Source organism: Pantoea sp. OVA07A, assembly GCF_019969975.1.
Taxonomy (GTDB): Bacteria; Pseudomonadota; Gammaproteobacteria; order Enterobacterales; family Enterobacteriaceae; genus Pantoea; species Pantoea agglomerans.
Genome location: NZ_JAHXYM010000010.1, coordinates 1 through 89,108 on the forward strand (window position 1 = coordinate 1; position 89,108 = coordinate 89,108).

Genomic DNA, 89,108 nt, shown 5'->3' on the forward strand with positions numbered 1-89,108 from the left:
TTGCCTGGCGGCTTTAGCGCGGTGGTCCCACCTGACCCCATGCCGAACTCAGAAGTGAAACGCCGTAGCGCCGATGGTAGTGTGGGGTCTCCCCATGCGAGAGTAGGGAACTGCCAGGCATCAAATTCGTTCCTTTTCCCCTGACAAGGAAAATAACAGGAACAGACGGCCATCAGCCCGTTGCTGACAGCTGTGAAAGAATCGGTGGAGCGGTAGTTCAGTTGGTTAGAATACCTGCCTGTCACGCAGGGGGTCGCGGGTTCGAGCCCCGTCCGTTCCGCCACTTAATTGGAAAGCCCTGACTTAACGGTCAGGGCTTTTTCCATTGCAGCAAATTCAACACGGAAAAATACACCGCGCTGATTCTCTTCGATCTCCCGGATCATTTTAACGATCGCTAATTCTTTGAATCTGAAGCGATAATCGCGCAATCGATCCCACCCCTTCCAAATTGTGTGCGGGCAGACCCCGATCAGGCCTGCCCCTGTAGACTTCAGGTACGCCACGGCTGGTCAGCTGTCCACTCACTCAGAAAATCGATAAAAGCGCGCACACGCTGGCTTACGCCAATATCACTGTAGTAAACAGCATGGAAGGGCATCTCGACCGGCAGACGCTGATCGGCCAACACTTCCACCAGTTTTCCCTCAGCAACTTCACGATCGATCATATAGTCCGACAGGCAGGCAATACCATTACCGGTAAGACAGAGCTGCTTGATCGTCTCTCCACTGTTAGAGGAGATAGCCCAGCTAATATCATAGAGTTCGCCGCTTTCACGGGAGATGGGCCAGCGATTGAGTCGTGGGGAATCATCAAAGCCGAGACAGTGGTGGTTATCCAGCTCAGCCACCGTTTGCGGTGTCCCATGCTCACGGAGATAGGCGGGTGAAGCAACCATCTTGCGAAAGCTCCTGAACAGCAGCCGGGCGCGCAGCGTTGAGTCGGTGAGATTGCCGGCGCGAATGGCGATATCCACTTTCCGCTCAATCAGATTGATAAAACTCTCTGAGGAGATCAAAGAAAGAGTCACGTCAGGATAGCGCAGACGAAAGGGTTTAATCATCGGCATCAGCAAATGCAGAATGACCGGCGTCGCGGCATCAACGCGCAGTAGTCCTTTAGGCGCCTGTAAACTCTCGATCAAATCGCTTTCTGCCGTGGTCATCTCCTGCAAAAAACGTTGAACATGGCGAAAATAGCGTTCGCCCTCCTGAGTAAGCGCCAGCTGCCGTGTTGTGCGGGTCAGCAGGGCAATACCCAGCTTGCTCTCCAGCTTTTTAACTGTCCTGCTGACGGCAGAGTTAGCCATCTTCAGCTGTTCAGCAGCGCGACTGAAACTTCCACTTTCTACTACGCTGACAAACACTTTTAGTTCATCAGAAGATGCCTTCATTCTTCCTCCCTGCAGTCACATGGCCATTAAGCCAGTTTATGACTGATAATGCTGTTATAACCAGTACAGGAGCCGTTAACGATGACATCGGGGATGTCACCGCCTGATCTGCCTCGTTTTGCTTAGCGAACTTAAAAGGGCTGCTTTATTCTGGAAAAGGTGATGAATTCTGACATTCACCTGCATCCATTGAAACCCCGGTCTAAAATCCCTATAACAGACAGGTGTTAACTGTATTTTGAATCATCAGCCAGGCGGGAAAGTGCGCAAAAAAACTTATGCAATGCGATATGTAGCAGGACAACCAGTGGAACAGATCTTTCCACCTGGCGCGATGCTCCATCTCGGTCAGGCACTGCCACCCGGCGCCCCCTTGCCCGCGCACCCAAACCTCAAAGTTCTGGTGTGGAACATCTTTAAGCAGCAACGCGCAGACTGGATGTCGGTACTGGAAGGATTTGGTAAAGATGCGCACCTGGTATTACTGCAGGAAGCGCAGACCACACCAGAACTGGTGGAGTTTGCCACCAGTAATTATCTCGCTGCCGATCAGGTACCTGCCTTTGTGCTGCCTCAGCATCCCTCTGGGGTGATGACGCTCGCCTCTGCGCACCCGGTCTATTGCTGCCCGTTGCGTGAGCGTGAGCCTCTGCTGAGGCTGTCAAAATCGGCACTGGTCACGGCGTATCCGCTGCCCACGGGTGAAATGCTGATGGTCGTGAACATCCATGCGGTAAATTTCAGCCTGGGCGTAGACGTCTACAGTAAACAGCTGGGGCCAATCGGGGAGCAGATCATGCATCACCAGGGGCCGGTGATTATGGCCGGGGATTTCAATGCCTGGAGCCGTCAGCGTATCAATGCACTATACCGTTTTGCACAGCGAATGAAGCTGGAAGAGGTCATGTTTACTGCCGATCACCGCCGTAAAGCCTTTGGTCGCCCGCTGGATTTCGTCTTCTATCGCGATCTCAGGGTGAGTGAGGCATCCGTACTGGTGACGCGCGCGTCCGACCATAACCCCTTACTGGTGGAGTTCAGTTCAGGAAGCTAGTCCGGTGCATTAAGCGAGCCTGCAGAAGGAGGAGGGAAGTCCGGCAGATGAGTAAACGGTGGCGGATGAATAAAAGAAAAAGGCTGACAAATGTCAGCCTTTTCAACGTATCAGGTATCAGGTGTTGCGTTATTATTCACAAACAGCGTTAAGTTATCGCCGGGTTGAATATCTTTCGCACTGTCCAGCACACTGTTCCAGCGCATCACGTCATTGATGTTAACGCCGTGATGACGGGCAATACTGTCAAGAGAATCACCCTTACGAACACGATAGGTGATGCTGTTGCCGTTATCAGCCAGTCGGGTGCCATTCGAACCAATGGTCAGAGTCTGACCCGGTCGGATATCAGCACCGCGCAGGTTGTTATCCTGCTTCAGTGTCGAGACGCTAACGCCAAGTTTTGAGGCGATACCAGAGAGCGTATCACCCCGTCGCACTTTGTACCCGCCACTCGCACTGGCTTTCGCAAGCTGAGTAGGCTGTACCGCTGCGATGTCACCGGAAGCCAGTGAGTTACGCAGTTTCGCGACGTTCGACTTCGGCACCATAATATAGTGTGGGCCGTTTGGCGCTGTTGCACCGCCTTTGTAACCGGTATTGAAGCTCTTCAGTTTCGTGAGCGACATACCCGCCATTTCGGCAGCCTGCGTCAGCTGTATCTGCTGACCCACTTCCACTCGCGCCAGAGCACGACTTTCATTAGGTGTCGGCAGTTTGATACCGTAACGCTTGTTATTTTTGAGCAGTTCACTCAGAGCTAACATTTTAGGCACATACACGGTCGTTTCGCGTGGCAGCGATAAATGCCAGAAGTCAGTCGGCTTACCGCGCGCCTTGTTATGCTTTATCGCTTTGAGTACACGTCCTTCACCACTGTTGTACGCTGCGATGGTTAATAACCAGTCGCCGTCAAACATGGTGTTAAGACGCTGCATCATATCCAGCGCAACTTTCGTGGATGCGACCACATCGCGTCGCCCATCGTAATACTGGTTCTGTTTCAAACCATAGTTTCGACCTGTTGCAGCAACAATCTGCCAGATACCAGCGGCATTGGCGGATGAAGTTGCCCGGGGGTCAAAAGCGCTCTCCACTATGGGTAGCAGTACCAGTTCCATCGGCATTTTACGTTTCTGTATCTGCTCGACTATCCAGTACATGTACGGCTCTGCCCGTAATGTTACATCGTGGAGATAGCTCTTATTTTTTAAAAATTTACTTTTTTGTTCGCGGATTGCCGGGTTTTCCGGAATCCCCATCTTCAACTCGTCACTAATGAAACTCCAGAGATCTGCGTCTGCTGCGAGGCCAGTTCCATCTTCCTGCCATCGCGGCGACAAAAACTCGTCTCCGTACTTTCCATTTTCACCTTGACCAGCTGAAGACAGACTCTGTGCATGCTGTACCGGGATATTGGCATCGTTCCTGGACGCCTGACATCCTACCAGCAAGACTGAGGCGAGTAAGATCGCTTTAGCCTTCATGTGTGTGTCAATAGTTCGCTTAAAAGACGAGCAACTATACGTGACGACTTTTCACAACACAACCCGAAAAATCAAAAAGCGTCTTTCTTCTCGCGTAGAACGGCAAATGAACGCCATATGGGTTCATCAGTAACGTTAACGTTTAATGCCCTTTGTAAATCAACGTCTTGCGTGCGAAGAAATAAATTTATTGTCCGTTCGTGCGCCAGTTTTGTGGGCAAACTAATGCCATTTTCAGCGCGTAAGTCCTTAATTTTCTGATATTCGGCCGTTATTTGTGGGTCATGGGGCAGAATAGCCGCAGCAAACTTCAGATTGGATAAAGTATATTCATGTGCGCAGCAGACTAATGTCTCACCTGGAAGCTGGTTAAGCTTTTGAAAGGAATCATACATCTGCTCTGCCGTGCCCTCAAAAAGGCGTCCGCAGCCGCCCGAAAAGAGTGTGTCACCACAGAAAAGATAAGGTGAGCTGTAATATGAGATATGTCCTAAAGTGTGACCAGGGGTGTGGATTACCTCAAACGTCAGGCCCAGTACCGTGACCTTATCGCCTTCGCTGACTATGGTTCTGGCCCCTTTAGCCGCAGTTTCCTGGGGACCATAGACCTCAAGCTGAGGGAAATGCTCGCACAGTGTTTTCACTCCGCCCGTGTGGTCGTTATGGTGGTGAGTCAGCAGAATAGCGACCGGCTGCCAGCCGTTGGAGGCCATTTTTTCTAACACCGGTTGGGCTTCGCCGGGATCGACAATCAGGCATTTACCCTCATCATCAGTCAGCGTCCAGATGTAGTTGTCCTGCAACGCAGGAATACTGGTAAGATTCATCATCACCTCTCGCAGGTCGTAGGAAAAGGAAGAGCGTAAAGCATGAAGCCCGCTAAATCACGCCAGATTCTGAACGCACCGCTGTCATGGCGCGATATGCCGTGGGGAGATTATTTCCGCGACGCGCTAACGCAGCAGCTTCAGCCTTACCTTGGAAAGCTTTATGGCTTTCATATGCTTAAGCTTGGCAACCTCAGCGCAGAAATCAACACCGAAAACTGTGCTATTTCACATCAGGTCAATGTTGGCAGGGAAGGTGAGCTGTTACAGGTGCTGGCTGACCCGATGCAACTGCCGTTTGAGTCGAAGTCGATCGATGCCTGTTTGCTGGCCCATACGCTCGCCTGGAGCCAGGATCCTCACCGGGTGTTACGTGAAGTAGATAGGGTGTTAATTGATGATGGCTGGATGATTATCAGCGGCTTCAATCCATTCAGCCTGCTCGGCGTGAGTAAGATGGTGCCGGGCCTGAACCGCAAAGCCCCCTGGAGCGGACGGATGTTCAGCCAGGTGCGGTTAGTCGACTGGCTGGGACTGTTGAATTATGAGGTAGTCTATCGCACCCGCTTTCAGGTGCTGCCGTGGCATCGGCAGGGCGGAAAACTGATCAGCGCCCACTTACCGGCGCTGGGCTGTCTGAATATTGTGGTGGCACGTAAACGCACCTTCCCGCTGCTGCCGACCCGGGCTAAGAAGAGTATGAGCACCAGCAAGATCCGCCAGACGGTCAATGCCACACGCCAGTTCCGGCAGGCAGAGGATCAGGATTCGGTTTTATAACCGATATCCTCAAAAGCGGGATTTTCAGCCGCGCTGCGGGCCAGCACGTCGCAGCGCTCATTTTCCGGATGTCCGGCATGGCCTTTAACCCACTCCCACTGAATCTTATGGGTGCTGAGTGCTAAGTCGAGACGCTGCCAGAGATCGACATTCTTCACCGGCTTTTTGTCGGCGGTTTTCCAGCCACGCTTTTTCCAGTTATGGATCCAGCTGGTAATTCCCTGACGCACATACTGACTGTCGGTACTGAGCACCACATCGCACGGCTGGGTCAGCGCTTCCAGTGAGACAATCGCCGCCATCAGCTCCATCCGGTTATTGGTGGTAAGGTGATAGCCCGCGCTGAAGGTTTTCTCATGCTGACCGTAGCGTAAAATCGCCCCATAACCGCCGGGACCGGGATTTCCAAGACAGGATCCATCGGTGAATATTTCTACCTGTTTGCGCATCTCTGGTAGACTTCCTCTCAAAAACGCTAAGTCTGACATAAAACGGGTCTTATGAGCACTGCAAATAACCGCCAGATCGTTCTCGATACTGAAACCACCGGCATGAACATGATCGGGGTACATTATGAGGGGCACCGCATCATTGAGATTGGTGCGGTAGAGGTGATTAACCGTCGCCTGACCGGTAACAATTTCCATATGTATCTTAAGCCCGATCGGCTGGTCGATCCCGAAGCCTTTGGCGTACACGGCATTGCCGATGAGTTCCTGGCCGACAAGCCTGCCTTCAGCGAGATTGCCGATGAGTTTCTCGACTACATTCGCGGTGCTGAATTAGTGATCCATAACGCCCCGTTTGATATCGGCTTTATGGACTACGAGTTTGCAAAGCTGAACCGCGGCATTGAGAAAACCGAAACCTTCTGCAAAATCACCGACAGTCTGGCGCTGGCGCGCCGTATGTTTCCCGGCAAGCGCAACAGCCTTGATGCGCTTTGCTCGCGTTACGAAATAGACAACAGCAAACGAACCCTGCACGGCGCACTGCTCGATGCCGAGATTCTGGCTGAAGTCTTCCTGACGATGACCGGCGGACAGACTTCACTCTCCTTTTTATCGGAAAGTGAAAGCGCCCGACAGGCGCAGGGAGAGAGCATCCAGCGCATCGTGCGTCCCACCTCTGCACTGCGAGTGGTCACGGCCAGCGATGAAGAAGTGGTTGCCCATGAGTCACGTCTGGATCTGGTGATGAAAAAGGGTGGCAGCTGCCTGTGGCGCGGCTGAATTACGCATTTTTGTGGATAAAATCAACGGCAAGCTGAAAAAAACAGCAAACGATTTGTTCGCCTGGAAAAAGCGTTGACGTCGCAACAGGCTGCCATTACTATGCGCCTCGTTCCCGACGGGGAACAAAGCGCGGAGCGGTAGTTCAGTTGGTTAGAATACCTGCCTGTCACGCAGGGGGTCGCGGGTTCGAGCCCCGTCCGTTCCGCCAATCTCTTTAAAAAAGCCGATTCAGAAATGAATCGGCTTTTTGCTGTCTGCTATTCAGCGGTGGCCTGGTTCTTCTGCGGCATCACCTCGCCTTGCCAGCGGGCACCATCCTCCGCCTCACGATCTTCACGGGCGATAAAGCGATAGCAGCCTGCCGCCAGACCGGCGCCAATAAACCAGCTGAAATTCGCCACCTGATGCAGGGAAGGGATAAAGCTAATCACCAGGCAAATCGCCACCGATGGCAGCAGTGCGCCAATCGCTTTAGGGTTAAAGCCACCGCGATACCAGTAACGGCCTGCTGGCGTATCGTTAAAAAGATCGTCGACCGAGATACGTCCACGTTTAATCAGATAGAAATCGGTCAGCAGAATCCCGAACAGCGGCCCGATAAACGATCCCAGCACATCCAGCGTATAGTGAATCAGCTCAGGAGACTGGAAGAGATTCCACGGCGTTAACAGCACCGACCCCACCGCAGCGATCATCCCGCCGGTACGGAAACTGATTTTCTGCGGTGAACAGTTAGAGAAGTCAAAAGCGGGTGAGACGAAGTTCGCCACGATATTGATACCGATGGTGGCGGTAATCATGGTCAGCAATCCAATCGCGACCGCCAGATCGTTGCCGACCATGCTTACGGTTTCGATGGGATCGGTAATCATTTTGCCAAACAGCGACTGGGTGCCCGACACAATCACTACGGTCACCACCGAGAACAGCAGAAAGTTAAACGGCAGTCCCCAGCGGTTGCCGCGACGGATCTCTGACATGCTTTTGCCGTAGCGTGAGAAGTCACCGAAGTTCAGCAGCGGTCCGGAGAAGTAAGAGACCACCAGCGCCGTCGCCGTAATCATCTGCCACGTCTGCTCGCCTGCGGTCAGCGATTTGCTGGCGAGGGTAAATGAGATCCCATCGAAGCCGGTCTTGTATACAATCCAGCCCGCCAGCGCCACCATCACCACATAGACCGCCGGTCCGGCGACATCAATAAACCGTTTGATGGCGTTCATGCCATGCCAGAACACCATTGCCTGCAGTAACCACATAATGCCGAAGCAGCACCAGCCCAGCAGCGACAGACCAAGCCAGTGCGGCACGGTCATCGACGTCAGCGACGGCGCGAACTTCAGCAGCACCAGCATCAGCGCATTCGCCGCCAGATAGGTCTGGATGCCATACCAGGCGAACGCGATCAGACCGCGTATCACCGCCGGGATATTGGCACCAAACACCCCAAATGCCTGACGGCAGATCACCGCATAGGGGACGCCCGCCATCTGGCTCGGTTTCGCCACCAGATTCGCACAGATCTGCACGATGCAGATCCCCGCTAACAGGCAGAGCAGCACCTGCCAGCTGGCTAATCCCAGCGTGAAGAAGCTGGCGGCCACCACATAGCCGCCCATGCTGTGCACATCCGACATCCAGAAAGAAAAAATGTTGTACCACGACCAGTTCTGATCGCGAGTCGGTGCCAGGTCGTCGTTACAGAGTCGTGGGCTGTAACGGGCGTTGGCTTCAGAGGCCGTACTGGCCACCGTTGATTGATTTGGCATGAAACCTGCTCCTCTACCCGAGAGTGGAATGAATAATCTGGTAAGGCGGTATTGCAGGATCCAGGCCAGATCTCTTTTCTTGTATACAATATTTATTTTTCACGTATACGATATGTGGCGTACAGCAAGCGACCGGAGCGGGTAATGACGAGTAAAACAGGACAGCGAGACGCCACCAGGCTGCAGGATAAAGATGAAGGGATTTACCAGGCATTGATGAACGCCATTGTTGAGCATCAGCTGCCGCCGGGCAGTAAATTGCCGGAAGAGGCGCTTTCCGGGGTCTTTGGCGTGAGCCGCACCGGCATCCGCAAAGTGCTGCAACGCCTCGCGGCGGTGCAAATGGTCACTCTGACGCCCAAACGTGGTGCGCAGGTCTCAACACCCGGCGTTGAAGAGGCGCGGGATATCTTCTCAACCCGCAGTTTAATGGAGTGCGCTAATCTGCCAGCGGTCCTGGCCCATCTGCAGCCCCCGCATCTGGTGGCGCTGGAGCAGCTCATCGCGCAGGAGAATCAGGCGCACGCCGATCATGATGGCCCGGCAGCCATCCGGCTGTCAGCGGCCTTTCATATTCAGTTGCAGGCGATCTCCGGGAATCAGGTGCTCACCGGCATGGTGACCAGCCTGACGCAGCGCTCATCACTGGTGATCGCCGCCTATGGCGCACCCTGGCAGCGTGGCTGCCGCTGTGACGATCATGCGAATCTGCTTCAGTTACTGCGCGCGCGTGCGCTGCAGCCGCTGACGCAGGCGCTACAGCATCACTTCGAGCACATCGTCTCCAGCCTGCACTTCGAACGCAGCGGGGAAACGCTGCCCGACTTTTCCCGACTGTTTGCCGCAGGCTCTGGAGCGGCCTCATGAGCCTGATTCAGGTTATTAACCCTAATACCAGCCTGGCGATGACCGAAACTATCGGTCAGGCCGCGCGTGCGGTCGCCGCACCGGGCACCGAAATTCTGGCTGTTTCGCCGTCGCAGGGCGTGCCTTCCATTGAAGGGCACTTCGATGAGGCGATCGCCGCCATCGGCGTACTGGAGCAGATTAAACTGGGCAGAGCGCAGGGCGTTAGCGGCCACGTCATTGCCTGCTTTGGCGATCCGGGTTTGCTGGCGGCACGCGAGCTGGCCAGCGGACCGGTGATCGGCATTGCGGAAGCGGCGATGCATACCGCCACGCTGCTGGCGACGCGTTTCTCCATTGTCACCACGCTGCCGCGCACCCTGGTGATTGCGCGTCATCTGCTGCAGCAGTATGGCTTTACCCATCACTGTGCCGCGCTGCATGCCATCGATCTGCCGGTACTGGCGCTGGAAGATGGCAGCGGCCTGGCGCAGGAAAAAGTGCGGCAGCGCTGCATTCAGGCTAAACGGGAAGATGGCAGCGGGGCGATTGTGCTGGGCTGTGGCGGGATGGCGACGCTGGCCGGGGAGCTGACCCGGGAGCTGGGACTGCCAGTCATCGATGGCGTCAGCGCGGCGGTGAAGATGGTGGAGTCGCTGGTGGCGCTTGGTTTTGGCACCAGCAAACATGGTGATCTGGCCTGGCCTTTGCAGAAACCTCTCTCAGGTGCGTTTCAGCATCTAAACTAACGGAACTTTCCCGAATCAAAACAGGTGGAGTGATGACTGACGCTGCAGAGAAGAAAGAGTACAGCTTTAACAAAAACTATCCGCGCGATTTAATCGGTTATGGCGCTCATCCGCCGCACGCCGCCTGGCCCAACAACGCCCGTGTGGCGGTGCAGTTTGTTCTGAACTACGAAGAGGGCGCAGAAAACAGCGTGCTGCACGGCGACACCGGCTCAGAGCAGTTCCTCTCCGACATCATCGGGGCAGCCAGCTATCCTGATCGCCACATGTCGATGGAGTCGCTGTATGAGTACGGCTCACGCGCCGGTTTCTGGCGTATCCACAACGAATTCCAGAAACGCGGTCTGCCGTTAACGGTTTTCGGCGTGGCGATGGCGCTGGCGCGTCATCCGGAAGTTGTCGAGGCGATTAAACAGGCTGACTACGATGTGGTCAGTCACGGCTGGCGCTGGATCCACTATCAGGGCATGGATGCAAAAACCGAACGCCAGCATATGCAGCAGGCGGTCGATGTGCTGGTTGATCTGTTTGGTAAAGCGCCGACCGGCTGGTACACCGGCCGCGACAGCCCGAATACCCGGCGGCTGGTGGTGGAGCAGGGCGGTTTTAGCTATGACAGTGACTACTACGGCGACGATCTGCCTTTCTGGACCCAGGTCACCTGTCAGGATGGAACGGTTAAACCGCACCTGATTATCCCCTATACCCTGGAGTGCAATGACATGCGCTTTGCCTCGCCGCAGGGATTTAATACCGCCGAACAGTTCTTTACCTATTTGCGCGACAGCTTCGATGTGCTGTATGAAGAGGGCGAAACCGCACCGAAGATGATGTCGATCGGTATGCATTGCCGCCTGCTGGGTCGTCCTGGCAAATTCCGCGCGCTGCAGAATTTTCTCGATCACATCCAGCAGCATGAGAATGTCTGGATCTGCACCCGTCAGCAGATCGCTGACCACTGGATCAACACGCACCCGGCACCTTAAGCCGGTTCCGGCGCTCGGCCCGTGTTGATCGGGCGAAGCGCCGGACGATGTCAGCTCATCAGGCTGACCTGCGCCGCTACGATGCACCAGCCGTGGGGCATGCGTACCCAGGTCTGCTGCTGACGGCCAATTTTATCGCTGCCGGTGCGGGTAAATTCGGTGCTGCATACCGCATAATCCTCGCCAAAGGTGGTGATCACGGTGTTTCGTAGCGTCCGGTTCAGCCCGGCTGAAGGACGCGCGGCGCGGAAGGCCCGAATCTCATCAATGCCATACAGATTCTCACCTGCGCCGAGGCGCACGGTTCGCGGGTCGTGCCAGAACAACGCATCCAGTTCGGCCACGTCATTGCTGACCAGCGCCTGCTCGTAGCGGTAAAACTGCGCCGTCACCTCGGTGACCACCTTCGGTAAATTAATCTCTCTGTTCATCAGGCTCCAGCCATATTGATTTGCGGTATCGTAATGCCGCGTTGTTCCAGTGCCCAGGCGGCACGTAACACCGCCTCTTCATTAAATGGACGGGCGATAAGCTGTAATCCAATCGGCAGACCGCTTCGGGTCGCCAGCGGCACGGTACAGACCGGCAATCCCAGGAAGGAGATCGGCTGCGTCAGCATACCCATGCTCGCCTTAGCGGGCAGCGATTCCCCCTGAATCGACAGGGTCTGCTGACCGATGGTGATCGCGCTGCAGGGTGTCGCCGGCGCTATCAGCACATCAAACCGATCAAAAAGCGGCAACACCTGCTGCTGGAAATGGCGGCGGAAACGCTGCGCCTGCACGTACCAGGCACCTGGCATCATGGCACCGGCCAGCAGACGCTCGCGTGAATTAGGTTCAAACTGCTCAGGCGTCTGGCGCAGGGCGGGCAGATAGTGATTGCCGCCTTCTGCCGCGGTCATGATAAACGCCGCCGAGCGTGCCAGCTCAGCGTCCGGCATCAGCACCTCTTCCTGTGCATCAAGTGCTGCCGCGACCACCGCGACGGCAGCGCGGGCATCCTCATCGCACCTGCGGGCAAAAAAGCCACCCAGTACGCCGCAGCGCAAGCCTTCGCTGCCCTGTGACAGCCCCGGTAGCGTCGCGGCCAGCGGGCGATCGGCCTGAAACGCATCGGTGTGGTCTGCGCCCTGCAACAGATCATATACCAGCGCCAGGTCTTCAACCCGCCGCGCCAGAGGACCGATGTGATCGAGGCTGGCAACAAACGGATGGCTGCCGCTGCGTGACAACCGGCCAAAGGTCGGCTTAAGACCAAAAATACCGCACAGCGACGCGGGCACCCGAATGGAACCGTTGGTGTCGGTGCCCAGCGAAAAGTGGACCAGACCGGCGGCCACGGCAGCCGCCGAACCGCCTGACGAGCCGCCAGCCACACGGCTGAGATCGCGCGGATTGTGCGTCGCGCCGTAGTGGCTGTTTTCGGTGGTAAAACCATACGCGTAGGCATCCATGTTCAGCATGCCCGACAGCAGCGCACCAGAGCGACGCAGTTTATCGACGGCAAACGCATCTGCACGTGCCGCCGGCCGGTCGCTGAACAGGCTGGCACCGGCCAGGGTAGTGTGCCTCGCCACATCAAACAGGTTTTTTACCGCATACGGGATGCCCGCCAGCGGTGGCAGGGTTTCGCCGCGCTGCCGCTGCGCATCAATCGCACTGGCTTCTTTTAACATGCGGGGCCCGGTCACTTCCGTCCAGGCATTCAGCGCCGGATTATGCTGCTCAACCGCCTGCAGCGTGCGCTTTGCCACTTCCAGCGCACTGATTTCACCCTGCTGAATCGCCCGTTGCAGGGTCTGAATCGAAACGTCACCTAATCTCATGCCTGGTATACTCCTGCCACTTCAAGCCGGTCATCCAGCGGAAACGTCATCAGCGGCGCGGCCATCTCCGCGATACGCGACAGCTGGATCAGCAGTTCAGCGCGGCGGGCGTCATCCAGTTCCAGTTGCAGTATCTGCTCCATATGGCCGATGTAGCTGGCCCAGTCGTGTTGATTCATGATTCGCTCCTGTTAAAAACCGGCGGCGCTGCCGTTACTGCGTGGATCGCTTGCGCCCTCAAACATGCCGTTGCTGTGGCGCACAATGGCGCCCGCATGGCCCACGGATTCGCTGAAGTCCGGCAGCAGCTCCACCTCATGTCCCCACAGACGCAGCATCAATACCGTTTCGTCGTCAAAACGACCTTCCAGTTTCAGCGAGTCTGATGATTGCCCCCAGGTCCGGCCCAGCAGCCAGCGCGGCGCACTGACCGCCTGTTGTAACGGCAAGCCCTGAATCACATGGCGGGTAAAAATCGCCGCCTGAGTCTGCGGCTGTCCATCCCCACCCATCGCGCCATACACCAGCGTCCGGCCATCTTTCAGCCGTGCGGCGGCGGGATTCAGGGTATGAAACGGTTGCTTACCGGGTGCCAGGGCCAGCAGATGGTCAGGATCAAGGCTGAAAGCGGCACCGCGGTTCTGCCAGGTGACACCCGTGCCGGGCAGCACCACACCACTGCCAAATTCGTGATAAATGCTCTGAATAAAGGAGACGGCCAGGCCGCTGCTGTCCATCACGCCCATCCAGACCGTATCGCCCGGCCCGCGTCCGTTTCCCCAGGCTGCCGCCTCTCCATCGATGATCTGGCTGGCGAGTGTGGCAAGGTGATCGCTGTCCAGCAGCGCCTGCAAATCTTCCGTGACGTGACGTGGATCGGTGATGTGTTTGTCGCGCAGTGCAAACGCTTTTTTGGTGGCTTCCACGATACGGTGCACCGTCTGCGCATCGTCAGCCTCCGCCATCTCCAGCCGATCGGTGATGCCCAGGATCGCCAGCGACACCATGCCCTGCGTTGGCGGGGTGATATTCCAGATGTCACCTTCGCTGTGGGAGAGATGCAGCGGCGTCGTGCGGCGGGCGCGATGCTGCTGCAGATCGGCCAGCGTCACCGGCATGCCCAGCGTGGCCATCTCATCGGCCATATGGTGAGCCAGCGTGCCGCGATAAAAGCTGTCGAGCCCCTCTTCAGTAAGCTGGCTCAGGGTGTTAGCCAGGGCAGGCTGGGTAAAACGGCTGCCTGGCTGCGGCACGTTGCCGTCAGGCATAAAGGTGGCGCTGAAGCCGGGCTGATGCTGCAATTCACTGCGGAACGTCGCGGTGGCGGCGCTCTGTGAGGCAGTCACCGGAATACCGTCAGCGGCGTAGCGAATCGCATCGTGCAGCAGACGTGCCAGCGGCAGCGGTGGGGTGCCCATCTCAGCCGAGAGATTCAGTGCCTCCTGCCAGCCGCTGACCGTACCGGCCACGGTCAGCGCCGCTTTCGGCCCGCGATGCGGAATCTTAGGGTGATCGGCGTAGAAATCGTGATGAGCCAGCGAACCGGCTGCGCCGCTGGCGTCGATAGCGACAGGATCGCCGCCGGGCGGCAGAATCAGCCAGAAACCATCACCGCCCAGTCCATTCATATGCGGGTAAACCACGGCGATGGTCGCGGCAGCGGCCACCATCGCTTCAATGGCATTACCGCCATCACGCAGAACCGCGAGCGCGCTTTCACTCGCCAGATGGTGTGGCGTCACCGCCATCCCCTGCGGGGCCATATTGCTTTGAATCATCTTTTTCTCGTTATCCGGGTGACAGAACCGATAACAAAGCAAGAGCTGTTCCAGTTTTCACCCTGAGCTGACAATGCGCCGCTTAACCTGGCGCAAATTGTGCTAGCTTCTGCTGAAACAAAAGTTACAGGACGGGTTATGAAACAGCTTGATGAACGACTCAGGAGTCACTATTCCCAGCTCTCTCCGCAGGAGCAGCGCATTGCCGACTTCGTGTTTGACCACTTCGATGACCTGATCAGCTACAACAGTGCCGAGCTGGCGCGGCTCAGTGGCGTGTCGAAAGCCACGGTCAGCCGGCTGTTTAAGCGTCTGGGCTATGAAAAGTACAAGGATATGCGTGATGAGTTACGCATCCTGCGCCAGAGCGGCATGCCGCTGACTGATAATCGTGATGCGGTGCAGGGCAATACGCTGCTGGCGCGACACTACAAGCAGGAGATGGCTAACCTGACGCAGTGGGTGAACAGTCTGGATGCCCGGCACTTTAATGAGGTTATCCAGCAGCTGGCGCAGGCAAAACGCGTCTTTATCATCGGCATGCGCAACGCCTATCCGGTGGCACTGCATCTGCGACAGCAGCTGGTGCAGGCGCGTTCGCAGGTACATATCCTGCCGCAGCCGGGCCAGACGCTGGCTGAGGAGCTGGTGGATATTACGCCGGAGGATATGGTGGTCGTGATGGCCTTCCGTCGTCGTCCCCGCATCATTCGCCCGCTGATGCAGCAGTTGCAGGCGGCCGGTATCCCGCTGCTGGCGCTGTGTGAGCCGCAGGCGCAGACGGTGATTGCGCTGGCGCGCTGGCAGCTCTGTACGCCGCTGGACAGCGTTTCCGCCTTCGACAGTTATGGCTCCGCCATGAGTCTGGTTAACCTGATTGCCAATGCACTGCTACATGAAATGCTGGCACAGGGACGTCAGCGCATTCATCAGATCGCCGACCTTTACCAGCAGTTTGACGAGCTGGAGCACCGCTAAAAGGCACCGTTTTGGTGCTTTGCCCCATTTCAGAACAGACCTTCCCCCGGCGTAGTCGTCCCGATTACGCCAGATTTCAGCTGAATGCTTTGCCGCTTAACCCTTTTTCTGTGGCCGTCCGGATTGGCACATTAGTTGCAGATTGCATCTCAAAGAATCTTTTGTTTCACGTTAATCTCACCGGGGTGCATAATGAAAAAAGTTTTGATGGCGGTTGCGACAGCGGCATTACTGATGGCACAAGCGGGAAGCGCGCTGGCCGATCAACTGCAGGACATCCAGAAACGCGGCGTCATTCGCATCGCCGTGCCGCAGGATTTCCCGCCGTTTGGCTCGGTTGGCACCGATCTGCAGCCGCAGGGGTATGACATCGACACGGCCAGATACCTGGCAAAACAGATGAAACTTAAGTTGCAGCTGGTGCCGGTCAGCAGTGCCAACCGCGTGCCTTATCTGCAAACCGACAAGGTCGACCTGGTGATCTCCAGCATGGGTAAAAATGCCGAGCGGGAAAAAGTGATCGACTTCACCCGCGCCTATGCGCCGTTCTTCCTGGGCGTATTCGGGCCGAAAGGCGATGAAATCAAAGCGGCGTCTGCCCTGAGCGGCAAATCGATTGGCGTAACACGCGGTGCGGTAGAGGACATGGTGCTCAGTGACGTTGCGCCGAAAGATGCACAGGTGAAACGCTACGAAGATAACAACACCACCTTGTCTGCGTATCTCTCCGGTCAGGTGCAGTATGTGGCGACCGGCAACCTGGTGGTCGCCGCCATTGCCCGTCAGAATCCGGCCAAAGCGCCGGTGGCGCAGTTTATGCTGAAAGATTCTCCCTGCTATATCGGCCTGAAGAAAGATCAGCCGGCACTGAAAGCGAAAGTGAATGCGCTGATTGAGCAGGGCATCAAAGATGGCACCCTGAATAAACTGTCAGAAGAGTGGCTGAAAGCGCCGCTGCCCGCCAACCTCGGCGCCTGAGGAAAGATTCATGACCGGGCAACTTAACTTTCCCGCCCTGTGGCCCTACTGGCCGGAGCTGCTCTCCGGTCTTTGGGTCACCATTCAGCTGACGGTGCTGGCGACTACCGGTGGTGTGGCGCTCGGCATTGCGGGCGCGGCGCTGCGCAGTGGCAGACCCAGCTGGATGAGCCGCCTGTGGGGCATCTATGTCGAGCTGATCCGCAACACGCCGTTTGTGGTGCAACTGTTCTTTATCGTTTTCGGTCTGCCTGCGCTGGGGCTGAAACTCACTGCTGGCGAGGCGGCGCTGCTGGCGATGCTGATCAACCTCGGGGCGTATAGCACCGAGATTATTCGTGCCGGAATACAGGTGACACCCAAAGGGCAGTGGGAAGCGGGACGGGTGCTGGGATTAACCCGCAGCCAGACGTTTCTGCGGGTGGTGTTGCCGCCCGCGCTGCAGCGCATTTATCCGGCGCTGGTAAGCCAGTGCATCATCGTGATGCTGGGTTCGTCGGTGGTGTCGCAGGTCTCCTACGAGGAGCTGACCTTCGCCGCCAACCTGATCCAGTCGCGCACCTTCTTAAGTTTTGAGGTCTATCTGGTGACCACGCTGATCTACCTGGCGTTGTCGATTGCGATGCGCCATCTGCTGCTGGCGATTGGCCGTAAATGGTTTGGAGTGCAGCCATCATGATGACGACCTTTACCGACTGGGACATCCTGCGCAACCTGCTGCTGGCGGCACGCTGGACCCTGTTGCTGTCGCTGGTGGCCTTTGTCGGCGGCACACTGGTGACGCTGCCGCTGCTGTTTATGCGCCTGCTGCAACGCAAATGGTTAACGCGGCTGGTACGCGGTTACACCGCGCTGTTTCAGGGCACGCCGCTGCTGATGCAGCTGTTCCTGGCGTTTTTCGGCGTCGGCCTGTTCGGCATTGATGTTGCACCCTGGACGGCAGCCTCGCTGGCGCTGACCTTCTACACCAGCGCCTTTCTGGTCGATATCTGGTACGGCAGCATCCGCGCCCTGCCAAAAGGCCAGTGGGAAGCGTCGCGCTGTCTCGGCCTGACCTTTGGTCAGACGTTGTGGCGGGTCATTGCGCCGCAGGCGATCCGCATCGGTATTGCCCCGACGGTGGGGTTTGCTGTCCAGGTGATCAAGGGCACCGCGCTGGCGTCAATTATCGGTTTTATCGAGCTGACCAAAGCGGGCACCATTCTGAACAACGTGACCTATCAGCCGTTTAAAGTCTTTGGGCTGGTGGCGCTGGGCTACTTCCTGATGTGTTATCCGCTGTCTCGCTACAGCCAGTATCTGGAGAAAAAATTCAATGCCGCTCATCACCATTAATCAGGTGCAAAAATATTACGGCGACAACCATGTGTTGAAAGGCGTGGATCTGGATATCGACATGGGCGAGGTGATCTCAATCATCGGTCGCAGCGGATCGGGCAAAAGCACGCTGCTGCGCTGCATGAACGGGCTGGAAGGCTATCAGGAGGGCAGCATCAAGCTCGGCGGTATGACGATTACCGATCGCGACTCGCATGCGCGTGAAATCAGCCGCTCGGTCGGGATGGTGTTTCAGAGCTTCAATCTGTTCCCGCACATGACGGCACTGGAGAACGTGATGCTGGCGCCGCGCCGGGTGCTGAAAAAAAGCGAGGCCGAGTGCCGGGCGCTGGCGGCGCAGATGCTGGAGAAAGTCGGGCTGGGCGAGCGTCTCAACTACTATCCTGCCAGCCTCTCCGGCGGTCAGCAGCAGCGCGTGGCGATCGCCCGTGCACTGGCGATGACGCCGAAAGTTTTACTCTGTGATGAGATCACCTCCGCGCTCGATCCCGAGCTGGTGGGCGAAGTGCTCAAAGTTCTGGAGCAGCTGGCGTCAGAAGGGATGACGCTGATCCTCGTCACGCATGAAATGAGCTTCGCCCGCGACGTGGGCGATCGTGTGGTCTTTATGCATCAGGGGCGCGTCTGGGAGCAGGGCGACAGTAAGACGCTGTTCGCTCAGCCGCAGTCACCGGAGCTGAAGCAGTTTATCTCTTCGGTTCGCCTCTGATTCTGAAAAAGGAAATTACGATGGATATCAATCACTACCCGCAACTTAACCCGCCACAGCGTCTGCTAATGGGGCCAGGACCGATCAATGCCGATCCACGTGTGCTGCGCGCCATGTCGAGTCAGCTGCTGGGGCAGTACGATCCCGCGATGACCCACTACATGAATGAAGTGATGGCGCTCTATCGCGGCGTGTTTCGCACAGAGAACCGCTGGACGCTGCTGATTGACGGCACCTCCCGCGCCGGTATCGAATCGATTCTGCTGTCATCGATCCGGCCTGGCGACAAAGTGCTGGTACCGGTGTTTGGCCGCTTTGGTCATCTGCTGTGCGAAATTGCCCGCCGCTGTCGTGCGGAAGTGCACACCATTGAAGTGCCGTGGGGCGAAGTCTTTACTCCCGACCAGATCGAAGATGCGATCAAAAAAGTGCGGCCGCGCCTGCTGCTGACCGTACAGGGCGACACCTCAACCACCATGCTGCAGCCGCTTGAGCAACTGGGTGCGATCTGCAAACAGTATGGCGTACTGTTCTACACCGATGCCACCGCGTCGCTGGCGGGTAACGCGCTGGAAACGGACGCCTGGGGGCTTGATGCCGTATCCGCGGGGATGCAGAAATGCCTGGGCGGTCCATCGGGTACCTCGCCGATCACGCTGAGCGCAGAGATGGAAGCGGTGATCCGCAAACGCAAATGCGTAGAGCAGGGGATCCGCACCGAGGCGCATCAGGATGGCGAAGAGGAGATGATCTACTCCAACTATTTTGATCTCGGCATGATCATGGATTACTGGGGGCCGGAGCGGCTTAACCACCATACCGAAGCGACCAGCGCACTGTTTGGCGCGCGCGAGTGCGCCCGGCTGATCCTGCAGGAGGGGCTGGACAACGGCATCGCCCGCCACAAGCTGCACGGTGAAGCATTGCTGAAAGGCATTCAGGGGATGGGGCTGGAGACCTTCGGCGACCTGAAACACAAAATGAACAACGTGCTGGGCGTGATGATCCCGTCTGGCGTAAACGGCGATCAGGTTCGCAAGCTGATGCTGGAAGATTTCGGCATTGAGATTGGCACCTCGTTTGGCCCGCTGCATGGCAAGGTGTGGCGCATCGGCACCATGGGCTACAACGCGCGTAAAGATTGCGTGATGCAGACTCTCTCCGCGCTGGAAACGGTGCTGACCTATGTCGGCTATCGCACGCCACAGGGTGCCGCCGCGCAGGCCGCCTGGGATCACTACGGGAGCCACGCATGATGATGAGCGCCAGCGAAGCCCAGGCCGCTGCACAGCGCGTTATGGCGCGCTGCGATGCGCTGGCGGCGATCAGCGAAACGGCCGAGGGGCTGACCCGCGTCTACCTCTCACCCGAACATCTGCGCGCCAACGCCTTTGTCGGTGAGTGGATGCAGGCGGCGGGGATGCAGGTGTGGCAGGATGAAGTGGGCAATATCTGTGGGCGCTACGAGGCGGCAGAAGCGGGTGCACCCGCGTTATTGCTTGGTTCGCATCTCGACACGGTGCGCAACGCCGGTCGCTATGACGGCATGCTGGGCGTGCTCAGCGCCATTGAAACCGTACAGTGGCTTAACGAACATCAGCGCCGCTTACCGCTGGCGATTGAAGTCATTGGCTTTGGTGACGAAGAGGGCACCCGTTTTGGCATTACGCTGCTCGGCAGTCGTGGCATTACCGGCAGCTGGCCGCAAAGCTGGGTGACGCATCCTGACGGCAACGGCATCACCGTGGCGCAGGCGATGGCGGATGTCGGGCTCGACAGCGACAGGATCGCATCTGCGGCGCGGCGGGTTGAGGATATCGTCGGTTATCTTGAGCTGCACATCGAGCAGGGCCCCTGCCTGGAGCAGGAGGATCTGGCGCTCGGTGTGGTCACGGCCATCAACGGTGCGCGCCGCCTCAACTGCCGTTTCACCGGTGAAGCGGGCCATGCGGGCACGGTGCCGATGACCCACCGCAAAGATGCGCTGGCTGCCGCTGCCGAGTGGATGGTGTTTATCGAGCAGACCACCCGTGAGCAGGATCCGCAACTGGTGGCTACCGTCGGTACGATTAACTGCGCGCCGGGAGCGGTCAATGTAATCCCTGGCGAGGTATCGCTGTCGCTGGACGTGCGCGGTCCGCTGGACAACCCGCTGGAGACACTGCTCTCCAGCCTTTTAACCCAGGCGGAGGCGATTGCGCTGCGGCGTGGACTCCGCTTTGAGTCGAACGAATATTATCGCATCGGTGCCACCGCCTGTGACTCCGCGCTGCAACAGGCGCTGAGTCATGCGGTGGAAACGGTGCAGGGGCGCAGCCTGTCACTGCCGAGCGGTGCGGGGCACGACGCCATCGCTATCGCTGAACGCTGGCCGGTCGGCATGCTATTTGTGCGTAACCATCGTGGTATCAGCCACCATCCGGCGGAGTCTGTCGCGGTGGCTGATGTGGCGCCCGCGCTGCAGGCTTATTTACAGGCGGTCTCGCTGATTGCTGAACGGAGCTGAACATGGAATTAGCTGCATTTAATCAGCTGCCTGCTGACGAGGCGCAGGCGGCCATCCGGCATTGTGTCGCCATCCCGCACTGGCAGCAGTCGCTGGTGGCAGCCCGGCCTTTTGACACCCTGGATGCGCTACGGGAAACCGCCGATGCGCTGGCCCGCCAGTGGCATCAGCCTGAGCTGGAGGCAGCACTGTCGGCGCATCCCCGCATTGGCGAACGCGCGAACGGTGCGGATAAAGAAGCGGCACTTTCACGCGGAGAGCAGTCCGCCATGCAGCAGGCCGACAGCGCTTTGCAGCAGGCAATGCAGCAGGGGAATCAGGCGTATGAAACGCGTTTTGGCCGGGTGTTTCTGATTCGCGCTAAAGGGCGCAGCGGCGAGCAGATGCTGGCAGAATTGCAGCGTCGGTTGCAGAATAGCGATCCTGCCGAGCAGCAGGAGGCGCTGAATCAGCTGCGTGAAATTACCCTGTTACGCCTGAAGGAGACGATTCAATGAGTACTGTTACCACCCATATTCTGGACACGGCGCTGGGCAAACCGGCCAGCGGTGTAGCGATTTCACTTGAGCAGAACAGCCCGGAAGGGTGGTTTCCGATTTCACAGGGTGAAACCGACAGCGACGGGCGTCTGAAAGATCTGACGCCCGAGCCGCTGACGCCGGGCCACTACCGTTTAACGGCAGAAATCGGCGACTATTTTGCTGCCGCCGGTCGGGATGCACTCTACGTCAGCGCGCAGATCGATTTTATGATTGCCGAAGCGGGCAGCCATTTTCATCTGCCGTTTCTGATTTCGCCCTGGTCCTGGTCAACCTATCGCGGCAGTTAATGGGCGGGCTGACTGCCCGCCCGCCATTCACAGCGAAAAGCGATCCGCATCCTGCCAGGCCGGGAAGCGCTCGCGATAAGCATTCAGTGCGTCCAGCGACAGCTCTGCGTCCAGCCTGGCGCGCTGGTGCGGCTCAGCCCCACTGAGGATCTCACCCTGCGGTGAAATAATCTGGCTGTCGCCGCTGTATTCATGCTGATTGCCGTCGCTGCCGACGCGGTTACAGCCTGCCACATAAGCCTGATTTTCAATTGCCCGCGCCAGCAGCAGTGCCTGCCAGTGCAGTGCACGCGGTGCAGGCCAGTTGGCGACATAGAGCGCCAGATCGTAATCGTTGCGGTTGCGCGAGAAGACCGGGAAACGCAGGTCGTAACAGATTTGCGGCAGGATGCGCCAGCCGCGCCACTCAAACACCTGACGCTGTTCGCCAGGCAGATAGTGGTGATGCTCGTCCGCCATGCGGAACAGGTGGCGCTTGTCATACTGATGTAGCGTGCCGTCCGGCTCCACCAGCAGGAAGCGGTTTACCGCGCCGTGTTCGGTCTGAATCGCCGCACTGCCGCCGACCAGGGCATCGTTGCGACGTGCATGCTGATGCAGCCACTCCACCACCTGCGCCTGAGGCAGCGAGCTTTTCGCCGCTTCCATTGCAAAGCCGGTGGTAAACATCTCCGGCAGTAAAATCAGATCGCGCCCGGTGAGTCCATCCAGTTGCTCGTCAAAATGGCGCAGGTTGGCCTCGCCATCCATCCAGCTCAGCGTCTCCTGCAGTAACGTGATTTTTAAATCTGACATAAGCGCTCCGCGGCGGCATCTAATGTCGCCGGCTGTTTGGCAAAACAGAGGCGGATCAGTTTATGAGGAAAGGCATCGGCGCAGAACACCGACAGAGGAATCGCGGCAACGCCCACTTCGCGGGTCAGCCACTGGCAGAAACTGACATCATCCAGATCGGAGACGGCGCTGTAATCGACCAGCAAAAAGTAGGTACCTTCGCAGGGAAGCACCTTAAAGCGGCTGCTGCTTAGCGCCGTTGCCAGCCGATCGCGGCGGTCGCGATAAAACGCTGGCAGCTCAAGATAGTGCTCCGGATGCTCACGCAGCATATCGTCAATCGCCAGCTGTGCCGGCGTATTCACCGAGAAGGTCAGATACTGATGCACCTTGCGCAGTTCAGCGCTGATCGCGGCAGGGGCAATGCAGTAGCCCACTTTCCAGCCGGTCATATGGAAGGTCTTTCCAAACGACGACACCGCGATAGCACGCTGGCGCAGTTCGGGATGTGCCAGCACGCTGGCGTGGCCTGCCTGATCGAAGCAGATGTGCTCATAGACTTCGTCGCTCAGCACATAGACCGGCCGCGCAGCAATCGCCTGCCACAGCGCGGCGAAATCCTGCTGCTGCCAGACGGTGGCGGAAGGATTGTGCGGCGTATTCAGGATCACCAGCCGGGTTTTATCACTCAGCAGCGCAGCAAACGCCTGCCAGTCCACCCGGAAAGCGGGCGGCTGCAGCGTAATGCGTTTCATCACGCCGCCCGACAACTCTACTGCAGGCGCATAGCTGTCGTAGCTGGGATCAAAGCAGATCACTTCATCGCCTGGCCGCACCAGCGCGGTAATCGCCGCATAGAGCGCTTCGGTTGCGCCTGCCGTCACCGTAATCTCTGTTTCGACATCAGGACGATAGTCATAGAGCCGCGCGGTTTTCTCTGCAATCGCCTCACGTAACGGCAGCGCACCGGTCATCGGCGCATACTGGTTCGCGCCCTGGCTGACATGATACGCCAGCCGCTGCTGCAGATAGTCCGGGCCGCTAAAATCGGGAAAGCCCTGAGAGAGATTGATAGCGTTATGCTGCTGCGCCAGCGCACTCATCTGGCTGAAAATGGTGGTGCCGAGCAAAGGGAGTTTACTCTCGGGGATCAGGTTGTGCTGCGTCATGATGTCAGGCCTTAAGCGCGAAGATTGATGCGGTGTCACCCGGTGTTTGTGCCACTATAAACAGGATGATAGTATTTGGCAATCAAGACGCTTAGATGGCTAAATGCGTCATGCTCCACACCTCAGCTTCGTTAGCTTCGTTTGCTTACCCCGGTCACTGACAAGTGTCAGCTCCCGGGGATGCGCGCACTTGCTGCCTTGCTGAGATGCGGATCATCTGGCAGGACCCGGAGAGTATGGTTCAGCAGTCAGGCACGTTTGCTAACTGTTTAAGATTTTCAACCTGTTGTAATTTTATAGCCATTATCGTTATCTGGGCTGAGCCACCCGAGATCACATTTCACCGCAAGGAACTTTTATGTCGCAGAGTCTTCCATTAGATCAGCTGGTCGCCGCCTGTCACTGGATTGGCGCGAAAGGCTGGGCACCGGCCACCGGCGGAAATATGTCGGTGCGCCGCGATGAACATGTCTGCCTGCTGAGTGAATCGGGCAAAGATAAAGGCACGCTGACGCGGGATGACTTTATCGAGGTCGATATTGCCACCAGCCAGTCGCTCTCTGGCCGTAAGCCGTCGGCAGAAACCGGTCTGCACACGATGATCTATCGACTCTTTCCCGAAGCGGGCGCGGTGCTGCATACCCACACCGTGAATGCGACGGTGCTGTCGCGGGTGGAGCAGGGCGCGGCGCTGCTGCTGCACGGCTATGAGATGCAAAAATCATTAAGCGGCCAGCACACCCATCTGGATACGCTGGCCATTCCTGTGTTCGACAACAGCCAGGACATTGCGGCGCTGGCGTCAGAAATTGAAGATTACGCCGCCCGCTTTCCGCTGCGTTACGGCTTTCTGCTGCGCGGTCACGGCTTAACCTGCTGGGGCCGGGATGTCAGCGAAGCACGACGTCATCTGGAAGGTCTGGAATTTTTATTTGAATGTGAACGTCAACGTCGCCTGCTGGAGAGAGCATGATTCGCGCCATTGTTACTGATATCGAAGGCACCACCAGCGATATCCGTTTTGTACATAACATCCTGTTTCCCTACGCCCGCCAGCATCTGGCGAGTTTTTTGCGTGAAAATGCGCATCAGCCCGAGGTCGCCGCAGCGCTGCAGTCGGTACGTGAGGAGGCCGGTCAGCCGCAGGCCGACCTGGATGCGGTGACAGAGATTCTGCTGGGGTTTATGAACCAGGATCGCAAATCAACCGGCCTGAAAGCGCTGCAGGGCATGATCTGGCGCGATGGCTATGTTAACGGCAGTTTTACCGGCCATCTCTATCCTGACGTCCTGCCAGCACTGAGCCGCTGGAAGGCGCAGGGCATTGAACTGTATGTATATTCCTCCGGCTCGGTTGCGGCGCAGAAATTGTTATTTGGCTACAGCGACGAAGGTGATATTACTGACTTCTTCAGCGGCTATTTTGATACGCACGTGGGTGCCAAACGCGAAGTCGCAGCCTATCGCGCTATCGCCGCTGAAATTGGTCAGCCAGCGGAGCAGCTGCTGTTTCTCTCCGATATTCATCAGGAGCTGGATGCCGCCGCTGAGGCGGGCTGGCAGACGCTGCAACTACTGCGTGGCGATGCGGAAGGCGAGAGTCGCCATCGTCAGGTGACGGATTTTTCCCAGATTAACCCGGAGTCAATTTAGGATGAGCGCACTGACTATTTTTACCGACCGCGAAGCCAGCCAGCCGGTGTGGCACAGCACCGACGCGGAAGAGATTCGTGAACGCCTGAGCACCAAAGGCGTCCGTTTTGAGCGCTGGGAAGCCGATCGCGATCTGGGTGAAAATCCGGATCCCGAAACGGTGATCAACGCCTATCAGCATGCGATCGATCGGCTGGTGGCAGAGAAGGGCTATCAGAGCTGGGATGTGATCAGCATGCGCGCCGATAATCCGCAGAAAACCGTGCTGCGCGAGAAGTTCCTCTCTGAACATACACACGGCGAAGATGAGGTGCGTTTCTTTGTTGAGGGTGCCGGACTCTTCTGTCTGCACCTGGATGGCGAGATCCTGCAGATCCTCTGCGAAAAAAACGATCTGATCTCGGTACCAGCGGGAACACCACACTGGTTTGATATGGGATCGTCACCGCACTTCACGGCTATCCGTATTTTCGATAATCAGGAAGGCTGGGTAGCGAACTTTACCGGCGATAAGATTGCGGATGCCTATCCGCGTCTGGCGTAAACCGCCCGTCGTTTTCGCAAGGCGTTTGCCGCTCACGGTAAACGCCTTGCAGACCGTTATTGTGGCTGGAAAATACCACCCTGAACCTGGTCAGGCGTGACTACCCCGGTGTCCAGTACCCAGCCGCTGATCAGGGTGGCGGGCGTGACATCAAACGCCGGGTTATAGACCTTCGCCGCTTCCGGCGCCCACTGCACGCTGCCAAAACTGCCGGCAACGCCCGTCACTTCACTGGCGGCGCGCTGCTCAATAGGAATCGCTGCGCCGTCCGGACAGCTGCGATCCAGCGTGGTATGCGGGGCCGCCACGTAAAACGGAATCTGATGATAATGGGCCAGCACCGCCAGGCTGTAGGTGCCGATTTTATTCGCCACATCGCCGTTGGCGGCAATGCGGTCAGCGCCTACCCATACGGCATCGACCTCTCCACGGGCCATCAGGCTGGCGGCCATGGAATCGGTGATCAGGGTGTAAGGAATCGCCAGCTCACCCAGCTCCCAGGCGGTTAACCGGCCGCCCTGTAACAGCGGACGGGTTTCATCAACCCAGACATTCTTAATCAGCCCCTGCTGATGGGCGCGGGCAATCACGCCAAGGGCGGTGCCCACACCGGCGGTGGCGAGTCCGCCGGTATTACAGTGGGTCAGCAGCTGGCTGCCGGGTTTCACCCGCGTATAACCCGCGTCAGCAATGGCGTCACACAGCTGCTTATCTTCCTGCACCAGTCGCCAGGCTTCTTCTGCCAGCGCGGGGGCAAAGTCCGGCTGCGCCAGCGCCAGTTTCATCCGGTCCAGATTGTTCATCAGATTGACAGCGGTAGGGCGGGCGGCGCGCAGGGTCTCCAGTGCCTGCGCCAGTTCAGCGCGCGTCTGCCCCTGTTCTGCCAGCAACGCCAGCAGCAGCGAGGCGGAAAGGCCGATCAGCGGCGCACCGCGCACCCGCAGCGCATGAATATGTTCAATCAGCTGGGGCACGCTGTGCGCGGACAGCCAGTTCTTTTGCTGCGGCAGTGCCTGCTGATCCAGAATCCAGAGCTGATTGTCACGAACCTGTAAGCTGGTGGTTTGAAGTGTCTGCATTGTGGGTGAAATCCATGTTGCGTTAATGATACCTATTGTGCCAACATGCTGAACGGATGTATAGACGTCTGAACGGCTTATTACACCCAGGTTATCCCCCTTCGATTGATGAGGAACAGGCAATGTCGCAATACCGTACCTTTACTGCTGCTGATGCTGTGGAATATGCCCGACAATTTGGCGGCGTGGACAATCCTGCCGCGCTGAGCAGCGCAGAAGAGATTGGTGATGGCAACCTCAACCTGGTGTTTAAAATTTATGACGATCAGGGCAACAGCCGGGTGGTGGTCAAGCAGGCGCTGCCCTATGTGCGCTGTGTGGGTGAGTCATGGCCGCTGACGCTGGATCGGGCGCGGCTGGAAGCGCAGACCCTGGTCGAACACTACAAATATTGTCCGCAGCACACGGTGAAGATCACCCATTACGATGCGGAGCTGGCGGTGATGGTAATGGAAGATCTCTCCAGTCATCGCATCTGGCGCGGCGAGCTGGTGAAGGGCGCTTACTACCCGGAAGCGGCTCAGCAGTTAGGCGACTATCTGGCACAAACCCTGTTTCATACCTCCGATTTCATCCTGCATCCGCACCAGAAAAAAGCGGAAGTAGCGCGTTTCATTAATCCGGAAATGTGTGAAATCACCGAAGATCTTTTCTTTAACGATCCCTATACCGACCATGAGCGCAATAGCTATCCCGAAGCGCTTGAACCGCTGGTCGCCAGCCTGCGTAATGACGATGCACTGCGCATTGCGGTAGGCGGTCTCAAGCATCGTTTCTTTGCCCACGCTGAAGCGCTGCTGCATGGTGATATTCACAGCGGCTCGATTTTCGTTGCTGATGGCAGCCTGAAAGCGATTGATGCGGAATTTGGCTATTTTGGCCCTATCGGTTTTGATGTCGGCACCGCCATTGGCAACCTGCTGATTAACTACTGTGGCCTGCCGGGTCTGCTGCCACCGCGTGAGGCCGTCGATGCACGCGAGCAGCGCCTCAGCGATGTGCACACCCTCTGGACCACCTTTGCCTCGGGCTTTCTGGCACTGGCGGCTGAGAAAACCCGTGATGAGGCGCTGGCTTATCCAGGCTATGCAGAGGCGTTTCTGCGTAAAGTATGGGCCGATACCATTGGTTACTGCGGCACCGAACTGATTCGCCGCACGGTGGGGATGTCACACGTGGCGGATATGAAGCTGATTGCCGATCCGGCGATGCGTACCGACTGCATCCGTAATGCAATTAATCTGGGACGCACGCTGATTCTGGCGGCCGATCATGTAGAAGATGTGGATGCGCTGATTGCCCGCATCCGTCAGGCGGGATAAAAAAAGCCGACGTGATGTCGGCTTTCAGGTAAATCAAAGGCTGGCTGTAAGAGTGTGCCCGCGCCGGAAACAGGGGCAGATCGGAAAGTCGCTAAAGCCATCCCTGGCTCGCTCGGCTCGCGTTGTCCTGACGCGGGACGCTTTCCTCTTCTGACCCTGTTCCTGCGCCGGTGATGCAGGCTAACGCTAACCCTATGCTGCCTCACTCGCCCGCGACGCAGCCTGAGGGGCTTTCTCTGGCACCGGCACTGCCAGCGCATCCGCCTCAAACTCATCGACGTTAATCGAACGCAGGCGGCTGGCCTCAGCACGCTGCAACACTTCAGCCTCTTTAGCATCAATCCAGCCCTGCTCCAGCGCGCGCTTCGCCAGCGCATCCAGCCGGGTAAAGGAGAGGTGCTGCTTCGTCTGTTTGCACAGCCTGTCATGGATCACTTCTGCCGCCATCACATCCTGCAACGCCTGTTCCAGCTGACCGGCAGGGTTGTGCTCGCTGGGCGTCAGGTACATGCCACGGCCCAGACGGCTGCGGGTAGCTGACGGCTGTTGCAGCAGTTTTGCCAGCTGATGGTCCAGACGGTCAGACGGAGCAGGGCAGTGATGACCGCCTGCAAAAATAGTCATCCGCAATGCGCCCGCGACCAGACGGTTCGGGAAGTTACGCAGCAGATCGTCCATCGCGACTTCCGCCTGATGTAACGCATCCTGCACGCCCCAGTGCACCAGCGGCAGATCGGCTTCGTTGCGGCCTTCATCGTCATAGCGTTTCAGCGTCGCCGAAGCGAGATAGAGCTGGCTCAGCACATCGCCCAGACGCGCCGAAATACGCTCACGACGTTTCAGGCTGCCGCCCAGCACCGCCATCGACACATCAGAGAGCAACGCCAGGTTGGCACTGATGCGGTTCAGATGCTGATAGTAACGACGGGTGCCATCGCGGGTCGGGGTGGCGCTGGTGCGTCCGGCGGTTAAGCCCAGCCACAGGCTGCGCATGGTGCTGCTGCCGACATGACCGATGTGGCTGAACAGCGCCTGATCAAACGCGTTAACATCGTTGCTGGCTGCTGCCGCCATCTCCTGCAGTACATAAGGATGGCAGCGAATCGCACCCTGTCCGAAGATAATCATGCTGCGGGTCAGAATATTAGCGCCTTCTACCGTGATGGCGATAGGCGCACCCTGATAGGCGCGGGCCAGGAAGTTGCTGTTACCCAGCATAATGCCTTTACCGCCGGCAATATCCATGGCGTCGATGATGGCGCGCTGACCGCGATGGGTGCAGTGATATTTCACAATCGCCGACAGCACTGCCGGTTTTTCACCCTGCATAATACCGGCGGTAATCAGCGTAGCCGCCGCATCCATCACGTAGGCGTTACCGGCAATGCGCGCCAGCGGCTCTTCAATCCCTTCCATCTTACCGATTGAGACGCGGAACTGACGACGGATATGGGCATAGGCGCCTGTCGCCAGCGCCACACTTTTCAGGCTGCCGGTTGAGTTCGATGGCAGCGTAATGCCGCGACCCACAGACAGACACTCCACCAGCATCCGCCAGCCCTGACCGGCCATTTGTGGGCCGCCAATAATATAGTCAATCGGCACAAAGATATTGTTGCCGCGTGTCGGCCCGTTCTGGAACGGCACGTTAAGCGGGAAGTGGCGATGACCAATCTCCACGCCGGGCGTGTTGGTCGGGATCAGCGCACAGGTAATGCCAGGATTTTCGTTATCGCTGAGCAGATGATCCGGGTCGGAGAGTTTAAATGCCAGCCCCAGCACGGTGGCGATCGGCGCCAGCGTAATATAACGCTTGTTCCAGGTCAGCCGCATGCCCAGCACCTGCTGACCCTGCCACTCGCCCATGCAGACCACGCCGGTATCGGGGATGGCTCCGGCATCTGAGCCCGCTTCCGGACTGGTCAGCGCAAAGCAGGGGATCTCATCGCCGCGTGCCAGCCGGGGTAAATAGTGATTTTTCTGCTCTTCAGTGCCGTAGTGTTGCAGCAGTTCGCCCGGACCTAATGAGTTAGGCACGCCTACGGTAATCGCCAGAATCCCGGAGACGCCCGACAGTTTTTGCAGCACGCAGGCCTGCGCATAGGCGGAGAAATCGAGTCCGCCATACTCTTTTTTGATAATCATCGCGAAGAAACGATGCTCTTTCAGATAAGCCCACAGTTCCGGCGGCATATCGGCCAGCTCATGGGTGATCTGGAAATCGTTGGCCATGCGGCATGCTTCTTCAACCGGACCATTGAGAAAAGCCTGCTCGTCGGCAGTCAGGCGCGGCTGCGGATAGTTGTGCAGCTTCTGCCAGTCTGGTTTGCCCTGAAACAGATCGCCTTCCCACCAGGTGGTGCCCGCATCGATCGCTTCTTTTTCGGTGCGTGACATCGGCGGCATCACCTGCTGGAAGCGCTGAAACATCGGCTTTGAAAACAGGCTGCGGCGCAGTGACGGCAGGTTGAACGGCAGCAGGATGATCGCCAGCGGCAACAGTAACCATGGCGTCCAGAGGTGAGCAAAAGCCATCGCAGCAGTCCACAGCAGCAGAATCGCGCTGCTGAGCCGCAACGACAGGCGGTGATAGAACAGGGCGCCAATCAGCGCCACCGTGGCAAGTATCGAGACAACCATCATAATGAACCGCTCCAAGTAGTAAGAGGTCTGACCTGTTATGTAGAGAGGTTTAGAGCAGTTGGGTTGATTTATCAATTTGTTTACATCGCAATTACAACCTGCCTCACAAAAACCGATTTCTGTCCATTTTTGCATCACCCGCTGCAGTGATAATCGCCGCCACTGCCTGGCCAGCCATGGCATGACGCTTTGCGCTGACCGGCCATTCCGTTAAACTTGCTGCGATTAACCTCTCCTAAAAAAGGACATCCCTATGTACCAGGACATTATCCGCTCTGAGCTTAATGAAGCTGCTGATACGCTGAATAAATTCCTCAGCGACGAGGCCAATATCCATGCGATCCAGCGTGCGGCGGTGCTGCTGGCTGACAGCTTTAAGGCGGGCGGCAAGGTGCTTTCCTGCGGTAACGGCGGTTCACATTGCGATGCGATGCATTTCGCTGAAGAGCTGACCGGTCGCTACCGCGAAAATCGTCCTGGCTATCCGGCGATTGCCATCTCTGATGTCAGCCATCTCTCCTGCGTCAGTAATGATTTTGGTTATGACTATGTCTTTTCACGCTATGTGGAAGCGGTAGGGCGTCCGGGCGATGTGCTGCTGGGCCTCTCAACTTCCGGTAACTCTGCCAATATCATTAAAGCGATTGAAGCTGCCCGTGCGCAGGGGATGAAAGTGATCACCCTGACCGGTAAAGATGGCGGTAAGATGGCAGGCAGTGCCGACATTGAAATCCGGGTGCCACACTTTGGTTATGCCGATCGCATCCAGGAGATCCACATTAAAGTGATCCACATCCTGATGCTGCTGATCGAAAAAGAGATGGTGAAGTAACTGCGCTGGCCTCCCGCCTGACGGGAGGCCGCTTACTCTAAGGCGGTGGCTATGTGCGAATTGCTCGGGATGAGCGCCAATGTTCCCACGGATATCTGTTTCAGCTTTACCGGTCTGGTTCAGCGTGGCGGTGGAACCGGGCCTCACAAAGATGGCTGGGGCATTACCTTCTACGAAGATAAAGGTTGTCGTACGTTTAAAGATCCGCTGCCGAGCTTTAACTCGCCGATTGCGCGTCTGGTGCAGGAGTATCCGATCAAATCGCATTCGGTGGTGGCGCACATCCGCCAGGCGAATCGCGGGCAGGTGTCGCTGGAAAATACCCACCCGTTTACCCGTGAGTTGTGGGGCCGTAACTGGACCTATGCGCACAACGGGCAGCTCAGGGGCTATCGGCAGCTGGAGACCGGCACATTCCGGCCGGTGGGCGAAACGGACAGCGAGAAGGCGTTCTGCTGGATCCTGCATCAGCTGGCGACGCGCTATCCACGTACGCCAGGCAACTGGCCTGCGGTATTCCGTTTTATCGGGGAGCTTGCCGGCACGTTGCGGCAGAAGGGCGTGTTTAACATGCTGCTGTCAGACGGCCGTTATCTGATGGCCTTTTGCTCCACCAATCTTTACTGGATCACCCGTCGCGCACCCTTTGGCCGGGCGCAGTTACTGGATCAGGATGTGGAGGTCGATTTTCAGCAGCACACCACGCCGCATGACGTGGTGACGGTGATTGCTACGCAGCCACTGACGGCCAATGAAACCTGGCAGCGGATCGTGCCAGGTGAATGGGCGTTATTCTGCCTTGGAGAGCGCCAGGAATGAACGTGAAGCCGCTTCGGGACTGGCTAAAACCGGTGCCGGGCTGCTGTTCATCACATATTTACCGCTGGCGACATTAACCATCGGCGGCTGATGATATTTAGCAAAGTAAGCGTATCCCGGCTGCAGCTGCTGCCAGAAACTGGCATAGGTGGAGTAGCGGTGACGCTGCATATTGCTGTCGGTCATGCGGAATGGATAGATGCTGATGCTGATATCCTGCTGGCCGTTACGCAGCGCGGCATTCACATAGGTAAAAATCTCATCCATATAGGCGTTAGTCATGGCATAGCAGCCAATCGACTTACAGTCGCCATGAATCATCAGGTAATTGCCGCTGTAGCCCTGATTACGATCGTACTGATTCGGAAAGCCGATGTTGATCGCGCGATAAAACCGGCTATCCGGCTTCAGCTGATTCAGCTTCACGTTGTAAAAACCTTCCGGGCTTTTGAAATCGCCTTCACGGCGTTTCGGGCCGAGGCCGCCAGAAAAGTTACAGATGCGGTAGGTGTCCAGCAGGCGGTATTCGTTACCGATTTTGCCGTAGAGTTCGAGCGTGCGTTCTTCCTTGAAGATCTGGATATAGACCGGGGTGCCGAGTAACTGCTTCTTTAATTCTTTGCTGACCGGTGCCGTTGAGACGGGTTCGGGTGTCATTGCCATGCTGAGGGCTGGCAGTAAAATCATCGCAAACAGGAGTGCGATTTTGCCCATGCTGTGTGTACCTTGAGGTGAAGAGAACATGACGCAAAATGTGCGTCTCTGTTTGCATTATCGGAACTGTCCGCTACCGCAGCGCAACATTAAACATTGTCTGTTTTTTTAGCAAGACGGCGTCAGCCAAATTCGCGATTTACTGAAGGATATTCGGCCAGAAATTTGTAAACTTTAATCGTCAGCGCGACAAATATTGCAGTTACCCCTGCCAACTGTATACTTATCCAGTGCCGGAGGGGGTATGCGTAAAATCATTCATGTCGATATGGACTGCTTCTATGCCGCGGTGGAGATGCGTGATAATCCCCAGCTGCGCGACATCCCGATCGCCATTGGTGGCAGCCGCGAGCGTCGCGGCGTGATCAGCACCGCCAACTATCCGGCGCGCAAATTTGGCGTGCGCAGCGCGATGCCAACCGGCATGGCCCTCAAGTTATGCCCGCATCTGCGTCTGCTGCCAGGACGCTTTGACGCCTATAAAGAAGCCTCCGCGCAGATCCGCGACATCTTTACCCGCTATACGCCGCTGATTGAACCGCTCTCCCTCGATGAAGCTTACCTGGATGTCACCGACAGCCCCCACTGTCACGGCTCTGCCACGCTGATGGCGCAGGCGATCCGTGCCACCATCTACCGTGAAACCGGGCTTACCGCCTCAGCGGGCATCGCCCCGATTAAATTTCTGGCGAAGATCGCCTCTGACCTCAATAAGCCGGACGGCCAGTTCGTGATTACCCCGCCGGAGATGTCCGGTTTTCTGCTGACCCTGCCGCTGGCGAAGATCCCTGGCGTCGGCAAGGTCTCGGCCAAAAAGCTGGAAGAGATGGGGCTGGTGACCTGTGGCGACGTGCAGAAGGCGGACTTAGCGCTGCTGTTAAAGCGCTTTGGCAAGTTTGGCCGGGTGCTGTGGGAGCGCAGCAATGGCATTGATGACCGCAGCGTGATCGTTGAGCGCGAGCGTAAATCGCTGGGGGTTGAACGGACGCTGGCGGAAGATATCAGCGACTGGGATGCCTGCCTGGAAATTATCGATTTTCTCTACGCCGAACTGGAACGCCGGCTGACGCAGATCCGACCTGACAAGCAGGTGGCGCGACAGGGCGTCAAACTGAAGTTCAGTGATTTTCAGCAGACGACCCAGGAGCATATCTGGCCGGTGCTGAACAAAGAGGACATGATTGCCATCGCCCGTAAAACCTGGGATGAGCGTCGTGCCGGGCGCGGCGTGCGGCTGGTGGGATTACATGTGACGATGGTGGATCCCCAGCTGGAGCGTCAGCTGCTGCTGGGTCTGTAACCGTCAGCCTCACCGACCGGCAAGGCTGACATCCGATTACTTCTTATATTTCGCCGCCAGGGTCGCAAACCACGGTGCGACGAAATCCTCATTGCTGCCCCAGCCCGGAATGATCTTGTTCAGTGACGCGACGTTCACCGCGCCAGGCTGGCTGTTAAGCTGTTGCTGAGAGATTGATGCCGCTTTAAACTGATAAGTCGCTGGCGTCTCTTCACCGGCAATTTTCTTCGCCACCAGACGCATATTCACCGCGCCAATAGTTTTAGGATCCACCGCTACCGTCTGCACCCACGGGCTGTTTTTCTCGCGAATCAGCTGCAAATCCTGGTTCGAGACATCAATGCTGTAGAGCTTGATCTCGGTACGGCCATTCTCCTGCAGCGCTTTGTAAGCGCCCTGGCTGAAGGCGTCCCAGGCACCCCAGATGGCGTCGATTTTGCCTTTCGGGTATTTCGCCAGAATCGCGCCAATTTTATTGGCGGTGTCGCCCTGAACGTCAGTTGAAACCGCACCAATCGACTCAAGCTGATGAATGCCCGGATTCTCTTTCAGCAGTTTTTCATACACCACCTGACGGCGTTCCATCGGCGGGAAACCGGCAACCCATAGCTTGACGATGTTCGCCTTGCCGTTGAAATCATGGATGAGCTGGCCCAGCGACAACTGCGCCAGTGAAGCGTCATCCTGCGCGGTGACGGTGACGCCCGGGATCGGGCTATCCACCGGCGTATCAAACACCGACAGCTTAATGCCTGCATCGGCAATGCGCTTCACCAGTCCGCTGGCGTAGGGCGCTTTACCGTGCGACAGCACGATGCCGTCATATTTCTGGCTGATCGCCTGATTCACGAAATCCTGGAAGCGCGCATCGTCGCCATTGCTGAGAAAGGTGCTGACCTTGAAGCCAAGCTGGCGACCCTGCTGAATGGCACCGGCAACAAACTGGGTGGTGTTGTCATCGGAGCCGAGATTGCGGATCACCGCAATACGGATCGGGCCATCATGACTGGCGATAGCCGCAGGCACCGGCGTGACGGTATCCGCGAAGGCGGCGCTGGCGTTCAGCAGGCTCAGGGCCAGCAGCGAGAGTGTTATTTTTTGCATTGTTATCAACTCCGGTAAACGCGCCTCAGCGGCGCTGGATATAGGTGATCGCCAGTGCTAAAGCCAGCACCAGCCCTTTAATAATGTCCATGGCGTAGTAGGGAACAGAGAGCATCACCAGACCGTTCTGCAGCACGCCGAGGATCACCGCACCGACCAGCGTGCCCAGTGCATTCGGCTTGCCGGAACCCGCCAGTGAGAAGCCAATCCACGCCGCCGCGACGGCGTCCATCAGGTAGCCGCTACCGGCGTTCACCTGCGAGGAGCCGATACGCGAGGCGAGCAGAATGCCGCCCAGACCGGCCAGCAGTGAGGCGATCACATAAGCCAGCACCCGATAGCGGGTGGTGCGGATGCCGGAGAGGCGCGCCGCTTCCGGATTGCCGCCCAGCGCATACATCCGGCGACCATGTTTAGTCAGGGAGAGCGCCAGTTGCGCGGCGACGGTGACGACCAGCATGATGATGACGATGGTGGGCACCTGGCCGAGCAGGCCAAACGCCGCCGGAATGGTGCCTTCCGCCATATCACCGCTCGGCAGCACCATGTTCTCGGTGATCGATCCGCCAAAGCTGTAGGTCATCGCCACCCCCTGAATCACAAACAGTGTCGCCAGCGTTGCCAGCATGTCGGGGATGCGCAGGATCACAATCAGAAAGGCGTTAAACAGCCCGACCAGGGTGCAGAGCGCCAGGGTGAGCAGAATGGCGGTGGTAGTGCCGAAGCCGTACCAGACAAACAGTGAAATCACCAGTGCATTGGCCAGCGAGGCGGTCGATCCGACCGACAGATCAAAGCCGCCAACGGTCAGCGAGATCGAGACGCCGATCGCAATCACCGTGACAATGGCAATTGAGCGCAGAATATTGATGATATTGTTGGGTTCAAGGAAGCTGTCGGAGGCGAGACCAAAGGCGGCGATCAGGATCACCACCGTGAGCAACATGCCCCATTTATAGAGAAAGTCGAACAACTGGTGACGCCATGGCGAGGCTGTCAGATTCAGGCTGGTTTCTTTGCTGCTCACGCAGGGGTTCCTCCGGTGGAATAGAGCAAAAGCGTCTCTTCGGTGACGTCGCGTGCAGCCAGTTCGGCCACAATGCGTCCATCCCAGAGCACGCAAATCCGGTCGCATAAACCGACCAGTTCAGAAAACTCTCCCGACGCGTAAATGATGCCTTTCCCCTCGCGCGCCAGGTTATCGATCAGGGTGAAGAGTTCGGTTTTGGCTTTGATATCGACGCCTTTCGTCGGCTCATCGAAAATCAGCACGTCGGCGTTGTTGCGCAGCCATTTGCCTATCGCCACTTTCTGCTGATTGCCGCCGGAGAGACGGCGCAGCGTCTGTGCCGGACCGGTGGTGCGCACCTGCAACTGCTGGATAACCTGCTCCGCCCAGCGCCACGCCTGGCGATGACCAAACAGGCTCCAGCGCGAAAAGCTGTCGTCTGCACTGACGCTGAGGTTCATTGCCACCGACTCATCAATAAAGATCCCCTCTTTACGCCGCTCCTCCGGCACCAGCGCCATGCGGCGACTGACGGAGTCATGCGGCGAACGGGGCTGCCACGGCTGGCCATGCAGTTCACCGCGACTGACGCGGCTTTTGCTGGCACCAAACAGCGCCTTACAGAGTTCGGTTTTACCGGCACCGGCCAGGCCTGCAATGCCCAGAATTTCCCCTTTGTGCAATCGTAGCGAGATATCCTGCAGCAGTTGCTCATCATGAAGACCGTCAATCGCCAGCAGCAGCGGCTGAGTCTGCTGCGCACGACGGGCCGGGAAGATATCGGTGAGCTGATGCCCCAGCATCTTCTCCACGATCTGCTCACCGCTCAGTGCCGCCATCGGGCCGGTTTCGATCAACCGGCCATCACGCAGCACCGTCAGCTGGTCACAGATTGCTTTCAGTTCATGAATGCGGTGAGAGATAAACACCACGCCGATGCCGCTGGCCTGCAGGCGACGCACCACAGCAAACAGCCGCTCACTTTCATGCTGATCCAGCGGGGCAGTGGGTTCATCCAGAATCAGAAAGCGGCAGTGGTGCGACAGCGCGCGCGCCAGCAGAATTTGCTGCTTTTCAGCCAGGGTGCAGCGCTCCACCAGCCGGTTGACGTCCAGCGCCACGTCGAGCTGAGCCAGCAGCGCCCGCGCCTGACGCCGAACCTCGCCCCAGCGATAGCGGTGGCCAGGCTCTGCCAGCCGATCCAGCAGAATGTTTTCCGCGACGCTGAGCTGCGGCACCAGCGCCACGTCCACTTCCTGCTGAACCAGATGGATACCCAGCCGTTTCGCATCACGCGGCGTACGGATGGAGACCGGCTCACCATCAAGCAGGATCTCGCCGCTGTAGTGGCTGTGCGCACCGGAAAGGATCGCCATCAGTGTTGACTTGCCCGCGCCGTTAGCGCCGGTCAGAGCATGTACTGAATGGCCGTCACTGCGGAAATCCACCGACGATAGCGCGGCAAACCCGCCAAAAGCGATGGAGATGTTACGCATCTCAAGGCAGTTTAACCCTGGCATGTCATTACTCTCCTGAAGAATCACTGGCCGCATTTTTTCCTGAACCTTCAGGCGCGGCAACAGCCGAAAGCGCATAAGCTAGCACGAAATCTTATTAGCCATCCAGACATCTGGACATAATGGCGGCTGTGACCAGCGAAGCGCGGGAAAGCGGCGGAATAACGGGGTAAAGGACGGAAAAGGCAGCGAATTATGCTGGGGGAAAGTCACAGGCATAAAAAAACCAGGCCGGAGCCTGGTTTACTTTTTTTGTGACAGAATTACTTTTCTGGCACCACATTCAGCAGGGTGGTCAGCAGTTTCCAGTAAAGGCCAACGCTTTCGATGTGAACCTGCTCATCCGGCGAGTGCGGCCCGGTGATGGTCGGCCCAATCGATACCATATCCATCTCCGGATACGGTTTTTTGAACAGACCACACTCCAGACCGGCGTGGATCACCTGAATGTTCGGGGTCTTATCAAACAGCGCGATATAGGTCTGACGGGTCAGCGCCATAATGGCGGAGTCCGCATCAGGCTGCCAGCCTGGGTAGCCGCCTTTCGCTTTGGTCTGTGCACCGGCCAGCTGGCCCAATGAGGTCAGCATCTGCACCACATAATCGCGGCCGGTGTCGATCAGCGAACGGATCAGGCAGTTGATTTCTGCATGATCGGCTTCCATGGTCACCACACCGATATTCAGTGAGGTTTCTACTACGCCTTTCGCCACGTCGGAGTTGCGGATCACACCGTTTGGCATGCTGTTGAGCAGGTTCAGGAAGCGATCGCGGCTGTCAGCGTTCAGAGCATCACCCTGATGCGCCAGCGGCTCTGTGACCAGTGCGATGTTCGGCTCTTTGATGCCGTGCTCATTTTTGATGGCGCTCAGGAAGTGCGCCGCCGCTGATTTCAGCGCATCCGCTTTGTGGCTCTCGACCGCCACGGTAGCGAAGGCTTCACGCGGGATCGCGTTGCGCAGCGTACCGCCGCTGAAGGCCAGCAGACGCAGATCCAGTTCAGCAGCGTGTGCCGCCAGGAAGCGCGCCAGCAGTTTGTTGGCGTTGCCGAGGCCCATATGAATATCGGCACCGGAGTGACCGCCACGCAATCCTTTCAGCGTCAGCTTCAGGGTCTGGAATTCAGCAGGCACCGCTTCACGGGTCAGCGGCAGGGTGGTGACAAAGTCGATACCGCCCGCGCAGCCCATGTAGATCTCACCTTCTTCTTCGGAGTCGGTGTTGATCAGGATTTCTGCCTGCAGCCAGTTGGGTTGCAGACCGAATGCGCCATCCATACCGGTCTCTTCAGTCATGGTCAGCAGCACTTCCAGCGGGCCATGCGTCAGGCTGTTGTCAGCCAGTACTGCCAGCGCAGAAGCCATACCGATGCCGTTGTCCGCGCCCAGCGTGGTGCCGCGCGCTTTCACCCACTCACCGTCAACCCAGGGCTGAATCGGATCTTTGGTGAAGTCATGAACGGTGTCGTTATTTTTCTGCGGCACCATATCCAGATGCGCCTGTAGCGCAACCGGGGTACGGTTTTCCATGCCTGCGGTGGCGGGCTTACGAATCAGGATGTTGCCGACCTGATCGCGCTCACACCAGAAGCCTTGCTCTTTGGCCCAGCCGACGATGTAACTCGCCAGCGCTTCTTCGTGAAAAGAGGGATGGGGAATAGAGCAGATCTTAGCGAAAATATCCCACAGCGGCTGTGGAGAGAGTTGAGACAATTCAGACACGACAGGTCTCCTGTGTCAGTGTACCGGCGAGGCCGGACATCGCGAGTTTCCAGTGAAAAATCGCCGTCAGAGAATCTGACGAGCCAGGCCCGAGAATATCACTGTTTTCTACCGGGTGCGCTCTCAGACGCGCTAAAAAGCCGCAACCAGTGCGCGGGTGCTGGTTTTTAGTGCGTCAACTCCTTATAATCTCGCGCAACCTTTTCCCCGTTGCACATTTTTACGCCACCTCGGTTGGCTGGGATTTCTATTCTATGAGCGAAAAATACGTCGTTACCTGGGACATGCTTCAGATTCATGCCCGTAAACTGGCCCAGCGCCTGCTTCCTGTTGAACAGTGGAAAGGCATTATCGCGGTGAGCCGCGGCGGTCTGGTACCGGCTTCGCTGCTGGCACGTGAACTGGGTATCCGCTACGTCGATACCGTCTGCATCTCCAGCTATGACCACGATCATCAGCGCGAAATGAAAGTTCTGAAGCGCGCAGAAGGCGACGGTGAAGGCTTTATCGTGATCGATGACCTGGTGGATACCGGCGGCACTGCCCAGGCGATTCGCGAGATGTATCCGAAAGCGCGTTTCTGCACCATTTTCGCTAAACCGGCCGGTCGCTCACTGGTTGATGATTATATTGTCGATATTCCGCAGGATACCTGGATCGAGCAGCCGTGGGATATGGGCGTGGTCTACATCCCGCCGATTGTTAAAAGCTGATTGATATGCATCAGACAACGCCCGGTTTTCCGGGCGTTGTGCTTTCTGTGCCTCGCACCCCGAATTGCCGTACAGTACACTTAGCCATCGCCGTTTCTGTTGCAGGAGAAGTGAGTATGTCGAGCAAAAATCTCAGCGAGGAGTTGTTCAAACCGCGCTTTAAACATCCTGAAACCTCAACCCTGGTTCGCCGCCACCATCATGCTACTTCGGATGTCCACTCAGCCCTGGATGGTGACAGCCAGCGTGGCTGGTATCGTATGCTGAATAAGCTGATGTGGACATGGCGTGGCCTGACGCCGCAGGAGATCAGCGAAGTGCTGGCTCGGATTGCCATCAGCAATGTTGAACATACTGATGAGACGCTGCTCGACACTGTAATCGGTTTTCGCGGCGGCAACTGGCATTTCGAATGGTGTAAACAGGCGGGTATCTGGCAGCAGAAAGCGCTGGAGGCCACCGACGACAGCGAGGCGGGCGACTACTGGCTACACGCGGCGCATCTCTATAGCGTTGCGGCCTATCCCTATATAAAAGGGGATGAGCTGGCCGACCAGGCGCAGACGCTGGCGAACCGCGCCTATGAAGAGGCGACTCAACGCCTGCCGGGCGAGCTGAAACCGCTGACGTTCGCCATTCAGGGTGGCAGCCCGGTTAACGGCTTTCTGCACATGCCGCCTGACGTTGAAGCGCCTTATCCCACCGTGCTGTTCTGTGGCGCGCTCGACTCATTACAGAGCGATCACTATCGCCTGTTCCATGATTACCTTGCCCCGCGCGGCATCGCCATGCTGACCATTGATGTGCCGTCGGTAGGCAACTCGGTGAAATGGACGCTGAATCAGGACACCAGCTTTCTGCATCAGCAGGTGCTGCGCGATCTGAAAAACGTGCCCTGGATCGACCATACCCGCGTGGCGGCGTTTGGTTATCGCTTTGGCGCTAACGTGGCCGTACGACTGGCCTATCTGGAATCGCAGCGGCTGCGTGGGGTCGCCTGTCTTGGCCCGATTGTGCATGCGCTGCTGACGCAGACAGCGTTGCAGGATGAGATCCCGGATATGTATATGGATATGCTGGCGAGCCGGCTGGGCATGGCAACCGCTTCTGACAGTGCGCTGCGTACCGAACTCAATCGATATTCGCTGAAAACTCAGGGATTGCTGGGCCGCCGGACGCCGACACCCATGCTGTCGGGCTACTGGCAAAACGATCTTTTCAGCCCGGAAGAGGAGAGCAAGCTGATCGCTAACTCTTCGTCAGATGGCAAAGCGTTGCTGATTCCGGTGAAGCCGATGATGGCCAGTTTCGACAAGGCGCTGAATGAAATTTGCGACTGGCTGGAGAAGCGTTTAAAAAGGTAACTGGCAAAATTTACAGTATTTGCTACAACTAGTAGCGGAATTCTTCCGGGCTGCCGTTAAGCGAAACATGACATCCCCTGGCCGTCCGGAAAATCAAGGCTGTATAGCGGTCAAAATCTATGGAGATTCAGCATGACGTTACCAAGTGGTCATCCCCGCAGTCGCCTGCTTAAGCGCTTTACGGAGCTTGGGCCTTATATTCGCGATGGGAAATGTGGCGAAACCCGGTTCTTTTTCGACTGCCTGGCTGCCTGCGTTAATGTGAAACCGGCACCGGAACTGCGTGAGTTCTGGGGCTGGTGGATGGAGCTGGAAGCGCAGGCTGACCACTTTACCTATGTCTACCATATCGGTCTGTTCGATAAAGAGGGTGACTGGTCGGTGGCAACCATCAAAGGCAAAGAGAATACGGCGCGCGTGGAAGAGACCTTACGGAATTTCCATACCCGTCTGAAAGCGATGCTGAAAGAGTTCGAGCTGGATCTGATTCCGGCCAGCGATTTCGATGAGAAACCGGTGAAGCTGAGCGCCTGATTGGGTGTTTAGAGATTAAAGGGTGAGTTAAAACGCTTGCCCACAAACTGCTGACAAATCTCAAGTAGGGTGAATCTGGCAGCAACGAATAAGCTCAACGCGCAGGGAACACGGGCAGAAGAGGAAAGCGTCCCGCGCCAGGGACGGCGCGGGCCGAGCGTGTCAGGGATGACGGATTTTGCGTCTTTCCGATCTGACCGTGTTCCCTGCGCAGCTCGATCTCATAGCAGAGCGGGCCAGATGTTGTTAACAAGCAAAGGGCGCGTTGAAAAACGCGCCCTTTTTCATGCTCATACATTCTGTAGCTTATGCTGTCCGGCATTAGCCTGAAATCAGAACTGGTAAGTCACACCCATCGCGACCACGTCATCGTTGTTAATCGACAGCGCGTTGTCATCATCCAGCTGGTTGATTTTGTAATCAACGAAGGCGGACATATTTTTGTTGAAGTAGTAGGTCGCGCCCACGTCGATATATTTCACCAGATCCGCATCGCCGATACCGTTTTCGATATCTTTGCCTTTGGTCTGTACATAGCCAATAGAAGGACGCAGGCCGAAATCAAACTGATACTGCGCCACCAGTTCGATGTTCTGCGCTTTGTTGGCTGCGCCCGCGACGGTAGCACCGGTGTTACGGTTGGTGCCGCTGATTGGTGTCATGTTGCGGGTATCGGTATAGATCGCCGCCAGGTAGACGCTGTTGGCATCATACTTCACGCCTGCGCCCCAGGAATCCGCACGGTCACCGCCGCCATAGGCACGTGCCTGCTGCTGGTTGGTACGGTCAGAAGAGGTGATGGCACTCATCAGGCTCACACCGGAATCACCCAGGGCATAGCCCAGTGAGGCACCGTAGCCGTCGCCATTCTGACGGTTAATGTCGGTGCGGGTGTTGGCGCTGGTGGCGTCGTTTTTACCCTGATACTGCAACGCAAACTTCAGCCCATCGACCAGACCAAAGAAGTTGTTGTTACGGTAAGTCGCCACACCGGTAGCGCGCTGAGTCATAAAGTTATCGGAACGGGCTGTACCGTCACCGCCGAATTCCGGGAACACGTCGGTCCAGGCCTCAACGTCATACAGCACACCGTAGTTACGACCGTAATCGACCGAACCATACTGCGAGAATTTCAGACCAGCAAACCCAAGGCGGGTTTTGTTGCCATTGTTGGCGTCGCTGCCTTCGGAGTTATTGACGTTGTACTGATATTCCCACTGACCATAACCGGTCATCAGGTCGTTAATCTGTGTCTGACCCTTAAAACCGATACGGGTATAGGACTTGTCTCCATCCTGGCTGGCATTATCGCTGATGTAGTGCTCAGCTTTAACTTTGCCGTATAAGTCCAGTTTGTTGCCATCTTTGTTATAGATTTCGGCAGCCTGCGCGGCGGATGCCAGCGTCAGCGTGGAGAGGATCATGGCCAGTGTGCTTTTCTTCATTTGCTATCAATCCCAATGTGAACGCCGTAAAAAAATGAAAGTTTTTGTAAAGCACGGACTTTTTACCCGTCGGCGATGAAGTTTTTATGACACTTTTCATGATTTCTTGTTAACCCTGAACTTTTGGTCTACGTCCTTGTCCGCGTAAATTCGTGCTTTTCCCCTGCTGGCTGTTGGCTTCCTTATCGACTCCTGTTAAAACGTCCTTTCGTAAAAATTTTTCACTACGGCAGGAAATATGAGTGGCAGTCAGACCTTAGTGGTCAAGTTGGGTACCAGCGTTCTCACCGGCGGCTCCCGCCGGCTGAATCGGGCGCACATGGTGGAACTGGTTCGTCAGTGTGCGCAGCAGCACGCGGCGGGCCACCGCATTGTGATTGTGACCTCTGGCGCGATGGCCGCCGGACGCGAACATCTGGGTTACCCCGAACTGCCACCCACCATCGCCTCAAAGCAGCTGCTGGCTGCTGTGGGGCAGAGCCGCCTGATTCAGCTGTGGGAACAGCTGTTCTCAATCTACGGTATCCATATTGGTCAGATGTTGCTGACCCGTGCCGACATGGAAGATCGCGAGCGCTTCCTTAATGCCCGCGACACGCTGCGCGCGCTGCTGGATAACCACATAGTGCCGGTGATCAATGAGAACGATGCCGTCGCCACCGCTGAAATCAAAGTGGGTGACAACGACAATCTCTCAGCGCTGGCGGCGATGCTCGGCGGTGCCGACAAGCTGCTGCTGCTGACCGACCAGCAGGGACTGTTCACCGCCGATCCGCGTAACAATCCTGAGGCTGAGCTGATCAGTGATGTCCATGTGATCGATGATGCGTTGCGTGCCCTGGCGGGCGACAGCGTATCGGGTCTCGGCACTGGCGGCATGTCGACCAAGCTTCAGGCGGCGGATGTCGCCTGCCGCGCCGGTATCGATGTGATCATCGCCTCAGGCAGTCGCAGCGGCGTAATCAGCGATGTTATTGACGGCAAGCCGGTCGGTACGCGCTTTCATGCGCAGCAATCGCCGCTGGAAAATCGTAAACGCTGGATTTTCGGTGCGCCTCCGGCAGGTGAACTCACCGTCGATGATGGTGCGCTGGCAGCAATTATTGAACGCGGCAGTTCGCTGCTACCGAAAGGGATCCGTGCTATCCAGGGGAATTTCTCACGTGGGGAAGTGATCCGTATCCGCAGTTTGCAGGGCAGGGATATCGCGCATGGTGTTTCACGCTACAACAGCGACGCGATGCGGATGATTGCCGGTCATCACAGCCAGCAGATCAGCGAAATCCTGGGCTATGAATATGGCCCGGTGGCGGTTCACCGCGACGACATGATCGTCAGTTAAGGAGCGGACAATGCTAGAAGAGATGGGAAAAGCGGCGCGCGCCGCAGCTTACACCGTGGCCGATCTGTCGACGGCAGAGAAAAATCAGGTTCTGATGACCATTGCCGACCGTCTGGAGGCGGAAAGCGCACACATTCTGGCGGCCAATGAGCTGGATTTAGCCGATGCGCGTCAGAACGGCATGAGCGCCGCGCTGCTGGACCGGCTGACACTCAATCCGCAACGCCTCGGCAGCATCGCCAGCGATGTGCGCCAGGTCTGTCAGCTGGCCGATCCGGTGGGGCAGTTAATTGACGGCGGTCAGCTCGACAGCGGGCTGCGCATTGAGCGTCGTCGCGTGCCGCTGGGCGTGGTGGCTGTGATCTACGAGGCGCGTCCCAACGTCACGGTGGACGTCGCCACTCTGTGCCTGAAAACCGGTAACGCCGCCATTCTGCGCGGTGGTAAAGAGACCTGGCGCACCAATGCGGCCACCGTCCGGGTGATCCAGAACGCGCTGAAACAGCACGGTCTGCCTGCGGCGATCGTTCAGGCGATCGAAAATCCGGATCGCGAGCTGGTGAATCAGCTACTGAAGCTGGATCGCTACGTCGATATGCTGATCCCGCGTGGCGGAGCCGGGCTGCATAAGCTGTGCCGGGAAAACTCCACTATTCCGGTGATCACCGGCGGCATCGGCGTTTGTCATATCTATATTGATGAGACGATGGAGATCGAACCTGCACTTGATCTGATCGTCAACGCCAAGAAACAGCGTCCCAGCGCCTGTAACTCACTGGAGACGCTGCTGGTGGATCAGGCGATTGCCGATCGTTTCCTGCCCGCCTTCAGCGCGCGTATGGCACAGGAAGCGATTGCGCTGCATGCTGACAGCAACGTGCTGGCGCAGCTGCAGCAAGGCCCGGCATCGGTCACGCAGGTGAATCCGCAGCAGTACAATGATGAGTGGCTGTCGCTGGATCTTAACGTCAAATTAGTGGCGGATATGGATGAGGCGATCGATCATATTCGTACGCATGGCACGCAGCACTCGGATGCCATCCTGACCCGTAATACCCGTAACGCCGCGCGTTTTGTCCGTCAGGTCGACTCCTCAGCGGTCTATGTCAACGCAAGCACCCGCTTCACCGATGGCGGACAGTTTGGCCTGGGTGCCGAAGTGGCGGTCAGTACCCAGAAACTGCATGCTCGTGGCCCGATGGGATTAGAGGCGCTGACGACCTATAAATGGATAGCATGGGGCGACGATACGCTCCGGCCATAACTGCCATAATTTTTAACAAAGCGGGAGTCTTTCAGAGACTCCCGTTTTTTTTAGCTCCATTTTCCGGTCCAGTGAAAGATAGAGTTTTCTGCGCATCAGCTTAATTTCCGTTCCGGTCTCGTCACTACTGGCCATTATTCTGGCTGATATTCACGCAATTTTTTACGGAACATTCCTGAAAGCCGGGGCTGTACGCGGCCTGAGGCAATATTTTTTGTCCAGCCGCGGGCTGAAGCGGATAATGATTATCAGGAATGCTTGATAAAGCGGTTAGGTAGTAAACGAGCGGTAATATAAAATGAACTGGTAGCAATAATGAAAATAACATCCAGTATCTCTTCTATGGCTGATTATTAACTAATGGTTAAAAAAGAAAGTACAAGACAAGCTTTCACCGCCAGGCTGATAGCGGCCTGTGAGAGTGCCGGCATTGCCGGACATGGACGAAACAAACAGGTTGCCAGGGCTCTGCAGCAGCAAGGCTGTAAGATTTCAACGCCGGGAGTGTGGAAGTGGTTTAACGCGCAGTCAGTGCCGGATGGCGGCAATTTACTGGCTCTCAGCCAGCTGCTGGGCGTCAGGGTTGAGTGGCTGCAATACGGTATGGAACAACCTGCTGAACCGGTGACGCTAAGTGCGCTCACCGGTCAGAAGAATGTGTTTCGGATTGATAGCCTCGACATTGGTCAGCGAAGTGCTGCAGGCCTGCCCGCGCGTGATGAGTTTGTCGAGACTATCCAGGCGATCGAATATGGTCTGGATGAGGCGCGGGTGCTGTTCAACGGGCGCCCGGCGGAAAACATCCGGTTAATCGCTATCAACAGTGACTCCATGGCTGACACCTTTGCGCCGCGCGATCAGCTGTTTGTGGATATCAGCGTGCGGATGTTCGACGGCGACGGCATCTATATTTTCACCCTCGATGAGCAGCTCTATCTCAAGCGCCTGCAGCTGCAGCATAAGAAAATCGCTGTAATATCAGATAATAAGCGTTATGAAACCTGGTATCTCAATCATGATGACGTCACCAGCCTGAAGGTACTGGCCAAAGTGATCATGAGCCAGGCGCGACATTATCAAATCCTCGGTTAAGGCCACTTCTGCCGGTTTTTTCAGGAAGGCTGAAAAAAAAATAATCGGCATAAATTCATAAATTTAACCAGCGGTAAATAAAAAATTAACCAACAGTGTTTGATAAAGCATAAGAACCTGTTAATAATTTGGATATGGATGAACGAAGCAGTTCTTTCAGGGACGAGCCGCTCTTAAACAATTGAGGCGCTGCACAAGCGCGAATCATACCACCCCAAAGTTAGTGAACTTTGGGATGGGGTGGATGCGCAAAATGCAGCGTCGTCAGATGCCGTTTATTTCCCCTCGCTTACTTTCCACCTGACTGCTAATGCAGCCGGGCGGTAAGCGTGCGACCGTGATACGCGACATTCGGGCCCGTTCGGTTCGCCGAAAGCTCGCGCCTGCCACCCCATCGCCAAAGACTCATTCACAGGAGGAGTTATGGCGATAATTCACTATGGCAAAAGCGTTTTTATAGGCAACGCACGTACTCGTCGCCACCGGCGGCGCCAACCTCTCAGCAGCCTGACACAGAGCATCGACGAGGCCCTGAACTTCCCAACTGAAACACCCACCCTGAGACGTGCAGAGCAAATCTGCCAGCGTCAGGTCGCCCCGCGCGTTGACCGCGCAATTACTGCACCCCGCGTCACCAGTCAGGAAACACCCAGTTTCGACAATTGCTGTCTTCCGCACGTTCATCTCTACGCCGTGAGCTGAAACGCGCAGAAAACGCATTTTTCCGTTCCGGCTAACTCTTCGCTTTCTCCAGTTCTCACTGGGCGCAATTTGCTGAATTACTGTTCAGTTTTGCTGCAGGGTCAGTAAGGCCTTCTGCTGCGCCGTGCTGAGTAATGATCAGCGAGCGTTATGTATTTCTTTTCACAAGGCTGAGTTGCTTTAACTCGTCATTGAGGAGTCGTTATGAGCCAGATAATCGCAGTACTGAATTTTGAAGAGGGGTATGTCGACACGCCCTATCTCGACACGCTGGGCTTTCCCACTGTGGCCGGCGGCATTCGCATTGGACCCAAGGGGGCGTCTCTGAGTAATTACGCTTTCCGCGTGCCACGGCGCGTCGGTGATGTCTGGAAGCAGTGCATTCTTGAAAACAAAATTCAGGAGATGCAGGGCAGGGAGCTGCTGCGTAATGCGCTGGCGAAGTGCAACGACGCCCGCACCGACGTGCTGCTGAGCATGGCTTATCAGCTGGGCGTCGAGGGCGTCCTGCAGTTCAAAAACATGCTCAGCGCGATCGTGGCTGAACAGTTTAATGATGCGGCTGACGCGATGATGAACAGCCTCTGGGCCCGTCAGACGCCGGGCCGCGCCAGACGTCACGCGGAGATGATGCGCAGCGGAACCTATGCGGTTTACAGGGGGTTGCTATGAGATGGCTCATGTTTCTCACAGCCGTGCTGACGGCAATCATCATTCTGCTGCTGCTGCAGCGCTTTACCACCCTGCAGTTTGTCTCTCATGCCCGTCTGCTTTTCAAAACCTGGTCTGTCTGGCTTGCGTCGCTGGGTTCCATGCTCAGCGCCTGGGCGCAGTCGTTTCCTTCGGCCGCCGTTGATGCCTGGAGTGCACTGCCCGAAGACGTTAAAGCGATTCTGCCGCACAACTACCTCGGGCTGGTGGGCGCCTTCATGGTGGCGATGGGGGTGATTGCACAATTTGTTCGTCAGAAAAACCTGCTCAATGCGAAGGAGCAGTCTGAAGGAGCGAAGCCATGACTCTGATTACCACCTTACTGGGCGGCAGCTGGCACTGGCTCGCCGCGCTGGCTGGCGTCATTGCGGCACTGGCCGCCAGTTATTTCGGCGGCAAGAAAATCGGCAAAGTGCAGCAAAAAGCGCGTTCTGACGTCGATAACGCGCAACAGGAGGCGTCCCGCGTCACCGCGGTGGCGCAACAGCAACAACATAACCGCGAGGAGGCTAACCGTGTGGCGACTGACAACCATAGCCTTGATGACGCTGCTGCTCGCGACAAGCTGCAGCAGTCGAAATACCACAAACCCTGAGCCGGTGGCGATCACCGACTCTGCCTGCGTACTTTTTTCCCCTCTTTATACCTACGGCGATGACGCGCAAAAAATGGACGTTCGTACGGTGCGCGCCATCAACACCCACAACGACATGTGGGACTCCCTTTGCGGCCATCCGGCTGCGGCTAAGTAGTGCGCTGATTTCAGCGCGATATCTCTATGATCCTGAGGAGGATTCTATGATCGAAGTTAACTCTTTTGCTGAACTGCGTACCACTGTTCCACCAAAATCAGGTGAAGTCGCGAGCCTTAAACGCTATTACGATAAGGATTCCAGCTTCCGTGGTGGCGCAGACTTTGTTGGTTTCCTCAGCACCACTCCGCTGAAAGATGATGGCGGTACGGTGGCGGTGGGTAACGGTTTCTACTGGAAGCGCACCATCAACGATCCCGCCGAAGTAAACATTCTGCACTTTGGCGCGAAAGGGGATGGCGTGACCGATGACACTGAAGCCTTTAAGCGGATGCTGGCATGGACACAGTCTTACAACGCCTACGCGAAAGCCATTCCGGTGCGTTTTCCGGGGGGCCGCTTCCTGATTTCACCCATCGATATCAGCGATACGGAGTTGTCGTTTTTTGGTCTGGCAGGCGATGATATCGAGCTCGGCTCGGCACCGCGCACCACCATTGTTTCTGATAAAAGCGCGAATACCGTGTTTAAGGTTAATGCGCGTCGAATCGTCATTAAAGGCATCTGCTGGCATGGACAGGCTAACGCCGGGACTGTCGACACCGCGGCCAAAGTCACCGTCACGCCTGAACAGTGCAGTAACACGCAGCCGTTCTTTGAAAATACCATTGTCGGAGGCCAGATCGTCAATATCTTCTGCTTCAAGGCGCAAAGTACCGGGGGAACCGTCTTTAAGCTGCAGGATACGCTCGACAGTAAGTTCGATCAGATTTACAGCTCCAATACCTTTTCACGGGTATTTGATGTCGGCTGGTCAAACACACCGAAGGGGAACTGGGACCACTCAACCGCCATTGAGCTGTGTAATGCCAACTTCCAGTCGGGCTATGGCGACGCGACGCTCTATATGCCACGCGTCACACAGGGGCTCATGCGTAACGTCTGGATTGAGCACACGACTAACCCAGGAGATCTGTCGGATGGCGGCTGGAACATCGAAACGCTCAACATTGAAGATTGCGGCACGCCGCTCAATCTCAATAATGCCCGCGTGGTGATGCGTCATATCAACCTGCAGGCGGGGGCGAAAATCACCAATGATCTGGCCGGAAGTAAGTGGTTATCGACCTTCGAATATGGCTATCGTCGGGATGAGAACTACGGCACGTTCATGACCGGTTCGCTGCGTGCCGGCTACTACAGCGGCTATAAAGTGGTGAACAACACCGATACCGACAACTGGTATCGGCTGGGGCAGCTCTATTTCCCGGCGCCTAACCAGCAATGGGTAATGGAGCTGATCGGGAAAGCGGATGCGACCACGCCCTCCGGCACTGCCGGTTCACCGGTAAATATGCCGGCTACAGGTAAAACCCTGATCAACCTCCAGCGACTGGAGACGGTCTGGGCCGATGCTTACCATATGGGGCAGCCTTCCGTGCTGGACATTCGTTATGGCCGGGTAGGGACCACCTATGCCGTAATCTGGGTCAAGCTGAGAGCGAACAGCGGCGAGACCATGTTCAACCTGAAGACGACCGGTCCGACCCGCTTCGATACCGGTTCCTGCTCGCTGTTCCAGGCTGATATGTCGGTGGTTACGGACATCACCAAAATCAGCAACCTGAAACCCGCTGCACGTTTTGGCATGCACAACGGGCTGGCGGGCATCGGGGCCAACGAAAAAGGGGTGGTTACGCTGGCTACTGCTGCGGGTACGCCGACTAATAAGACCGCTCCGACCGGTTTTGTGCTGATCAATATCAACGGCGTTGACCGTAAGGTTCCTTACTACGATTGATGATCGGCATGTTTTGGGCGAGGCTCCGGCCTCGCCCTTTTTTGATCTGACATTATCTCCGCTTCTTTTTACGTCGCCGGGAAAGTCACAGTTGCATTGTGAAGCCAGACAGTCTCCCTGACACAGCCTTTCGCCTTCATCCTCGTCAGCGGGCTGATTGCGATTAATTTGAATTACGGCTTGCGTCACTTTAAGAAGTGTGGCCTAATGAATCGTCGGTTTGATTAACAGACACTATCAAAGTAAGTAACCAAAGCAGTTCTCATCTCTAAGTTTGTCGCGAGACATCCCTTCTTTTTGAGTCTTCTCTTACGTTCTGATTAAAATCTGTTCTCAGGCCATTATGTATGCCGGAAGGCTCGATATATTAAGGATTTAAGCATGTCTAACAAAATTCGCGGTACCGTTAAATGGTTTAACGCAGAGAAAGGCTTCGGTTTCATTTCTCCTGCAGACGGCAGCAAAGATGTATTCGTACATTTCTCTGCAATCCAGGGCACCGATTTCCGTTCATTAGATGAAGGTCAGCAAGTTGAATTCACAGTAGAAAATGGCGCCAAAGGCCCAGCTGCTGCGAACGTTGTTGGTCTCTAAGGACTGAAAATTACTTTTAAATGTCCTCACTGTAGTGGCTCACAGTTTCGTACATCACATTTTGATGTTACAAGAGCCAACCCGCATGGAGCGAAATGCATTTTCTGCAAATCTGTCGTGGTTCAGGTGAACCTGGCAAGGATTGCAATTCAGAGCCAGCTTCGCGCTCTCTGATTAAGGCTAGTGAGCTTTATAGCGTTGTTGCATTTACAGTAATAAAAGGCTGCCTCTGGCAGCCTTTTTTGTTTCTGCGTTTCCTCCTTCTCAAACCTCACGCTTTATCCTTGTAACCTGCCTGTTTACTTTCACTTTCCCTGTGTATTTGCAATTCCCTTGTATAACGCTAACCGCTAACCGCTAACCGCTCTGTTGCCTGTAACCTATCCGCTCTTATCGTCACTATTCTTAAACTGGCCCGCCGAAGCAGGCCGTTGAGAGAGATTAACGCAGTACGGGTTGCAGTGAGAGCTTGCCGGTATTAAATACGCTCATCGCCTGCGCCATACGCTCTGCCTGATCCTGCAGCGCTTGTGAGGCGGCTGACGCTTCCTGTACCAGCGCGGCGTTCTGCTGCGTCACCGCTTCCATCTGGGTAATCGCCTGATTGATTTCATTGATGCCGCTGCTCTGCTCGCTGCTGGCAATGGTGATTTCGCTCATGATGTTTGCCACGCTCTGCACGCTGTTCACCACTTCGCCGATAGTTGAACCGGCGTGTGTCACCAGCTTGCTACCTTCATCGACTTTAGCGACGGAATCTTCAATCAGTACCTTAATCTCTTTGGCCGCTGAGGCTGAGCGCTGCGCCAGATTACGCACCTCACTCGCCACCACCGCAAAGCCACGACCCTGTTCACCCGCGCGTGCCGCTTCAACCGCGGCGTTCAGGGAGAGAATATTGGTCTGGAAGGCGATGGAGTCGATAACGCTGATGATATCGACAATTTTTCGTGAGGAGAGGGCGATCGCTTCCATCTTCTCAATGACCTGCTCCATTACCACGCCACCTTCACGCGCCACGCTGGAAGTGGTTGAAACCAGGTGATTGGCTTCACGCGCGTTGTCGGCATTGTGTTTCACGGTCGACGTCATCTGCTCCATGGCAGAGGCGGTCTCTTCCAGCGAACTGGCCTGCTGTTCGGTTCGGGTCGAAAGATCAAGGTTCCCGCTGGAGATCTGATTAGAGGCCACCGCAATAGTGTCGGAGCCGGTACGCACTTCGGTCACAATCGACAGCAGATTATCGTTCATTCGTTGCAGCGCCTGCATCAGGACGCCGGTTTCATCGCGTGAGGTCACCTGCATCTGTGAACTCAGATCGCCTGCGGCAACGCGTTCAGCAACGTCAACCGCTGCAACCAGCGGACGCACAATAGAACGGGTCAGGAAGTAGCCCAGCAGAATAGACGCCAGAATCGCCAGCGCGGAGAAAATCAGCGTAATGGAGATAGCCGACTGACCATTTTCCACAATACCCTGACCTTCACTGCGCAACTGTGCGTCCTGAGAGTTGGCAAAATCCACGGCATCCTGAAGGAATTTGTTCTGGGTGGCGGTCATCGATTTCAGGACATAGGTGCTGGCAGCCTCAAAATCGCCCGCTTTCACCAGGGTGATCAGCTCTGCTTTAACCTTCTCAAAAGCCTGGGAAGAGGCCAGCAGACCGGCGATCTTTTTCTTGCCGACGGGCGTGACCTGAATATCTTCGATCCTTTTCATTGCGCTGTTGGTGCGTTGCGTGGCTTCATCCAGCTGACCATAACGCTTCACATTCATTTCCGGACGTGTCGTGTCGATCACCATGCCGCGCAGGTATTTGATCTGATCGTTGACGCCATCGCGCACATCAAATGCCAGTCGTACTTTCACATAACGATCGTCAACGATCGAGGCGATCGCCGTATTAATGCTGTTAATCCTGGTTATGGATGTCACGCCAATCACTATCAGTAACGTCACAATAATACCGAAGGCTGCTGCGAGCCGCATTCCCACCTTCATATTCTTGATACTGAACATGTTCTCTTCCCCGTTTTATTATTAATCAATTTGTTAGCAACACTCAGGTTTCCTGCTGTTGTGCGCAGTGCCTTGCTGATGTCTGTGGTCACAGCCGCAGGCAAAAAGGTGATCTCGCGCATACTGTTATCGGAGCACGAAGTTGTACCTTTAATAATTTTTAAGTAATAACGCCGGGTGAATAAATAGTCAGTAAAAATCATCAGAAAGGGTTAAGTAATAACCAGAGGAAATTCAGACAAAAAAAAGGGCTGTCAGCAGTGATGCTGACAGCCCGATCCAGACAAGGATGAATGGATTCAGAAAACTAAGAAGTAGAGGCCTGTCCAGAACGCGACGCTTAACGTGACGGCGCTAATCCAGGCCAGCTGGCGTAAACGGCCACGCAGCACCTTTTGACGGGAAGGCGTAGCAGGTGCAGGCGTAACGGGTAAGGTTTCAATGTGCATAGTCGGTTCCTGATCAGGTCAGCCATTCCGCTGGCTAAAAAGTAAAAGCGTGCCGGGCATTCTTAGCGGCCCGCATTCGCTTAGCGGGCAGTGTCCAGTACGTTGAAAATCACGTCTGACAGCTCATTCAACTCGAACTTCGCCACATAGCCGTCGGCACCCACTTTGCGCACGTGATCTTCGTTGGCGCTGCCAGAGAGTGAGGAGTGAATGACGACCGGCAGAGCCTTGAGGATCGGGTCACGCTTGATGTTGCGGGTCAGCGTAAAACCATCCATCTCTGGCATTTCCAGATCGGTCAGCACCAGGGCGATTTTGTCGTGAATCGATTCGCCGGCAGCCTGCGCTTCCTGGCTCATCAATTTAATTTTTTCCCAGGCATCGAGACCGGTGTTAAACATCAGCGCCGGAATGCCCATACTCTTCAGACCCTGCTCCAGCAGCTGACGTGCGACTTTGGAATCTTCTGCCACAATCGCCACTGCACCTGGGCGGTAGTTGAAGGCACGCGGTCTGGCCGCTTCCGGTTCGACGCCGCGCACCGATGGGATGATGTCATACAGGATTTGCTCAACGTCCAGCACCATCGCCAGCTCGTTGCTCTGCTTGTCACTGTCCAGGCAGGCGATGCTGGTAATGTTGCGGCCGCCGATACCGGCTTCGGCGGTATGCACCTGGCTCCAGTCGAGACGCACAATGTTCTCAACTGACTCCACGGCAAACGCCTGGGTGTTACGGGCATACTCGGTGACCAGCAGCAGGTTAAGACCGGTTTCCGGCACACAACCCGCCACGGCAGGCAGGTCGATGACCGGAATGAACTGGCCGCGAATACTTGCCATACCCAGCAGCGGCGAACGCATACCTGCAGCTTTGGTGATAGTTGGCATCGGCACAATTTCACGCAGCTTGAAGACGTTAATGCCAAACAGTTCAGACTTGCCTTTCAGCTGATCGGAACCTAAGCGAAACAGCAGCAGCTCAAACTTGTTCGATAACGCGAGGTTCGCTCTCTCATCGATCTCTTTCTGAAAATTATCCATGGTTGCCTCTGCATTAACGCAGCTGGTGAAATAGGGTGTGAACAGGTTATCGGCAGCAAACGGAAAAAGGTGAGAAGAGAAGGGTGAAATAAAACGGACGCCAATTAATGTGCCAGGATTAACCCTGAAGGTTCAACATGGACACCTTTCCAATAAAGGAGTGTGAAATGAAAAAAGTGATTCTGGCGTCGTTGCTGGTGATGATGAGTGCGGGTGTTTCGGCCGAAGAGGGCGGATACAAAGCGGGCGATACGCCACCACCGCAACACAAGCAGGATGCCGGCTATAAAGGTTCAGAAGATACCGGTCAGACGCATATTGATCAGATCCGCGATTTCCGTCAGGGCGGATATGTGACGCTGGAAGGTTACATCGTGAAGAAAGAGCAGGGCGAACGGTATCAGTTCCGTGACAACACCGGTACCTTACCGATTATCGCGCCGAAGAAGACCTTTGGTGGTAAAACCTACACCGCAGAAGACAAAGTACGCGTCAGTGGCAAGGTACAGGGCAAAGGGGATAAAACCACGCTGCATGTGACCCAAATCGAAGAGCCGTAACAAACCGGGCGAGATAATCTTCTCGCCCGTTTTATTTAGTCCTTCAGCAGAATCGCCCGGCAGGTTTTGCCTTTGATTTTGCCCTGCTTGAGTTTAACCAGCGCATTTTTAGCCTGATTCGCCTCAATCGCCACGTAGGCATGGGTCGGCGTCAGGACAATTTTGCCGATCTGCTCGGCACGATAACCCGCTTCACCCGTCAGCGCGCCCAGAATATCTCCCGGACGTATCTTGGCTTTACGGCCACCATCAATGCACAAAGTCATCATAGCTGCAGGCAGCGGCTTGCTGCTGCCCTTTTTCAGCGTGCTGGCAGAGACCCACGGCAGCTTCTGCTGCAGGAAATCTTCCAGCGCATGCGCGCGAGCCATCTCATCGGCAGCAACCAGGCTGACCGCAACGCCATGTTCGCCCGCACGCGCCGTACGACCAATGCGGTGCAGGTGGATTTCAGGATCCCAGGCGAGCTGATAGTTAACCACCATCGCCAGCGATTTGATGTCGAGTCCGCGTGCAGCGACGTCGGTGGCGACCAGCACGCGACCACTGCCGTTAGCGAAGCGGATCAACACGCGTTCGCGATCGCGCTGCTCCAGATCGCCATGCAAGGGCAGGGCGCTGATATCACGCGCGTTAAGCGCCGCGGCGACATCATCACATTCACGTTTGGTGTTGCAGAAGACCACACAGGATGAGGGCTGGCGATCGCTGAGCAGAGCTATCAGCAGACCCAGTTTTTCATTGTGGCTGGCTTCGAAAAACTGCTGATCGATTGAAGGCAGTTCGCTGACATCTTCTGTCACCACGCTCAGCGCATCACGCTGAAAGCGGGTGCTGATAGCCGTAATGCCGTCTGGCCAGGTGGCGGAAAAGAGCAGCGTCTGGCGCGAGGCGGGCGTCGCTTCAATGATCGTTTCCATATCATTCAGGAAACCCATCTCCAGCATCCGATCGGCTTCATCCAGTACCAGCGTGCTGAGCTGGTCCAGCTTGAGGTTTTCGCGGTTGATGTGGTCGAGGATACGACCCGGCGTGCCGACCACGATATGGGGTGGATGCACCAGCGAATCACGCTGTGCGCTCATCGGCTGTCCGCCACACAGAGTGAGAACTTTGATGTTGCGGGTGAAGCGCGCCAGCTGGCGCAGCACATTGCCTACCTGATCCGCCAGTTCACGGGTCGGACAGAGAATCAGTGCCTGGGTCTGAAAGCGGGCGCTGTCGATATGGTGCAGTAAACCAATACCAAAGGCAGCCGTTTTACCGCTGCCGGTTTTCGCCTGCGCGCGCACGTCGCGTCCCTGCAGAATGGCGGGCAGCGTAGCGGCCTGCACGGGCGTCATGCTGGTGTAGCCCATCTCGCGCAGGTTTTCGAGCTGGCTGTCGGGAAGCGAATTGAGGGTAGAAAAAGCGGTCACGGGCGCGGCCTCTGAGGCTGAAAGTGTAGGGCATTATTGCGGGGCAAGTCTGGCAGAAAGCACGCCTGACAGCAACGGGAACCTCGATGGTTAGCAGTATGAAACTATATCTGTCAGAGGGCTTAGGAATAGACTGAAGTTTACGGGAAAAAGGTGGTTTATTTTTATAGATTAACCCCTACTCAATGTGATTGTTCCAGGATGAGGATCTTTTGAGGCCAGCGATTATTTGATAAGTAGCCGTTTTTAAATATTTATTTCATTGTTAATCAGATAAATCCTTAACTACTACTCCAGTAATAGAATTAATCATTAAAAAATATCACCACTGGTGCCGATAAAAATCCTGAGCTAATTGCTTTATATTTAGCGCGCCATATTCCTGGTACAACGACCGGTAGAGGGTATTTGCATTGAGTAATCGCATCCAGGGACCACATGAAAATGTGCTTAAAATAGTAGGCCGCGCCGTACTGACACTGCATGTTCATGGAGAGAGCTTATCGGCTGATAAGATCGCTTCGATGATTGCGTGTTATGCGGAAGATGAGCCCTGTGATCAGGAAGATCGTCGCTTATACGCGCTGGCAATGGAACTAATGTCGAATGATAAATGGGCCAAAAGCGCGTAACCCGCACTCCGCTCAGGTAAATGCAGAGCCTCCCTTGTGGAGGCTCTGTTGTTTTTGGGGGAGTAGGTTTGCGTTGTGGGGCAGGTACTGGCTCCCGGCGCTTTAGGTAAGGTGGTCGTCTGTAACCGGGCCTGAGCCGGCTCGATCTCTCCGCATTTGCTGAGAAGGCTCAGCGCGGGCGATTACGCACCTCATCCCTGAGGTGCGCCCGTAGCCGGGCCAACGCGTTGCGTTGTTCAAAAACGCTCCCGGCGTTTTTGTCCGCAGCCCTGCTGTTTCAGGCTGATGCCAGCGCAAACACCGGTTTACCGCGCGAGAAGGTCGCGACGACTGGCGAAATCCGTGCCACGGCTTCGGCGGAACAGCTCGCCGCTACCAGCATCATGCTCGCTTCATCGCCCGGTACTGGCCACTGGCGGTCACCCTGGGCTGTCAGCGGCAGCCGATCGTCTGTGGCGATCGCCAGCGCCCGCGACAGCGAGAACTCATCCGATCCCCGATAGAGCTGCGCATAGAGATTCGCTTTTTCCAGCATGCTCCCGGTGCCAAACGGTGACCAGTGATCGATAACGCTGTCGGTGCCGGTCATCACCTTCACGCCCGCTGCCTGTAATTGCGGAATTGGCATGGTCAGCTTGCCGATCGGCAGCGTAGAGGCGACGCTGAATTGCTGCTCCGCCAGCCCTTCGATCATCTTATCCAGCGTACTGCCGGTCAGGGTCGCCAGCGCAAAACCGTGGCTCAGCGTCACTTTGCCCTTCAGCGCCGGATTCTTTGCCACGGTGTCAATCATGTACTGAATCGCCGCCACGCCAGCGGGTGAGGTTTCATGCAGATGTATATCCACGCCGCGCTGATAGTCGAGCGCAATCTGGAACATCGCATCCAGTGACTTCTCCATGGCACCATCGACATTGGTGGGGTCCAGGCCGCCGACATACTCAACGCCGTGCTGCATCGCCTCGCGCATCAGCCCATCGACCTGCGAGTGCAGCAGGCCATGTTGGGGAAAGGCTACAATCTCGCAGGGAAAGGCGGGGTGACGGGCTAATGCCGCCTGCAGATGCTCCAGACTTTGCAGGCCGCTGACCGGATCGATATTGCAATGGCTGCGGGCGCGGGTGGTGCCTTTGGCGTGCAGCAGAGCGATCAACCCTTCGGCGCGCGCCTGAGAGTGCGGCAGCAGTTGCGGAATCAGCACCTGTTCACGCGCAATCATGTCCATGATAGTTTTGCCCTGACGGGGACGCGGAGCCTGCCACGGGCCGCCGTAGAAGGTTTTATCAAGGTGGATATGCATATCCTGGGTGGCGGGCAGCAGCAGGGCATCCTGTGCATCCCACGACGGCAGGGTGCTGTCACCCTGACCCGCGGGTGTCAGCTGGTCAATTTTACCGTCGCGCACGCTGATGTCGTAACGCCCGGTCCGGGTCGCAACGATCTCATCATCCTCACGGATAAAGCCCTCCTCCAGCCGCACATTGCGCAGCAGATAGTGATCCTGCCGGGGCAGGGCGGTGGGCTGGTCGGGATTAGTGGAGGACAAAGGTGATGGCGTGGCGGCACTGGCCTGGCCGAGACCGGCGGCCAGCAAGCCGCCTGCGGCGGTCCAGCGGACGCTCTGCCCAAGGAAATCACGACGGCTCGGCGAAGAGGAAATAGGCATCAGAGGCTCCTGCAAAGTGAACAAGGTTTTAATCTGACAAACGACGCTCCACCCTGCTGCGTTATTTTCCACTGACGACTATTCGATATCTCACTGCCAGCGCAGCTGGCTGAAGGTTGCCAGGGATTCCGCCAGCTCGCGCTGCAGCGGATCCTGCGGATGACGACAGAACAGCGCCAGTTCGAAGGTATCAATCACCGGCAGACCCTGTTCCGGGCCCAGTACCCGATGTTGCGGCAGGCGGCAGCTGGCGGGCAGTAACGTCAGCCCCAGACCCTGCGCACTGGCGGCGGCCAGCGCGACCAGGCTGGCGCTGCTGTAACTAATGCGCCAGCTACGGCCCAGTGCGTCGAGCGTCTGACACACCTCATCGCGATAGAGCCCCTGCTGGGGAAACAGCACCAGCGGTACCGGCGTCTGCTCAAAGCAGGGCCACTCTGCGCTATCGAACCACAGCAGGGGTTCAGGACGCGACGCCAGCGGACGCTCGCCAGCGGGCTGTTTAATCAGCATGATGTCGAGCTCTTCACGCTGCCAGGCGCGCCGCAGCTCCACCTGCATGCCGCTCATCACGTCCAGCCGAAGTTGCGGATGGTCGCGACTGAAGTGCGCCAGCAGACCGGCCGTGGGCGCGGCGAAATCTTCCGGCACGCCAAGACGCAGCACGCCGTCGCGCCACTGGTCACTCAGCACATCGTGCGCTTCCCCATTCAGGGCGATAATCCGCCGGGCGTAGCCTAAAAGCTTCTCGCCCTCTTCGGTGATCTGCACCTGATGCGAGGAGCGGTTCAGCAGCTCTTTGCCGACCATTTCCTCCAGCCGTCGCACCTGCTGGCTGACGGTGGACTGCGACAGGTGCACCCGGTCGGCGGCGCGGGTAAAGCTGGCGGTTTCGCACACCGCGACAAAGCTGAGCAGCTGTTGCGGAGTAAACATCGGCTGACGATTCATATTTCCACTACCTGGCAGAGTAATATTTCATTTCCAGATAGTAACGACTGCTGCCAGGCTGGCAACTTTTAACTGTGTGGATCTCAGATGAAGAGAGAGAACAACCTGCTGCTGGCGGCGCTGGTGCTGGCCGGGCTCAATATGCGACCGCTGATGACCTCGGTCAGTCCGTTACTCGGCGAGCTGCGGCAGAGCATCGGTCTGTCGCCGCTGGCGGCATCGCTGTTGCCTGCGGTGCCGATGATGATGATGGGTGCCATTGCGTTAGTCAGCGCCCCGCTGATGCAGCGCTTTGCGGTGCGTAAACTGCTGCTGGGGGGCCTGTTGCTGTTGCTGCTGGCGCTGGTGAGTCGGCTGTTTGTGGCTGACGGAGGCTGGCTGGTGCTGAGTACTGTGCCGGGAGGGGCGGGCATTGGCATTGTGCAGATGGCGATGCCGGGATTGATCCGTCAGCGCTTTGGCAGCCGCAGTGCCGGCGTGACCGGACTGTGGGCAGCGGCGCTGATGGGCGGCGGTGGGATTGGCGCGGCGATCTCGCCGTGGCTGAATGGGCAGCTTGGCTGGCAGGGCGCACTGAGCAGCTGGGCGCTGCCGGTGGTGCTGGCCCTCCTGCTCTGGCTGTTTATCACCACCCCACGTGCAACCCGGACAGAGGCCGCCGCTCTGCCTTCGCTGTGGCGGAAAACCCGCGCCTGGACGCTGGCGTTGAGCTTCGGTCTGGTGAACGGCGGATATGCCATCTGTGTCGCCTGGCTGCCCGATTTTTATCATCAACTCGGCTGGAGCGCACAGGCGGGCGGGTCACTGCTTGGCATGATGATCGGCTGTCAGGTCACGGGTGCGCTGCTGCTGCCCTTGCTGGCGCGGGGCCGCGATCGCCGTCCGCTGCTGCTGCTGACACTGGCGATGCAGTTCAGCGGCATGCTCGGTTTCCTGTTTGCGCCACAACTGGCACCGTGGCTCTGGGCGGGGGTTGCGGGCTTCGGGCTGGGCGGGGCATTTCCGCTGGCGCTGGTGCTGGCGCTGGATCATCTGGAGCAGCCGCAGGCTGGCGCGAGGCTGGTGGCTTTTATGCAGGGCGTCGGCTTTATTATCGCAGGCAGCATGCCGTTTATCGCCGGGCAGTTGCATGCGCTCACCGGTCACTTCACCAGCGTCTGGTTATTGCAGGCGGCGGTCACGCTGCTGTTAATCGTGCTTAATCTGCGTTTCCATCCGCGCAGCTATCAGCACGCCTTTCCTGAGGTGAATCGCTGATTTTGGTCCGACCAATCCCGGCAATATTTTTCTCTGGTTCACACTCCGGGAAAATTCGCGCATCTTCTGTTGCCACAGGTTAACAATGCGTTAACTATCTGTTGCCATAAGCCCCGACAGAGCGGTTTGGTCTGACCAATTCGGGGCAGATGGCACCAGCGCTGCGGCTGCGTGCCACGTCACCTTTTCCTCTGGAGATACTGGCATGCAGATCTGGCAACAAAACTACGATCCGCTGGGTAATATCTGGCTTTCAAGCCTGATCGCACTGATCCCGATTCTCTTTTTCTTCTTTGCGCTGATTAAGCTGAAAATGAAAGGCTACCTGGCGGCCACCACCACCGTGGTGCTGGCGCTGCTGGTGGCGCTGTTTCTCTATCAGATGCCGGTTGCACAGGCGCTGGCCGCCGTGGTGTATGGCTTTCTCTATGGGTTGTGGCCGATTGCCTGGATTATTGTCGCCGCGGTGTTCGTCTACAAGATCTCAGTCAAAACCGGCCAGTTCGACATTATTCGCGCCTCTATCCTGTCGATTACTCCCGATCAGCGTCTGCAGATGCTGATTGTCGGCTTCTCGTTCGGGGCGTTTCTGGAGGGGGCTGCGGGCTTTGGTGCGCCGGTGGCGATTACCGCCGCGCTGCTGGTGGGACTCGGCTTTAATCCGCTCTACGCCGCCGGGCTCTGCCTGATTGTGAACACCGCGCCGGTGGCCTTTGGCGCGATGGGCATCCCGATTATTGTGGCGGGGCAGGTGACCGGGCTGGACAGTTTTGCCATCGGCCAGATGGCCGGACGCCAGCTGCCGCTGCTGACCCTGATTGTGCTGTTCTGGATTATGGCGATCATGGATGGCTGGCGCGGAGTGAAAGAGACCTGGCCGGCGGTGGTCGTGGCAGGGGGATCGTTTGCCATTGCCCAGTTCCTCAGCTCCAACTTCCTGGGTCCGGAGCTGCCCGATATTATCTCGTCGCTCGCCTCGCTGATTTCGCTGACGCTGTTCCTGCGGGTCTGGAAGCCGGTTCGCATCTTCCGCTTTGCCGATGCAGAGGCGAAACAGGGCGATCCGTTGCTGCCACCGCAGAAGTATCGGCTGGGGCAGGTGATCCGCGCCTGGATGCCGTTCCTGTTTCTTACCGCCACCGTCACGCTCTGGAGTATCCCGCCGTTTAAAGCGCTGTTCGCCAAAGGCGGCGCGCTCTATGAGTGGGTGCTGGCTATGCCGGTGCCGATGCTGAATGAGCTGGTGGCGCGGATGCCGCCCGTGGTCGGCACTGCAACCCCTTATCCGGCCATCTTTAAGCTGGATCTGGTGTCCGCCACCGGCACCGCCATTTTAATTGCGGCGATCATGGCGATGATTTTCCTGCGCATGAAGCCAAAGGCAGCATTGCAGACTTTTGGTGAAACGCTGAAAGAGCTGGCGCTGCCGATCTACTCTATCGGGATGGTACTGGCCTTTGCCTTTATCTCGAATTACTCCGGGCTGTCTGCGACGCTGGCACTGGCGCTGGCGCACACCGGCCACGCTTTTACCTTCTTCTCACCGTTCCTGGGCTGGCTGGGCGTCTTCCTGACCGGATCAGACACCTCATCGAATGCGCTGTTTGCTGCTTTACAGGCCACGACCGCGCAGCAGATTGGCGTCTCCGATATTCTGCTGGTGGCGGCCAACACCACCGGTGGCGTGACCGGTAAGATGATCTCGCCGCAGTCGATCGCTATCGCCTGTGCGGCGGTCGGGCTGGTGGGTAAAGAGTCCGACCTGTTCCGGTTTACCGTTAAACACAGCCTGATTTTCACCTGTATGGTCGGTGTGATAACCACGCTTCAGGCCTACGTCTTCCCCTGGATGATCCCATGAGCAGCAATGCCGATCCGCTGGTGACGCGCCTGCGGGCCTATATCACCGAACATCAGCTCGAGCCGGGCATGCGCCTGCCCGCCGAGCGGCAGCTCTCTGCGGAGCTTGGCGTCTCGCGCTCCTCGCTGCGTGAAGCCATACAACAGTTGATCAGCAACGGCATGCTGATTAGCCGACGCGGCGGCGGCACCTGGATCCGTCAGCAGCTGGCGCCCTGGTCGGAACAGCGCATCGTCGAGCCGATTCGCCAGCTACTGCGCGACGATCCCGACTACCGCTACGACATTCTGGAAGCGCGCCATGCCATCGAGGCCAGCACCGCCTGGCACGCCGCACTGCGCGCCACCGACGCCGACAAAGAGAAGCTGCAGTACGCTTTCGACGCCACCCTGAAGCTGAAAGAGAGTGACGATCCCGATCTCGCCGCCCAGGCGGATGTGCGCTTCCATCTGGCGATTGCTGAGGCGTCGCACAACGTAGTGCTGTTGCAGACCATGCGTGGTTTTTTTGAGCTGCTGCAATCGTCGGTGATGCAGAGCCGTCAGCGCATGTATACCCAGCCCGCGATTTTCGCCCGCCTGACTGAACAGCATCAGGCGCTGCTCGATGCGATCCTCACTGGCGATGCCGACGCTGCGCGCCAGGCGGCGATGCAGCATCTGGGATTCGTGCACACCACCATGAAAAGCCTGCATGAAGATGAAGCGCGTCAGGCGCGCATCACCCGCTTACCGGATAACGACACACGCAACCCAAAGGAATCTGACTGATGATTATCTCCGCTGCCAGTGACTATCGCGCGGCCGCGCAACGTATCCTGCCGCCGTTCCTGTTTCACTATCTTGATGGCGGTGCCTATGCCGAGCACACCCTGCGTCGCAACGTAGAGGATCTCTCGGATGTGGCGCTGCGCCAGCGCATTCTGAAAAACATGTCGGAACTGAGTCTTGAAACCAAACTGTTCAATGAAACCCTGTCGATGCCGGTTGCGCTGGCACCGGTCGGCCTGTGCGGCATGTATGCCCGCCGGGGTGAAGTACAGGCGGCGCGCGCGGCAGACCTGAAAGGCATTCCGTTTACCCTGTCGACCGTCTCGGTCTGCCCGATCGAAGAGGTGGCCCCGCAGATTAAGCGTCCCATGTGGTTCCAGCTCTATGTGCTGCGCGACCGCGGCTTTATGCGCAATGCGCTGGAGCGCGCCAAAGCCGCCGGTTGCTCTACGCTGGTGTTTACCGTGGATATGCCCACGCCGGGCGCGCGCTATCGCGATGCGCACTCCGGTATGAGCGGCAATCACGCGGCGCTGCGTCGTTACTTGCAGGCGGTCACCCATCCACAGTGGGCGCTGGATGTGGGTCTGCAGGGGCGTCCTCACGATCTGGGGAATATCTCCACGTATCTGGGCAAGCCTACCGGGCTGGAAGATTACATCGGCTGGCTGGCGAATAATTTCGATCCCTCTATCTCGTGGCGCGATCTGGAGTGGATCCGCGAGTTCTGGGATGGACCGATGGTGATCAAGGGCATTCTCGATCCGGAAGATGCGCGTGATGCGGTGCGCTTTGGCGCCGATGGCATCGTGGTCTCTAATCACGGCGGACGCCAGCTGGATGGCGTGCTCTCCTCGGCGCGAGCGCTACCGGCCATTGCCGATGCGGTAAAAGGTGACATCGCCATTCTGGCGGACAGTGGCATTCGCAACGGGCTGGATGTGGTGCGGATGATTGCGCTGGGCGCAGACAGCGTGCTGCTGGGACGGGCATTTATCTATGCGCTGGCAACCCACGGTCAGCGCGGCGTAGAAAACCTGCTGACGCTGATTGAAAAAGAGATGCGCGTTGCCATGACCCTGACCGGCGCGAAGTCGATCGGTGAAATTACCCGCGATTCGCTGGTGCAGGCGGAAGCGTTACTGGCACCGCAGAGCACACCGCCACGTCCCCGCGCGGTGAGTTGAGCCTGCGAAAATGAATGTATTGTCTATACTTAGCTTCTTTACCAACAGGAGGAACGACATGACCATTCATAAGAAAGGTTCGGCGCATTGGGAAGGCGATATCAAAGGCAAAGGCACCGTCAGCACCGAGAGCGGCGTACTAAGCCAGCAGCCTTATGGCTTTAACACCCGTTTTGAAGGCGGCAAAGGCACCAACCCGGAAGAACTGATTGGTGCAGCGCATGCAGCCTGTTTCTCCATGGCGCTGTCGCTGATGCTGGGCAATGCGGGTCATCCGCCGGAAAGCATTGATACCACGGCCGACGTGTCGCTGGACAAAAAAGGCGACGGCTTTGCCATCACCAAAGTGGCACTGACCAGCACCATCTCTCTGCCAGGCATTGATGAGTCGACCTTCGATGAGATCATCAATAAAGCCAAAGCGGGCTGCCCGGTTTCTCAGGTACTGAACGCGGAAATTACGCTGGATTACACCCTGAACAACTGATGCCGGTAACGGGTCGCCTTTTGGCGGCCCGGGCGTTATGCTATGCCTCACCGGTCCTGTTGCTGACCGGAACAGATGCGCCTTCTGGCGCATCTTCGCTTTCTGACCAGAGGAAACTGAGGTGACGAGATACCGGGCAGCCAAAAAGTACTGGAAGATGGTGCTGGTTCTGTTGTGCATCTGTGGCGCGCTGCTGCTGATTCGCTGGGCTGCCATGATCTGGGCCTGAACAGATGAAGGGGATTGGCCGCCACACGCTGGGCATATTATTAATGGTGATTATTGTGCTGGAAGCGGTTCACTATCTGCTTACTGCCTCATGGCTGCCGTGGCGATAAACGCGCTCAGACAAAGGCATCCTCGCGCCTTTTAGACCGCACATCGCTGCGCGCAATGCGATAAGCCTTGCGCGGATCGCCTACCACAAACTCAAAGGTTGGCGTGTAGTAAAATGGCAGCCAGCCGCCATAGCTGCTCTCCCACTCCCAACGGACGGGGCAGGGCCACAGAATGCCATCATACAAAAGATAGTAAACCCAGCGTCCACCAGGACGACGGGGGCGTGATGTTTTCATGGGATTCACAACGATAATGGTTAACAACAGCTTATATTTTGTACGCTAAAGCGTCAGCTTGCAACGTTACAGCCCTGCTTTATTGAACCTGGCCCTGAATTAGCGATGTACTTCACCGCACAGCAGTACCACATTCGGTCTGACTTTATGAATGCGGTTCGCCATCGTTTCACAGTCGACCTTCGTCGGATAGATGCGCTCTGATACCGGCAGCGCCTCGCAGGCATCGTAGCCGCATGCGCTCACTAACAACACAAATCCTATCAACATAGATCCTCTCCTTTACACGGTCTGGTGGTCCGGACTGTGGTGCTTTTTATCCCTTTTTAACATCCAGTATAGACAAACGTGCCGGGGCGGCATTGTCAGTGTGAGCTATGGTCCGCCAGCCAGGGTGTGATGCGGCGGCCTGTAAGGTGTGTCAGAAGGGGCGGGCCTGGCGCTAGCCTGCGAAATACCAGGCGGGCAGCAGCGCAATCAGGTTATTCAGCGTGTGCAGGAAGATGGGCAGCGCCAGACTGTTACTCCGCAGCCGGGCGTAACAGAGCAGTAGCGAAAACAGCGTCAGGGCGATAAGGGTCTGCCAGTGCACATACTGCGTATGCATCACCGCAAACAGCAGTGAGGTCAGCAGCATACAGGCAAAGCGGCTCCGTGGCGCCCACAGCAGAAAGCCCTGCAACAGAAAACCGCGGAACAGCACCTCTTCAAACACCGGTGCGAGCAGCACGGCGGTGAGCAGCAGAATTAGCAGCGAATTGCGTCCCTGTTGGGCCTGCATCACCAGCCATCCTTCCGGCTGCATGAACTGCATCTGTGCGGCCATCAGAACAAATAGCGCGCCAGTAAACAGCAGAGTTTGCAGCGTGCAGAGTTCACCCAGCGGCAGGTCGGTGCGGCGCTGGCAGTAAAAGCGGTAAAGCGGATAGATAACAGCAAATTCAAACAGGCAGAGCACCGGCACCAGCAGGCCGTCATTACGCAGCACGCTGTAATTAGGGAACAGCGTGATCAGCATGGTAACCAGGTAATAGACCACAAAGCTGCCGACGTAGAACAGCGTCAGTGTCACTCTGTCGGAATTGGTATTCATAGGCGACTCTGCCAGCGAAGGTTAGCGCATAGTAGCAATGCACCAGATCGCTGTCGAGTCAGCCTGTAACACAATATTTAAGCGCAAAATGTTTACCGCAGACTAAACACCCGCGCGCGTGAGCCGATAACTGAGGAAACTAATCTGGTCAGCACTGCATGTTGTATTGCAGGCCCGTCATCTCAAACTCTGACTGTGTAGTGAGCACTCTTAATGACTTCTAACCCTCCGGCGCCACCCTCGCCTCCATTCAGTCATGCCGCTGAAGACCGCACTGTCCGCTTTACGCGGCGCAGCCTGCGCACGCTTTCGCTGCTGCTGTTTGGCGTGCTGGTGCTCTCGATGCTGATGGTGCTGACGATTGCGCAGCGGCAAAACAGCGTATCGGTTGAGCATGACCAGTTGCTGATGCAGCAGGCGTGGAAAAATCGTCAGGAGGCGATGGTCACGGATATCCGGGATTATGCGTTCTGGGGCGAAGCCTGGCGCAATCTCCATGTCAGGGTCAACAAAGTCTGGGCTTATGACGAAGAGAACTTTGGTCCGGGCCTCTACGAAGAGTATCACTATGAGGGCGTATTCGTGGTCGACGGCAACGGTCACACCACGTACAGCGTCATTAATGGGCAGCTGGTGGATACGCCGCTGGAAGCCTGGCTGGGAAAAGAGGCTCCAGCGCTGATTGCGGCGGCACGTCAGCGCAACGACGCGGCGATAACCCGTGATGCGCTGATTAATCATCTGCCCGCCATTGTGGTTGCCGCCCCCATCGGCAGCGGCAAACTGACGAATATGCCGCCGATGGCGGGGCCAGCGTCAGTCATGGTGTTTGTGAATCTTTTCACCCCTGCCAAATTACAGGCGCTGGGCGCCACGCTGGATGTGCGCGAACTGCGCCTGCCCGTCAGTGCAGGGGATGCCCTGCGTGAACCGCGGATGGTGCAACCATTACCCGGCGGCGATCTGATTGTGCTGCGCTGGACGCCAAAGATGCCTGGCATGGGCCTGGTCTGGTTTCTGTTGCCACTGCTGATGCTCATGGCGATCATCATTGGCATAATCACCCATCGCGTCAGCCGCCATGCGCTCTCTAATGCGATTCTCTCTGACCGGCGCTTTGCCCTGCTGGCGATCAGTCAGCAGGAGCTGGCCAACAGTGAAGCGCGGTTTCGCGATCTCGCTGAGGCAGCGTCAGACTGGATCTGGGAAACGGACGAAGAGGGTCGCCTCATCTACCTGTCAGCGCGCTTTCAAACCGTGACCGGCCACGATATTACACACTGGCTGGGCCGTCACATCGATCACCTGCTGACGCATCCCAGCCATTCGCTGGTCGCCTGGCTGCAGCGTCAGGAGGAGGAGGGGCAACGGATGCCACTGCGCTGTCAGTTTATGTCGGCGCACGGCAACCGCCGTATCGGCCAGCTGGTCGCGAAAACAATCTGGCATGAGGCGCGACGTATCGGGTTTCGCGGCACGGTGTCGGACATCACTCAGAGCATGGAAGCCGAGGCGCGCATTCATTTTTTGTCGCGTCATGACGTCTTAACCGGCCTGTCGAACCGCGTACAGCTGCAGGAGTTTCTGACGCTACACCTTGAGCTGCCTGATGGCGCTGCGCCGCTGACGCTGATTACCCTCGATCTCGATCAGTTCAGGCCGATTAATGAAACCTGGGGCCATGCGGCGGGCGATGAAGTGCTGAGCCAGATAGCGCAGCGTCTGAAGCGCTGTATCGGCCCGCAGGAGCTGGTGGCGCGGCTGAGTGGCGATGAGTTTGTGCTGGTATTGCGTGAAACGAACCGTGAGCGGGTCGATCAGCGTTGTGCTCAGCTGGTGCATGAGGTTCAGCAGCCCATCAGCACCGGCCAGCATGTCCACTATCTCACCGTCAGCATGGGGATTGCCTGTGTACCGCAGGATGCCAGCCATCCGGAAGCGCTGCTGCAAATGGCTGATATCGCGCTGAATGAAGCGCGCGAAGCGGGACGCAATCAGTGGGTCTGGTATGCCAATGAGATGGCCAGTCAGCGTGAGGATAAGCGTGAAATGGCGCGGCGGATTGAGAAAGCGCTGAAGAACAATGAATTTCGCCTGCACTACCAGCCCCGCTATCAACTGCTGACGGGTCAGCTGGCAGGTGCTGAGGCGCTGATTCGCTGGCAGATTGCGCCGGATGAGTGGATTACCCCCGATCACTTTATTCCGCTGGCGGAAGAGAGCGGTCTCATCGCCACCATCAGTGACTGGGTGTTGATGCGGGCGTGTGAGGATGCGCTGGGGTGGGGGGGCGATCGCTATGTTTCGGTTAATATTTCGCCCATGGAGTTCCGCACCAGCGATTTAGTGCAGCGGGTTGCAGATGTGCTGGCGAAAAGTGGCCTGCCGGCTACCCGGCTGGAGCTGGAGATCACGGAGAACGTGACCTTTGAACATCCGCAGCATGCGCTGGAGGTGATGCAGGGTTTACGGTCACTCGGGGTAAGGTTAACCGTTGATGATTTCGGCACCGGCTATGCGGCCCTGGGCTACCTGAAGACCTTCCCGTTTAATGGGCTGAAGATCGATCGCTCCTGGATGAAAGATTTCCCGGAGTCGCAGCAGGCACAATCGGTGGTCGCGGGGATTATTGCGCTGGCACGCGCCTTTGCCCTGACAATTACGGCTGAGGGGATTGAAACAGAAGCGCAACTGAACCAGCTAAAACAGCTCTCGTGCGAAGAGGGGCAAGGCTACTTCCTCGGTCGACCGATGCCGCTGGCTGCATTCAGTACGCTTCTGGAAAGAACCGCGCAGAACCAGGCTGAACCCATTTAACGGACTTTGACCGCCACGGCGGTCATCAGCATTGCGCAGACGACAAAAATAATCAGTTCCATCATGACCTCCACAGGGCTAAGACTATTCTTAATATTGTAGTGATCCGCTGTGCTTTTTTTAGGCAATGAGTGCGATTAATCTTAAAAGATAAGCTGTGCGGCGACCCGTTTAATGCTGCTGTAACAACTTTACTTTTTAGGGGTTCAGGTCAGCAGGTGCGCTTTGCTACTCTTGGGGCAGGGTTTTACACGTCCAACAGGAGAATAAACGTGAAATTTTATGGAAAAGGGCTGCTGGTAGTGGGACTGTTTGCATTAACCGCCTGTCAATCTGCCTCTAAGCCCGATACCGCCAGTGTGGCGCAGGATCCCGAAGCTGACCGCTGCGGTGCCTCTCAGTTTCAGAATTATGTCGGTAAACCGTTAACCGCGCTGCAGGGTCAGCACTTCGAACAGAAGGTACGCGCCATCCCCTATAATTCTGCCGTCACCATGGACTTCAACCTTAACCGGCTGAACTTCCTGGCTGACAAAAATGGCAATATCAGCTCAGTTTATTGTGGTTAACGGCAAAGATGTCATAGGTTTGTCATAACGGCAGGCGAGGATAGCAGCGCGTTTAAGAAACTTCCTCGTCACACAATAGATAGTGCTCGTCTTGTTTATTCCCGCCCCGGCGGGAATTTTTTTAGCGGCTTCGGGCCGTAACAGGAGCAGAGAAGATGAAACGCATAATCGGGGCACTTCTGCCCGCATTGTTACTCAGCTGCACACTGGCGCAGGCTTCCAGTGAAGAGGCCTGGCAAAAGAGCCGTCAGGTGATGGTGCAGGCCTGCATTAACGCCAGTCATCTGAGCAAAGTAAAGGTGCTGGGCGAGGCGATCGAGTATGACGACAATACGGGCTACAGCGCACTGTTGCTGGAGGGACGTTATCCCCAGCCGCAGATGAAAAATAAGCGTGGACGGGAGCTGTGCCTGTTTCAGCGCAGCAGCGGACGAGCCAGCATCAGCGAAGCGGATAAATTGCGCTGGGTGAAGTAGGTGGTGGGTTTACGCCTCCGGCTGCGTGTCGATCAACTGCGCCAGCAGGGTGCGATAACGCTGCAACTGCGTCTCGTCGCCTTCCACTTCCAGTTTATCGATCACCCGCGCAATAAGGGCTTTATTGGTGGCGGGTTCTCCCGCTTCCATTATTTCACGCAGAATCACCGCCAGCAGATCGGACTCAGGCGGTATCCGCCAGTCCGGGCTGTTAAAATAGTCGCTGATAGCACGGCTGGCGCTGTCAGGTTGTACTCTCATTACCCACCTCCGCTAAAACAAGACCCCCCTCCCTTACACCTGAGCATAAGGGCGTTTAACCATGAAATAAGCTGGTTCGCCTCAGCGTAGCCGGACGGTCTGCACCGTTTTTTGCGGAGGATGTCGCGCCGATTAAAAAGATTGCTATACCGCCGCGGCTGGCGGTTTTTTAAACATAGAAGCGGGGTGAAGAGTTGTCAGTAACAGAATGACATATTTTTCTATATTGACGGGGCGGGTCAGGGAAGATTGCGTCCGGCCAGACCATTGCCCGCGTGCTTCGCGCTAAAAACCCGGCGGGCTGGAAAATTTGCGCCGGTGATTGCGCTGAATCAAAGAGGAATCCGGTCTTTTGCCATTTGTGCCATGTTTTGTCGGTCACGCTGAGAATAGCCGCGTTAGACTGAGCATTCCCTCTCTTTAAAATATCTGCTCATGCCACGCACTATAGAACCCTGGAAGATAAACCTGATCTCGGTCTGGTTTGGCTGCTTTTTTACCGGCCTGGCCATCAGCCAGATCATCCCGTTTCTGCCGCTCTACCTTGAGCAGCTTGGCGTAACCGGTGGCGAATCACTGAGCCTCTGGTCGGGTCTTACCTTCAGTATCACCTTTGTGGTTTCGGCGGTCGTAGCCCCGCTGTGGGGCAGTCTTGCCGATCGCAAAGGCCGTAAGCTGATGCTGCTGCGCGCCGCTTTTGGCATGGGCGTGGTAATTCTGCTACAGGCTTTTGTCACCGAAGCCTGGCAGTTGCTGCTGCTGCGTGCCCTGATGGGGCTGACCTCCGGATATATTCCCAACGCCATGGCGCTGGTGGCCGCTCAGGTGCCGCGTGAACGCAGCGGCTGGGCGCTGAGCTGTGTCTCAACCGGTCAGATTGGCGGGGTGATTCTGGGGCCGATGCTGGGCGGGCTGCTGGCAGACTGGGTCGGTTTGCGTACGGTGTTTATTGTCACCGCAGCGCTGCTGATGGTCAGCTTTCTGGTGACGCTGTTCCTGATCAAGGAGACCGGTTACACCCCGGTGAGTAAAAAGGAGAAGCTCAGCGGACGCGAGGTTTTCCGCTCGCTGGATAATCCAAAACTGATGCTCTGCCTCTTTTTCACCACCATGGTGATCCAGATGTGCAACGGATCGGTGAACCCGATCCTGACGCTCTTTGTGCGGGAACTGGCACCCACCGCTGAGAATATCGCTTTTCTTAGCGGGGTCATTGCCGCGCTGCCTGGCGTCTCTGCACTGCTGGCCGCGCCTCGTCTGGGACGACTCGGCGATCGCATCGGTACGCAGCGTATCCTGCTGGCAACGATGGTCATCTCGCTGCTGCTGTTTATCGCCATGTCGTTTGTCACCAGCACGACACAGCTGGGGGTATTACGTTTTCTGCTGGGCTTTGCCGATGGCGCGATGATGCCCGCGGTGCAGACGCTGCTGGTGCGTCACTCGCGTGACAACATCACCGGCCGGATCTTCGGCTATAACCAGTCCTTTATGTATCTCGGCAATGTCGCGGGTCCGCTGCTGGGCGCCGCGGTGTCGGCGGTGGCCGGTTTCCGCTGGGTCTTTTTTGCCACCGCCGTGGTCGTGCTGATTAACGTGCTTTTTCTGAAGCGCTTTTACCGGCGTCCGAAGACAGCGCTGCCCGCGTCGGCTGACAAATCGTCAGTTCAGCCTGCCAGCGCTGCTGAGTCAGTAAAAACTCAGGACTGACGCTGGGGCTCCAGGAGTCATCGCCGCCGACACCCATGTGGCAGGCATCCAGATGCAGCCAGCAGCCCGCTTCCGGACGCAGATGGTGGCGGTGTGATGCCTCCCGCAACTGCTCCAGGCTGAAACGGCTCAGTGAGAAAGCGAAATCGCCGCTGACCTGCCAGCTGCCGCTGTCGAGCTGACGGGTGCCGCAGCGCAGACCGTTCTCACCCGGGAAAACATAAGGCGTTGAGAGCTGATCCAGCGGCAGCTCCCAGCGGGAAAACTGCGCGGCCAGCTGGCGATCGGGATAGTTTTCATGCGGACCCAGGCCGAGCCAGCTCACCTGTAGTGGTATCTGCGTCAGCTCACAGCGTAATCCGATGCGCGCGGGCGGGGGCAATCCGCGTGACTGCTCAACGGAAAGCTGCAACTGCAACTCACCCTGCGCATTGATCAGATAACGTTTACGGCTGATAAAGGCGATATGGCCATTGGCGAGCCAGCTGTGCAGCGTCTCAATCTGCACCGCCTGTGGCAACGTATTCGCCGTCATCGACACCAGCTGGCTGCTCATCTGGTCATAACCCGCTGCTTTCCAGCGCTCGACCCAGGCATTGGGATCAACCCGTTCCGCTTCGCTGGTACCGATGTCATTGTCGAGCGGCGCGCGAATAAAGCAGTCCTGAAGCGGTGAAAGCAGCGTGGGCTGTTCATCCACAAACCACTGCGTCAGTTCGCCGCTGTGGCGTGAAAAATGCCAGCGTTGCTGCTGATGGGTGATGACAATCTCACGGGTATCATCGTGCAGGCCCGGTGCGTCGCCACTTTCCGGTTTTGATGGCAGCGCCAGCGACGAGGGCAGCGCCCATTGATGCCAGGCGACACGCCAGCCAGCGGTGCTCCATTGGGTCGGTTGAATCTGATGAACCGCGACGTTCAGCCAGCATTCGCCCTGTAATGCTGGCGGTGACGGCAGCGTGATCCGCTGCTGGCCCTGTGGAACGATATCCAGCGGCACTTCTCCTTCCGTTACTACACGACCCGCCTGTTCGATGCGCCAGCGCAGCACTTCGTTGTCACTGTGGCGGAACAAATAGTCGCTGCTGACCGTAAAGCTCAGCGGATCGCCGGGATCGACGTCAAACTGCCAGAACTGCTGGGCGCACTGCGCCTCATAAAGCGCCGGATGCGGCGTGCGATCGGCAAATACCAGCCCGTTCATACAGAACTGACGATCGTTGGGTTTATCGCCAAAATCGCCGCCGTAGGCCTGCCAGGGTTCGCCCTGATCGTCATAGCGGGTCAGGCTCTGATCAACCCAGTCCCAGACGAAGCCGCCCTGCAGACGCGGAAACTGGCGGAAGGCCTGCCAGTACTTAGCAAAACCGCCAAAGCTGTTGCCCATGGCATGCGCGTACTCACACAGGATCAGCGGACGCGTCTCACCCGGCAGACCGATCCACTTTTTCAGCGACCATTTCGGCACCGCCGGGAAGGGCTGATCTTCATCAACCCTGGCATACATCGGGCAGATGATATCGGTAGCAGCGGTATCCGCACCGCCGCCTTCATACTGAACCGGACGGGTTGGATCGCTGCTTTTTACCCAGCGGTAGAGCGCATCGTGTGTGGCACCATGTCCTGACTCATTGCCCAGCGACCAGATAATAATGCTGCAGTGATTACGATCGCGCTGCACCATGCGCGTCACGCGTTCGCTATAGGCGGCAAACCAGCGGGGATCATCGGAGAGCCGGTTCATCGGCTGCATGCCGTGGGTTTCGATATTGGCCTCATCCACCACATAAAGCCCATACTGATCGCACAACCGGTACCAGAGCGGATGATTAGGATAGTGTGAACAGCGCACCGCATTAAAATTGTGCTGCTTCATCAGCTCGATGTCGCGGCGCATCGTCGCCTCATCCACCACCTGACCGCGCTCCGGATGATGTTCATGACGGTTGGTGCCGCGGATCAGCAGCGGCTTGCCGTTCAGACAGAGCAGTCCGTTGTCGATGGTGACCTGACGGAAGCCGACATCATAGGCTTCCACCTCGATCAGCTGCTGATTCTCATCCAGCAGCGCCAGCGTGGCGCGATAGAGGTGGGGTGTTTCGGCACTCCACAGCGCAGGCTGTTCCACCGGCAGGCTGAGCAGGGCGCGTTCGGGATAGTGACCCCGCTCGTCAATAATGGCACTGCCCAGCGGCTGCTGACATTGAGCAATCTGCTGGTCACCCTGCCACAGCGTCAGGCGCAGCTGATAGCGCGAGCTGACGTCAGCTGGCAGAGCAACACGGACCCGGGCACGCAATTCGGCACGGTAAAACTCCGGGCTGAGCCGGGTTTCCAGCTGAACATCTGCCAGATGCACCTGCGGTTTATGCATTAACGTGACATCACGGAAAATACCGCTCATTCGCCACATATCCTGATCTTCCAGATAACTGCCGTCGCTCCAGCGCAGCACCATTACTGCCAGCCGGTTTTTGCCCGGCCGCAGATAAGGCGTCAGGTCGAATTCAGCGGGCAGACGACTGTCCTGAGAGTAGCCAATCCAGTGTCCGTTGCACCACAGGTGAAAGGCCGAGTTTACGCCGTCAAAAATGATGCGTGTCTGCCCATTATCCAGCCAGGCTGCGTCAGTGCTGAATGTGAGCGAGTAACATCCGGTTGGATTCTCTGTGGGTACCAGCGGAGGATTGACCGGAATCGGATACTGCACGTTGGTATAAATGGGGGCATCGAAGCCGTGCATCTGCCAGTTGGCCGGAACCGGAAGGGTCGTAGTGTCCGGCAGATCCTGCAGTAACCAGCTGGCCGGGACCGCTTCAGGCTGCGTAAAATAACGGAAACCCCACTCTCCGTTGAGGCTCTGCAGTGACGCTGAGGGGCTGTCATCCCGCGCGGCTGCTTCATCTCGCCAACTGGCGAATGGCGGGTGCGCATCCAGCCGATGCAGCGAGGTCACGACCGGATTTTCCCAGTCGCGCCGGGAGAGGATGTCACTGAAAGCAGCCTGAGAGAGAGTCATGTTTATATCCTGTAAATGTAATGCGCTCACAATGCGCAAAATTACGCCGCCTGTAAAGTGTTCACCCTCCCGATTTGCACAAATAATTTGTGCTGTAATCCAGCCGGGATGTTGAGATTGTGCCGCCTTAATGGTGGTAAATCGTTAAGCCTGGTCAGCAAAGATGAATAGTCGCCGGATGCGGAAGAATCTCACTTGTCGCCATGCAGGTGGCTCCATACACTCAGCCCGATTTCATCACCCTGAGGTAGATATGGTACGAATCTTTAAGCTGGCTGCCGTTGTGGCATTGGTTACTGCATTAAGCGGATGTATTTTCCCGCCTCCAGGCGGCGGTGGCGGTGGCTGGGGCGGACACGGCGGCGGACCAGGCCGCGGATTTGTCGAGCCTCGCTAAGCAAAAGACCGATTTCGGGCGGGCGAAACGTTTAACCATAGCGTTGATTGCAGGGAAAACGTTTCGCTCGCAAGGTTAGCCGGAATCGTCTGAGCAGACGGTGAGGAATGCGGGCTAACTCACTGAAAAAAGTAGCAGTTACCCTCTGTTTTTTTAACCAGCGTGGTGATAATTTCAGCTTTTCTCCACCGCTGAGATAACAGCATGAAAAACCTGATTGCTGAGTTGCTGGTAAAGCTGGCTTAAAAAGAGGCGACAGCCAAAGAGCAGATGGCGCAAATCGAAGCGCTGGAGATTGTTGTTACCGCGCTGGTTCGCAAGCTGGAGCCGCAACAACATCTGGCTATAACCACCAGTATTGAAACCGCAATAGACAATGTGGCCGATGCCGAAGATGAAAATGCGCAACTGCTGCGCAATTACATCGAAAAGTTACTCAGACATCCTCGTCAGTAACAATCCCAGTGCCAGACTGGAATGGGATCTTCACATCACTTTGACCTGAAACATTTTCCGCTTTGCTTATTCGCTGCCAGAATAACAAAGGACAATCCACTGTGGAGATAACAAGATGAAAGTCGGTTTAATGGCGATGATGATTGCGTGCCTGCTGGTCAGTGGACTGGCCGGTGCGGCGGAAAAGACCCCGCAGCAGGAGAAGATGACGATGTGTAACCAGCATGCTAAATCACAGGATCTTAAAGGGGATGCGCGCAAAACCTTTATGAGTGAATGCCTGAAAAAGGACAGCAAGCTGTCGCAGATGTCACCGCAGCAGATGAAAATGAAAAGCTGTAACGGCGAAGCTGGTGATAAAAAACTGGCGGGCGATGCGCGTAAAACCTTTATGAGCCAGTGCCTGAAAAAAAGCTGATTATCCCCACGGCCACGCAGGTGGCCGCTTCTCCTTCCCGCGCAATGCTGATTAAATTCCCTTATATAACAGCATGTTAAACTTCTGATAAGCATTCATCGCCAGGCTTCCCGGTTCTTTTGCCACACTTACTGTTTGTGGGGATTTGCGCAGCACTCTGTTTTGCCGCGCAGCACAAGACAAGAACCGTTAAAGGAGCCATGTCGTGAACTATCAATTTACCGTCGACCTGAACGATCTGCCCCAGCGCCAGCCGGTTAAAAAAACGCTCGGCGAGGTGGAAGTGTTGCTGATCCGCGAAGGCGACAATGTACGTGCTTATCAGGCGAAATGCCCGCACGCAGGCGCGCCGCTGGAGCAGGGCGCGATTTGCGGCGATCGGCTGGTCTGTCCTTGGCACAAAGCCGCGTTTAATCTGGCCAGTGGAAAAATGTGTGAACCGCTGGCGTTAGCCGATCTCAAACAGTATCCGCTGCGCATTGAAGAGGGCCGGGTGCTGGTGAATCCGAAAGCGATGTCCGCCGCGGCGCCGATTGGCAGTGGGGCAGAAGCACCGGTCTATGTGGTGCTCGGTGGTGGGGCGGCGGGCAGCGCGGCGCTGTGGCGTCTGCGCCATGAAGGCTTCAAAGGCCGCGTGATTCTGGTTGAGCGGGAAGCGGATGCGCCTTACGACCGCACCGCGCTGACCAAATTTGTGCCGTCGGGCAAAATGGATATCAGCGAGGTGCCGCAGCTGCTGAAAGCGGATGTGATGGATCACGTTGAACGACTTCAGGCTACCGTGAGCCGCCTGGATGCCCAGCAGCAACGGCTGATCTTCGAGGATGGCGAGGCGCTCGCCTTCGACAAACTGCTGATCGCCAGCGGCGCGACGCCAGTCCGCCCCGATTTGACGGGCAGCGATCTCGATGGGGTCCATCTGCTGCGCAGCAAAGCGCAGACCGATGAGCTGCTTCAGGCGGTAGATGCCAGCCATAAAATCGTGATTATCGGCAACAGTTTTATCGGCACCGAACTGGCGTCGGCGCTGCGTAATCGTGACATTGACGTGACGATAATCGCCCGACAGGCGTTGCCCTTTGCTAAACAGTTTGGCGATCAGATTGGCCGCTATTTCTATCAGCTGCATGAGCAGAACGGTGTGAAGTGGGTGCAGGGCGAGATCGAAGCCTTACAGGGCGACCAGCGGGTGAGTGGCGTGCAGCTCAAGGGCGGACGGTTGCTGGACGCGACGGTGGTGCTGTTTGCCACCGGGGTCGAACCGGCTACCGACTTTATCCACGATCTCCCGCTGGCAGAGGATGGCAGCCTGCAGGCGGATGAGCAGTTGCGGGTCGCTGACAATATCTGGGTGGCGGGAGATATCGCCACGTATCCGTCGGCGCAGGGGCCGCTGCGCATTGAACACTATCGCGTCGCGCATCAGCAGGGACAAACCGCCGCATGGAATATGCTGGACCAGACCGTCGCGTTTGATCGTGTGCCGTTCTTCTGGACTACGCAGTATGGCACCCGTTATGAGTATCTGGGCCATGCCAAAGAATGGGATTCATTCCAGCTGCTCGGCTCGCTGGAGGATAAAAAGTTTATGGCGTTTTATGGCCAGCAGGGGAGGCTGGCGGCAATCTGCTCATGCGGCATGTATACGCTGACCGCTGAGCTGGTGGAGCGGATGCAGCAGCCGATGACGTTTGCCGACGCGGTGGCGCTCTGTCAGGCGCACATCAGTTAAGCCGGTAGCAAGGCGGGCCAGCCAGCGTGGCGGGCCGCCTTGCGCAACAACACTCACTCTGTTAGCTGCGGCTCAGTTTCTCTGACTTCGCCATGCACTGCAGCATCGCTTCCATCACCGCCGAGCGCATGCCTTTCTCTTCCAGCACTTTCACCGCTTCGATGGTGGTGCCGCCTGGGGAGCAGACCATATCTTTGAGTTCAGCCGGATGTTTTCCGGTGGTCAGCACCATCTGCGCCGCCCCTTTCACCGCCTGAGCAGCAAACTGATAGGCCTGAGCGCGTGGCATGCCACCCAGTACGGCCGCATCGGCCATCGCTTCGATAAACATAAACACGTAGGCCGGCGCAGAACCGCTGACGCCGACCACGGAGTGAATCAGATATTCATCCACCACGGCCGCTTTGCCGAAGCTCTCAAAAATCGCTATCACCTCGTCGATTTCCGCCTGCTCAACCAGCACGTTGGGCGTGACCGAGGTCATGCCTTCGCTGACCAGCGAGGGAGTATTCGGCATCGCACGGACAATTTTACGATCGTAACCCAGCACCGATGAGAGCGAATCGAGCGTCACCCCAGCCGCAATCGACACCACCAGCGCCTCTTTTTTCAGGCTGCCTGTCAGCTCTTTTAAGATTTTCAGAATGACATTGGGTTTGACCGCGCCGAACAGGATGTCCACTTCACGCGCCAGCGCTTCAGCGCTCTCGGCTGCGTTGATGCCATACTGCTCTGCCATCGCCTGGTTGGTCTCTGCTTTGCGATCGTAAACGAAGATATCAGACGGGGCGATTTTGCCGCTGTTGACCAGTCCGCCGATAATGGCTTTCGCCATATTTCCCCCGCCGATAAACCCGATTTTCTTTGCCAGCATCGCCATCTCCTTAGGACATTATTCGTTTTTCTCAGTGAGCTAGCTTACTTCAGCCAGCCTGAATAACAAGTCAGCCGGGCGCAGGCTGGAAAGCACGCCGCAAATAAAATTTGCCATTTAGGGGGAACCCGGCAAGATCTTACTCTTCTCTGACTGTAAGGAATCATGATGTTTATCTGGGTCGATGCTGATGCCTGTCCGAATGTAATCAAAGAGGTGCTCTACCGCGCAGCCGACCGCACCGCAACTACCATCACTTTTGTGGCGAACCAGTTTCTGCGTGTGCCGCCCTCACCGTATCTGCGCACCCTGCAGGTGCCTGCCGGATTTGATGTGGCGGACAATGAGATCGTCAGACGTTGTCAGCCAGGCGATCTGGTGATCACCGCCGATATCCCGCTGGCAGCAGAGGTGATTGAGAAGGGTGCGGCGGCGCTGAATCCGCGCGGCGAGCGTTACTCACCGGCGACGATACGTGAACGCCTGACGATGCGGGATTTTATGGATACCCTGCGGTCAAGCGGCGTGCAGACCGGAGGCCCCGCGGCGATGAGTCCGCGTGACCGCCAGCAGTTTGCAAATGAGCTGGATAGCTGGCTCACCCAGCAGAAACGCTGAAGTTAAACGAAGCTGTCGTCGTCGTAATCGTTGCCGCCAAAATCATTGAGATCGCTGTTGTCGGCATAATTGCTGTCCCAGCCCGTATTCTGGTCGAGGAAGGCGTTGTCGTTACCGCCGTTAAAGGTATCGGCATTGTCATCGCCACCGTTGAAGGTGTTGAGATTGTCATTCACATCGGGCAGGGGTGGCTCATTGATGATATTCACAATCTCTTCCGGCTGTGAATGGTGGAACATGCTGGTCAGCATATCGGCCATCACCACACCGCCCGCCACACCCACAGCTGTCTGCAGTGCGCCGCCGAGGAAACCGGTGCCGCGTGGTGCAGGCGCTTGTGCAGGCGCATATTGCGGCTGAGCCGGTTGCTGTGGCGCACTGTTCCACGGTGACGATTGCTGTTGCTGCTGCACAGGCGGCTGCTGACGCGAACCGCTGCCAAACAGCCCGGACAGAAAGCCGCCGCTGCTCTGTGCAGGTTGCTGCTGCTGTTGCTGGGCCAGCTGGCTTTCCAGCGCCGATACTTTCTCATTGAGTTTTTTCAGCGCCGCTTCCTGAATCAGGATCGCCTGTGCCATGTAGTAAGGCGCGCCCGGCTGCGCCTGCAGATGCTGGTTAATCAGTTGTTCGGCAGCGGCATCGCGTGCCACGGTCTGGCTTTCAGCCTGTTTCAGACGGCTGAACAGCCCTTCAATCAGTTGTTGTTCTTCGCGTTGCATGATGACTCTCCTGTGGCGATTGTTACCAGTATATGTGGGCGCCAGCGTGAAAAGTAAAATCGGGGCAGTAAGCAAATATTGCCGACGCATTTTAGCCGCTCTTTTGCGGAGTTTTTATCGCTCTGTTACGGCCCTGATGCACAAAACGTGCATGCATTTCCCCTTGAAAACACAAAGATTGTCGCTGTTCAGGGGACGAAAATGCGTAAATCGTGCCTGACAGGTAGAGGCCATAATAATTTCCAGTTATTATGCGTCGCATTAATAAGCTCACCATGCAGCCGCATCGCGCGGTCAGGCGGAGGAACGGCCCTGATGTCACTACCCATCTTTTTGATTGGCGCTCGCGGTTGCGGCAAAACCACGGTCGGCGAGGCGTTGTCGCGGGCGCTGGGCTACGCCTTTACGGATACCGATCACCATCTGCAACTCAGCACGCAGCGGAGCGTGACGGAGATTGTGGCGGAGGAAGGCTGGGAAGGTTTCCGCGCCCGTGAAACGGAATCGCTTAAAGCGGTGACGGCACCCGGAACCGTCATTGCCACCGGCGGCGGCATGATTCTGGCTGAAGAGAACTGCCGTTTTATGCAGGAGCAGGGCCAGGTGATCTGGCTTAGCGCGTCACCCGAGGTGCTGGCAGAGCGGCTGGAAAGCGAACCTGAAGCGGCCCAGCGTCCGACCTTAACCGGCCGTCCGATTGCTGATGAGATGAGTGATGTGCTGCGTGAACGTGCGCATCTCTATCAGGCTGCGGCCCATCATCAGGTGAATGCGATGCAATCGCCTGAGTGCGTGGTAGAGGAAATTCTGCTGTCACTCTCTCTGGCGCGCGCCAGCTAACCCTCAGATTTTTCCCGCTTTGATCCCGCTTCAGACGGCATTGTCTATACTTATCCTATGACAGGCAGCGGCCTGTCCTGTGGAATGTTATTCAGACAAGAGGGACACAGTATGCCGACCAGACCACCGTATCCACGTGAAGCGAAAGTTGTGCCTGTTGAAAAGGGCACTGAAGGTAATAAAGTAACCTCTTACGAATTGCGTGCTGATCATCCCAAACCGAATTCATTAATCAGTGAGCACGAAACGGAAGAAGAAGCGCGTGACGCTAAAGCGCGCTACGAAGACGTTGAAAAAGAGTAAAGCTTCACTGCTGGCAGGGACGCCAGCCTGTTACACCGGATAACTGCTTATTACTGACCCGCCTGACGCTGTGCCTGAACGACGCCTCTTTTTTTCTCCCCCCCTGAAGTCGATCAGGTTATTTAAGAAGCGAAATTGACGCAGATTTACTGTCGAATGCTCTCTGCGTATGCTTCTGTTCTGCACTCTCCTTGTCTCACCAGATAAAGCCCCGCTAATCATTTTTATCCCCTTATTTTCTCTGCTGCCGATCTCTGTGTGAGTCAAATTGTCGCTTGACCGATTCAGCGCCACGTTTTATTTTCATCAAACCAACAAAGGAACTTAGTTCCATATAGTGGAACACGTAACATGACCACACTTGAAAATGCTGCCGCCGTACTTCGATTGTTTCAGCACAAAGGTGTGACGCAGGGGCATGTTGGTCTCTCATTCAGTGAGGTGGTTGAGGCGTTAAACCTGCCAAAAAGCACCGTTTCGCGTCTGCTGGCCACCATGGAAAGTCAGGGGCTGCTGGAGCGGAATGCGGATACGCGCGGTTATCACATTGGTCGCGTATTGCTGGCTGCCGCCGGACATTATCTTTCGGCACCGCTGGTTGACAGCGTTTCAGCGGCGATGGTCAGGCTGGCTGCGAAGACCGGCTGCATGGGTTACGTGTCGAAGCTCGACGGGCGGGAAGTATTAGTGATGCGTATGTTTCATGGGCGTCACTTTACGCAGATGGTCACGCCACCGGGCAGTCGGATGCCGGCTGCCGCGACCTCGACCGGCCGGGCGCTGTTAGCGCAGTTAAGTGATGAAGAGGTGCTGGCGCGCTTCTATGATCAATGGCAGGTCGCATCAGCGAACTCGCCGCAAAGTCCTGAGGCACTCTGTGCCAGACTGGCTGAGATCCGCCAGCAGGGCTGGTCACTGGCCCGAAATGAATCGCTGCCAGGCATCAGTTCGCTGTCAGTTATTGTTCATAACAAACATCATGGCGAAACGGTGGCACTCTGCCTGTCGTTTCCGTCTATGGAGTCTGAAACGGGTTTCCCGTCAGAGCTCCTTGAAGCATTACGCGCAACGGCCACTGAGATGACCGAAAAATATGGCGCGTAACTTCACACCGTTTTTATCGGCGTAGTACTTTCGCCACACCAGGGAAAACAAAGGCCTTCGGGCCTTTTTCTTTCAATCTGATCGCCACGCTTTACGCAGCACTCCGGTTGCCTGTGTCCGTCTCTCATTGCCTCCTGTATCGGTTCAGCATGCGGAGGGACGACCATCTGCAGTGGCTGTTGCAATCTCTGTGCGCATCAGAGCAGTGAAACTGATAACCGGCGTAAACCGGCCAGCGGGCGGGTAGACGTTATTTCATTTCTTCTGGACAAGGACTGGCGGGGACATATGGAACGGGTAAATCCGATTAAGCACGTTGGCGTGGCACTGGTTTTAATTCTTCTCTCCATCGCGGGTGCCATTATTGGCATTCAGCTGATTACCACCATTGGCGTAACGCCTAACACCTCTATTATCGGCGCGCTGTTTGCCATGCTGCTGGCGCGTATTCCGCTGCAGGCATTCCGCCGTTATCGTTCGATTGAAATCCAGAACCTGGCGCAGACCGCTATCTCTTCAGCCACCTTTGGGGCGGCGAACAGTCTGTTGATGCCGATTGCCGTGCCCTGGGCGCTGGGTGAACCGCAACTGGTCCTGCCGCTGTTCTGTGGCGTCAGCGCCGCGATGCTGCTGGATGCCTGGCTGCTCTATCGGCTGTTTGATACCCGCGTCTTTCCGGCCAGTAATGCCTGGCCACCGGGCGTTGCAGCAGCAGAAGCGATCAAAGCGGGAGATAAAGGCGGACGCCAGGCGTGGCTGCTGGTGCTGGGCATTGTGGGTGGCGTCGTCGGTGCCATGCTGAAGATCCCGATGTCCGCCTTTGGCACCGCGTTTATCGGCAATATCTGGGCACTGTCGATGCTCGGCATCGGTTTTCTGCTGCGTGCCTATGCTCAGCCGGTGGCCGGTATTGATATTAATGCGCTCTATATTCCGCATGGCGTGATGGTCGGTGCCGGTCTGGTGGCGCTGATTCAGGTCGTGATGGTGATCCGCAGCCGCAAAAATGATGCGCTGGTGGTGAGCCGTAATGGCAATGAGGTGCAGCGGGCGCTGGGTTTCGGCAGCGTGGGTTATATCGTGATTTCCGCGCTGCTGGCGCTGGCGGGCGGCCTGTGGAGTGAGATGGGCATCGCGATGCTGCTGCTGTTTGTTCTTTATGCCGCGTTTGCTGCTTTCGCCCATGAACTGATTGTCGGCATTGCCGCTATGCACTCCGGCTGGTTCCCGGCCTTTGCCGTGGCGCTGATTACGCTGATTATCGGCATTCTGATCGGCTTCCCACCGCTGGCGCTCTGCCTGCTCTGCGGCTTTACCGCCGCCACCGGTCCGGCGTTCGCCGATATGGGTTATGACCTGAAGGCGGGCTTTATCCTGCGCGGCAACGGTGCCGATCTGCAGCAGGAGCTCTGGGGACGTCGTATTCAGCTCATCGCAGCTATGATCGCCTTTGTTGTGTCGATTCCGCTGGTCTGGTACGCCCATACCTTCTTCTTTGCTGATAACCTGCTGCCGCCTGTAGCGTGGGTGTATGCCAAAACCATTCAGGCGGGTGCTGAGCCAGGTATCGCCGGTAATCTGCTGATGTGGGCGATTCCGGGGGCCATTATCCAGTTGATCGGCGGGCCGAAACGCCAGCTGGGCGTGCTGCTCGCCACCGGTTTATTAATTAATAACGCCATGGCGGGCTGGGCAGTGGTGGTGGGGATCGCCTTACGCATCATAATCATCCGGATCTGGGGCGAGCGGGGCCGGTCGCCTATGGAGGTGATGGCGGCAGGCTTTATTGCCGGTGATGCCCTCTACAGCTTCTTTCATTCGCTGTTTGCCAGCAGCAGCAAGAAATAAAAGGATAAAGCATGAGTTTGCAGCAGACCCTGGCGGTTTTTGAGTTACTGGATAGCGCCCACATTGACGGACAGCAGGTGGTGGATCTCTTCGCGGCGTATCCTGATGTTGATGCCCGCTTTACCCGTGTCTCCGGTCCCAAAGGCCGCACCGATTTTGTGCGCATTGATATTCCGGGGACGCAGGGCAAATCAGGCGGCGGCAGTGCACCGACGCTGGGGATTATTGGTCGCCTTGGTGGCATCGGCGCTCGTCCTGGTCGTATCGGCATGGTGTCAGATGCGGATGGCGCGATCGCGGCCGTTGCCAGCGCGCTTAAACTGGCGCAGATGCAGAGCAAAGGCGACAGGCTTGATGGCGATGTCATCATTACCACTCATATCTGCCCGGATGCGCCAACGCGGCCGCATCTGCCGGTCGATTTCATGGACTCGCCGATTGACGATATCACCATGAATGATAATGAAGTGGTGGCGGGTGTGGATGCGATTCTGTCAATCGACACCACCAAAGGTAACCGCATTATCAACCACAAAGGCTTTGCCCTGTCGCCGACGGTGAAAGAGGGCTACATCCTGCGGGTTTCGGAGGATCTGCTGCGCATCATGGAGATGACCAGCGGCCGTCCGGCGGTGACCTTTCCCATCACCACGCAGGATATTACGCCTTACGGCAATGGGGTTTATCACCTCAACAGCATTCTGCAACCTTCTACCGCCACGGATGTGCCGGTGGTGGGGGTGGCGATCACTGCCGAGTCGGTGGTGCCGGGCTGCGGAACCGGCGCCAGCCATGAAGTGGACATTGCGGCAGCGGCGAAGTTTGCCATTGAGGTGGCCAAGGAGTTTGGTCGTGGAACCTGTCACTTCTACGACGCCGAAGAGTATGCGCGGCTAATTTCACTCTATGGCAGCCTGGCGCATCTGCGTCACCGGAATCACTAAGATGACGAAACCACTGGTAACGCTGACTATCGGCCAGTCTCCGCGCAGCGATATTCTGCCGCTGCTGCGGCAGCATCTGCCGGATGCGCTGACCGATCACGCCGGTTTACTGGATGGACTCAGCGCGGCAGAGATTGCCGCACGCTTCGCGCCAGCAGCGGGCGACCGGGTTCTGGTGTCGCGGCTGCAGAGTGGCGAACAGGTGCGGCTGGCGGCCTCGAAAGTGGAGCAGGGATTGCAGCGCAAAATCAGTGCGCTGGAACAGGCGGGCTATGCGACCATTCTGCTGCTCTGCACCGGTGAATTCAGCCGGCTCCGCACCCAGCGTGCGCTACTGCTGGAGCCGGATCGCCTGATTCCACCGCTCATCTGCGCCATGGTGCAGCAGCAGCGGGTCGGCATTGTCGTGCCGGTTGAGGAGCAGATTGTTGAGCAGGCTGGTAAGTGGCAGCAACTGCCCGCGCAGCCCTGCTTTGCGGTCGCCAGTCCCTATCAGGGCGATCAGGCAACCTTCGCCGATGCCGCAAACCGTCTGAAAGCGCAGGGCGCAGCGCTGGTGGTGCTCGACTGTATGGGTTATCACCAGCAGCATCGGATAGGGTTACAGCAGCGGCTGGGCGTACCGGTTCTGCTCTCTAATCAGCTGGTGGCGCGCCTGGCGGCGGAGTTGCTTCCCTGAGTGAAGAGATCACAAACGGCCATCATTTCGCGTGACAGATCAGCGGGTTCCCTTCTACACTGCCAGACACACAACATGTGCTCTGGAGAACTATTATGCTCAACGTAAGTGAGTATTTTGACGGAAAAGTTAAGTCTATCGGTTTTGACAGTGCGAGCACCGGACGTGCCAGCGTGGGCGTAATGGCTGAAGGCGAATACACATTCGGTACCGGCCAGCCGGAGGAGATGACCGTGGTCAGCGGCTCGCTTAAGGTATTACTGCCAGGTGAAACCGAGTGGAAATGGTTTGAAGCGGGTTCGGTGTTCAACGTGCCGGGTCACAGCGAATTTCATCTGCAGGTTGGCGAGCCAAGTTCCTATCTCTGCCGTTACCTGAAAGATTAAAAAAAATGGCCGCTTAGCGGTAATGCTGGTCAGTTAAGATTAGATTTGTAAAGGCTGTCACGGTCAAACGTGGCAGCTTTTTTGTCAGGGCGAGCGTGCCGCAGTGCGGGCCAGCGCACCTCTGCTGCTGCCGGGCCGTCCTCGCGCCGCTCACGCGGTTCCTTCGGCTTTGACGTTGTGCCGACGAACCGTTCGGGGATCGGCCCTCCCTGGCCGGCCCCGAACTGTCCACGCTTCCCGGCGTGGACTTCTGGCCCACCGTCACGCCTCAGCGCTGCGGATAGCCCTTTCAGCAGCAGAGGCGCTCAGGCCTCCACTCTCGTGCCCTTTTTAACAATACACACTGAAGTTTCAGAGCAGGCCGGTGGCGGGCAGGGGCAGGCAAT

At 56.9% G+C, this 89,108-nt stretch carries 89 protein-coding genes, 2 tRNA genes, 1 rRNA gene and 1 pseudogene; 60 read left to right on the top strand and 33 right to left on the bottom strand.

The window, feature by feature from the left end; genetic code table 11:
* The first annotated feature begins 3 nt into the window (after positions 1 to 3).
* Positions 4 to 119 (top strand): 5S ribosomal RNA (rrf, locus tag LC417_RS21465).
* Between the two features lie 87 nt (positions 120 to 206).
* Positions 207 to 283: transfer RNA gene (locus LC417_RS21470), tRNA-Asp, on the top strand.
* A 1-nt stretch (position 284) separates the two neighbouring features.
* Here LC417_RS21470 and LC417_RS21475 read toward each other — a convergent pair.
* Together LC417_RS21475 and yafC are read right to left on the bottom strand one after the other, a co-directional pair.
* Complete coding sequence (locus LC417_RS21475) at positions 285 to 431, bottom strand: hypothetical protein (RefSeq protein ID WP_155724509.1); 147 nt, start codon at positions 429 to 431, stop codon at positions 285 to 287.
* Positions 432 to 493: 62 nt separating this feature from the next.
* A complete protein-coding gene (gene yafC / locus LC417_RS21480) occupies positions 494 to 1,396 on the bottom strand; it encodes a DNA-binding transcriptional regulator YafC (protein ID WP_033756659.1) in 903 nt (300 codons plus the stop codon).
* 262 nt (positions 1,397 to 1,658) lie between these two features.
* Here yafC and LC417_RS21485 point away from each other — a divergent pair, with 262 nt between their 5' ends.
* Positions 1,659 to 2,450, top strand: a complete 792-nt coding sequence (locus LC417_RS21485) for an endonuclease/exonuclease/phosphatase family protein (protein ID WP_010255114.1) — start codon at positions 1,659 to 1,661, stop codon at positions 2,448 to 2,450.
* 110 nt (positions 2,451 to 2,560) lie between these two features.
* Here the strand turns inward: LC417_RS21485 and mltD are convergent, their stop codons facing one another.
* Positions 2,561 to 3,937 (bottom strand): murein transglycosylase D, encoded by a 1,377-nt coding sequence (gene mltD / locus LC417_RS21490; RefSeq protein ID WP_223566336.1) that lies wholly within the window; start codon positions 3,935 to 3,937, stop codon positions 2,561 to 2,563.
* A 71-nt stretch (positions 3,938 to 4,008) separates the two neighbouring features.
* Positions 4,009 to 4,764, bottom strand: a complete 756-nt coding sequence (gloB, locus tag LC417_RS21495) for a hydroxyacylglutathione hydrolase (RefSeq protein ID WP_223566356.1) — start codon at positions 4,762 to 4,764, stop codon at positions 4,009 to 4,011.
* A gap of 42 nt (positions 4,765 to 4,806) precedes the next feature.
* On the opposite strand from gloB, the gene LC417_RS21500 reads away from it, so the two are divergent.
* Positions 4,807 to 5,544 carry a class I SAM-dependent methyltransferase gene (locus LC417_RS21500; RefSeq protein ID WP_010671138.1) on the top strand — a complete coding sequence of 246 codons (738 nt, stop codon included), beginning with the start codon at positions 4,807 to 4,809 and terminating at the stop codon, positions 5,542 to 5,544.
* Here LC417_RS21500 and rnhA read toward each other — a convergent pair.
* Positions 5,526 to 5,993, bottom strand: a complete 468-nt coding sequence (rnhA, locus tag LC417_RS21505) for a ribonuclease HI (RefSeq protein WP_010255125.1) — start codon at positions 5,991 to 5,993, stop codon at positions 5,526 to 5,528. The two genes, LC417_RS21500 and rnhA, sit on opposite strands and share 19 nt — an antisense overlap.
* 51 nt (positions 5,994 to 6,044) lie before the next feature.
* Here rnhA and dnaQ point away from each other — a divergent pair, with 51 nt between their 5' ends.
* Positions 6,045 to 6,776: a DNA polymerase III subunit epsilon gene (dnaQ, locus tag LC417_RS21510; RefSeq protein WP_010255127.1), complete on the top strand. Its 732-nt coding sequence runs from the start codon at positions 6,045 to 6,047 to the stop codon at positions 6,774 to 6,776.
* A 134-nt stretch (positions 6,777 to 6,910) separates the two neighbouring features.
* Positions 6,911 to 6,987 (top strand) — tRNA-Asp (locus tag LC417_RS21515).
* Between the two features lie 49 nt (positions 6,988 to 7,036).
* Here LC417_RS21515 and LC417_RS21520 read toward each other — a convergent pair.
* Positions 7,037 to 8,545, bottom strand: a complete 1,509-nt coding sequence (locus LC417_RS21520; RefSeq protein ID WP_033756668.1) for an NCS1 family nucleobase:cation symporter-1 — start codon at positions 8,543 to 8,545, stop codon at positions 7,037 to 7,039.
* 144 nt (positions 8,546 to 8,689) lie between these two features.
* On the opposite strand from LC417_RS21520, the gene LC417_RS21525 reads away from it, so the two are divergent.
* From LC417_RS21525 to puuE, 3 genes are read left to right on the top strand one after another with little or no spacing between them, the layout of a single operon-like run.
* Positions 8,690 to 9,412: a GntR family transcriptional regulator gene (locus LC417_RS21525; protein WP_010255133.1), complete on the top strand. Its 723-nt coding sequence runs from the start codon at positions 8,690 to 8,692 to the stop codon at positions 9,410 to 9,412.
* Complete coding sequence (hpxA, locus tag LC417_RS21530; RefSeq protein ID WP_010671141.1) at positions 9,409 to 10,140, top strand: allantoin racemase; 732 nt, start codon at positions 9,409 to 9,411, stop codon at positions 10,138 to 10,140. Before LC417_RS21525 ends, hpxA begins: the two co-directional genes overlap by 4 nt.
* Positions 10,141 to 10,172: 32 nt before the next feature.
* Positions 10,173 to 11,126 carry an allantoinase PuuE gene (gene puuE / locus LC417_RS21535; protein ID WP_010671142.1) on the top strand — a complete coding sequence of 318 codons (954 nt, stop codon included), beginning with the start codon at positions 10,173 to 10,175 and terminating at the stop codon, positions 11,124 to 11,126.
* Positions 11,127 to 11,176: 50 nt separating this feature from the next.
* On the opposite strand, the gene hpxZ is transcribed toward puuE, so the two are convergent.
* From hpxZ to LC417_RS21555, 4 genes are read right to left on the bottom strand one after another with little or no spacing between them, the layout of a single operon-like run.
* Positions 11,177 to 11,557, bottom strand: coding sequence for an oxalurate catabolism protein HpxZ (gene hpxZ, locus LC417_RS21540; protein ID WP_223566337.1), 381 nt, complete (start codon positions 11,555 to 11,557; stop codon positions 11,177 to 11,179).
* On the bottom strand, positions 11,557 to 12,954 hold the full coding sequence (locus tag LC417_RS21545; RefSeq protein ID WP_223566338.1) for an AtzE family amidohydrolase: 1,398 nt from the start codon (positions 12,952 to 12,954) through the stop codon (positions 11,557 to 11,559). The genes hpxZ and LC417_RS21545 overlap by 1 nt, the downstream gene beginning before the upstream one ends.
* The gene (gene hpxX, locus LC417_RS21550; protein ID WP_033766590.1) at positions 12,951 to 13,133 is read right to left on the bottom strand and encodes an oxalurate catabolism protein HpxX; all 183 of its coding nucleotides are present in this window, start codon (positions 13,131 to 13,133) and stop codon (positions 12,951 to 12,953) included. Before hpxX ends, LC417_RS21545 begins: the two co-directional genes overlap by 4 nt.
* A 12-nt stretch (positions 13,134 to 13,145) precedes the next feature.
* Positions 13,146 to 14,732, bottom strand: coding sequence for a gamma-glutamyltransferase family protein (locus LC417_RS21555; RefSeq protein ID WP_223566339.1), 1,587 nt, complete (start codon positions 14,730 to 14,732; stop codon positions 13,146 to 13,148).
* A 138-nt stretch (positions 14,733 to 14,870) separates the two neighbouring features.
* Here LC417_RS21555 and hpxU point away from each other — a divergent pair, with 138 nt between their 5' ends.
* The 9 genes from hpxU (at position 14,871) to uraH (ending at position 22,070) form a co-directional block, all read left to right on the top strand.
* Positions 14,871 to 15,710: a MurR/RpiR family transcriptional regulator HpxU gene (gene hpxU, locus LC417_RS21560; RefSeq protein WP_033771018.1), complete on the top strand. Its 840-nt coding sequence runs from the start codon at positions 14,871 to 14,873 to the stop codon at positions 15,708 to 15,710.
* Positions 15,711 to 15,902: 192 nt separating this feature from the next.
* On the top strand, positions 15,903 to 16,688 hold the full coding sequence (locus tag LC417_RS21565) for a transporter substrate-binding domain-containing protein (protein WP_010255154.1): 786 nt from the start codon (positions 15,903 to 15,905) through the stop codon (positions 16,686 to 16,688).
* Positions 16,689 to 16,698: 10 nt separating this feature from the next.
* Positions 16,699 to 17,367: an amino acid ABC transporter permease gene (locus LC417_RS21570; RefSeq protein WP_010255155.1), complete on the top strand. Its 669-nt coding sequence runs from the start codon at positions 16,699 to 16,701 to the stop codon at positions 17,365 to 17,367.
* A complete protein-coding gene (locus LC417_RS21575) occupies positions 17,367 to 18,023 on the top strand; it encodes an amino acid ABC transporter permease (protein WP_010255156.1) in 657 nt (218 codons plus the stop codon). Before LC417_RS21570 ends, LC417_RS21575 begins: the two co-directional genes overlap by 1 nt.
* The gene (locus LC417_RS21580; protein WP_223566340.1) at positions 18,004 to 18,735 is read left to right on the top strand and encodes an amino acid ABC transporter ATP-binding protein; all 732 of its coding nucleotides are present in this window, start codon (positions 18,004 to 18,006) and stop codon (positions 18,733 to 18,735) included. Before LC417_RS21575 ends, LC417_RS21580 begins: the two co-directional genes overlap by 20 nt.
* Before the next feature lie 20 nt (positions 18,736 to 18,755).
* Entirely contained in the window at positions 18,756 to 19,991 is a 1,236-nt protein-coding gene (locus tag LC417_RS21585; protein ID WP_010671148.1) for an alanine--glyoxylate aminotransferase family protein, read from the top strand.
* Complete coding sequence (hpxK, locus tag LC417_RS21590; protein WP_060679517.1) at positions 19,988 to 21,241, top strand: allantoate amidohydrolase; 1,254 nt, start codon at positions 19,988 to 19,990, stop codon at positions 21,239 to 21,241. The genes LC417_RS21585 and hpxK overlap by 4 nt, the downstream gene beginning before the upstream one ends.
* Positions 21,242 to 21,243: 2 nt before the next feature.
* The gene (gene uraD / locus LC417_RS21595; RefSeq protein ID WP_223566341.1) at positions 21,244 to 21,738 is read left to right on the top strand and encodes a 2-oxo-4-hydroxy-4-carboxy-5-ureidoimidazoline decarboxylase; all 495 of its coding nucleotides are present in this window, start codon (positions 21,244 to 21,246) and stop codon (positions 21,736 to 21,738) included.
* Positions 21,735 to 22,070 carry a hydroxyisourate hydrolase gene (uraH, locus tag LC417_RS21600; RefSeq protein ID WP_010671151.1) on the top strand — a complete coding sequence of 112 codons (336 nt, stop codon included), beginning with the start codon at positions 21,735 to 21,737 and terminating at the stop codon, positions 22,068 to 22,070. The genes uraD and uraH overlap by 4 nt, the downstream gene beginning before the upstream one ends.
* 27 nt (positions 22,071 to 22,097) lie before the next feature.
* Here uraH and LC417_RS21605 read toward each other — a convergent pair whose 3' ends face one another.
* Together LC417_RS21605 and LC417_RS21610 are read right to left on the bottom strand one after the other, a co-directional pair.
* A complete protein-coding gene (locus LC417_RS21605) occupies positions 22,098 to 22,865 on the bottom strand; it encodes an amidohydrolase (protein WP_223566342.1) in 768 nt (255 codons plus the stop codon).
* Positions 22,853 to 24,013 carry a pyridoxal phosphate-dependent aminotransferase gene (locus LC417_RS21610; RefSeq protein WP_223566343.1) on the bottom strand — a complete coding sequence of 387 codons (1,161 nt, stop codon included), beginning with the start codon at positions 24,011 to 24,013 and terminating at the stop codon, positions 22,853 to 22,855. The genes LC417_RS21605 and LC417_RS21610 overlap by 13 nt, the downstream gene beginning before the upstream one ends.
* A gap of 358 nt (positions 24,014 to 24,371) precedes the next feature.
* Here LC417_RS21610 and LC417_RS21615 point away from each other — a divergent pair, with 358 nt between their 5' ends.
* From LC417_RS21615 to LC417_RS21625, 3 genes are read left to right on the top strand one after another with little or no spacing between them, the layout of a single operon-like run.
* Positions 24,372 to 24,986 carry a methylthioribulose 1-phosphate dehydratase gene (locus LC417_RS21615; RefSeq protein WP_010255165.1) on the top strand — a complete coding sequence of 205 codons (615 nt, stop codon included), beginning with the start codon at positions 24,372 to 24,374 and terminating at the stop codon, positions 24,984 to 24,986.
* Positions 24,983 to 25,666: an acireductone synthase gene (gene mtnC / locus LC417_RS21620; RefSeq protein ID WP_223566344.1), complete on the top strand. Its 684-nt coding sequence runs from the start codon at positions 24,983 to 24,985 to the stop codon at positions 25,664 to 25,666. Before LC417_RS21615 ends, mtnC begins: the two co-directional genes overlap by 4 nt.
* A 1-nt stretch (position 25,667) precedes the next feature.
* Positions 25,668 to 26,210 (top strand): acireductone dioxygenase, encoded by a 543-nt coding sequence (locus LC417_RS21625; protein WP_010671156.1) that lies wholly within the window; start codon positions 25,668 to 25,670, stop codon positions 26,208 to 26,210.
* A gap of 56 nt (positions 26,211 to 26,266) precedes the next feature.
* Here LC417_RS21625 and mtnA read toward each other — a convergent pair whose 3' ends face one another.
* The gene (gene mtnA, locus LC417_RS21630; protein ID WP_223566345.1) at positions 26,267 to 27,289 is read right to left on the bottom strand and encodes an S-methyl-5-thioribose-1-phosphate isomerase; all 1,023 of its coding nucleotides are present in this window, start codon (positions 27,287 to 27,289) and stop codon (positions 26,267 to 26,269) included.
* 122 nt (positions 27,290 to 27,411) lie between these two features.
* Here mtnA and mtnK point away from each other — a divergent pair, with 122 nt between their 5' ends.
* The gene (gene mtnK / locus LC417_RS21635; protein WP_033771026.1) at positions 27,412 to 28,611 is read left to right on the top strand and encodes an S-methyl-5-thioribose kinase; all 1,200 of its coding nucleotides are present in this window, start codon (positions 27,412 to 27,414) and stop codon (positions 28,609 to 28,611) included.
* 192 nt (positions 28,612 to 28,803) lie between these two features.
* Here mtnK and fadE read toward each other — a convergent pair whose 3' ends face one another.
* On the bottom strand, positions 28,804 to 31,254 hold the full coding sequence (gene fadE / locus LC417_RS21640) for an acyl-CoA dehydrogenase FadE (protein ID WP_010255176.1): 2,451 nt from the start codon (positions 31,252 to 31,254) through the stop codon (positions 28,804 to 28,806).
* Between the two features lie 253 nt (positions 31,255 to 31,507).
* On the opposite strand from fadE, the gene lpcA reads away from it, so the two are divergent.
* Together lpcA and LC417_RS21650 are read left to right on the top strand one after the other, a co-directional pair.
* Positions 31,508 to 32,086 carry a D-sedoheptulose 7-phosphate isomerase gene (gene lpcA / locus LC417_RS21645; protein WP_010255178.1) on the top strand — a complete coding sequence of 193 codons (579 nt, stop codon included), beginning with the start codon at positions 31,508 to 31,510 and terminating at the stop codon, positions 32,084 to 32,086.
* A gap of 51 nt (positions 32,087 to 32,137) precedes the next feature.
* Positions 32,138 to 32,905, top strand: coding sequence for a class II glutamine amidotransferase (locus tag LC417_RS21650; protein WP_010255181.1), 768 nt, complete (start codon positions 32,138 to 32,140; stop codon positions 32,903 to 32,905).
* Here LC417_RS21650 and dpaA read toward each other — a convergent pair.
* Positions 32,876 to 33,619, bottom strand: a complete 744-nt coding sequence (dpaA, locus tag LC417_RS21655) for a peptidoglycan meso-diaminopimelic acid protein amidase (RefSeq protein WP_010255183.1) — start codon at positions 33,617 to 33,619, stop codon at positions 32,876 to 32,878. The two genes, LC417_RS21650 and dpaA, sit on opposite strands and share 30 nt — an antisense overlap.
* Positions 33,620 to 33,863: 244 nt before the next feature.
* On the opposite strand from dpaA, the gene dinB reads away from it, so the two are divergent.
* Positions 33,864 to 34,919, top strand: a complete 1,056-nt coding sequence (dinB, locus tag LC417_RS21660) for a DNA polymerase IV (protein WP_010255185.1) — start codon at positions 33,864 to 33,866, stop codon at positions 34,917 to 34,919.
* Positions 34,920 to 34,955: 36 nt separating this feature from the next.
* Here dinB and LC417_RS21665 read toward each other — a convergent pair whose 3' ends face one another.
* The 4 genes from LC417_RS21665 to pepD all read right to left on the bottom strand — a co-directional run bounded on the left by LC417_RS21665 (position 34,956) and on the right by pepD (position 40,270).
* On the bottom strand, positions 34,956 to 36,023 hold the full coding sequence (locus LC417_RS21665) for a sugar ABC transporter substrate-binding protein (RefSeq protein ID WP_223566346.1): 1,068 nt from the start codon (positions 36,021 to 36,023) through the stop codon (positions 34,956 to 34,958).
* Positions 36,024 to 36,048: 25 nt separating this feature from the next.
* Positions 36,049 to 37,050 carry an ABC transporter permease gene (locus LC417_RS21670; protein WP_010671160.1) on the bottom strand — a complete coding sequence of 334 codons (1,002 nt, stop codon included), beginning with the start codon at positions 37,048 to 37,050 and terminating at the stop codon, positions 36,049 to 36,051.
* The gene (locus LC417_RS21675; protein WP_031292786.1) at positions 37,047 to 38,552 is read right to left on the bottom strand and encodes a sugar ABC transporter ATP-binding protein; all 1,506 of its coding nucleotides are present in this window, start codon (positions 38,550 to 38,552) and stop codon (positions 37,047 to 37,049) included. Before LC417_RS21675 ends, LC417_RS21670 begins: the two co-directional genes overlap by 4 nt.
* Positions 38,553 to 38,812: 260 nt before the next feature.
* A complete protein-coding gene (gene pepD / locus LC417_RS21680) occupies positions 38,813 to 40,270 on the bottom strand; it encodes a beta-Ala-His dipeptidase (protein ID WP_010671162.1) in 1,458 nt (485 codons plus the stop codon).
* A gap of 254 nt (positions 40,271 to 40,524) precedes the next feature.
* On the opposite strand from pepD, the gene gpt reads away from it, so the two are divergent.
* The 3 genes from gpt (at position 40,525) to crl (ending at position 42,881) form a co-directional block, all read left to right on the top strand.
* Positions 40,525 to 40,983 (top strand): xanthine phosphoribosyltransferase, encoded by a 459-nt coding sequence (gene gpt / locus LC417_RS21685; protein ID WP_009091894.1) that lies wholly within the window; start codon positions 40,525 to 40,527, stop codon positions 40,981 to 40,983.
* A gap of 116 nt (positions 40,984 to 41,099) precedes the next feature.
* Positions 41,100 to 42,347, top strand: a complete 1,248-nt coding sequence (frsA, locus tag LC417_RS21690) for an esterase FrsA (RefSeq protein WP_033779697.1) — start codon at positions 41,100 to 41,102, stop codon at positions 42,345 to 42,347.
* 132 nt (positions 42,348 to 42,479) lie between these two features.
* On the top strand, positions 42,480 to 42,881 hold the full coding sequence (crl, locus tag LC417_RS21695) for a sigma factor-binding protein Crl (RefSeq protein WP_003851176.1): 402 nt from the start codon (positions 42,480 to 42,482) through the stop codon (positions 42,879 to 42,881).
* Positions 42,882 to 43,213: 332 nt separating this feature from the next.
* Here crl and ompC read toward each other — a convergent pair whose 3' ends face one another.
* Positions 43,214 to 44,326 (bottom strand): porin OmpC, encoded by a 1,113-nt coding sequence (gene ompC / locus LC417_RS21700; protein WP_010255197.1) that lies wholly within the window; start codon positions 44,324 to 44,326, stop codon positions 43,214 to 43,216.
* A 238-nt stretch (positions 44,327 to 44,564) separates the two neighbouring features.
* On the opposite strand from ompC, the gene proB reads away from it, so the two are divergent.
* From proB to LC417_RS21745, 10 genes are all read left to right on the top strand, one after another.
* Positions 44,565 to 45,668 carry a glutamate 5-kinase gene (proB, locus tag LC417_RS21705; protein ID WP_010255198.1) on the top strand — a complete coding sequence of 368 codons (1,104 nt, stop codon included), beginning with the start codon at positions 44,565 to 44,567 and terminating at the stop codon, positions 45,666 to 45,668.
* Between the two features lie 10 nt (positions 45,669 to 45,678).
* The gene (proA, locus tag LC417_RS21710) at positions 45,679 to 46,932 is read left to right on the top strand and encodes a glutamate-5-semialdehyde dehydrogenase (RefSeq protein WP_223566347.1); all 1,254 of its coding nucleotides are present in this window, start codon (positions 45,679 to 45,681) and stop codon (positions 46,930 to 46,932) included.
* Positions 46,933 to 47,292: 360 nt separating this feature from the next.
* Entirely contained in the window at positions 47,293 to 48,024 is a 732-nt protein-coding gene (locus tag LC417_RS21715) for a S24 family peptidase (RefSeq protein WP_010255201.1), read from the top strand.
* A 423-nt stretch (positions 48,025 to 48,447) separates the two neighbouring features.
* The gene (locus LC417_RS22555) at positions 48,448 to 48,726 is read left to right on the top strand and encodes a hypothetical protein (RefSeq protein ID WP_071785064.1); all 279 of its coding nucleotides are present in this window, start codon (positions 48,448 to 48,450) and stop codon (positions 48,724 to 48,726) included.
* A 204-nt stretch (positions 48,727 to 48,930) separates the two neighbouring features.
* Positions 48,931 to 49,398 carry a glycoside hydrolase family protein gene (locus LC417_RS21720; RefSeq protein WP_010255203.1) on the top strand — a complete coding sequence of 156 codons (468 nt, stop codon included), beginning with the start codon at positions 48,931 to 48,933 and terminating at the stop codon, positions 49,396 to 49,398.
* Positions 49,395 to 49,742 carry a hypothetical protein gene (locus tag LC417_RS21725; protein ID WP_010255205.1) on the top strand — a complete coding sequence of 116 codons (348 nt, stop codon included), beginning with the start codon at positions 49,395 to 49,397 and terminating at the stop codon, positions 49,740 to 49,742. Before LC417_RS21720 ends, LC417_RS21725 begins: the two co-directional genes overlap by 4 nt.
* On the top strand, positions 49,739 to 50,032 hold the full coding sequence (locus LC417_RS21730) for a hypothetical protein (protein ID WP_033766602.1): 294 nt from the start codon (positions 49,739 to 49,741) through the stop codon (positions 50,030 to 50,032). The genes LC417_RS21725 and LC417_RS21730 overlap by 4 nt, the downstream gene beginning before the upstream one ends.
* Before the next feature lie 203 nt (positions 50,033 to 50,235).
* Positions 50,236 to 51,990 carry a glycosyl hydrolase family 28-related protein gene (locus tag LC417_RS21735; RefSeq protein ID WP_033779695.1) on the top strand — a complete coding sequence of 585 codons (1,755 nt, stop codon included), beginning with the start codon at positions 50,236 to 50,238 and terminating at the stop codon, positions 51,988 to 51,990.
* Between the two features lie 381 nt (positions 51,991 to 52,371).
* Positions 52,372 to 52,584 (top strand): RNA chaperone/antiterminator CspA, encoded by a 213-nt coding sequence (cspA, locus tag LC417_RS21740; protein WP_003854408.1) that lies wholly within the window; start codon positions 52,372 to 52,374, stop codon positions 52,582 to 52,584.
* A 3-nt stretch (positions 52,585 to 52,587) separates the two neighbouring features.
* On the top strand, positions 52,588 to 52,758 hold the full coding sequence (locus tag LC417_RS21745) for a cold-shock protein (protein WP_085978710.1): 171 nt from the start codon (positions 52,588 to 52,590) through the stop codon (positions 52,756 to 52,758).
* A gap of 267 nt (positions 52,759 to 53,025) precedes the next feature.
* On the opposite strand, the gene LC417_RS21750 is transcribed toward LC417_RS21745, so the two are convergent.
* The 3 genes from LC417_RS21750 to LC417_RS21760 form a co-directional block, all read right to left on the bottom strand.
* A complete protein-coding gene (locus tag LC417_RS21750) occupies positions 53,026 to 54,603 on the bottom strand; it encodes a methyl-accepting chemotaxis protein (RefSeq protein WP_010255214.1) in 1,578 nt (525 codons plus the stop codon).
* A 299-nt stretch (positions 54,604 to 54,902) separates the two neighbouring features.
* Complete coding sequence (locus tag LC417_RS21755; protein ID WP_022625169.1) at positions 54,903 to 55,052, bottom strand: hypothetical protein; 150 nt, start codon at positions 55,050 to 55,052, stop codon at positions 54,903 to 54,905.
* A gap of 80 nt (positions 55,053 to 55,132) precedes the next feature.
* Positions 55,133 to 56,095, bottom strand: a complete 963-nt coding sequence (locus tag LC417_RS21760) for a chemotaxis protein (protein ID WP_010255217.1) — start codon at positions 56,093 to 56,095, stop codon at positions 55,133 to 55,135.
* Positions 56,096 to 56,262: 167 nt separating this feature from the next.
* Here LC417_RS21760 and LC417_RS21765 point away from each other — a divergent pair, with 167 nt between their 5' ends.
* Positions 56,263 to 56,655 (top strand): YgiW/YdeI family stress tolerance OB fold protein, encoded by a 393-nt coding sequence (locus tag LC417_RS21765; RefSeq protein ID WP_031590363.1) that lies wholly within the window; start codon positions 56,263 to 56,265, stop codon positions 56,653 to 56,655.
* Between the two features lie 35 nt (positions 56,656 to 56,690).
* On the opposite strand, the gene dbpA is transcribed toward LC417_RS21765, so the two are convergent.
* The 3 genes from dbpA to LC417_RS21780 all read right to left on the bottom strand — a co-directional run bounded on the left by dbpA (position 56,691) and on the right by LC417_RS21780 (position 61,322).
* Positions 56,691 to 58,073, bottom strand: coding sequence for an ATP-dependent RNA helicase DbpA (gene dbpA / locus LC417_RS21770; protein ID WP_010255222.1), 1,383 nt, complete (start codon positions 58,071 to 58,073; stop codon positions 56,691 to 56,693).
* Positions 58,074 to 58,982: 909 nt separating this feature from the next.
* Positions 58,983 to 60,371 (bottom strand): amidohydrolase, encoded by a 1,389-nt coding sequence (locus tag LC417_RS21775; protein ID WP_223566348.1) that lies wholly within the window; start codon positions 60,369 to 60,371, stop codon positions 58,983 to 58,985.
* 90 nt (positions 60,372 to 60,461) lie between these two features.
* Complete coding sequence (locus LC417_RS21780) at positions 60,462 to 61,322, bottom strand: LysR family transcriptional regulator (RefSeq protein WP_223566349.1); 861 nt, start codon at positions 61,320 to 61,322, stop codon at positions 60,462 to 60,464.
* Between the two features lie 87 nt (positions 61,323 to 61,409).
* Between LC417_RS21780 and LC417_RS21785 the strand changes: the two genes are divergently transcribed.
* The 6 genes from LC417_RS21785 to yniD all read left to right on the top strand — a co-directional run bounded on the left by LC417_RS21785 (position 61,410) and on the right by yniD (position 67,113).
* Positions 61,410 to 62,579, top strand: coding sequence for a cyanate transporter (locus LC417_RS21785; protein ID WP_223566350.1), 1,170 nt, complete (start codon positions 61,410 to 61,412; stop codon positions 62,577 to 62,579).
* A gap of 205 nt (positions 62,580 to 62,784) precedes the next feature.
* Complete coding sequence (lldP, locus tag LC417_RS21790; protein ID WP_010255230.1) at positions 62,785 to 64,440, top strand: L-lactate permease; 1,656 nt, start codon at positions 62,785 to 62,787, stop codon at positions 64,438 to 64,440.
* Entirely contained in the window at positions 64,437 to 65,210 is a 774-nt protein-coding gene (gene lldR, locus LC417_RS21795; protein WP_010255231.1) for a transcriptional regulator LldR, read from the top strand. Before lldP ends, lldR begins: the two co-directional genes overlap by 4 nt.
* Positions 65,210 to 66,397 (top strand): FMN-dependent L-lactate dehydrogenase LldD, encoded by a 1,188-nt coding sequence (gene lldD / locus LC417_RS21800; protein WP_187496337.1) that lies wholly within the window; start codon positions 65,210 to 65,212, stop codon positions 66,395 to 66,397. Before lldR ends, lldD begins: the two co-directional genes overlap by 1 nt.
* Positions 66,398 to 66,455: 58 nt before the next feature.
* Positions 66,456 to 66,884, top strand: a complete 429-nt coding sequence (locus LC417_RS21805; protein ID WP_022625164.1) for an OsmC family protein — start codon at positions 66,456 to 66,458, stop codon at positions 66,882 to 66,884.
* A 121-nt stretch (positions 66,885 to 67,005) separates the two neighbouring features.
* Positions 67,006 to 67,113 carry a small membrane protein YniD gene (gene yniD, locus LC417_RS21810; protein ID WP_022625163.1) on the top strand — a complete coding sequence of 36 codons (108 nt, stop codon included), beginning with the start codon at positions 67,006 to 67,008 and terminating at the stop codon, positions 67,111 to 67,113.
* 115 nt (positions 67,114 to 67,228) lie between these two features.
* Here the strand turns inward: yniD and LC417_RS21815 are convergent, their stop codons facing one another.
* From LC417_RS21815 to LC417_RS21825, 3 genes are all read right to left on the bottom strand, one after another.
* Positions 67,229 to 67,459 carry a hypothetical protein gene (locus LC417_RS21815; RefSeq protein WP_031292783.1) on the bottom strand — a complete coding sequence of 77 codons (231 nt, stop codon included), beginning with the start codon at positions 67,457 to 67,459 and terminating at the stop codon, positions 67,229 to 67,231.
* A 99-nt stretch (positions 67,460 to 67,558) separates the two neighbouring features.
* Positions 67,559 to 67,729, bottom strand: a complete 171-nt coding sequence (locus tag LC417_RS21820) for a hypothetical protein (RefSeq protein WP_003850083.1) — start codon at positions 67,727 to 67,729, stop codon at positions 67,559 to 67,561.
* Between the two features lie 172 nt (positions 67,730 to 67,901).
* On the bottom strand, positions 67,902 to 68,552 hold the full coding sequence (locus LC417_RS21825) for a CPBP family intramembrane glutamic endopeptidase (protein WP_010255238.1): 651 nt from the start codon (positions 68,550 to 68,552) through the stop codon (positions 67,902 to 67,904).
* 213 nt (positions 68,553 to 68,765) lie between these two features.
* Here LC417_RS21825 and LC417_RS21830 point away from each other — a divergent pair, with 213 nt between their 5' ends.
* The 3 genes from LC417_RS21830 (at position 68,766) to LC417_RS21840 (ending at position 72,414) form a co-directional block, all read left to right on the top strand.
* A complete protein-coding gene (locus LC417_RS21830; protein WP_163762682.1) occupies positions 68,766 to 71,369 on the top strand; it encodes an EAL domain-containing protein in 2,604 nt (867 codons plus the stop codon).
* A 272-nt stretch (positions 71,370 to 71,641) separates the two neighbouring features.
* The gene (locus tag LC417_RS21835; RefSeq protein WP_010255242.1) at positions 71,642 to 71,938 is read left to right on the top strand and encodes an I78 family peptidase inhibitor; all 297 of its coding nucleotides are present in this window, start codon (positions 71,642 to 71,644) and stop codon (positions 71,936 to 71,938) included.
* Positions 71,939 to 72,093: 155 nt separating this feature from the next.
* A complete protein-coding gene (locus LC417_RS21840) occupies positions 72,094 to 72,414 on the top strand; it encodes a hypothetical protein (RefSeq protein WP_033756735.1) in 321 nt (106 codons plus the stop codon).
* Positions 72,415 to 72,423: 9 nt separating this feature from the next.
* Here the strand turns inward: LC417_RS21840 and LC417_RS21845 are convergent, their stop codons facing one another.
* A complete protein-coding gene (locus LC417_RS21845) occupies positions 72,424 to 72,675 on the bottom strand; it encodes a biofilm development regulator YmgB/AriR family protein (protein ID WP_010255246.1) in 252 nt (83 codons plus the stop codon).
* Between the two features lie 435 nt (positions 72,676 to 73,110).
* On the opposite strand from LC417_RS21845, the gene LC417_RS21850 reads away from it, so the two are divergent.
* Positions 73,111 to 74,385, top strand: coding sequence for a multidrug efflux MFS transporter (locus tag LC417_RS21850; protein ID WP_255602099.1), 1,275 nt, complete (start codon positions 73,111 to 73,113; stop codon positions 74,383 to 74,385).
* Here LC417_RS21850 and LC417_RS21855 read toward each other — a convergent pair.
* Positions 74,267 to 77,404, bottom strand: coding sequence for a beta-galactosidase (locus tag LC417_RS21855; RefSeq protein ID WP_223566351.1), 3,138 nt, complete (start codon positions 77,402 to 77,404; stop codon positions 74,267 to 74,269). The two genes, LC417_RS21850 and LC417_RS21855, sit on opposite strands and share 119 nt — an antisense overlap.
* Positions 77,405 to 78,005: 601 nt before the next feature.
* On the opposite strand from LC417_RS21855, the pseudogene iraP reads away from it, so the two are divergent.
* The 3 genes and pseudogenes from iraP (at position 78,006) to LC417_RS21870 (ending at position 80,407) form a co-directional block, all read left to right on the top strand.
* Positions 78,006 to 78,257 (top strand): annotated as a pseudogene (gene iraP / locus LC417_RS21860) (anti-adapter protein IraP).
* Between the two features lie 115 nt (positions 78,258 to 78,372).
* Positions 78,373 to 78,675 (top strand): PsiF family protein, encoded by a 303-nt coding sequence (locus tag LC417_RS21865; protein WP_223566352.1) that lies wholly within the window; start codon positions 78,373 to 78,375, stop codon positions 78,673 to 78,675.
* 205 nt (positions 78,676 to 78,880) lie between these two features.
* Positions 78,881 to 80,407: an FAD-dependent oxidoreductase gene (locus LC417_RS21870; protein ID WP_223566353.1), complete on the top strand. Its 1,527-nt coding sequence runs from the start codon at positions 78,881 to 78,883 to the stop codon at positions 80,405 to 80,407.
* Between the two features lie 61 nt (positions 80,408 to 80,468).
* Here LC417_RS21870 and proC read toward each other — a convergent pair whose 3' ends face one another.
* The gene (gene proC, locus LC417_RS21875; RefSeq protein WP_033779682.1) at positions 80,469 to 81,281 is read right to left on the bottom strand and encodes a pyrroline-5-carboxylate reductase; all 813 of its coding nucleotides are present in this window, start codon (positions 81,279 to 81,281) and stop codon (positions 80,469 to 80,471) included.
* 168 nt (positions 81,282 to 81,449) lie between these two features.
* Here proC and LC417_RS21880 point away from each other — a divergent pair, with 168 nt between their 5' ends.
* Complete coding sequence (locus tag LC417_RS21880) at positions 81,450 to 81,899, top strand: YaiI/YqxD family protein (RefSeq protein ID WP_010255266.1); 450 nt, start codon at positions 81,450 to 81,452, stop codon at positions 81,897 to 81,899.
* Between the two features lie 2 nt (positions 81,900 to 81,901).
* Here LC417_RS21880 and LC417_RS21885 read toward each other — a convergent pair whose 3' ends face one another.
* The gene (locus LC417_RS21885) at positions 81,902 to 82,618 is read right to left on the bottom strand and encodes a DUF2076 domain-containing protein (RefSeq protein ID WP_010671175.1); all 717 of its coding nucleotides are present in this window, start codon (positions 82,616 to 82,618) and stop codon (positions 81,902 to 81,904) included.
* A 315-nt stretch (positions 82,619 to 82,933) separates the two neighbouring features.
* Here LC417_RS21885 and aroL point away from each other — a divergent pair, with 315 nt between their 5' ends.
* The 7 genes from aroL (at position 82,934) to ppnP (ending at position 88,722) form a co-directional block, all read left to right on the top strand.
* Positions 82,934 to 83,458, top strand: coding sequence for a shikimate kinase AroL (aroL, locus tag LC417_RS21890; protein ID WP_010255270.1), 525 nt, complete (start codon positions 82,934 to 82,936; stop codon positions 83,456 to 83,458).
* Positions 83,459 to 83,569: 111 nt separating this feature from the next.
* Entirely contained in the window at positions 83,570 to 83,761 is a 192-nt protein-coding gene (locus LC417_RS21895) for a YaiA family protein (protein ID WP_010255272.1), read from the top strand.
* Positions 83,762 to 84,112: 351 nt separating this feature from the next.
* A complete protein-coding gene (locus LC417_RS21900) occupies positions 84,113 to 84,865 on the top strand; it encodes an IclR family transcriptional regulator (RefSeq protein WP_223566354.1) in 753 nt (250 codons plus the stop codon).
* Positions 84,866 to 85,153: 288 nt separating this feature from the next.
* Entirely contained in the window at positions 85,154 to 86,713 is a 1,560-nt protein-coding gene (locus tag LC417_RS21905) for an OPT/YSL family transporter (protein ID WP_223566355.1), read from the top strand.
* Positions 86,714 to 86,724: 11 nt separating this feature from the next.
* Positions 86,725 to 87,657: a DUF1177 domain-containing protein gene (locus LC417_RS21910; protein ID WP_033766613.1), complete on the top strand. Its 933-nt coding sequence runs from the start codon at positions 86,725 to 86,727 to the stop codon at positions 87,655 to 87,657.
* 1 nt (position 87,658) lies between these two features.
* Positions 87,659 to 88,336, top strand: coding sequence for an AroM family protein (locus LC417_RS21915; protein WP_064689911.1), 678 nt, complete (start codon positions 87,659 to 87,661; stop codon positions 88,334 to 88,336).
* Between the two features lie 95 nt (positions 88,337 to 88,431).
* The gene (gene ppnP, locus LC417_RS21920; RefSeq protein WP_009091800.1) at positions 88,432 to 88,722 is read left to right on the top strand and encodes a pyrimidine/purine nucleoside phosphorylase; all 291 of its coding nucleotides are present in this window, start codon (positions 88,432 to 88,434) and stop codon (positions 88,720 to 88,722) included.
* Positions 88,723 to 89,108: the final 386 nt, after the last annotated feature.

What these genes read in the sequence shown, in the direction of transcription:
- yafC (WP_033756659.1), bottom strand. Translation starts at nt 1,396, where the DNA reads ATGAAGGCATCTTCTGATGAACTAAAAGTGTTTGTCAGCGTAGTAGAA.
- mltD (WP_223566336.1), bottom strand. Translation starts at nt 3,937, where the DNA reads ATGAAGGCTAAAGCGATCTTACTCGCCTCAGTCTTGCTGGTAGGATGT.
- gloB (WP_223566356.1), bottom strand. Translation starts at nt 4,764, where the DNA reads ATGAATCTTACCAGTATTCCTGCGTTGCAGGACAACTACATCTGGACG.
- LC417_RS21500 (WP_010671138.1), top strand. Translation starts at nt 4,807, where the DNA reads ATGAAGCCCGCTAAATCACGCCAGATTCTGAACGCACCGCTGTCATGG.
- rnhA (WP_010255125.1), bottom strand. Translation starts at nt 5,993, where the DNA reads ATGCGCAAACAGGTAGAAATATTCACCGATGGATCCTGTCTTGGAAAT.
- dnaQ (WP_010255127.1), top strand. Translation starts at nt 6,045, where the DNA reads ATGAGCACTGCAAATAACCGCCAGATCGTTCTCGATACTGAAACCACC.
- LC417_RS21520 (WP_033756668.1), bottom strand. Translation starts at nt 8,545, where the DNA reads ATGCCAAATCAATCAACGGTGGCCAGTACGGCCTCTGAAGCCAACGCC.
- LC417_RS21525 (WP_010255133.1), top strand. Translation starts at nt 8,690, where the DNA reads ATGACGAGTAAAACAGGACAGCGAGACGCCACCAGGCTGCAGGATAAA.
- hpxA (WP_010671141.1), top strand. Translation starts at nt 9,409, where the DNA reads ATGAGCCTGATTCAGGTTATTAACCCTAATACCAGCCTGGCGATGACC.
- puuE (WP_010671142.1), top strand. Translation starts at nt 10,173, where the DNA reads ATGACTGACGCTGCAGAGAAGAAAGAGTACAGCTTTAACAAAAACTAT.
- hpxZ (WP_223566337.1), bottom strand. Translation starts at nt 11,557, where the DNA reads ATGAACAGAGAGATTAATTTACCGAAGGTGGTCACCGAGGTGACGGCG.
- LC417_RS21545 (WP_223566338.1), bottom strand. Translation starts at nt 12,954, where the DNA reads ATGAGATTAGGTGACGTTTCGATTCAGACCCTGCAACGGGCGATTCAG.
- hpxX (WP_033766590.1), bottom strand. Translation starts at nt 13,133, where the DNA reads ATGAATCAACACGACTGGGCCAGCTACATCGGCCATATGGAGCAGATA.
- LC417_RS21555 (WP_223566339.1), bottom strand. Translation starts at nt 14,732, where the DNA reads ATGATTCAAAGCAATATGGCCCCGCAGGGGATGGCGGTGACGCCACAC.
- hpxU (WP_033771018.1), top strand. Translation starts at nt 14,871, where the DNA reads ATGAAACAGCTTGATGAACGACTCAGGAGTCACTATTCCCAGCTCTCT.
- LC417_RS21565 (WP_010255154.1), top strand. Translation starts at nt 15,903, where the DNA reads ATGAAAAAAGTTTTGATGGCGGTTGCGACAGCGGCATTACTGATGGCA.
- LC417_RS21570 (WP_010255155.1), top strand. Translation starts at nt 16,699, where the DNA reads ATGACCGGGCAACTTAACTTTCCCGCCCTGTGGCCCTACTGGCCGGAG.
- LC417_RS21575 (WP_010255156.1), top strand. Translation starts at nt 17,367, where the DNA reads ATGACGACCTTTACCGACTGGGACATCCTGCGCAACCTGCTGCTGGCG.
- LC417_RS21580 (WP_223566340.1), top strand. Translation starts at nt 18,004, where the DNA reads ATGCCGCTCATCACCATTAATCAGGTGCAAAAATATTACGGCGACAAC.
- LC417_RS21585 (WP_010671148.1), top strand. Translation starts at nt 18,756, where the DNA reads ATGGATATCAATCACTACCCGCAACTTAACCCGCCACAGCGTCTGCTA.
- hpxK (WP_060679517.1), top strand. Translation starts at nt 19,988, where the DNA reads ATGATGATGAGCGCCAGCGAAGCCCAGGCCGCTGCACAGCGCGTTATG.
- uraD (WP_223566341.1), top strand. Translation starts at nt 21,244, where the DNA reads ATGGAATTAGCTGCATTTAATCAGCTGCCTGCTGACGAGGCGCAGGCG.
- uraH (WP_010671151.1), top strand. Translation starts at nt 21,735, where the DNA reads ATGAGTACTGTTACCACCCATATTCTGGACACGGCGCTGGGCAAACCG.
- LC417_RS21605 (WP_223566342.1), bottom strand. Translation starts at nt 22,865, where the DNA reads ATGTCAGATTTAAAAATCACGTTACTGCAGGAGACGCTGAGCTGGATG.
- LC417_RS21610 (WP_223566343.1), bottom strand. Translation starts at nt 24,013, where the DNA reads ATGACGCAGCACAACCTGATCCCCGAGAGTAAACTCCCTTTGCTCGGC.
- LC417_RS21615 (WP_010255165.1), top strand. Translation starts at nt 24,372, where the DNA reads ATGTCGCAGAGTCTTCCATTAGATCAGCTGGTCGCCGCCTGTCACTGG.
- mtnC (WP_223566344.1), top strand. Translation starts at nt 24,983, where the DNA reads ATGATTCGCGCCATTGTTACTGATATCGAAGGCACCACCAGCGATATC.
- LC417_RS21625 (WP_010671156.1), top strand. Translation starts at nt 25,668, where the DNA reads ATGAGCGCACTGACTATTTTTACCGACCGCGAAGCCAGCCAGCCGGTG.
- mtnA (WP_223566345.1), bottom strand. Translation starts at nt 27,289, where the DNA reads ATGCAGACACTTCAAACCACCAGCTTACAGGTTCGTGACAATCAGCTC.
- mtnK (WP_033771026.1), top strand. Translation starts at nt 27,412, where the DNA reads ATGTCGCAATACCGTACCTTTACTGCTGCTGATGCTGTGGAATATGCC.
- fadE (WP_010255176.1), bottom strand. Translation starts at nt 31,254, where the DNA reads ATGATGGTTGTCTCGATACTTGCCACGGTGGCGCTGATTGGCGCCCTG.
- lpcA (WP_010255178.1), top strand. Translation starts at nt 31,508, where the DNA reads ATGTACCAGGACATTATCCGCTCTGAGCTTAATGAAGCTGCTGATACG.
- LC417_RS21650 (WP_010255181.1), top strand. Translation starts at nt 32,138, where the DNA reads ATGTGCGAATTGCTCGGGATGAGCGCCAATGTTCCCACGGATATCTGT.
- dpaA (WP_010255183.1), bottom strand. Translation starts at nt 33,619, where the DNA reads ATGGGCAAAATCGCACTCCTGTTTGCGATGATTTTACTGCCAGCCCTC.
- dinB (WP_010255185.1), top strand. Translation starts at nt 33,864, where the DNA reads ATGCGTAAAATCATTCATGTCGATATGGACTGCTTCTATGCCGCGGTG.
- LC417_RS21665 (WP_223566346.1), bottom strand. Translation starts at nt 36,023, where the DNA reads ATGCAAAAAATAACACTCTCGCTGCTGGCCCTGAGCCTGCTGAACGCC.
- LC417_RS21675 (WP_031292786.1), bottom strand. Translation starts at nt 38,552, where the DNA reads ATGCCAGGGTTAAACTGCCTTGAGATGCGTAACATCTCCATCGCTTTT.
- gpt (WP_009091894.1), top strand. Translation starts at nt 40,525, where the DNA reads ATGAGCGAAAAATACGTCGTTACCTGGGACATGCTTCAGATTCATGCC.
- frsA (WP_033779697.1), top strand. Translation starts at nt 41,100, where the DNA reads ATGTCGAGCAAAAATCTCAGCGAGGAGTTGTTCAAACCGCGCTTTAAA.
- crl (WP_003851176.1), top strand. Translation starts at nt 42,480, where the DNA reads ATGACGTTACCAAGTGGTCATCCCCGCAGTCGCCTGCTTAAGCGCTTT.
- ompC (WP_010255197.1), bottom strand. Translation starts at nt 44,326, where the DNA reads ATGAAGAAAAGCACACTGGCCATGATCCTCTCCACGCTGACGCTGGCA.
- proB (WP_010255198.1), top strand. Translation starts at nt 44,565, where the DNA reads ATGAGTGGCAGTCAGACCTTAGTGGTCAAGTTGGGTACCAGCGTTCTC.
- proA (WP_223566347.1), top strand. Translation starts at nt 45,679, where the DNA reads ATGCTAGAAGAGATGGGAAAAGCGGCGCGCGCCGCAGCTTACACCGTG.
- LC417_RS21715 (WP_010255201.1), top strand. Translation starts at nt 47,293, where the DNA reads ATGGTTAAAAAAGAAAGTACAAGACAAGCTTTCACCGCCAGGCTGATA.
- LC417_RS22555 (WP_071785064.1), top strand. Translation starts at nt 48,448, where the DNA reads ATGGCGATAATTCACTATGGCAAAAGCGTTTTTATAGGCAACGCACGT.
- LC417_RS21720 (WP_010255203.1), top strand. Translation starts at nt 48,931, where the DNA reads ATGAGCCAGATAATCGCAGTACTGAATTTTGAAGAGGGGTATGTCGAC.
- LC417_RS21725 (WP_010255205.1), top strand. Translation starts at nt 49,395, where the DNA reads ATGAGATGGCTCATGTTTCTCACAGCCGTGCTGACGGCAATCATCATT.
- LC417_RS21730 (WP_033766602.1), top strand. Translation starts at nt 49,739, where the DNA reads ATGACTCTGATTACCACCTTACTGGGCGGCAGCTGGCACTGGCTCGCC.
- LC417_RS21735 (WP_033779695.1), top strand. Translation starts at nt 50,236, where the DNA reads ATGATCGAAGTTAACTCTTTTGCTGAACTGCGTACCACTGTTCCACCA.
- cspA (WP_003854408.1), top strand. Translation starts at nt 52,372, where the DNA reads ATGTCTAACAAAATTCGCGGTACCGTTAAATGGTTTAACGCAGAGAAA.
- LC417_RS21750 (WP_010255214.1), bottom strand. Translation starts at nt 54,603, where the DNA reads ATGTTCAGTATCAAGAATATGAAGGTGGGAATGCGGCTCGCAGCAGCC.
- LC417_RS21755 (WP_022625169.1), bottom strand. Translation starts at nt 55,052, where the DNA reads ATGCACATTGAAACCTTACCCGTTACGCCTGCACCTGCTACGCCTTCC.
- LC417_RS21760 (WP_010255217.1), bottom strand. Translation starts at nt 56,095, where the DNA reads ATGGATAATTTTCAGAAAGAGATCGATGAGAGAGCGAACCTCGCGTTA.
- LC417_RS21765 (WP_031590363.1), top strand. Translation starts at nt 56,263, where the DNA reads ATGAAAAAAGTGATTCTGGCGTCGTTGCTGGTGATGATGAGTGCGGGT.
- LC417_RS21775 (WP_223566348.1), bottom strand. Translation starts at nt 60,371, where the DNA reads ATGCCTATTTCCTCTTCGCCGAGCCGTCGTGATTTCCTTGGGCAGAGC.
- LC417_RS21780 (WP_223566349.1), bottom strand. Translation starts at nt 61,322, where the DNA reads ATGAATCGTCAGCCGATGTTTACTCCGCAACAGCTGCTCAGCTTTGTC.
- LC417_RS21785 (WP_223566350.1), top strand. Translation starts at nt 61,410, where the DNA reads ATGAAGAGAGAGAACAACCTGCTGCTGGCGGCGCTGGTGCTGGCCGGG.
- lldP (WP_010255230.1), top strand. Translation starts at nt 62,785, where the DNA reads ATGCAGATCTGGCAACAAAACTACGATCCGCTGGGTAATATCTGGCTT.
- lldR (WP_010255231.1), top strand. Translation starts at nt 64,437, where the DNA reads ATGAGCAGCAATGCCGATCCGCTGGTGACGCGCCTGCGGGCCTATATC.
- lldD (WP_187496337.1), top strand. Translation starts at nt 65,210, where the DNA reads ATGATTATCTCCGCTGCCAGTGACTATCGCGCGGCCGCGCAACGTATC.
- LC417_RS21805 (WP_022625164.1), top strand. Translation starts at nt 66,456, where the DNA reads ATGACCATTCATAAGAAAGGTTCGGCGCATTGGGAAGGCGATATCAAA.
- LC417_RS21815 (WP_031292783.1), bottom strand. Translation starts at nt 67,459, where the DNA reads ATGAAAACATCACGCCCCCGTCGTCCTGGTGGACGCTGGGTTTACTAT.
- LC417_RS21820 (WP_003850083.1), bottom strand. Translation starts at nt 67,729, where the DNA reads ATGTTGATAGGATTTGTGTTGTTAGTGAGCGCATGCGGCTACGATGCC.
- LC417_RS21825 (WP_010255238.1), bottom strand. Translation starts at nt 68,552, where the DNA reads ATGAATACCAATTCCGACAGAGTGACACTGACGCTGTTCTACGTCGGC.
- LC417_RS21830 (WP_163762682.1), top strand. Translation starts at nt 68,766, where the DNA reads ATGACTTCTAACCCTCCGGCGCCACCCTCGCCTCCATTCAGTCATGCC.
- LC417_RS21840 (WP_033756735.1), top strand. Translation starts at nt 72,094, where the DNA reads ATGAAACGCATAATCGGGGCACTTCTGCCCGCATTGTTACTCAGCTGC.
- LC417_RS21845 (WP_010255246.1), bottom strand. Translation starts at nt 72,675, where the DNA reads ATGAGAGTACAACCTGACAGCGCCAGCCGTGCTATCAGCGACTATTTT.
- LC417_RS21850 (WP_255602099.1), top strand. Translation starts at nt 73,111, where the DNA reads ATGCCACGCACTATAGAACCCTGGAAGATAAACCTGATCTCGGTCTGG.
- LC417_RS21855 (WP_223566351.1), bottom strand. Translation starts at nt 77,404, where the DNA reads ATGACTCTCTCTCAGGCTGCTTTCAGTGACATCCTCTCCCGGCGCGAC.
- LC417_RS21865 (WP_223566352.1), top strand. Translation starts at nt 78,373, where the DNA reads ATGAAAGTCGGTTTAATGGCGATGATGATTGCGTGCCTGCTGGTCAGT.
- proC (WP_033779682.1), bottom strand. Translation starts at nt 81,281, where the DNA reads ATGCTGGCAAAGAAAATCGGGTTTATCGGCGGGGGAAATATGGCGAAA.
- LC417_RS21880 (WP_010255266.1), top strand. Translation starts at nt 81,450, where the DNA reads ATGTTTATCTGGGTCGATGCTGATGCCTGTCCGAATGTAATCAAAGAG.
- LC417_RS21885 (WP_010671175.1), bottom strand. Translation starts at nt 82,618, where the DNA reads ATGCAACGCGAAGAACAACAACTGATTGAAGGGCTGTTCAGCCGTCTG.
- aroL (WP_010255270.1), top strand. Translation starts at nt 82,934, where the DNA reads ATGTCACTACCCATCTTTTTGATTGGCGCTCGCGGTTGCGGCAAAACC.
- LC417_RS21895 (WP_010255272.1), top strand. Translation starts at nt 83,570, where the DNA reads ATGCCGACCAGACCACCGTATCCACGTGAAGCGAAAGTTGTGCCTGTT.
- LC417_RS21900 (WP_223566354.1), top strand. Translation starts at nt 84,113, where the DNA reads ATGACCACACTTGAAAATGCTGCCGCCGTACTTCGATTGTTTCAGCAC.
- LC417_RS21905 (WP_223566355.1), top strand. Translation starts at nt 85,154, where the DNA reads ATGGAACGGGTAAATCCGATTAAGCACGTTGGCGTGGCACTGGTTTTA.
- LC417_RS21910 (WP_033766613.1), top strand. Translation starts at nt 86,725, where the DNA reads ATGAGTTTGCAGCAGACCCTGGCGGTTTTTGAGTTACTGGATAGCGCC.
- LC417_RS21915 (WP_064689911.1), top strand. Translation starts at nt 87,659, where the DNA reads ATGACGAAACCACTGGTAACGCTGACTATCGGCCAGTCTCCGCGCAGC.
- ppnP (WP_009091800.1), top strand. Translation starts at nt 88,432, where the DNA reads ATGCTCAACGTAAGTGAGTATTTTGACGGAAAAGTTAAGTCTATCGGT.